The organism is Motiliproteus coralliicola (assembly GCF_003345655.1).
GTDB classification, from domain to species: domain Bacteria; phylum Pseudomonadota; class Gammaproteobacteria; order Pseudomonadales; family Balneatricaceae; genus Motiliproteus; species Motiliproteus coralliicola.
In genome coordinates, this window is record NZ_QQOH01000003.1 from 1 (window position 1) to 115,343 (window position 115,343).

General features: G+C 55.9%; 112 protein-coding genes and 1 riboswitch (1 of these 113 running past the window's edge). Of the genes, 61 read left to right on the forward strand and 51 right to left on the reverse strand.

All coding sequences use genetic code 11. The features are described from left to right. Positions 1-778 precede the first annotated feature (778 nt). The 5 genes from DV711_RS10755 to DV711_RS10775 all read right to left on the reverse strand — a co-directional run bounded on the left by DV711_RS10755 (position 779) and on the right by DV711_RS10775 (position 6,380). Positions 779-1,390 carry a cupin domain-containing protein gene (locus DV711_RS10755; protein WP_114695715.1) on the reverse strand — a complete coding sequence of 204 codons (612 nt, stop codon included), beginning with the start codon at positions 1,388-1,390 and terminating at the stop codon, positions 779-781. Positions 1,391-1,526: 136 nt separating this feature from the next. Next, positions 1,527-2,054 (reverse strand): glycine cleavage system transcriptional repressor, encoded by a 528-nt coding sequence (locus DV711_RS10760; protein ID WP_114695716.1) that lies wholly within the window; start codon positions 2,052-2,054, stop codon positions 1,527-1,529. A gap of 76 nt (positions 2,055-2,130) precedes the next feature. Then, positions 2,131-2,601 carry a GlcG/HbpS family heme-binding protein gene (locus DV711_RS10765; protein ID WP_114695717.1) on the reverse strand — a complete coding sequence of 157 codons (471 nt, stop codon included), beginning with the start codon at positions 2,599-2,601 and terminating at the stop codon, positions 2,131-2,133. A gap of 15 nt (positions 2,602-2,616) precedes the next feature. Then, entirely contained in the window at positions 2,617-3,762 is a 1,146-nt protein-coding gene (locus DV711_RS10770; RefSeq protein WP_114695718.1) for a pyridoxal-phosphate-dependent aminotransferase family protein, read from the reverse strand. A gap of 179 nt (positions 3,763-3,941) precedes the next feature. Then, positions 3,942-6,380, reverse strand: coding sequence for a GcvT family protein (locus DV711_RS10775; RefSeq protein ID WP_114695719.1), 2,439 nt, complete (start codon positions 6,378-6,380; stop codon positions 3,942-3,944). Between the two features lie 303 nt (positions 6,381-6,683). Between DV711_RS10775 and DV711_RS10780 the strand changes: the two genes are divergently transcribed. The 4 genes from DV711_RS10780 (at position 6,684) to DV711_RS10795 (ending at position 11,354) form a co-directional block, all read left to right on the forward strand. Then, positions 6,684-7,595, forward strand: a complete 912-nt coding sequence (locus DV711_RS10780) for a LysR substrate-binding domain-containing protein (RefSeq protein ID WP_114695720.1) — start codon at positions 6,684-6,686, stop codon at positions 7,593-7,595. Continuing rightward, complete coding sequence (locus DV711_RS10785; protein ID WP_114695721.1) at positions 7,592-8,500, forward strand: LysR substrate-binding domain-containing protein; 909 nt, start codon at positions 7,592-7,594, stop codon at positions 8,498-8,500. The genes DV711_RS10780 and DV711_RS10785 overlap by 4 nt, the downstream gene beginning before the upstream one ends. Positions 8,501-9,109: 609 nt before the next feature. Then, positions 9,110-10,180 (forward strand): alpha/beta hydrolase, encoded by a 1,071-nt coding sequence (locus tag DV711_RS10790; protein WP_114695722.1) that lies wholly within the window; start codon positions 9,110-9,112, stop codon positions 10,178-10,180. A gap of 13 nt (positions 10,181-10,193) precedes the next feature. Then, on the forward strand, positions 10,194-11,354 hold the full coding sequence (locus DV711_RS10795) for a hypothetical protein (protein ID WP_133297443.1): 1,161 nt from the start codon (positions 10,194-10,196) through the stop codon (positions 11,352-11,354). 265 nt (positions 11,355-11,619) lie between these two features. On the opposite strand, the gene DV711_RS10800 is transcribed toward DV711_RS10795, so the two are convergent. Next, complete coding sequence (locus tag DV711_RS10800) at positions 11,620-11,970, reverse strand: ABC transporter permease (RefSeq protein WP_207802618.1); 351 nt, start codon at positions 11,968-11,970, stop codon at positions 11,620-11,622. 243 nt (positions 11,971-12,213) lie between these two features. Here DV711_RS10800 and DV711_RS10805 point away from each other — a divergent pair, with 243 nt between their 5' ends. From DV711_RS10805 to DV711_RS10840, 8 genes are all read left to right on the forward strand, one after another. Next, entirely contained in the window at positions 12,214-13,071 is an 858-nt protein-coding gene (locus tag DV711_RS10805; RefSeq protein WP_114695724.1) for a 6-carboxytetrahydropterin synthase, read from the forward strand. 693 nt (positions 13,072-13,764) lie between these two features. Beyond that, positions 13,765-14,535, forward strand: a complete 771-nt coding sequence (locus tag DV711_RS19485; protein ID WP_165840086.1) for a serine hydrolase — start codon at positions 13,765-13,767, stop codon at positions 14,533-14,535. A 107-nt stretch (positions 14,536-14,642) separates the two neighbouring features. Further along, positions 14,643-15,233 (forward strand): cytochrome b/b6 domain-containing protein, encoded by a 591-nt coding sequence (locus DV711_RS10815; protein WP_114695726.1) that lies wholly within the window; start codon positions 14,643-14,645, stop codon positions 15,231-15,233. After that, the gene (locus DV711_RS10820) at positions 15,226-15,615 is read left to right on the forward strand and encodes a DUF1924 domain-containing protein (protein WP_114695727.1); all 390 of its coding nucleotides are present in this window, start codon (positions 15,226-15,228) and stop codon (positions 15,613-15,615) included. The genes DV711_RS10815 and DV711_RS10820 overlap by 8 nt, the downstream gene beginning before the upstream one ends. A 13-nt stretch (positions 15,616-15,628) precedes the next feature. Continuing rightward, a complete protein-coding gene (locus tag DV711_RS10825) occupies positions 15,629-16,225 on the forward strand; it encodes a diheme cytochrome c (protein WP_114695728.1) in 597 nt (198 codons plus the stop codon). Continuing rightward, the gene (locus tag DV711_RS10830; RefSeq protein ID WP_243633796.1) at positions 16,218-16,499 is read left to right on the forward strand and encodes a PepSY domain-containing protein; all 282 of its coding nucleotides are present in this window, start codon (positions 16,218-16,220) and stop codon (positions 16,497-16,499) included. The genes DV711_RS10825 and DV711_RS10830 overlap by 8 nt, the downstream gene beginning before the upstream one ends. Positions 16,500-16,517: 18 nt before the next feature. Continuing rightward, a complete protein-coding gene (locus DV711_RS10835) occupies positions 16,518-17,186 on the forward strand; it encodes a response regulator transcription factor (protein WP_114695730.1) in 669 nt (222 codons plus the stop codon). Further along, positions 17,183-18,511: a sensor histidine kinase gene (locus DV711_RS10840; protein ID WP_114695731.1), complete on the forward strand. Its 1,329-nt coding sequence runs from the start codon at positions 17,183-17,185 to the stop codon at positions 18,509-18,511. Before DV711_RS10835 ends, DV711_RS10840 begins: the two co-directional genes overlap by 4 nt. 133 nt (positions 18,512-18,644) lie before the next feature. Here the strand turns inward: DV711_RS10840 and DV711_RS10845 are convergent, their stop codons facing one another. From DV711_RS10845 to DV711_RS10855, 3 genes are read right to left on the reverse strand one after another with little or no spacing between them, the layout of a single operon-like run. After that, positions 18,645-19,502, reverse strand: a complete 858-nt coding sequence (locus DV711_RS10845; protein WP_114695732.1) for an ABC transporter permease — start codon at positions 19,500-19,502, stop codon at positions 18,645-18,647. A gap of 3 nt (positions 19,503-19,505) precedes the next feature. Then, positions 19,506-20,315 (reverse strand): taurine ABC transporter ATP-binding protein, encoded by an 810-nt coding sequence (locus DV711_RS10850; RefSeq protein ID WP_114695733.1) that lies wholly within the window; start codon positions 20,313-20,315, stop codon positions 19,506-19,508. A 38-nt stretch (positions 20,316-20,353) separates the two neighbouring features. Next, entirely contained in the window at positions 20,354-21,355 is a 1,002-nt protein-coding gene (locus tag DV711_RS10855) for a taurine ABC transporter substrate-binding protein (RefSeq protein ID WP_114695734.1), read from the reverse strand. 354 nt (positions 21,356-21,709) lie between these two features. On the opposite strand from DV711_RS10855, the gene DV711_RS10860 reads away from it, so the two are divergent. From DV711_RS10860 to fdhD, 9 genes are all read left to right on the forward strand, one after another. Next, positions 21,710-22,459, forward strand: a complete 750-nt coding sequence (locus tag DV711_RS10860; protein WP_114695735.1) for an electron transfer flavoprotein subunit beta/FixA family protein — start codon at positions 21,710-21,712, stop codon at positions 22,457-22,459. Further along, positions 22,459-23,409: an electron transfer flavoprotein subunit alpha/FixB family protein gene (locus DV711_RS10865; RefSeq protein WP_114695736.1), complete on the forward strand. Its 951-nt coding sequence runs from the start codon at positions 22,459-22,461 to the stop codon at positions 23,407-23,409. The genes DV711_RS10860 and DV711_RS10865 overlap by 1 nt, the downstream gene beginning before the upstream one ends. A 10-nt stretch (positions 23,410-23,419) precedes the next feature. Then, a complete protein-coding gene (gene purU / locus DV711_RS10870; protein WP_114695737.1) occupies positions 23,420-24,274 on the forward strand; it encodes a formyltetrahydrofolate deformylase in 855 nt (284 codons plus the stop codon). Positions 24,275-24,420: 146 nt separating this feature from the next. Continuing rightward, the gene (locus DV711_RS10875; RefSeq protein ID WP_114695738.1) at positions 24,421-26,868 is read left to right on the forward strand and encodes a GcvT family protein; all 2,448 of its coding nucleotides are present in this window, start codon (positions 24,421-24,423) and stop codon (positions 26,866-26,868) included. A gap of 90 nt (positions 26,869-26,958) precedes the next feature. Continuing rightward, a complete protein-coding gene (gene folD / locus DV711_RS10880; RefSeq protein WP_114695739.1) occupies positions 26,959-27,804 on the forward strand; it encodes a bifunctional methylenetetrahydrofolate dehydrogenase/methenyltetrahydrofolate cyclohydrolase FolD in 846 nt (281 codons plus the stop codon). Positions 27,805-28,201: 397 nt separating this feature from the next. Continuing rightward, entirely contained in the window at positions 28,202-28,693 is a 492-nt protein-coding gene (locus tag DV711_RS10885) for a formate dehydrogenase subunit gamma (RefSeq protein WP_114695740.1), read from the forward strand. Next, entirely contained in the window at positions 28,693-30,306 is a 1,614-nt protein-coding gene (locus DV711_RS10890) for a formate dehydrogenase beta subunit (RefSeq protein ID WP_114695741.1), read from the forward strand. The genes DV711_RS10885 and DV711_RS10890 overlap by 1 nt, the downstream gene beginning before the upstream one ends. A gap of 6 nt (positions 30,307-30,312) precedes the next feature. Next, the gene (fdhF, locus tag DV711_RS10895; RefSeq protein WP_114695742.1) at positions 30,313-33,177 is read left to right on the forward strand and encodes a formate dehydrogenase subunit alpha; all 2,865 of its coding nucleotides are present in this window, start codon (positions 30,313-30,315) and stop codon (positions 33,175-33,177) included. Further along, positions 33,158-34,039, forward strand: a complete 882-nt coding sequence (gene fdhD / locus DV711_RS10900) for a formate dehydrogenase accessory sulfurtransferase FdhD (RefSeq protein ID WP_243633797.1) — start codon at positions 33,158-33,160, stop codon at positions 34,037-34,039. Before fdhF ends, fdhD begins: the two co-directional genes overlap by 20 nt. Before the next feature lie 88 nt (positions 34,040-34,127). Here the strand turns inward: fdhD and DV711_RS10905 are convergent, their stop codons facing one another. From DV711_RS10905 to DV711_RS10950, 9 genes are all read right to left on the reverse strand, one after another. Further along, positions 34,128-34,565: a hypothetical protein gene (locus tag DV711_RS10905; RefSeq protein ID WP_114695743.1), complete on the reverse strand. Its 438-nt coding sequence runs from the start codon at positions 34,563-34,565 to the stop codon at positions 34,128-34,130. 1,044 nt (positions 34,566-35,609) lie between these two features. After that, the gene (locus DV711_RS10915; protein WP_114695745.1) at positions 35,610-35,849 is read right to left on the reverse strand and encodes a hypothetical protein; all 240 of its coding nucleotides are present in this window, start codon (positions 35,847-35,849) and stop codon (positions 35,610-35,612) included. After that, the gene (locus DV711_RS10920; protein WP_114695746.1) at positions 35,846-36,145 is read right to left on the reverse strand and encodes a hypothetical protein; all 300 of its coding nucleotides are present in this window, start codon (positions 36,143-36,145) and stop codon (positions 35,846-35,848) included. The genes DV711_RS10915 and DV711_RS10920 overlap by 4 nt, the downstream gene beginning before the upstream one ends. Before the next feature lie 193 nt (positions 36,146-36,338). Then, on the reverse strand, positions 36,339-36,638 hold the full coding sequence (locus DV711_RS10925; protein ID WP_133297444.1) for a hypothetical protein: 300 nt from the start codon (positions 36,636-36,638) through the stop codon (positions 36,339-36,341). Positions 36,639-36,655: 17 nt separating this feature from the next. Further along, on the reverse strand, positions 36,656-37,189 hold the full coding sequence (locus tag DV711_RS10930) for a DUF3990 domain-containing protein (RefSeq protein ID WP_114695748.1): 534 nt from the start codon (positions 37,187-37,189) through the stop codon (positions 36,656-36,658). 13 nt (positions 37,190-37,202) lie between these two features. Then, positions 37,203-38,084, reverse strand: a complete 882-nt coding sequence (locus tag DV711_RS10935; RefSeq protein WP_114695749.1) for a hypothetical protein — start codon at positions 38,082-38,084, stop codon at positions 37,203-37,205. Positions 38,085-38,211: 127 nt separating this feature from the next. Beyond that, the gene (locus tag DV711_RS10940) at positions 38,212-39,846 is read right to left on the reverse strand and encodes a tetratricopeptide repeat protein (RefSeq protein WP_114695750.1); all 1,635 of its coding nucleotides are present in this window, start codon (positions 39,844-39,846) and stop codon (positions 38,212-38,214) included. A gap of 211 nt (positions 39,847-40,057) precedes the next feature. Next, complete coding sequence (gene pdxR / locus DV711_RS10945; RefSeq protein ID WP_114695751.1) at positions 40,058-41,524, reverse strand: MocR-like pyridoxine biosynthesis transcription factor PdxR; 1,467 nt, start codon at positions 41,522-41,524, stop codon at positions 40,058-40,060. An 828-nt stretch (positions 41,525-42,352) separates the two neighbouring features. Next, positions 42,353-43,735 (reverse strand): aminotransferase family protein, encoded by a 1,383-nt coding sequence (locus DV711_RS10950; RefSeq protein WP_114695752.1) that lies wholly within the window; start codon positions 43,733-43,735, stop codon positions 42,353-42,355. A 346-nt stretch (positions 43,736-44,081) separates the two neighbouring features. Between DV711_RS10950 and thiS the strand changes: the two genes are divergently transcribed. From thiS to DV711_RS10970, 4 genes are all read left to right on the forward strand, one after another. Further along, positions 44,082-44,285 (forward strand): sulfur carrier protein ThiS, encoded by a 204-nt coding sequence (gene thiS / locus DV711_RS10955; protein WP_243633798.1) that lies wholly within the window; start codon positions 44,082-44,084, stop codon positions 44,283-44,285. Positions 44,286-44,401: 116 nt separating this feature from the next. Then, complete coding sequence (locus DV711_RS10960) at positions 44,402-45,199, forward strand: thiazole synthase (protein ID WP_114695753.1); 798 nt, start codon at positions 44,402-44,404, stop codon at positions 45,197-45,199. Between the two features lie 145 nt (positions 45,200-45,344). Then, positions 45,345-46,136, forward strand: coding sequence for a substrate-binding periplasmic protein (locus DV711_RS10965; RefSeq protein WP_114695754.1), 792 nt, complete (start codon positions 45,345-45,347; stop codon positions 46,134-46,136). Positions 46,137-46,568: 432 nt separating this feature from the next. After that, complete coding sequence (locus DV711_RS10970; protein ID WP_114695755.1) at positions 46,569-46,973, forward strand: DUF3461 family protein; 405 nt, start codon at positions 46,569-46,571, stop codon at positions 46,971-46,973. A 152-nt stretch (positions 46,974-47,125) separates the two neighbouring features. On the opposite strand, the gene DV711_RS10975 is transcribed toward DV711_RS10970, so the two are convergent. The 9 genes from DV711_RS10975 to DV711_RS11015 all read right to left on the reverse strand — a co-directional run bounded on the left by DV711_RS10975 (position 47,126) and on the right by DV711_RS11015 (position 52,125). Further along, the gene (locus DV711_RS10975) at positions 47,126-47,785 is read right to left on the reverse strand and encodes a cytochrome b/b6 domain-containing protein (RefSeq protein WP_114695756.1); all 660 of its coding nucleotides are present in this window, start codon (positions 47,783-47,785) and stop codon (positions 47,126-47,128) included. Between the two features lie 67 nt (positions 47,786-47,852). Continuing rightward, on the reverse strand, positions 47,853-48,311 hold the full coding sequence (locus DV711_RS10980; protein WP_114695757.1) for a c-type cytochrome: 459 nt from the start codon (positions 48,309-48,311) through the stop codon (positions 47,853-47,855). Positions 48,312-48,546: 235 nt separating this feature from the next. After that, positions 48,547-48,942: a DUF2784 domain-containing protein gene (locus tag DV711_RS10985; RefSeq protein ID WP_114696299.1), complete on the reverse strand. Its 396-nt coding sequence runs from the start codon at positions 48,940-48,942 to the stop codon at positions 48,547-48,549. A gap of 27 nt (positions 48,943-48,969) precedes the next feature. Further along, positions 48,970-49,383: a hypothetical protein gene (locus DV711_RS10990; protein ID WP_114695758.1), complete on the reverse strand. Its 414-nt coding sequence runs from the start codon at positions 49,381-49,383 to the stop codon at positions 48,970-48,972. A gap of 397 nt (positions 49,384-49,780) precedes the next feature. Further along, positions 49,781-50,113: a hypothetical protein gene (locus DV711_RS10995; protein WP_133297445.1), complete on the reverse strand. Its 333-nt coding sequence runs from the start codon at positions 50,111-50,113 to the stop codon at positions 49,781-49,783. A gap of 102 nt (positions 50,114-50,215) precedes the next feature. Continuing rightward, positions 50,216-50,719 (reverse strand): GrpB family protein, encoded by a 504-nt coding sequence (locus DV711_RS11000; RefSeq protein ID WP_114695760.1) that lies wholly within the window; start codon positions 50,717-50,719, stop codon positions 50,216-50,218. A 104-nt stretch (positions 50,720-50,823) separates the two neighbouring features. Beyond that, on the reverse strand, positions 50,824-51,030 hold the full coding sequence (gene merF, locus DV711_RS19805; protein ID WP_114695761.1) for a mercury resistance system transport protein MerF: 207 nt from the start codon (positions 51,028-51,030) through the stop codon (positions 50,824-50,826). Then, on the reverse strand, positions 51,027-51,239 hold the full coding sequence (locus DV711_RS19685; RefSeq protein ID WP_114695762.1) for a GDCCVxC domain-containing (seleno)protein: 213 nt from the start codon (positions 51,237-51,239) through the stop codon (positions 51,027-51,029). The genes merF and DV711_RS19685 overlap by 4 nt, the downstream gene beginning before the upstream one ends. Positions 51,240-51,363: 124 nt before the next feature. Then, positions 51,364-52,125, reverse strand: coding sequence for a hypothetical protein (locus DV711_RS11015; RefSeq protein WP_114695763.1), 762 nt, complete (start codon positions 52,123-52,125; stop codon positions 51,364-51,366). Between the two features lie 116 nt (positions 52,126-52,241). On the opposite strand from DV711_RS11015, the gene DV711_RS11020 reads away from it, so the two are divergent. Continuing rightward, complete coding sequence (locus tag DV711_RS11020) at positions 52,242-53,261, forward strand: IS110 family RNA-guided transposase (RefSeq protein ID WP_114695764.1); 1,020 nt, start codon at positions 52,242-52,244, stop codon at positions 53,259-53,261. Between the two features lie 327 nt (positions 53,262-53,588). On the opposite strand, the gene DV711_RS11025 is transcribed toward DV711_RS11020, so the two are convergent. The 3 genes from DV711_RS11025 to DV711_RS11035 all read right to left on the reverse strand — a co-directional run bounded on the left by DV711_RS11025 (position 53,589) and on the right by DV711_RS11035 (position 55,676). Further along, positions 53,589-53,867: a hypothetical protein gene (locus tag DV711_RS11025; RefSeq protein ID WP_114695765.1), complete on the reverse strand. Its 279-nt coding sequence runs from the start codon at positions 53,865-53,867 to the stop codon at positions 53,589-53,591. A gap of 26 nt (positions 53,868-53,893) precedes the next feature. Further along, entirely contained in the window at positions 53,894-54,469 is a 576-nt protein-coding gene (locus tag DV711_RS11030) for a hypothetical protein (RefSeq protein WP_114695766.1), read from the reverse strand. Positions 54,470-55,409: 940 nt separating this feature from the next. Continuing rightward, positions 55,410-55,676, reverse strand: coding sequence for a hypothetical protein (locus DV711_RS11035; protein WP_114695767.1), 267 nt, complete (start codon positions 55,674-55,676; stop codon positions 55,410-55,412). A gap of 384 nt (positions 55,677-56,060) precedes the next feature. Here DV711_RS11035 and DV711_RS11040 point away from each other — a divergent pair, with 384 nt between their 5' ends. Continuing rightward, positions 56,061-56,399 carry a DUF3461 family protein gene (locus DV711_RS11040; RefSeq protein ID WP_165840088.1) on the forward strand — a complete coding sequence of 113 codons (339 nt, stop codon included), beginning with the start codon at positions 56,061-56,063 and terminating at the stop codon, positions 56,397-56,399. Positions 56,400-56,554: 155 nt separating this feature from the next. Here DV711_RS11040 and DV711_RS11045 read toward each other — a convergent pair whose 3' ends face one another. Further along, a complete protein-coding gene (locus tag DV711_RS11045) occupies positions 56,555-57,904 on the reverse strand; it encodes an NAD-dependent succinate-semialdehyde dehydrogenase (RefSeq protein WP_114695769.1) in 1,350 nt (449 codons plus the stop codon). A 584-nt stretch (positions 57,905-58,488) separates the two neighbouring features. Between DV711_RS11045 and DV711_RS11050 the strand changes: the two genes are divergently transcribed. The 5 genes from DV711_RS11050 to DV711_RS11070 all read left to right on the forward strand — a co-directional run bounded on the left by DV711_RS11050 (position 58,489) and on the right by DV711_RS11070 (position 63,891). Continuing rightward, complete coding sequence (locus DV711_RS11050; protein WP_207802620.1) at positions 58,489-59,514, forward strand: YeiH family protein; 1,026 nt, start codon at positions 58,489-58,491, stop codon at positions 59,512-59,514. A 129-nt stretch (positions 59,515-59,643) separates the two neighbouring features. Continuing rightward, positions 59,644-60,621, forward strand: a complete 978-nt coding sequence (locus DV711_RS11055) for an AAA family ATPase (RefSeq protein ID WP_114695770.1) — start codon at positions 59,644-59,646, stop codon at positions 60,619-60,621. Positions 60,622-60,673: 52 nt separating this feature from the next. Then, positions 60,674-62,458 (forward strand): cobaltochelatase CobT-related protein, encoded by a 1,785-nt coding sequence (locus tag DV711_RS11060; protein ID WP_114695771.1) that lies wholly within the window; start codon positions 60,674-60,676, stop codon positions 62,456-62,458. A gap of 106 nt (positions 62,459-62,564) precedes the next feature. Further along, the gene (locus DV711_RS11065; RefSeq protein WP_114695772.1) at positions 62,565-63,026 is read left to right on the forward strand and encodes a carboxymuconolactone decarboxylase family protein; all 462 of its coding nucleotides are present in this window, start codon (positions 62,565-62,567) and stop codon (positions 63,024-63,026) included. A 55-nt stretch (positions 63,027-63,081) separates the two neighbouring features. Then, entirely contained in the window at positions 63,082-63,891 is an 810-nt protein-coding gene (locus DV711_RS11070) for an AraC family transcriptional regulator (RefSeq protein WP_243633800.1), read from the forward strand. Between the two features lie 35 nt (positions 63,892-63,926). Here the strand turns inward: DV711_RS11070 and DV711_RS11075 are convergent, their stop codons facing one another. Beyond that, positions 63,927-64,604 (reverse strand): cupin domain-containing protein, encoded by a 678-nt coding sequence (locus DV711_RS11075; protein WP_114695774.1) that lies wholly within the window; start codon positions 64,602-64,604, stop codon positions 63,927-63,929. Between the two features lie 161 nt (positions 64,605-64,765). Here DV711_RS11075 and DV711_RS11080 point away from each other — a divergent pair, with 161 nt between their 5' ends. Further along, positions 64,766-65,188, forward strand: a complete 423-nt coding sequence (locus tag DV711_RS11080; protein ID WP_114696301.1) for a cysteine peptidase family C39 domain-containing protein — start codon at positions 64,766-64,768, stop codon at positions 65,186-65,188. Here the strand turns inward: DV711_RS11080 and DV711_RS11085 are convergent. Then, on the reverse strand, positions 65,185-65,883 hold the full coding sequence (locus DV711_RS11085; protein ID WP_114695775.1) for a DUF3313 domain-containing protein: 699 nt from the start codon (positions 65,881-65,883) through the stop codon (positions 65,185-65,187). The genes DV711_RS11080 and DV711_RS11085 overlap by 4 nt on opposite strands. A 394-nt stretch (positions 65,884-66,277) precedes the next feature. On the opposite strand from DV711_RS11085, the gene DV711_RS11090 reads away from it, so the two are divergent. Next, complete coding sequence (locus DV711_RS11090; RefSeq protein WP_114695776.1) at positions 66,278-67,132, forward strand: phosphate/phosphite/phosphonate ABC transporter substrate-binding protein; 855 nt, start codon at positions 66,278-66,280, stop codon at positions 67,130-67,132. An 11-nt stretch (positions 67,133-67,143) separates the two neighbouring features. Beyond that, positions 67,144-69,048 carry a diguanylate cyclase gene (locus DV711_RS11095; RefSeq protein ID WP_114695777.1) on the forward strand — a complete coding sequence of 635 codons (1,905 nt, stop codon included), beginning with the start codon at positions 67,144-67,146 and terminating at the stop codon, positions 69,046-69,048. A 76-nt stretch (positions 69,049-69,124) separates the two neighbouring features. Here the strand turns inward: DV711_RS11095 and DV711_RS11100 are convergent, their stop codons facing one another. Further along, a complete protein-coding gene (locus DV711_RS11100) occupies positions 69,125-69,934 on the reverse strand; it encodes a substrate-binding periplasmic protein (protein WP_114695778.1) in 810 nt (269 codons plus the stop codon). Between the two features lie 424 nt (positions 69,935-70,358). On the opposite strand from DV711_RS11100, the gene DV711_RS11105 reads away from it, so the two are divergent. The 9 genes from DV711_RS11105 to DV711_RS11145 all read left to right on the forward strand — a co-directional run bounded on the left by DV711_RS11105 (position 70,359) and on the right by DV711_RS11145 (position 77,930). Then, the gene (locus DV711_RS11105) at positions 70,359-70,610 is read left to right on the forward strand and encodes a hypothetical protein (RefSeq protein ID WP_114695779.1); all 252 of its coding nucleotides are present in this window, start codon (positions 70,359-70,361) and stop codon (positions 70,608-70,610) included. A 54-nt stretch (positions 70,611-70,664) separates the two neighbouring features. Further along, positions 70,665-70,765: riboswitch (TPP riboswitch) on the forward strand. Positions 70,766-70,875: 110 nt separating this feature from the next. Further along, a complete protein-coding gene (gene thiC, locus DV711_RS11110; RefSeq protein WP_114695780.1) occupies positions 70,876-72,756 on the forward strand; it encodes a phosphomethylpyrimidine synthase ThiC in 1,881 nt (626 codons plus the stop codon). Positions 72,757-72,845: 89 nt separating this feature from the next. Further along, on the forward strand, positions 72,846-73,793 hold the full coding sequence (gene mnmL, locus DV711_RS11115) for a tRNA modification radical SAM protein MnmL/YtqA (protein ID WP_114695781.1): 948 nt from the start codon (positions 72,846-72,848) through the stop codon (positions 73,791-73,793). A 141-nt stretch (positions 73,794-73,934) separates the two neighbouring features. Further along, positions 73,935-74,420, forward strand: coding sequence for a GNAT family N-acetyltransferase (locus tag DV711_RS11120; protein WP_114695782.1), 486 nt, complete (start codon positions 73,935-73,937; stop codon positions 74,418-74,420). 98 nt (positions 74,421-74,518) lie between these two features. Further along, the gene (locus DV711_RS11125) at positions 74,519-75,412 is read left to right on the forward strand and encodes a nuclease (protein ID WP_114695783.1); all 894 of its coding nucleotides are present in this window, start codon (positions 74,519-74,521) and stop codon (positions 75,410-75,412) included. 156 nt (positions 75,413-75,568) lie between these two features. Next, entirely contained in the window at positions 75,569-76,081 is a 513-nt protein-coding gene (locus DV711_RS11130) for a hypothetical protein (protein WP_114695784.1), read from the forward strand. Positions 76,082-76,094: 13 nt separating this feature from the next. Continuing rightward, positions 76,095-76,916, forward strand: a complete 822-nt coding sequence (locus DV711_RS11135; RefSeq protein WP_165840089.1) for a tetratricopeptide repeat protein — start codon at positions 76,095-76,097, stop codon at positions 76,914-76,916. Then, positions 76,913-77,446, forward strand: coding sequence for a hypothetical protein (locus DV711_RS11140; RefSeq protein ID WP_114695786.1), 534 nt, complete (start codon positions 76,913-76,915; stop codon positions 77,444-77,446). Before DV711_RS11135 ends, DV711_RS11140 begins: the two co-directional genes overlap by 4 nt. Before the next feature lie 4 nt (positions 77,447-77,450). Further along, positions 77,451-77,930 (forward strand): hypothetical protein, encoded by a 480-nt coding sequence (locus tag DV711_RS11145; RefSeq protein ID WP_114695787.1) that lies wholly within the window; start codon positions 77,451-77,453, stop codon positions 77,928-77,930. Between the two features lie 24 nt (positions 77,931-77,954). Here the strand turns inward: DV711_RS11145 and nfo are convergent, their stop codons facing one another. After that, a complete protein-coding gene (nfo, locus tag DV711_RS11150) occupies positions 77,955-78,812 on the reverse strand; it encodes a deoxyribonuclease IV (RefSeq protein ID WP_114695788.1) in 858 nt (285 codons plus the stop codon). 269 nt (positions 78,813-79,081) lie between these two features. On the opposite strand from nfo, the gene DV711_RS11155 reads away from it, so the two are divergent. The 3 genes from DV711_RS11155 (at position 79,082) to DV711_RS11165 (ending at position 82,889) form a co-directional block, all read left to right on the forward strand. Continuing rightward, on the forward strand, positions 79,082-79,678 hold the full coding sequence (locus DV711_RS11155) for a LemA family protein (protein ID WP_114695789.1): 597 nt from the start codon (positions 79,082-79,084) through the stop codon (positions 79,676-79,678). A 15-nt stretch (positions 79,679-79,693) separates the two neighbouring features. Beyond that, positions 79,694-81,649, forward strand: coding sequence for a M48 family metallopeptidase (locus DV711_RS11160; RefSeq protein WP_114695790.1), 1,956 nt, complete (start codon positions 79,694-79,696; stop codon positions 81,647-81,649). A gap of 202 nt (positions 81,650-81,851) precedes the next feature. After that, positions 81,852-82,889 carry a sensor domain-containing diguanylate cyclase gene (locus DV711_RS11165; RefSeq protein ID WP_207802621.1) on the forward strand — a complete coding sequence of 346 codons (1,038 nt, stop codon included), beginning with the start codon at positions 81,852-81,854 and terminating at the stop codon, positions 82,887-82,889. Between the two features lie 97 nt (positions 82,890-82,986). On the opposite strand, the gene DV711_RS11170 is transcribed toward DV711_RS11165, so the two are convergent. The 3 genes from DV711_RS11170 to DV711_RS11180 form a co-directional block, all read right to left on the reverse strand. Beyond that, positions 82,987-83,379 carry a hypothetical protein gene (locus DV711_RS11170; protein ID WP_114695791.1) on the reverse strand — a complete coding sequence of 131 codons (393 nt, stop codon included), beginning with the start codon at positions 83,377-83,379 and terminating at the stop codon, positions 82,987-82,989. A gap of 109 nt (positions 83,380-83,488) precedes the next feature. After that, a complete protein-coding gene (locus DV711_RS11175) occupies positions 83,489-83,788 on the reverse strand; it encodes a hypothetical protein (protein WP_114695792.1) in 300 nt (99 codons plus the stop codon). Between the two features lie 46 nt (positions 83,789-83,834). After that, positions 83,835-84,194 carry a hypothetical protein gene (locus tag DV711_RS11180; protein ID WP_114695793.1) on the reverse strand — a complete coding sequence of 120 codons (360 nt, stop codon included), beginning with the start codon at positions 84,192-84,194 and terminating at the stop codon, positions 83,835-83,837. A 411-nt stretch (positions 84,195-84,605) separates the two neighbouring features. Here DV711_RS11180 and bufA2 point away from each other — a divergent pair, with 411 nt between their 5' ends. The 3 genes from bufA2 to DV711_RS11195 are packed head-to-tail and all read left to right on the forward strand — an operon-like array spanning position 84,606 to position 86,516. Next, a complete protein-coding gene (gene bufA2 / locus DV711_RS11185) occupies positions 84,606-84,893 on the forward strand; it encodes a BufA2 family periplasmic bufferin-type metallophore (RefSeq protein WP_114695794.1) in 288 nt (95 codons plus the stop codon). Between the two features lie 34 nt (positions 84,894-84,927). Then, the gene (bufB, locus tag DV711_RS11190; protein WP_114695795.1) at positions 84,928-85,755 is read left to right on the forward strand and encodes an MNIO family bufferin maturase; all 828 of its coding nucleotides are present in this window, start codon (positions 84,928-84,930) and stop codon (positions 85,753-85,755) included. Then, on the forward strand, positions 85,752-86,516 hold the full coding sequence (locus DV711_RS11195) for an HvfC/BufC N-terminal domain-containing protein (RefSeq protein ID WP_114695796.1): 765 nt from the start codon (positions 85,752-85,754) through the stop codon (positions 86,514-86,516). The genes bufB and DV711_RS11195 overlap by 4 nt, the downstream gene beginning before the upstream one ends. Positions 86,517-86,597: 81 nt before the next feature. Here the strand turns inward: DV711_RS11195 and mmsB are convergent, their stop codons facing one another. From mmsB to DV711_RS11220, 5 genes are all read right to left on the reverse strand, one after another. Continuing rightward, positions 86,598-87,488: a 3-hydroxyisobutyrate dehydrogenase gene (gene mmsB / locus DV711_RS11200; RefSeq protein WP_114695797.1), complete on the reverse strand. Its 891-nt coding sequence runs from the start codon at positions 87,486-87,488 to the stop codon at positions 86,598-86,600. A gap of 58 nt (positions 87,489-87,546) precedes the next feature. After that, positions 87,547-88,659, reverse strand: a complete 1,113-nt coding sequence (locus tag DV711_RS11205; protein ID WP_114695798.1) for an enoyl-CoA hydratase/isomerase family protein — start codon at positions 88,657-88,659, stop codon at positions 87,547-87,549. A 103-nt stretch (positions 88,660-88,762) separates the two neighbouring features. Beyond that, positions 88,763-89,539, reverse strand: a complete 777-nt coding sequence (locus DV711_RS11210; protein WP_114695799.1) for an enoyl-CoA hydratase — start codon at positions 89,537-89,539, stop codon at positions 88,763-88,765. Positions 89,540-89,571: 32 nt separating this feature from the next. Next, positions 89,572-90,729 (reverse strand): acyl-CoA dehydrogenase family protein, encoded by a 1,158-nt coding sequence (locus tag DV711_RS11215; protein WP_114695800.1) that lies wholly within the window; start codon positions 90,727-90,729, stop codon positions 89,572-89,574. A 233-nt stretch (positions 90,730-90,962) separates the two neighbouring features. Then, positions 90,963-92,456 carry a CoA-acylating methylmalonate-semialdehyde dehydrogenase gene (locus tag DV711_RS11220; protein WP_114695801.1) on the reverse strand — a complete coding sequence of 498 codons (1,494 nt, stop codon included), beginning with the start codon at positions 92,454-92,456 and terminating at the stop codon, positions 90,963-90,965. Between the two features lie 203 nt (positions 92,457-92,659). On the opposite strand from DV711_RS11220, the gene DV711_RS11225 reads away from it, so the two are divergent. Continuing rightward, complete coding sequence (locus tag DV711_RS11225) at positions 92,660-93,556, forward strand: AraC family transcriptional regulator (RefSeq protein WP_114695802.1); 897 nt, start codon at positions 92,660-92,662, stop codon at positions 93,554-93,556. 19 nt (positions 93,557-93,575) lie between these two features. Here the strand turns inward: DV711_RS11225 and DV711_RS11230 are convergent, their stop codons facing one another. Then, positions 93,576-94,691: a helix-turn-helix transcriptional regulator gene (locus DV711_RS11230; protein ID WP_114695803.1), complete on the reverse strand. Its 1,116-nt coding sequence runs from the start codon at positions 94,689-94,691 to the stop codon at positions 93,576-93,578. Positions 94,692-94,894: 203 nt separating this feature from the next. Between DV711_RS11230 and DV711_RS19345 the strand changes: the two genes are divergently transcribed. After that, positions 94,895-95,578, forward strand: coding sequence for a hypothetical protein (locus DV711_RS19345; RefSeq protein ID WP_133297446.1), 684 nt, complete (start codon positions 94,895-94,897; stop codon positions 95,576-95,578). A gap of 121 nt (positions 95,579-95,699) precedes the next feature. Then, on the forward strand, positions 95,700-96,164 hold the full coding sequence (locus DV711_RS11235; RefSeq protein WP_114695804.1) for a hypothetical protein: 465 nt from the start codon (positions 95,700-95,702) through the stop codon (positions 96,162-96,164). A 192-nt stretch (positions 96,165-96,356) separates the two neighbouring features. Here the strand turns inward: DV711_RS11235 and DV711_RS11240 are convergent, their stop codons facing one another. The 3 genes from DV711_RS11240 to DV711_RS11250 are packed head-to-tail and all read right to left on the reverse strand — an operon-like array spanning position 96,357 to position 101,055. Beyond that, positions 96,357-97,409, reverse strand: coding sequence for a 2-oxoacid:ferredoxin oxidoreductase subunit beta (locus DV711_RS11240; protein ID WP_114695805.1), 1,053 nt, complete (start codon positions 97,407-97,409; stop codon positions 96,357-96,359). 17 nt (positions 97,410-97,426) lie between these two features. Next, positions 97,427-99,271, reverse strand: a complete 1,845-nt coding sequence (locus DV711_RS11245) for a 2-oxoacid:acceptor oxidoreductase subunit alpha (protein ID WP_114695806.1) — start codon at positions 99,269-99,271, stop codon at positions 97,427-97,429. A gap of 20 nt (positions 99,272-99,291) precedes the next feature. Next, on the reverse strand, positions 99,292-101,055 hold the full coding sequence (locus DV711_RS11250; RefSeq protein ID WP_114695807.1) for an FAD-dependent oxidoreductase: 1,764 nt from the start codon (positions 101,053-101,055) through the stop codon (positions 99,292-99,294). A gap of 463 nt (positions 101,056-101,518) precedes the next feature. Here DV711_RS11250 and DV711_RS11255 point away from each other — a divergent pair, with 463 nt between their 5' ends. Then, positions 101,519-101,821, forward strand: coding sequence for an HlyU family transcriptional regulator (locus DV711_RS11255; RefSeq protein WP_114695808.1), 303 nt, complete (start codon positions 101,519-101,521; stop codon positions 101,819-101,821). A gap of 665 nt (positions 101,822-102,486) precedes the next feature. Here DV711_RS11255 and cysG read toward each other — a convergent pair. Further along, on the reverse strand, positions 102,487-103,908 hold the full coding sequence (gene cysG, locus DV711_RS11260; protein WP_114695809.1) for a siroheme synthase CysG: 1,422 nt from the start codon (positions 103,906-103,908) through the stop codon (positions 102,487-102,489). A 351-nt stretch (positions 103,909-104,259) separates the two neighbouring features. Between cysG and DV711_RS11265 the strand changes: the two genes are divergently transcribed. Beyond that, complete coding sequence (locus tag DV711_RS11265; RefSeq protein ID WP_114695810.1) at positions 104,260-104,598, forward strand: zinc ribbon domain-containing protein YjdM; 339 nt, start codon at positions 104,260-104,262, stop codon at positions 104,596-104,598. A 103-nt stretch (positions 104,599-104,701) separates the two neighbouring features. Here DV711_RS11265 and DV711_RS11270 read toward each other — a convergent pair whose 3' ends face one another. The 3 genes from DV711_RS11270 to DV711_RS11280 all read right to left on the reverse strand — a co-directional run bounded on the left by DV711_RS11270 (position 104,702) and on the right by DV711_RS11280 (position 107,729). Further along, positions 104,702-105,187 (reverse strand): DUF934 domain-containing protein, encoded by a 486-nt coding sequence (locus DV711_RS11270; RefSeq protein WP_114695811.1) that lies wholly within the window; start codon positions 105,185-105,187, stop codon positions 104,702-104,704. Beyond that, positions 105,171-106,829 (reverse strand): nitrite/sulfite reductase, encoded by a 1,659-nt coding sequence (locus tag DV711_RS11275; RefSeq protein ID WP_114695812.1) that lies wholly within the window; start codon positions 106,827-106,829, stop codon positions 105,171-105,173. The genes DV711_RS11270 and DV711_RS11275 overlap by 17 nt, the downstream gene beginning before the upstream one ends. 93 nt (positions 106,830-106,922) lie before the next feature. Next, on the reverse strand, positions 106,923-107,729 hold the full coding sequence (locus tag DV711_RS11280; protein WP_243633801.1) for a sulfite exporter TauE/SafE family protein: 807 nt from the start codon (positions 107,727-107,729) through the stop codon (positions 106,923-106,925). A 296-nt stretch (positions 107,730-108,025) separates the two neighbouring features. Here DV711_RS11280 and cysD point away from each other — a divergent pair, with 296 nt between their 5' ends. The 6 genes from cysD to rsxD form a co-directional block, all read left to right on the forward strand. Continuing rightward, positions 108,026-108,952 (forward strand): sulfate adenylyltransferase subunit CysD, encoded by a 927-nt coding sequence (cysD, locus tag DV711_RS11285; RefSeq protein WP_114696303.1) that lies wholly within the window; start codon positions 108,026-108,028, stop codon positions 108,950-108,952. Positions 108,953-109,139: 187 nt separating this feature from the next. Further along, on the forward strand, positions 109,140-110,879 hold the full coding sequence (gene cysN / locus DV711_RS11290) for a sulfate adenylyltransferase subunit CysN (RefSeq protein ID WP_114695814.1): 1,740 nt from the start codon (positions 109,140-109,142) through the stop codon (positions 110,877-110,879). A 275-nt stretch (positions 110,880-111,154) separates the two neighbouring features. Then, on the forward strand, positions 111,155-111,736 hold the full coding sequence (rsxA, locus tag DV711_RS11295) for an electron transport complex subunit RsxA (protein ID WP_114695815.1): 582 nt from the start codon (positions 111,155-111,157) through the stop codon (positions 111,734-111,736). A gap of 13 nt (positions 111,737-111,749) precedes the next feature. Next, positions 111,750-112,394, forward strand: coding sequence for an electron transport complex subunit RsxB (rsxB, locus tag DV711_RS11300; protein ID WP_114695816.1), 645 nt, complete (start codon positions 111,750-111,752; stop codon positions 112,392-112,394). Then, a complete protein-coding gene (gene rsxC, locus DV711_RS11305; protein ID WP_114695817.1) occupies positions 112,391-115,198 on the forward strand; it encodes an electron transport complex subunit RsxC in 2,808 nt (935 codons plus the stop codon). The genes rsxB and rsxC overlap by 4 nt, the downstream gene beginning before the upstream one ends. A gap of 4 nt (positions 115,199-115,202) precedes the next feature. After that, a protein-coding gene (rsxD, locus tag DV711_RS11310) for an electron transport complex subunit RsxD (protein WP_114695818.1) crosses the window boundary here: on the forward strand, positions 115,203-115,343 show its 5' portion. The gene runs 897 nt beyond the window's last position; 141 of the gene's 1,038 nt are visible here — the first part of the coding sequence; the start codon lies at positions 115,203-115,205; its stop codon lies off the right edge, out of view.

Here is a 115,343-nt window from a genome sequence, read left to right on the forward strand (position 1 = left end):
CAACCGGGATCAGGCGGATGCCTGCCGGGGTGAAGATGTCCATTGCGTCCATAAACGCCGAACCCATGATGCCGAAGGCGACGGTAACGTCGTTGGCGACCATAGTTTCGACAAAGGCTTCGCTAGGAGTCATACGTGCCATAACTATTTCCTTCTTATCGTTAGAGTTGATGCCGAATCGGCAGCAACCGTTTATTCAGGATCTCAAAGAGTCCACAAGTTAGGCGGCGCAGCCCCCGGGCCTGAGTGGGAGCCACGCCTGAAACTTTCCGCTAGACCGAAGCGCTTCCGATCCCCGCCCCTGCTCCAGACAGCATCGCACCGCATCGAGCCATCCGCTGATGGGTAGATGTGGCGTACGTGGTGGAGAAAGAAACAGAATCAATAGCGAAAGGAGTGCGCATCTGGGCACAGACATGGCGCTGGGTGCAGGCAAACTCAGTTGAGATACCGATCAGCATGTCGCTACTCCTTTCTTATTCTTTTATCAGAAGCAGTTGATATCAGCCCGGGCAAAAATCAGCGCCCGAACAATCACATCATCGGTCAACCCAGCGACTCGGTGGTGCGGAGTGCTGTGCGGTTAACGTGGGAATAGAATATTTCGACAGCGTGGGAGCGAGTAGGACCAGTTACCAACGGGCGATTAAGCCAACGGCGATTTGATGTGCAAAAAAGGCTAACTAGCGGATTTTATTGACAATGGTACAAGACAGCCGACGCAGAGACCGGCCCTGCGTCGAATCGGAACACTCGGTTGGGAATACGAGGGTCAACCTTAATAGGGATCGGCCAGCACCCAAACAACTTCGGTTTCCTGGCTCGAAGGATTGCTGACCAGGTGGGGTTCATCGCCGCTGATGGTAAAGCTATCGCCGGCTTGGAGCAGAAACTTCTGTTCACCGATGGTCAGCTCCAGGCTGCCGGACTTCACATAACCGGCCTCTTCACCCTTGCGCTGGCGTGGCTCCTTACCGCCACTGGCACCCGGCTCGAAGGTGGTCATGATCATCTGCAGCTGGCCGCTCAGTCGCGGTGACAACAACTCTTCACGAATTCCCATACCGGAATAGTTCAAGGTCCGGCGAGAACCGCGGCGGACCACGTAGTTCTGCTCGATACTCGGCTCATCATCACTGCCGTGGAAGAACCAGCTGATCTGCACCCCCAGCGCGGTACTGATCGACTGCAGCACCGGAATCGGCAGCGCCGACACGCCCCGCTCAACCTGACTCAGGTAACCGACCGACTTATTGACCTTGCCCGACAATTCAACCAGCGAGATCCGCTTCGATTTCCGCAGATCACGAATCTGGCGCCCAATGCGCAGGTTATCGGGATCCAGTGCCGTTTCCGTTTGGCCGGTGCTTTTCTTGGCTGGGCTGCCCATAGTGCAAGTTACCGCTGATCAATAGGTTGGGAATCTGCGGATTCTACCACAAGCCTGCTCTGAAGCATCATTGAGGTGAAATCTGGCAATCAAATTTCATCACTGCCTTTCACCTCAACATCGCACTTCAAGCCGATCAGCCGGCTTCGGCGATCTCAACGATCAGATTTGGCGCCAGGGTTTCCAACCGGCTCTGCAAGGTATCCAGGTCAACCGCCTGGGGCGCCCACAGATCGGCGCTGGCCTTAAAGATCATCTCGGCCGACATCGGCGCGCTGCTAACCGCCGTATCCAGCTGCTCCACATTGATCCCCTCGGCACGCAAGGCGCTCAGGGCCCGACTCAACAGCGCCGGCTCGTCATGACCGATCAACGACAGCGCCAAGGTCACACCCGGCTCGGTTGGCTCGGTACGCTCGCCGTCCAGGCCACTCTCGATCACCACCTTCAGCCCCTGGGTTTCCAGCTGGTTCAGGGTCTCAACCAGCTCATCGCGCAGACGGCTCGCCACCCGAATTTTCAGAATACCGGCAAAGCAGCCCCCCAAGCGGGACATGCTGCTCTGCTCCCAGTTGGCGTCGTAACCGACCAGCGCCTGGGAAACCTGCTCCACCAGACCGGGCTTGTCCGGTCCCACCAAGGTCAAAACCAAAGATTCATTCATACGGATCACTCCTTATCGATGGCGCATCACGGACTCGCCGTGATCCGCCATGGGATTCTTCAAGGTCTTGCCAACCTCAGTTAGCGCTCAATCGGACCGAAGCCGAACTCTCAGGCTGTCCAGCGGCCAGCAGCGTCGCCAGCGCATCGACGCCGGCCTGGGCCACCAGCTCATCCTGATCCGGGGTACCGGAACTGCAGCCAACGCCACCAACAACCTGACCATCGACAAACAGCGGCAGGCCACCGGGCACGATCGAGAATCGGCCCTGGTTGCTGGTATTGATTCCGAATGCCGGCTTACCCGGCACGCTGACCTCGCCATAAGCGCGGGTCGATTTGCGCGCCGCCGAGGCGGTGAAGGACTTGCCGATCGAGATATCGATGCTGGTCACCCGGCCGTTATCCATCCGCTTGAACAGGATCAGGTGGCCACCGTCGTCGGTGATGGCGATATCCATATCCACCTCGATCTCCTCGGCCTTACGAATACAGGCCTGCATGATGATCTCGGCATCCGACAGCGTCAGTTTGGGCATCATCTTCATGGGAATTCCTCCGACTCAGATATGCTTGTAGTCGAGCAGAATTCGGTTCAGCGCCCGGCCGAAAGTGGCGGCAGCGCAATCCACATCGTGCAGCTTATCCAGTCCAAACAGGCCGATCCGGAAGGTTTGGAAACCCTCGGGCTCGTCGCACTGCAGCGGTACACCGGCAGCGATCTGAACCCCACGCACGGCAAATTTGGAACCATTGGAAATACCACTGTCGCTGGTGTAGCTGACCACCACACCCGGCGCCTGGAAGCCCTCGGCCGCGACGCTGGCAAAGCCGTTCTGCACCAGCAGCTCGCGCACTTTCTCGCCCAATTCCAGCTGACGCTTACGCACCGTTTCGAAGCCGAACTGCTCGGTCTCCTTCATCACCTGATAGAACTTCGCCAACCCGTCGGTGGGCATGGTGGCGTGGTAGGCGTGGCCACCCTGCTCGTAGGTTTCCATGATCTGCAGCCACTTTTTCAGATCGCAGGCAAAGCTGCTGCTCTGGGTGTTGTCGATGCGATCACGGGCCAGCGGACTGAGCATCACCAGTGCACAACAGGGTGAGCCGCTCCAGCCTTTTTGCGGTGCGCTGAGCAGCACGTCGACCCCAGTCGCTTCCATATCGACCCAGATGGTGCCCGAGGCGATACAGTCGAGTACGAACATGCCGCCCACCTCGTGGACCGCATCGGCCACCGCGCGCAGGTAGTCATCGGGCAGCATCATGCCCGAGGCAGTTTCCACGTGGGGCGCGAAGACCAGTGACGGCTTCTCTTCGCGGATCTTGGCCACTACCTCGTCGATCGGTGCCGGTGCAAAGGGCGCGTTAACGGACGAATCGGTCTGACGGGCTTTCAGTACGGTATGGGATTGGGGGATCTTGCCGGCGTCGAAGATCTGGCTCCAACGGAAGCTGAACCAACCGTTGCGGATCACCAGACAATGCTTGTCGGTGGCGAACTGGCGCGCCACGGCCTCCATCCCGAAGGTTCCGCTGCCCGGAACGACCGCTACGGAGTGGGCGTTATAGACCGACTTCAGTGTGGTTGAGATTCCCTTCATCACATCCTGGAAGGCAACCGACATATGGTTGAGGGAACGATCCGTGTAGACCACGGAGTACTCAAGCAATCCTTTATTATCTGCAGAGCATGAATCTTTAGGCATGATTTGCACCTCAGTGAAATTTATATTTATTTTTTCATTAATCTAAGGATTATCCGTTCGAATAGCAAGCCGCTATCGAACAAATTTTCGCCAGCAAAATTACAGCGTTTATAGGGAAAAAAGGCCCGGGCGAGGCCGGGCCAACCGAGTACGGAGCTACTCAGATTTGGGGTAACTAATTAGTTATTGGATTTCAGGCGTTCACCCTTGGCGTCGTAGACACAGCCTTTGGTGACCTTGACCGGATAGGTCTTGCCCAGCACCTTCACACTCAATTCGGACTGCGCTTGCGCAGCCAGGGCTTCCACGTCGACATAGGCCAGCGCCAGGCTCTTCTGGACCCGGTGGCCGTAGCCGCCGGAGGCAACCTGACCGACCAGCTTATCGCCCTGGTAGACCGGCTCCATATGGATCGCATCGACGTCGGTGGAGTCGACCTCCAACAGCACCATTTTCTGCTTCACGCCGTCCTGCTTCTGCTGCTTCAGCGCATCGCGCCCTTCAAACTCGCCCTTGTCGAGCTTGGCAAAGAAGCCGAGGTTGCTTTCCAGCAGGGTGAACTCGTGGGTCAGGTCGTGGCCCCACATCGGGTAGCCCTTTTCCAGTCGCATCGAATCCAGCGCCCGCATGCCGAAATCGCTGATGCTGTAAGCCTGACCGGCCTCCATCAGGGCATCGTAGAGCGCCAGCTGATGCTCGATCGGGTGATGCAGTTCCCAGCCCAGTTCACCGACGAAGTTCATCCGCAGAGCCCGCAGCTTGATGCCGGCAACGCTGATCTCCTGGCCGCTAAACCAGGGGAAGCCGTCGTTGCTCAGATCCGCATCGGTCAACTGGCTCAGCACCTTGCGGGCCTGGGGCCCGGCCAGTACCAGCGTGCCCCACTGTTGGGTGGTGTTGGTCAGCTTGACCGAATCATCCTTCGGCAACCGTTGGGTCAGCCAATCCTCGATCATCAGCTCGGCCACCGCCGGCGCCATCAGGTAGTAGTCGCCACTCTCTAGCCGGGTGACGGAGAACTCCCAGGCCACCCCGCCGTCTTGGGTCAACGGATGCGCCAGCGCCACGCCGCCCGCCTCCAGCGGAATCCGATTCGGGGAGATCGATTCCAGGTAGGCGTGGGCGCCGGGGCCGGACACCTCAAACTTGGTGAACGGCGACAGATCCAGCACCCCGACGTTGTTCTGCACATTCAGACATTCGGCCGCCACCGGCTCGAACCAGTTGCCGCGACGGAAGCTGTGACGCTCCTTGGGCTCCATCCCTTCCGGCGCAAACCAGGCCGGACGTTCCCAGCCAAAGTAAGCACCGAAGACGGCATTCTTATCGGCGTGGCGCTCATAGACCGGGGCTTTCTTCTGACCGCGAACCGCCGGACGCATCGCGTACTCGTGGGGGAAGCCGAGCTGGTATTCGTTGGCGTAAACCTCGGTGCCCTTGGCGACACAGAAATCGTTGTCGGCGTAGTCACCGAAACGGCGCGGATCGAGTTCCCACAGATCCAACTCAGGATGACCGTTGACGATCCACTGGGCCATAAAGTGTCCCGCACCGCCGCCCTGGACGATGCCGAAGTTAAAGCCGGTACAGACAAAGTAGTTCTCATAGCCGTGGACCGGACCGATCAGCGGATGGCCGTCCGGGGTATAGGTGATCGGGCCGTTGACCACTGTCTTGATGCCGGCCTGAGTCAGGATATCGACCTGCTCCATCGCGGTGCACATGATCTCCTCGATCCGATCCAGATCCGGTTGCAGCAGCTCCTGACCGAACGCCTTCGGCACCCCGTCGGTCGCCCAGGGAATCCCTCCCTTCTCGTACGGACCGAGGATCATACCCTTGCCTTCCTGGCGCAGGTAATAAGACACGTCCGGATCACGCAGCATCGGCACCATAGTGTCGCGCTCTTCCAACGCCGGGATATTGTCGGTGACGACGAACTGGTGCTCCATCGAGTTCATCGGCAAACGGTGGCCGATCATCTCGGCGATCTCGTTGGCACGGAAACCACCAGCGTTGACGATAATACGGGCATCGATCACCCCTTTGGCGGTGGTCACCTTCCAACGTCTATCCGGCGTCTGCTCCACCGCCGAGACCGGGTTATTACGGACAATGGTCGCGCCACCGGCGCGGGCACCGGCGGCCATCGCGTTGGTCACACTGGTGGGGTCGATATGACCATCGGCCGGGTCCCAGAGGCCACCCAACAGACCAGTGGTATCGAGGAACGGGTACAGCTCTTTCAGACGATCGTTATCGATCATCTCCAGCTCCAGGCCGGCCAGTTCGGACATCGCCACAACGCGCTCGAACTCGTCCATTCGATCCTGGGTATGGGCCAGACGTACCGCACCGGTCATATGGTGATCCACCGGCTGGCCGGTCTCCTCCTGCAGCCGGGCGTACAGCGCGATACTGTACTGCTGCAGCTTCATCACGTTGTAGCTGTTGCTGAAGTGCGGCAGGTTGCCCGCGGCGTGCCAGGTTGATCCCGAGGTCAGCTCCAACTTCTCCGTCAGCATCACATCGCTCCACCCCATCTTGGTTAGGTGGTAGAGGGTACTGACGCCTGCAATGCCGCCACCGATGATCAATACGTCTGTTTTGGTTTTCATTATTCTTATCCTGTGCAATCACTGAAGAACGAACCGCAGGGGAGGAAGGCCCACCGGGTACCTGTTGAATAGCGATGATTCGATGGTAGGGAGATGTTCGGATCGCAACAAACGATAAATTATCGACAAAACAATAAGCACAGCTTATGCAAATATCGTATGCTCAGTGACAGGCTAACAATCAAACTTCAGATCGATGGAATCAGCAGAAGCGAAGATCGACTAAAAATAGCGACAGATAAGCGCTTCTAAGCGAAAGTTCGGCCCGGTTCCAACCGACACCAACGGCGCAGAGAGATCCCGATGGATAAACTGTTGACCAGCAACATCCAGCTAAACTGGCTGCGGACCTTCGAAGCGGTGGGTCGCCAACTGAGCTTTACCCACGCCGGTCGTGAGCTGAACATGAGCCAATCGGCGGTCAGTCAGCAGGTGCAGCTGCTCGAACACCATCTAGACCAGCAGCTGTTTCGCCGTGCCAACCGCACCATCCAGCTGACCGATGCCGGTCGCGCCTTCCTGCCGCTGGTGCAGGAGGCGATGCGCCAGCTCAACAGCGGTGCGGCGCAGATATTCTCGCCGCTAAACAAGGCGGTGGTCGAGGTCAACGTCAACACCGCCTTCGGGGTGCTCTGGCTGGCACCACGACTGCAACGCTTCCACGCCATTTACCCGCAGATCTCGATCCGCCAGCTGGGAACCAACTGGGCCACCGACTTTGATATCTCCACCGCCGAGCTGGAGATCCGCTTCGGACCCGGCAACTGGACCGGCTTCGACGCCCACACCCTGGTCACCCCGCGCCTGCGTCCCTACTGCTCGATCGCCAACGCCAAGCGGATTCGCCAACCGGCCGATCTGGAGGGCTTTGCGCTGCTGGACGTGCTGGGTACCCCGCAGGGTTGGGACCGCTGGCTCGAGAGCCATCAGCTGGATTCACTCAAAGCCCAACCGCGTCAGTATATGGACAGCTACGCCACCGCCGCGTCGATGGCCGCCAACGGCTTCGGCGTCTGCCTGCTCTATGAAGACCTGATGCAGGAGGGGATGCTGTCGAAACAGCTCAGCTCGCCGCTGCGTCAGGGTATCGACTCCGATGCCAGCTACTATCTGTGCTACCAGAGTGACAAGGCGCTCTCCGCCGCTGCCGGTATCTTCAAAGACTGGCTGCTGATGGAAGCAGGGATCAAGCCAGCGGCAGGATCAACGCAATGAAACGACATATCCCTGCATTACGCGCACTCCGGGCCTTCGAGGCCACCGCCCGCCACCTCAGCTTCCAGCAGGCGGCCCAGGAACTGAACGTGACCCACTCGGCCATCAGTCACCAGATCAAAAAGCTGGAGGAGGAGCTGGGCAAACCGCTATTTGACCGACTCGGACGCAGTATCGCCCTGACCGACGAGGGCCAACGCTACTTCACCCATATCCACGCCGCACTGGCGCAGATTGAGGCCAGCACCCAATCGATCTTCGGCGAGCCGGATCAGGGTGAGCTGACCGTGCAGGTCTATCTGGGAATCGCCTCCCGCTGGCTGGTGCAGCGGCTGGGACAGTTTCGCCAGCAGTACCCCCGCATCCGAATCGAGCTGCACAGCTCCTTCTCCGGCTGGGACTTTGAGCCCTACGCCGCTGACCTCGGCGTCACCTACTGCGAGCGCCCCGAAACCGGCCTGAGTTATCAGAAACTGTTCAAGGGCACCCTGATCCCGGTCTGCAGCCCGTCGCTGTTCGCCGAGGGGGAAACCCCGACGCTGGAAAGCCTGAGCCAAAAGCCGTTTCTGCGAATCACCGAATCGCCCCGCAACCTCGCCACCTGGCTGCGAGCCCAGGGACTGCAAGAGGAACAGCTAGAGATCGCCAGCGAGCACGACAACCACCAACTGGCGCTGGAAGCGGCCATCGCCGGTGAAGGCGTCGCCATCGTCCATTCGTTCTTCGCCTGCGGCGATCTGGCCAACAACAACCTGATCATCCCGATCGATCGTCCGGTACCGGAAATCGGCGCCTGGTACCTGGTTCAACCCAAGCGCAACCTGTCGGACTCCAAGATCAATCTGTTCGGCAACTGGTTCCGTAGCCAGCTGGATGCGGATCCTTACCTGCAGCGGAGTTTGTGACGGCCGATCGTTTCAGCTTGTAACCTAACGGTTATTCGCAACCTGCTGAAGACAGTTTTCGGAACCAAGCGGTCATTCGGAAAGATTGTGGTTAGCAGGGCAGCACTTGGGCAGAAGAGGACACGAATGCAAAGCTAAACGGTGCGCATTAGCGCGTCCTTACTTGAGCGCCTTTTTTGCTGCTTGTGTGGTCAAGTAAATGCCTTGGCTTCAGGCCGTCAGGAGTGCTCTTCTGAGAATTACTTCATGCGCATAGGTGGTTGTCACACTTGAGAGTTGAATTCGTTACTCACTGCTTCAGCAGTTGAGTGGCTTTTTTTTGGCGTTCAATTCATGTTCGTCTATATTTTAGTCAATGCATGATTTTGCTACCGCTTCATTCATTACTTTTATTTACTGAGTAGAGACACGGATTATGTCTGCAAATACTATCAGTATCTTGTCTAAAAATTATTTCCTTCCTATCAACCCATCAACAGCGCCTCAGGTAAAATTAGAGTCGCCCCTATAGCTCTTATCGGTAATTTCCAAGACTCTCTGCACTAGTATTGTCAAACCGACAGACACGCCGTATTGCGGAACAAGAATAACCATAAAAAGGATAAGGATATGTCTAAGCCAGTTGTTCTTCTAGTTCACGGCATGGGAACTCATCAACCCGGCAACATGACCAAAGAATTTACAAAAGGAGTGAACGAAGCAGCAGTCTTTCTTGGTTTAAACTCTTTTGATATATCAGAAAAAGTTGATCTGAAAGAATACAACTACTCAGAAAAACTTGACGACATACGAAAAAAAGCAGCCGATCACCAAGGTTCAATCAGTGAGTACCTTCAGTTCATTTCGGGAGGCGGATTGGGGAGCATTGCTTCCAAATTATCATCCATGGAGGCAAAGTTCGGCAATGACGAGTTTCTGTACACTCATTGGTTGGACGTTTTCTATTATGGGCTCACCTATCACAATGAGGAGATACGTGCAGAATGGGCGGAAGAGTTAAATAAGCTGATCCTTTTTTGTCACAAGAATGGCAGGAAACTGCATGTTGTTGGCCATAGCCTAGGAACCGCCATTGTACATGACGCTCTGGCAAAGCTATATCGAGAGGAAGTTGATTTTGGTGACACCCTGCATCTTTCAGCTAAATCAGAACGATTTGAAAGCCTATGGATGGTCGCCAATGTGTCCCGCCTACTATTCATATTGACTCGCTTTACGGATCCTAATCACTCCATCGTGCACGATAGTAATCCCGATATGCTTGGATGTAGCAATTATTTTTACAACGTCGGAAATAAATTTGATCCGTTTCTGTTAGTAAAGCGTTACAAGCGAGATATCGAAAACGGAAGGCATATCTGTTTTGGCGAAGTTCGTAAACGAGATGACGATTTAAAAGTTAACCCACATGATCTTACTGAATATATGGCGTGCCCAGATATTACAAGACTATTCCTATATCGAACGTTAGGATATAAATTTAGCATCACAGTTCAAGACGAAGCCCGTAAGAAATATCGAGCGACAACCATTCAAGGAAATCTCTCAGAAGCTGAAGAAAAAATAAGCCAATTTGTTAATGATTTAGGAGATATACAACCCAACAACATCAGCACCGTAATTAATTCTTTCGAAGCGGCTAAAAAAGCAATCAAAGAAGTCCGTTCGTTAGCTGATTAATCAAGGATGAATGATGATGAAGAATATATTTTCCTGTGTACTAATCTCGCTGCTACTAATAAGCCATTCTAATGCTGGCGAACTGTCTTCAACACGGTTAGACATCAAGTGTGACATGTCAGAGATGGATGGCTTAGAAAAAGCAAAATACTTTAAATCCCTTCAAGAAAAATCAAAACACTTTGCTCTTCAAACCTGTAAAAATATGCTGGCTAACCCGTACGAATCAATCATCAACGATACCAAGTACTTACTTAAAGGCACTGATTCCCTTGTAGGAGCCGATGGGAAACAATTTTCCTATAGCGCATCGTTATTTGAGGAGTGGATAAAGGCCTTTGACCCTGACATCTTTGGTGGCATGAGGAATATCGCTTACGACTTTGCCAATTATGTTCCTCCCAATCGCGATATTGTCGGAGGGTTTAAAGGTCTAACCGTACGCACCAATGATGATTGCGCAAATGGAGAGGTACCGACGTGTTCACTGTCCTTGGAATACCGTTCAAATGCAGCGGTTAATGACTACAGGTTTTTCACTGGAACAGCATTAAGCAACCAACAATCAGCTGCTTGTAAACGCATGGGCTTTTCAAACTGTATTGAAGCCCTGCATGATCTTAGAAAAGCCATAGATCCCTACCGCTACTTTGTAGTAGCCGCCCATACTAAGTCGGTCATAAATTCGCTTAGCATTCTCAATAAGAAATGGGATGAATTCTCAGATAATTCCCGGCACCAAACGTTTGTAGATAAATGGTTAACTACGGAAATCTACCACGATCAGTTCAACGGTAGAGATTGGGCTACGCCTCCCAAGTACCAGTATTTTCTGCTACATCCTGGAATTGTTGTTGACCACTTCAGCGCAGCAAGCAGCGGCGAACAAACGGAGCTAGGTTTGTCAGTTGAGTGGGTCGGCATCAATAAATGGGACGGTAAAATACCTCTAGGCATTTCGATCACGTCCATCTACTCAGATCGTAGTTCTGGAAAACAAGTAGGACATGGGGTGATGCTCCATGTAGACAATGACTATAGTTTTGGAATCGTAGACCGAGGAGATGGAGACACAAGTGTCTTCGTGAACCTTAACTTTTTCAAATGGTTCGGCGAAAAGCAGGACAAGTACGGCGCATTCAAAGAGAAGCTAGGAAAGTTCCGCGGCAATTAGATCTAGTTAGTAAGCCACTGTATAAGCAAGGCTTATATCGTCCTGTTTTCACTTTTGTGCAAAAATAGCCCCTCAAAGATCAAGTGTTTTGCCGCAACAGCAAAGCTAGCAACGCAAAGTTGAGCGCCGGCTTCTACCCTAAGAGTTGCTGCTCAACATAGCAGCCCCAGAATACAAATCATCAACACAAAAAACCCCGGCATGATCCGGGGTTTTGTTTTGAACTAGGAGCGGAAGCTAAATCAGGCTTTCCCCTTCCAGGGAATCAACTTTGCTTCAGTTTGCGCATCAGGATATCGATGCCGTAGCCGATCGCACCAACGATGATCACCCCCAGCACCACGATATCGGTGGACAGGAATTTACTCGCCACCATGATCATGTAGCCGACCCCGGATTCCGCTGCGACCAGCTCCGCCGCCACCACGGTACCCCAGCAGCCTCCCATCGCGACCCGCATCCCGGTGAAGATCTCCGGCAACGAGTTGGGCAGGATCACATGCTGCAGGATCTGGCGCTTGCTGGCGCCCAGCGAATAAGCCGCATAGATCTTGTTGAGCTTGACGCTACCGACCCCAGCCTGGGCGAGGATCAACACGCCAGAGTCGATACTCATACGAGTACCTCATTAGTTTTAAGTATTTACCTAATCAAACACTAAGCGATTCGGATATAGCTTGTTCTTAGAGGAGCTAATAACCCCGTGCACTTCCAACCATCACCAGCATCAAGTTTCTGCAGCCTGATAAATGTTATGTTGTAACATATGCACCGCTAACGCATTTCTGTTCCAACATGACAGACGAGTTCGTTGGCAACCAACTCCACCCAGATACACAGGCAACTTCCGAAGTAACCCATGGCTAGATTATTTGTAAATAACTTAACGGTAATGGATTTCTCTTTCCTCGACGTTGAACGAGGGCTGGTCGGTGAGTCTTGGATCGTCGATGTTGAACTGATTGGCGACCTCGATGACCAGGGAATGGTGTTTGATTTCGGTGATGTTAAGAAGCAGATCAAGCGGTTTTTCGATGCTCAGGCCGATCACCGTTTATTGGTACCTGTACGCTCGCCAGGCTGCCGCATCCAGGAAGACAACGACAGGCTATCGGTGGAGTTTCCACTCAACTCGGGCGCGATCGTCTCCCACCAATCCCCTCCTGATACGGTGCTATTGGTCGACAGCCAGGCTATCGTTCCCGATCAGATTGCCCAGCAGTTGCAGCGCCAACTGAAAACGCTGCTACCGGGTAATGTGAGCAACCTGTTTATCGGTCTTCGTCCTGAAAAAATCGACGGCCCTTATTATCACTACACCCATGGCTTGCAGCAGCACTTGGGGCAGTGTCAACGGATTGCCCACGGCCACCGTTCTCGCATCGAGATCTACATCGATGATGAGCGGAGTCAACAGCTGGAGCAACACTGGGCGAGTCGCTTAGCGGATAGTTACATCGCGACAAAAAGCCATGTGGTTGAAGAGCTTGACTGCAACGGCATCCCACACACGCGTTTGGCCTATACGGCCCAGCAGGGGGAGTTTGCCGTCAGCGTGCCTAGTTCCCAGGTGCTGCTTATCCCCTACGTCAGCACGGTTGAGAACATCGCCCGCTACCTGGCAGAAACTATCGCTCAGCAGCAATCGGGACAGGTTACCGTTAGGGCTTTCGAAGGCGTAGAAAAAGGAGCTGTTGCTGAGGCCGGCAGTGACTAACTGGCGTTAGGATACTGTGTATCCAAAGTTAAACGCCGATATGGCTCCAGCAACGCGCTGACCGAGAGTTATGCTAGAGAGCTATAATACGGGGCAGGTTTAAGTAATTATGATCTTACCCTCGGATACGAGTAACCGCCCAGGAATCAGCTGTACCACAAGGTTTTGCCGATGATGTATCGCCTCGCCAGACTATTCGTAACCCTGCTCGCCTTACAGACCACTGCCGTAATTGCCTCCCCCTCTTCGACTTCCGCCCTCCTCTATGACGTCTCCTACGTATGGAGCAACAACACGGCAGCTGTGCGGACGTATTACGACAAGGTGGCCCGCGTGCTCGGCCCTGCGGTGGCCAAAGATTTACGAATCGTGGTCGTGGATGGTCTGCATGGCGTGATTTACCTGCGCAACGGTGACAGCTCCGGTGCGGTACGGGTCGCACGGGCCCATAGCAGACTACTGAACAAGGCGGGATTGGATACGGCGGCACCGGTGATCTCAAAAGACTGGGTTCTGGCTAAGGCCGATCGCCACTTAACGCCTTCAAAGCAACGCCAAAAACCAAGCAAAGCACCAACACTCCAACCCGTGCTCGCGAACCCCTCGGCAGCTTCAAGCAGCACAGTCGCAAAGCCTAGCGCTAGCGTTCAAACAACGAAAACGGCCCACCATGTCCGCGATCTGGAGGCCGCAGTGGAAGCCTATATCAAGGAGCTTCGACGCAAGGGTCGGATCAGTGCGGATGAGCGTACCGGCTGGTCGGTGTTCGATTTCACCACCGGTGAAAAGCTGGTCACCATCAACGAGGAAGCTCAATTCCAGGCCGCCAGCCTGATCAAACCCTTTATCGCAGCGGCCTTCTTTCACCGAGTTAAACAGCAAGATCTTTTCTATGGGCCCAAAAGCCGACGCCATATGGAGCGGATGATCCACCACTCGGACAACCCCTCCACCAACTGGGTGATGCGGCAGGTCGGCGGTCCCCAGGCGGTCCAGCGGATTCTCAAACAGCATTATCCCGGCATCTTTCGCACCACCAGCATCGTTGAATACATTCCGGCGGGTGGAAAGACCTACCGCAACAAGGCCTCCATCCGTGACTACAGCCGCTTTCTCTACGCCCTGTGGGAAGACAACATCGTCGGCGCCCGGGAGATCAAGCGGCTGATGTCCTTGCCCGGCACAGACCGAATCTACACCGGCGCCAGGGCCGTACCCGTCGGTACCCAGGTTCTGAACAAGACCGGCAGCACCGCCCGACTCTGCGCCGATATGGGGATCTTGAATGTGCAGGGACCGGATGGAAAACGCTATCCCTACACTCTGATCGGCATCATCGAGAAGCAGGAGAACGCCAGTAACTACACCAGCTGGATACGCTCGCGCTCCAAAGTGATAAGGGACGTATCCAACATCGTCTATCAGGGCATTGCCCAACGGCATGATTTCGACAATCTGCTTTGATTCGATTCGGTCACTTATAAGTCACATACACGTTGCTCATAAAAAATTTAAGCTTGGTTTAATCCCCCCCTTATTAGGCTGTTCTCAGACAACTGAGGAGCACAGCCATGATCTTCCAACAACGCCATTCACCGACCGTCAAAGTGTGGGATCCCTATGTACGGATTTTTCATTGGTCATTGGTGTTTTTCTTTACTCTGGCCTTCGTTACCGAAGATGACTGGCTAAGGTTACACACCTTTGCGGGATATACCGTGACCGGGCTGGTTATCTTTCGTGTCTGCTGGGGGCTGATCGGTAGCCGCTATGCTCGGTTCAGTCATTTCCTCTATCGCCCCAGCCGCATTGCTGCTTATCTGAGATCGTTATTGACCAGACATCCGAAGCACTACCTGGGACACAACCCGGCTGGTGGGGCCATGATCCTGCTGATGTTGCTGATGCTTTCCCTGACCGCCTTCACCGGCATGGCCACGTTAGCCACCGAGGGACTTGGGCCGTTGGCAGGAACGTTTTTCGCTTTCTGGTCCGAGGATCTGCTGGAGGAAAGCCATGAACTATTCGCCAATGCCATGTTGTTGTTGGTGTTCCTCCATATTGCCGGGGTGTTGGTTAGTAGTCTCTTGCATCGCGAGAACCTGATCTTGGCCATGCTAACCGGTCGTAAGAAAAACCTTGAAGGAGAAACCCATGAGTAAGCCCGTACTGTTCGCTCTACTCAACGCCTGGTGGCTGACGTTCACGCCCATCAGTCATGCATCGCCTATCCATGGGTTGCTGGATGCCTATCGCAACCAAGGGGCTGAAGCGTTCTCTGCCAAGCGGGGTGAGCAACTGTGGCTGACTCAGCGCGACGGACGGCGTTGTGGTAGTTGCCACACTGACGACCCTAAGGCACCGGGCAAACACCAGAAAACCGGCAAAGCGATTAAACCCCTGGCTCCCTCGGTAAATGCTGAGCGGCTAACCAGTGAAAAAACGATCAAGAAGTGGCTTAAGCGCAACTGCAAATGGACCCTGAGACGCGAATGTACGGCTCAAGAGAAAGGTGATTTTTTAACTTGGCTACTAAGCCGATAGAGGAGGCATCAAGATGCAAGAGCAACTATCCGTTTGGCGCTGGACCCTTGGTGGGGTTCTCTTAACCGGCTCGCTGGCCATCGGTTTCTGGGGGCTGACCAGCAGCGAAGTACGTGCTGACCGGGACAAATACGAGAGCGACCATGAATACGAAGAGTATGGTTACCGTCAGCCCCAATCACAGCCATCACCGCTCTACGATGAAGAGTGTGGCAGTTGTCATTTAGCCTACCCGGGTTATCTGTTACCGACAGATAGCTGGATCAACCTGATGAACAACCTTGAGGACCATTTCGGAGAGAATGCCGAGCTAGACTCGCAGGATCAGCAAGCAATTAAGCAGTACTTGGCCACCAACGCGGCCGATAGCAGACGCTATGCGAAGCTCCGCGATGCCGCTACTATCGACGATAGCCGTGCGCCCCTAATGCGAATTACTGAATTACCGTTCTTTATCGAAGAACATGACGAAGTGCCGCAATATATGGTCGAGGGTAATGATCAGGTAGGTTCGTTTAGCCAATGCGATACTTGCCATGCCGACGCCGATCGAGGACGTTTTGATGAGGACCAGATTCGTATTCCTGGCTATGGCCGCTGGGATGATTAGCTTGGTATCCATGGGTTGGTTGTCATCGACACTGAACGCCAGCCCATTGGATCAGGATGATGTGGTGCCGTTGGTCGAACAGGGACAGGTACTGCCACTAGAACAGATCCTGCAAAGGCACCAATCACGCTTAAAGGGCCGATTGATTGATTTGGAGCTGGAGCATGAGCACGGAAGGCTCGTTTATGAGCTGGAGATAATCGATGATCAAGGCGTTGTTCGTGAGTACCTGATTGACGCCAAGACCAACGAGTGGCTGGGTGAAGAGCATTGATATTCGACGGATCACGGAATGCGAATACTGTTAGTTGAAGACGACCAGTCGCTGGCAATAGAGATCAAAGCGGCTCTCAACAAGGTAGGCTACGCGGTAGAGCTCAGTCATGATGGCATTGATGCCGAGTTCATGGGCAACGAAGAGACCTTTGATGCCATCGTGCTTGACCTGGGGCTACCCGGACGTCCCGGTTTAGAGGTGCTTCAGCATTGGAGGCAAGGCAGCAATGATACGCCTGTGCTGATCCTGACCGCCAGAGACAACTGGAATGAGCGAGTTGATGGACTCAAAGCTGGCGCTGATGATTATCTGGGTAAGCCCTTTCATATCGAAGAGCTTCAAGCCAGACTCGAAGCGGTTATCCGTCGCCACCACGGCTACTCCGAAAACATTCTCAGTTACGCCGGCCTCAGCCTCAACACCGACAGTCAGCAGTTAAGCGCTACGGGTAAGGCCCCTGTACAGCTGCGAGGCATCGAGTATCGATTAATGCGGCTGCTGTTGATGAATCCACAACGAATCCTGTCTAAATCGGAAATTACCGATCATATCTATGAAGAGGACTTCCAGCGAGACAGCAATGTTGTCGAAGTCTACGTCAATAAGTTACGACAACGTTTTGGTAAGGGGTTGATTGAAACCCACCGCGGTCAAGGCTATAAGCTAGGTCGTGTCGAGTCATGAAATCCATTGAGGCGGGTATCCGTGGCAGCCTGTTGATGTCTTTGCTGGTCAGCTTCGTCATCTTGGCGGTGCTGGCTGACTATGGGGTGAAGCAGATCAGCCAGCGTTTTGTCGCCACCCGGCTCCAGCATGATGCAGATAACCTGATTAAGGCGCTGCAGCCATCATCTGCCGGCGACTGGCAGGTCAACACCCAAAACCTGCCGCTGATCTATCAGCGAGTCCAGTCGGGCCATTACTACCAGGTGCAAGTTGGCGATCAACGCCTCCGTTCGCGCTCCTTATGGGATCAACAGCCTGAGCTTCAGTCCATAAAGACGGGGCAGCAGCGTTTGCTCCACGCACATACTCAAGACGAGCACTGGCTTGTCTGGCAGCAAGGAATCAACAAACGGAATCAGCCTATCAATCTGTGGCTAGCAGAAGATATCGCCCCCTTGGAGCGTCAATGGCGACAGTTTAGCTACCTTCTCTATGGTTTTATGACCGTCGCCTTGGTGGTGTTGTTATGGATTCAACGACGGCAGGTTCGAAAAGGCTTTAGTAGCCTTGATCGCCTGCGCGACGATATTCACCAACTCAAGCAAGGAGATATAGCCAGTCTGTCTCAGCAGGTTCCGACCGAAATTCAGCCACTGACAGCAGAGATAAACGAGCTGCTGGTGCGTTTGCAACAGCGAACCAGTCGATCCCGGACAGCGATGGGCAACCTCGCCCATGAACTCAAACGCCATCTACAACGCCTTACGCTGATGCAGACAAACTTGCCCGAACAGCACCAGCAGGACTTCCAGCAAGTGCTGGAAGAGATTAGGCGCTTATCCGATCGGGAAATGAAGCGTGCCCGAATAGCGGGTGATTCAACCCCAGGGCAGCATTTTCGGCCAGCCAGTGACTTGCCCGTTATGATCGAAATTCTTCAGCGCACCTATCCGAGCAAGACGGTGGAATTACAGCAGGGTAATTTGCCGGAGCTCGCGTTCGACCGAGACGACATGCTTGAACTGGTTGGAAACCTGGCCGATAACGCCTGTAAATTCTGTGAGCATCAGGTTCTGGTCGAACTTCAGCAGCGGGAAGGACAGTTTCTGCTGCGAGTATCCAATGATGGGCAGGTTTTTCCTGAGCCTTTAGCCCCCGCCCTGATGACTCGTGGAAGCCGTGTCGATGAGTCCGTCGAAGGCTTCGGCTTAGGCCTATCCATCTGCAAGATAATTGTCGAGACTTACCAAGGCACGTTAACGGTAAACTCAAATTCATCAGATAGCAGCGAGTACAGGACTCAATTGGTGGTCACTCTTCCGTTGTCGTTATCAGCGTCGTGAACCAGCCAGGACGAGCTTTGAGCTGAATTGGGCTACACCGCGAAGCCTAGCCATCTGCCAATCTCAACCTGTGCCAACACAAAAACCCCGGCAGAACCGGGGTTGTGGTTTGAGATTGGTGTCTGAAGCCAGGTCAGGCTTTACCCTTCCAGGGAATCAACTTGGCTTCGAGCTTACGCATCAGAATATCGATGCCGTAGCCGATCGCGCCGACGATAATCACCCCTAGCACCACTATATCGGTGGACAGGAATTTACTCGCCACCATGATCATGTAACCGACCCCGGACTCCGCCGCGACCAGCTCGGCCGCCACCACGGTACCCCAGCAGACCCCCATCGCGACCCGCATCCCGGTGAAGATCTCCGGCAGCGAGTTGGGCAGGATCACATGCTGCAGGATCTGGCGCTTGCTGGCACCCAGCGAATAGGCCGCATGGATCTTGTTGAGCTTAACGCTACCGACCCCGGCCCGAGCGGCGATCACCATGATCCAGAGCGCGGCGAAGAACAGCAGCATGATCTTAGAGCGCTCACCGATACCGGACCAGATGATCACCAGCGGAATAAACGCCAGCGGCGGGATCGGACGGAAGAACTCGACGATCGGGTCGAACCAGCCGCGCATCAGCTTAGACAAGCCCATCGCAAAGCCCAGCGGAATCCCCACCAGACAGCCCAATCCGAAGCCCACCAGGATCCGGTACAGGCTGGCCCAGATATGCTCCCACAGGGAGAAGTTGCGGTAGCCCTCGGACGAGATACTGACGAACTGATCCCAGACCGCCATCGGTGACGGCCAGAAGATCGGGTTGACCAACTCCAGCGCGCTGCCCAGGTACCAGGCCAGCGCCAGCGTCAGCACCGACAGGCAGCTCCAGAAGCGTCCAGCCTCGACCGAACTGGCGTCGCCGAAAGTGACCGTCTTACGTTTTTCGAGCCCGGTGCTGACCAGGCCCAGTTTGACGAATAAGCTCTCAATCATTTTCATAACTTAGGCCCCCACGGCTTCTGCGCCACCCATGATCTCCTCCTCCATCTCCCAGATCATGGAGAGGACCTCTTCACGCTTGGCGATGAATTCTTGAGACGCCTTGATCTCCCGTGGATCCTTGGTCAGCCCTTCGTCAGCAAACGGCAGCTGATACTCCTTCTGGATCCGTCCGGGACGGGGCGCCATCACGAACAGGCGCTCGCCCAGGAACAGTGCCTCTTCAACACTGTGGGTGATCAGGATGATGGTCTTGCCGGTCTCCTTCCAGAGCTTGAGAACCAGGCTTTGCATTTTCTCCCGGGTCAGCGCATCCAGCGCCCCCAGCGGTTCATCCATCAGGATGATGTCCGGGTCGTTGGCCAGACAGCGTGCCAGTGCGACCCGCTGCTGCATCCCCCCGGACAGCTCGTAGATCGGTTTGTCGCCGAAATCCTGCAGGCCGACGGTCTGCAGCAGATGATCGACCACCCCGGCGATCTCCTCCTTGGGACGCCCTTTCATGGTCAGACCGAAGCCGATGTTCTCGGCCACGGTCAGCCACTCGAACAGCGCCCCCTGCTGAAACACCATGCCGCGATCCGCGCCGGGACCGTGCAGCTCGGTGGAGCCGTTGCTGACCGTCCCGTCGGTCGGGGCCAGAAATCCGGCCACGATATTCAGCAAGGTACTCTTACCGCACCCCGAAGGGCCCAGAACCGACAGCAGCTCTCCCTGCTTCAGGTTGAAGGAGACGTTACGCAACGCCTCCACCTGGCCGCCATCGGGGGTATCGAAGATCATCGATACGTCGTTAACCAACAGCTCCGACATGATGCCTCCTTCTATTTATTGTTGTGGATAGGGCCAGATCAGTTGACGTTGCTGTAGTAGCTACTGTCGATGGTGGCGCTGTAGTCAGCCAGCGCTTTGGGGATCTGCTTGTGCTTGACGAAGAAGTCGGCCACCTCTTTGGTGAACGACTGCACAGTGCCGCCCATCCAGGCCTGGGACAGCTGCGCATCCTTCAACGGGAAGTCGAACAGCGCCAGAATCTGGTTGGACTCGTCCAGCGACAGGCCCGAAGCCTTGGCGATAATGGGCTGGGCCGGTGCCGGATTGGTGGCGTAAGAGCGGTTGGCGTTATCGGTCACCTGCAGGAACTTGGTCACCATCTCCGGGTACTCTTCGGCGAAGCGATTGCTGGCCGAGATCACGTCAAATACGCGGATACCGATGGACTCCTGCTCTTTGGCACTCATCAGCACCTCGCCGAAGTTCTTCATCCGACGCAGCGCCCCGCCCCAACCACAGGCCATCGCCACATCATCACGCATCAGCGCCGCGGCACCGTCGGCCGGTGCCATATCCAGCAGCCGTACCTTGGTGCTGTCCACACCCAGGTGGCTCATCACCCGCAACATCTTATAGTGCGCCACGGTCCCGAACGGAACCGACACACTCTTGCCTTCCAGGTCCTTGGCATTGTCCAGGGTAATGCCAGCGCCTTTACCGACGACGCAGTTATCGTTTTCTGCATAAGACACCGCGATACCGACCATGGTGATCGGCAGTCCTTGGGAGACGGCGACGGTAAAGGGTACCAGTCCTTGGGAGTACGCCATGTCCACATCACCGGACGCCATCGCCGCGGACATCGCCGCACCGGAGTCGAACGCGCGCCATTCGACGTCGACGCCCATCGCTTTGTCGTAGTGTTTTTCAACCTGGGCCACCTGATTGGCGGTTGGCCACTCCAGGAAGTAGCCGATGGTGACCTGGTCAGGCTTGTCGGCGGCCAGTGCAGTGCTGCAGGCCAGGGTGGAGGTCGTTACTGCGGCAGCTTTAATCAGCGTAGAGATCGTTCTCTTCATAATACCCTCACGTCGTCTTTCAATTGTTTTTGTTGGTTTTTCGGTGCCTTTCACAGCGCCGACACTTGCGGGGTTTGGCGTTCTTGTCGGTGACGCCTTGAAATCGATACTGCCCGCAGAAAACCCCACCAACAATTGAGATAACTTCTTTCATTGTTAGTTTTTCTAACATCAGTTCTTGCTCAAGCTGCCGCAAAGCCCGTCATAGCGGGCTTTGCGGCCTGATCAAAAAAATCACACAAAACGCAAGAAATTATTCTGTTGACAGTCAGAAAAAGAATAAATAAAAATGTACGTGAAATTTTGATGAATATTTTCATTTAGAACAAATACAATAGCTGCATAGAGGCTCGTATGAAAATAATGGTCACGGTTAAACGGGTGGTCGATGCCAACATCAAGGTGCGCGTCAATGCCGACAACACAGATGTCGAATTGGCCAACCTGAAGATGGCAATGAACCCATTCGATGAGATTGCGGTAGAGGAAGCGATTCGACTGAAAGAGCGCGGCGATGCCGACGAAGTCGTGGCGGTCAGCGTGGGTTCCGACGCCTGCCAGGAAGTTTTGCGTACCGCCCTGGCACTGGGGGCCGACCGTGCCCTACTGGTCAAAACCGAGCAGCAGCTGGAACCGCTGGCGGTGGCCAAAACCCTCAAAGCCGTCGCCGATAACGAGCAGCCGGACCTTATCATCCTCGGCAAGCAGTCTATCGACGGCGACAACAACCAGACCGGCCAGATGCTGGCTGCACTGACCGACCGTCCCCAGGGCACCTTCGCTTCGGAGCTGAAGATCGACGGCGACGAAGCCCGGGTTACCCGCGAAGTCGACGGCGGCCTGCAACAGGTCGGCCTGAAACTGCCGGCCATCGTCACCACCGACCTGCGCCTGAACGAGCCCCGCTACGCGTCGCTGCCCAACATCATGAAAGCCAAGCGCAAGCCGCTGGACACCACCACCCCGGAACAACTGGGTATCGATACCCAACCCCGCCTGACCACCCTCAAGGTCACTACACCACCGGAGCGTGAAGCCGGCGTTAAGGTCGCCGACGTCGCCGAACTGGTCAGCAAACTGAAACTCGAAGCGGGGGTCATCTAATGTCTATCCTGGTCATTGCCGAACACGATAACGCGCAACTCAAAGACGCCACCCTCAACGCCCTGCAAGCGGCGGTTGAGTTGAAATCCGCCACCGGCGGCGAGATTCAACTGCTGGTTGCCGGTCACCAGTGCCAGGCCGCTGCGGCCCAGGCCACGGCCATCCCTTGCGTCGACAAGGTGCTGGTCGCCGATTGCGAGCCCCTGGCCCAGCAACTGCCGGAAAACCTGGCCCCGCTGCTGGCCGAACTGTGCCAGCAACAAAACACCAGCCACCTGCTGGCCACCGCCACCACCAGCGGCAAGAACCTGCTGCCCCGCACCGCCGCGCTGCTGGATGTCGCTCAGGTTTCGGACATCGTCGAAGTGGTCAGCGCCGATACCTTCGTGCGACCGATCTACGCCGGCAACGCCCTGGCCACAGTCCAGAGCCAGGACGGCATCAAGGTCATCACCGTCCGGGGTTCGGCCTTCTCGGCGGTCGATGCCGAAGGTGGTGAAGCGCCGCAACAGCCCCTCGGCAGCGTCGCCGACAGCAACCGCTCGCGCTTTATCAGCGAAGAGGTCAGCCAGTCCGATCGTCCCGAGCTGACCTCCGCCCGAATCATCATCTCCGGTGGTCGTGGTATGCAGAGCGGCGACAACTTCCCAATGCTGGAACAGGTCGCCGACAAACTCGGCGCCGCCGTGGGTGCCTCCCGCGCTGCGGTCGACTCCGGTTTCGTGCCCAACGACATGCAGGTCGGCCAGACCGGCAAGATCGTCGCCCCGGACCTCTACATCGCCGTCGGCATCTCCGGTGCGATCCAGCACCTGGCCGGCATGAAGGATTCCAAGGTGATCGTCGCGATCAACAAAGATGAAGAAGCCCCGATCTTCCAGGTCGCCGACTACGGTCTGGTCGCCGACCTGTTCGAGGCCGTCCCCGAACTAGACCAACAGCTCGCTTGAGGAGAACGCCATGAACCACACCTATCGATTAATTCTCGACTGCCCTGATCGGGTCGGTATTGTTACCCGCGTCGGCGAAGTGATCACCAGCAACGGCGGCTGGATCTCCGAAGCAGCACACCATTCCGATCAGGAGAGCAACTGGTTCTTCTCCCGCTTTGAAATTCAGGCCGACTCGCTGCCGTTCGGCATCGACGAGCTGCAAGCCAAACTCGATCCGCTGGCCAAAGAGTGCAGCATGAACATCCGTCTGGTGGACAACCACCAACCCAAGCGGGTGATTTTGATGGCCAGTAAGGGCAGCCACTGTCTGTCGGATCTGCTGGATCGCTGGAAGAGCGGCGACCTGCACTGCGATATTCCCTGCGTCATCTCCAACCACGACGACATGCGCGGACTGGTGGAGTGGTACGGCATCCCCTTCCACCACGTGGTGATCGACAAGGAAGACAAGGCGCCGGGCTTTGCCCAGGTCGAGGCTCTGGTGGATGAGTACAACGCCGACTGCGTGGTACTGGCGCGCTACATGCAGATCCTGCCGCAGGCGCTGTGCGAGAAATACCGCCATCAGGTAATCAACATCCACCACAGCTTCCTGCCCTCCTTTATCGGTGCCAAGCCCTATCACCAGGCCTCACGCCGCGGCGTCAAGCTGATAGGTGCCACCTGTCACTACGTCACCGAGCAGCTCGACGAAGGACCGATCATCGACCAAGACGTCGCCCGGGTGACCCACAGCGACAACGTCGAAGACCTGGTCCGACTGGGTAAAGACGTCGAGAAGACCGTGCTGGCCCGAGGCCTGCGCGCCCATCTGGAGGACCGGATTCTGGTCCACGGCAATAAGACGGTGGTGTTTAACTAACCGGCCGACGATACCGCCCCGATTGATCCACCTCATATCGATCGGGGCGGTTAACCGTATCATTACCCGACAACCAACAACGGTTGAAAAGGGTTGAACAAACCACTCGCCTGCATCGGAGTTCCAGGCGAATCTGGAGAATAACAATGAACAAACAACTACCCTCTTCAGCCCAGGTCGTTATCGTCGGTGGCGGAGTCATCGGTTGCAGCATCGCCTACCACCTGACCAAACTGGGGATCACCGACGTGGTCCTGCTGGAACGTCGCACCCTCACCTGCGGCACCACCTGGCACGCCGCCGGTCTGGTTCCGACCCTGCGCGCCAACTACAACATGTCGATGCTGGCCAACTACAGCGCCAGCCTCTACGAACAGCTCGAAGCCGAAACCGGCCAGGCCACCGGCTTTGTCCGCAACGGCTCGCTGACCATCGCCACCAACAAAGAACGGATGTCCGAACTCAAGCGCGGCGCCTCGATGGCCAAAGTGGCCGGTTTCCCCTGTGACGTGATCAGCCCGGACCACGCCAAGGAGATGTGGCCGCTGCTGAACGTCGACGACGTGGTCGGCGCGATCTACCTGCCGATGGATGGCATGACCAGCCCGGTGGACACCACCCAGGCGCTGGCCAAGGGCGCCAAGCTGGGCGGCGCCAAGATCTTTGAAAACTGCAAAGTGCTGGACATGAAGATCCGCGACGGCAAGGCCGCCGGGGTGATCACCGAGCACGGCGATATCGACGCCGAATACGTGGTTAACTGTGCCGGCATGTGGGCCCGTGAATTCGGCAAGAAAGCCGGCGTTAACGTGCCGCTGCACGCCGCCGAGCACTTCTACGTCGTCACCGAAAACATGCCCGATCTGCAGCATGGCCTGCCGACCATGCGTGATATGGACGGCTACTGCTACTACAAGGAAGATGCCGGCAAGATGCTGATCGGCATGTTCGAACCCAACGCCAAGCCCTGGGGTATGAACGGCATCCCGGAAGACTTCCACTTCGACGAGTTGCCGGAGGATTTTGATCACCTGGAGCCTTACCTCGAAGCCGCCATGCACCGGGTCCCCAAGCTGATGGAGACCGGCCTGCAGGTGTTCTTCAACGGCCCCGAGTCCTTCACCCCCGATGACCGCTACCACCTCGGTGAAGCACCCGAACTGCGCAACTACTTCGTCGCCGCGGGCTTCAACTCGGTCGGTATCCAGTCCGCCGGTGGCGCCGGTAAGATGCTGGCCGAATGGATCCACAAGGGCCACGCCCCGCGCGATCTGTGGGATGTGGATATCCGCCGCAACATGCCGTTCCAGGGCACCCAGGCCTACCTGCAGGAGCGCACCACCGAGACCCTGGGTCTGCTGTACGAAACCCACTACCCGTTCAAGCAGTTCAAGACCTCCCGTGGCGTTCGTCGCTCAGTCCTGCATGAGCAGCTTAAGGCCCAGGGCGCCGTGTTCGGCAGCGAGAACGGCTGGGAGCGGGCCAACTGGTTCGCCAACGAGGGTCAGGCGCCGGAATACGAATACTCCTTCGGTCGCCAGAACTGGTTCGACAACAACAAGGCCGAGCACGAAGCGGTCCGCAACAGCGTCGGCGTGATGGATCAGAGCTCGTTCTGTAAGTACCAGATCGAAGGCCCGGATGCGGAAAAATTCCTGAACCGCGTCTGCTCCAACAACGTCGCCGTCAAGGTCGGCAAGATGGTCTACACCCAGTGGCTCAACGAGCGTGGCGGCATCGAAGCCGACGTCACCGTGACCCGCCTGGCCGAAGACCGCTACCTGGTGGTTTCCGGTGTTGCCTGCCAGACCCGCGACCTGGACTGGCTACGTCGCAACAAAGGCGACCATAGGGTGGTGATCACCGACGTAACCTCGGCGATGGCCGTGGTCACCGTGATGGGGCCGCGCTCGCGCGATACCCTGAGCAAGCTGACCAACGCGGATATGTCCCACGAGGCGTTTCCGTTTGCGACCTCGAAAGAGATCGAGCTGCACTACGCCCTGGTGCGCGCCTCCCGAATCACCTACGTCGGTGAGCTGGGCTGGGAGCTGTACATTCCGACCGAATACGCCCCGAGCGTCTACGAGGCGATCTGCGAGGCCGGTGAAGAGTTCGGTATCAAACCGTACGGCTACCACACCATGAACTCGCTGCGGATGGAGAAGTGCTACCGTCACTGGGGCCACGACATCACCGACGAAGACACCCCGCTGGAAGCCGGACTGAGCTTTGCGTCCGACTTCGACAAGGAAGGCGGCTTTATCGGTAAGGAAGCGCTGCTGGCGCAGAAGGAGCAGGGTCCGCTGAAGAAGCGCTTTGTCGCCTTCCTGTTCGAGAACCCGGAACCGCTGTGCTACCACGAGGAACCGATCTACGCCAACGGCAAGATCGTCGGCCGCACCACCGCCGGGATGTTCTGCCACAGCCTGGGCGCCACCGTTGCGATGGGTTACGTCGAGCATGAAGCCGGGGTCACCAAGGCCTGGATTGACGAAAGCCAATTTGAGATCGAAGTCGAGTGCGAGCGCTACTCGGTGAAGCCGTCGCTACGATCGCTATATGATCCGGCGATGGAGAAGATCAAGTGTTAAGCTAGGAGCCTTGCAGGTAAAGTGCGAAGGGGGCTATAACGGCCCCCTGATAGGTCAATAAGCGATTACGAAGTAAAAGAGGGTAATTCCATGTCCGCTTTGATGTTGGACGGTAAAGCGCTGGCCGTAAGCCGCGAAGCCATGTTGAAAGCCTCGGTCGAGGAGCTGGTCGCCGCTGGCGCCAACCAGCCGGTACTGGCCACCATCCTGGTCGGGGACGATCCATCCTCGGCCACCTACGTTCAGATGAAGATCAACGCCTGCGGTCGGGTCGGTATGGGCTCGCGCAGCATCCACCTCGGTTCTGACACCACCACCGAAGAGCTGCTGGCCACCATCGACGGCCTCAACAACGACCCCGATGTTCACGGCATCCTGCTGCAGCATCCGGTGCCGTCACAGATCGACGAACGCGCCTGCTTCGACGCCATCGCGATCGAGAAGGATGTCGACGGTGTCACCACCCAGGGCTTCGGCCGCATGGCGATGGAAGAGCCCGCCTACGGTTCGGCCACCCCGGCGGGCATCATGACCCTGTTGCAGCACTACGACATCGAGCTCGAAGGCAAGCACGCGGTGGTGGTCGGACGCAGCCCGATCCTGGGTAAGCCGATGGCGGCGATGCTGCTTAACGCCAACGCCACCGTCACCATCTGCCACTCGCGCACCCAGAACCTGGAAGCCCTGATCGGTCAGGCCGACATTCTGGTCGGAGCCGTCGGTAAGCCGGAGCTGATCAAAGCGGAATGGATTAAAGACGGCGCAGTGGTCGTCGACGCCGGCTATCACGCCGGCGGCATCGGTGATATCGAGAAGGACGGCCTGGAGTCACGGGCTGCGGCCCTGACCCCGGTTCCCGGTGGTGTCGGCCCGATGACGATCAACGCGTTGATCAGCCAGACCCTGGAGTCGGCCAAAGCCAGCCACAACCAGTAAGTCATTGTTGCAGCCCAGTCCGTTGCGCTGTCGCAATCAGCGCAACGGCTGACGCAGAGGATGGCGACATTCGCTTGCCGCCGACCTACCCTGATAGCTAACCGGCACTGAGGCTTGAATCCGGCCCCCGGGGAACCGACCCTGCTCCGGCGTTATCAAAACCCGTGAAGACTCTGAATGGCGGGACCGACTCCCTACCCCGGATTCGAGTTTGAGCGTTACACTTATAGCAGTCGCCATCCCGATTGACGGATAACAGTCACGGATACAGTGACAGATACAAGTGAATACAAAAAAGGTGCCTCAAGAAGCGCCGAGTGTAAGTGCCCTAAAGTGACCCGATAACAACAGGCCCGGTCCGTCCGAGCCGATACAACACTGCAGGCAGGAGCCGCTGATGACCGAGACACCCGACAACCGTCTGGCCAAGGTTGCCACTTTAATTGACCAACACCGTGACCAGCCCGGCCCGCTACTGCCACTGCTGCACAGTATCCAGGATCAGCTGGGGTATATCCCCGCCGATGCCGTCCCCCAGATCGCCGACGCCCTCTCCCGCACCCGCGCCGATATCGAAGGGGTGATCAGCTTTTATCACCATTTCCGTACCACCGAGCCGACCGCCCATCAGCTGCAGATCTGCCGCGCCGAAGCCTGTCAGGCCCGCGGCTCCCGCGAGCTGGAGCAACACGCCAAGACCAGTCTGGAGATCGATTTCCACCAGAGCACCGCCGACCGCACCCTAAGCCTGGAACCGGTTTACTGCCTGGGCAACTGCGCCTGCGGCCCCAATATCCAGATCGATGACCAGGTCGTTGGTCGGGTCACACCGGAGCGTCTAGATGCGCTGGTGGAATCGCTGCGGACCCAGCCGCTGGAGGTGAAGTGATGAGCGCTAAGATTTATATCCCCCGCGACACCACCGCCGTGTCTCTGGGTGCCAACGAAGTGGTCGATGCGCTGATTCAACAACTCTCTACAAACAGCGAGTCGATCGAGATCGTCCGTAACGGCTCCCGGGGGCTGTTCTGGCTCGAACCGCTGCTGGAGATCGAGACCGCCGAGGGTCGTATCGCCTATGGTCCGGTAAGCGCCGAAGATATCCCCGCGCTGCTCGACGCCGGGATGCTGCAGGGCCAGAGTGATCACCCGCTCTGCCTGGGCCCGACCGACGAGATTCCGTACCTGAAAAACCAGCAACGACTGACCTTCGCCCGCGCCGGACTGATCGACCCGCTGTCGATCGACGACTACCGTGCCCACGAAGGCTTTGACGGCCTCAAGCGCGCCCTGGGCCTGAACGCCCAGCAGATCGTCGACGAGGTCAAAGCCTCCGGCCTGCGCGGTCGCGGCGGCGCCGCCTTCCCCACCGGGATCAAATGGCAGACCGTACTGGACGCCGCATCGGCCAACCCGCAGAAATATATCGTCTGCAACGCCGATGAAGGCGATTCCGGCACCTTCGCCGACCGGTTGGTGATGGAAGCGGACCCGATGATGCTGATCGAAGGCATGTGCATCGCCGGCCTGGCGGTCGGTGCCAGCCAGGGTTACATCTACCTGCGCTCCGAATACCCGCTGGCGAAACAGATTCTGGATGCGGCCATCGACAGCGCCGTCACCGCGGGCTACCTGGGCGACGATATTCAGGGCAGCGGCCGCGATTTCCACTTGGAAGTCCGCCTCGGTGCCGGTGCCTATATCTGCGGTGAAGAAACCTCGCTGCTGGAAAGCCTCGAAGGCAAGCGCGGCCTGGTTCGCGCCAAGCCGCCGCTACCGGCGCTGGAGGGTTTGTTCGGTCAGCCCACCGTGGTCAACAACGTCCTGTCGCTAGCGGCGATTCCATTCATCCTGGCCCGCGGAGGCCAGGCCTACGCCGACTACGGCATGGGCCGCTCCCGCGGCACCCAGGCGTTCCAGTTGGCCGGCAATATCGAACGCGGCGGACTGGTGGAGCTGGCCTTCGGTGCCTCGCTACGCCAACTGTTGCAAGAGTACGGTGGCGGTTCGGCCAGCGGCCGCGCGCTGCGGGCGGTTCAGGTCGGAGGCCCACTGGGCGCCTACCTGCCGGAGTCGCAGTGGGACCTGCCGCTGGATTATGAAGCCTTCAGTGAAGCCGGTGCGGTCTTGGGTCACGGCGGCATCGTCGCCTTTGACGATACGGTCGATATGGCCCAGCAGGCCCGCTTCGGAATGGAGTTCTGCGTGGTCGAATCCTGCGGCAAGTGCACGCCCTGCCGGATCGGCTCGACCCGTGGCGTCGAGGTGATCGATCGGATCATCGCCGACGCCTCTGATCACAAGAGCCGTGACGCTAATCTGGAACTGCTCGACGAACTCTGCGAAACCATGGAAGACGGCTCGCTCTGCGCCATGGGCGGCATGACGCCGAATCCGGTTCGCAGCGCGTTGCGCCATTTCCCGGAGGACTTCGCCAAGCCCTCTTCGACTCAGCCCTCAACCGCAGCGTCTTCAACAGCCACGCCATCAACAGGGGAGTAACAAGCCATGCTAGAGCATTTTGATCCCGCCCAGGAAAAAGATCTGGGCACCCCGGCGGTCATCTCCGATACCCTGGTTGAACTGGCGATCGACGGCATCCCTGTGCAGGTACCCGAAGGTACCTCGGTGCTGCGTGCCGCCGCCCTAGCCGGCATCACGATTCCCAAGCTGTGCGCCAGCGATAACCTGGATGCGTTCGGCTCCTGCCGTCTGTGTGCGGTACAGGTCGAAGGTCGCCGTGGCTACCCGGCATCCTGCACCACCCCAGCCGAAGACGGGATGCAGGTCACGACCCAGAATTCGAAGCTGGCCAAGCTGCGTCGCAATATCATGGAGCTGTATATCTCCGACCACCCGCTGGACTGCCTGACCTGTCCCAGTAATGGCGACTGCGAGCTACAGGACATGGCCGGTGCGGTGGGCCTGCGCGAAGTGCGCTACGGCTTCGACGGCCACAACCACCTCGATGCCGAGAAAGATCTGAGCAACCCCTATTTCAGCTTCGATCCGGCCAAGTGCATCGTCTGCTCGCGCTGCGTGCGGGCCTGCGAAGAGGTACAGGGCACCTTTGCGCTGAACGTCAACGGCCGCGGCTTCGATTCCAAGATCACCGCCGGCAACCGCGACTTTATGGCCTCCGACTGCGTCTCCTGCGGTGCCTGCGTGCAGAGCTGCCCCACCTCCACCCTGATGGAGAACAGCGTCATCGAGCAGGGCCAGCCCGAGCGCAGTGTGGTCACCACCTGCGCCTACTGCGGCGTCGGTTGTTCGTTCAAGGCCGAGCTCAAGGGCGATCAACTGGTCCGGATGGTGCCCTACAAGGGCGGTGAAGCTAACCACGGCCACGGCTGCGTCAAAGGCCGCTTCGCCTTCGGTTACGCGACCCACAAAGACCGCATCCGCACCCCGATGATCCGCGACAGCCTCGACGAGCCCTGGCGCGAAGTCAGCTGGGAGCAGGCGATCGAACACACCGCCGCCCGATTCAAGGCGATCCAGGCCGAGCATGGTCGCAACAGCGTCAGCGGCATCACCTCGTCGCGCTGCACCAACGAAGAAACCTACCTGGTACAGAAACTGATCCGGGCCGCCTTCGGTAACAACAACACCGACACCTGCGCCCGCGTCTGCCACAGCCCCACCGGCTACGGCCTCAAGCAGACCCTGGGCGAATCCGCTGGAACCCAGACCTTCGACTCGGCGATGGACGCCGACGTGATCATGGTGATCGGCGCCAACCCCACCGACGCCCACCCAGTGTTCGGTTCGGTGCTGCGTCGTCGGCTGCGCCAGGGCGCCAAGCTGATTGTGGCCGACCCGCGCAAGATCGACCTGCTCAAGACCGCCTCGCTGGGCGAGTCCCAACACCTGCCGCTGCTGCCGGGCACCAACGTGGCGTTGATCAACGCCCTGGCCCACGTGGTGATCAGCGAAGGCTTGGAAGACCAGGACTTTATCGCCAAGCGCTGCGACGACGAGCAGTACCAGCAGTGGCGTGAATTTATCCTCGACGAGCAGAACAGCCCGGAGCGGATGGCTGCCGTCACCGGCCTCAGCGCCGAGGCGATCCGTCAGGCCGCACGCACCTATGCCAACGCCGACAACAGCGCCATCTTCTACGGCCTGGGCGTGACCGAACACAGTCAGGGCTCCACCATGGTGATGGGGATCGCCAACCTGGCAATGGCCACCGGCAACATCGGCCGCAGCGGCGTCGGGGTCAACCCGCTTCGGGGACAGAACAATGTTCAGGGCTCCTGCGACATGGGCTCCTTCCCCCACGAGCTGCCCGGCTACCAACCGGTGGGCGACGACCAGATCCGTGCTCGCTTCGAGCAATCCTGGGGTGTCAGCCTGGATCCGGAACCCGGGATGCGGATTCCGAACATGTTCAATGCCGCGCTCGAGGGCAGCCTCAAGGGCATGTATGTGCAGGGCGAGGATCTGGCCCAGTCCGATCCCAACACCCAGCACGTCGAAGCCGCACTGAAGGCACTGGACTTCCTGGTGGTGCAGGATATCTTCCTCAACGAAACCGCCAAGTTCGCCCATGTGCTGCTGCCCGGCGCCAGCTTTCTGGAGAAGGACGGCACCTTCACCAACGCCGAACGCCGTATCAACCGGGTTCGTAAGGTGATGCCGCCGCTGGCCGGTAAGGCCGACTGGGAGGTCACCATGGACCTGTCCAACGCGCTGGGCTACCCGATGAACTACCAGCATCCGTCCGAGATCATGGACGAGATCGCCACCCTGGTACCAACCTTCAAGGGTGTCAGCTACGACAAGCTGGAGCGTCTGGGCTCGATCCAGTGGCCCTGTAATGACGAGAATCCGGACGGCATGCCGATCATGCACGTCGAGGACTTCCCGATCGGCAAAGGCCGCTTCGTGCTGACCGAGTTCGTCCCCACCACCGAGCGCTGCAGCCGCCGCTTCCCGCTGCTGTTGACCACCGGTCGGGTACTGAGCCAGTACAACGTCGGCGCCCAGACCCGTCGCACCGCCAACCAGGCTTGGCATGACGAAGACCGGCTCGACATCCATCCGCAGGACGCCGAAGATCGCGGTATCAACGACGGCGACTGGCTCGGCATCAGCAGCCGCGCCGGTGATACGGTACTGCGAGCGCGGATCAGTGAACGGATGCAGCCCGGCGTGGTTTACACCACCTTCCACCATCCGGAAAGCGGCGCCAACGTGATCACCACCGACAACTCGGACTGGGCCACCAACTGCCCGGAATACAAGGTGACCGCGGTGCAGGTGGAGAAAGTCAGCCAACCGTCCCGCTGGCAGCAGGAGTTCCGGCAGCTGCGTGAGCGGCAGTCCGAACTGCTGAAGCGGCGTAAACGTGAACCCCAGCAAGGGTAAGTCCACCACGGGCTTACCCAACAAGGATCTTGAAGTGAGCGACGCCGGTCACAAACAACTCAAGCCGACCAAGCAACCTTCGCAGGCTCAACAGCACAGGGTGCGGCGCTGGAACAGCGAGCGTCCGCAGCCGACGTCGGCGCAGGACTGGCTGGCCGAAGAGACCCCGGTGGCGCTGTGTTACAACAGCGTCTGCCATCTGGTGATGATGGTCACCCCGGATTACCTGGAAGACTTCGCCCTGGGCTTCAGCCTCAGCGAAGGGATTCTGGAGAGTCCGGACCAGCTCTACGGCATCGATATCGAAGTCCACGAGCAAGGCATCGAGGTCAATCTGGAGATCGCCGCCCGCCAGGCCCTGGCGCTCAAGGCCCAGAAACGCAATCTAACCGGCCGAACCGGCTGCGGCCTCTGTGGAACCGACTCGCTGGAACACGCCAACCGCCAACCGGACCCGGTGGCCCCCACCGAGCCGGTCACCGACGAGGCCATTCAACAGGCCCTCAGCCAGCTCAACCAACACCAACCGATGCAGCAGCTCACCGGCGCCTTCCACGGCGCCGCCTGGTGCAACCGCGATGGTGAGATTCAGTTGCTTCGGGAAGATGTAGGGCGCCATAACGCGCTGGATAAACTGATCGGTGCGTTGGCTGTGGATGGATTCGATCCACAGCAAGGTTTTGTGCTGATCTCCAGCCGGGCCAGTTACGAGATGGTTCAGAAAACCGCCAGCGCTGGCATCAGCCAACTGGTGGCGGTATCGGCGCCTACGGCGTTGGCGGTGCGGTTAGCGGAGCAAACTGGGGTTAAGCTGACGGGTTTTGCTCGGGATGGGAGTCATGTGCATTACTGCCACCTTTGAGATTGTCAGTGCTGTAAGAGCCAATACCTTCTTGATAGAAGCCCCTGAATAATATTTAACTATCTAAATATTATTCAGGGAAAACTCCTTAGTTGACGTAGAAAGCCTGTAGCTTGTCGGTCCACTTAAAGGTTACTAAAGTCCATGTGTCCTTTCCCTTATAGAAGTAAAAGTCCCAATAAAACCCACCTCTATTTGTTTTTTCTAGAACTTTATATCTTACCAATGACGAACCAAGGGGGTCTTCCCTAAGAATCTCAAATCCGAAAGATTTTCCTTTAGTCATTCTTACTGCATCGCGTTGTTCTTTGGATTTAATAGCAGCAATTTTTAGATTTTGTTCATCACCACTAAAATATGGCATCAAAGTATCAAATGATACCAAGACCCCATCTTCCATAGTACTTTCCATAAATTCTGAGATAAACTTCTTTATTTGTTCTTTGTTTTCGAATTCCGATGAGTATGAATATGTTGGGGATAGAAATACAGCAAACAATATATACTTGATACTTTTAATCATCATCCTGATTCTCTAAATTAATACCATTATTTATTGCTAAACTTTCACCTAATCAATCAATCTTATAATAAAAAAGATAAATCATCGTGAACGCGCATTCTATTTATCAAATTTTAACAACTATGACACTATCAGAAAATCAGGACAGATCTTAGTTTTCCTGACTTTCTCATAACTCTGATAGTTCCCATTGCGCTCTCCCGAGCGCCTTCATTCTTTTCTCATAGCGGAAAAGAACGAAGCAAGAAAACGCCTAGCCCGATGACTTGCCGGCTACGCCGAGTCCCTGCGCGTTGTCTTCAAAAATGGGCACCGATTGAACTCGGCCTACGGCCTCAAACAGTAATCGGCGCTGATCCATTTTCAAAGCCAATGCTCGGCTGCGTCAAGGGCGGTTAAGTCCGTGCCAGCCGAAACACAGATGCTTAGGTGATGTTGCTACTCTGGGCCTGATTTGGTCCTGCTCTAATATTTCAGGACAAACTCCCTCTCCCCCTTTTGCGCCGGTGAGCATTGAGCTGACCGTTGGATCAGCGAAGACGGCTGTTTGAGGGAGCGTAGCGAGCGAGTTTCCGTCGTAGCCCATCGGGCGGTTCAACGCGCAACGTAGCCAGCGAAGCTGGCCAAGCAAGTGGGGCGGCTTTTCTTTGGTTCTGTTTCTTTTGCCCGCGCAAAAGAAATGAACGCGCTCGAGTGAGCGCAACGAAATACCTCCAACAACTCTTAAATTCAGGACGAACGCCCTCTCCCCTTTTGCGCAGGTGAGCATTGGACTGACCGGTGCATCAGCGAAGACGGCTGTTTGAGTGAGCGTAGCGAGCGAGTTTCCGTCGTAGCCCATCGGGTAGTTCAAAGCGCAACGAAGTCGGCAATACCGACCAAGCAATGGGGCTGTTCTTGTAGGAAAGAGCCTTTGGTTCTGTTTCTTTTGCCCGCGCAAAAGAAATGAACGCGCTCGAGTGAGCGCAACAAAAAACCTCAGCAAATCTCTTTAACCCAGAACAAGCACCCCAAGCCCAGAGCAGTTTCCCCTGCTCGAATCACTGCTTATGTCCTGCGCTGCAATCGAAACCAAACCCAAGTACAACCAACCACCAGCAATCCATAAACAACCAGATAACACCACTCAGCCGGCCCGGAATGCCCATAAGCCTCAACGCTAAATGTGGTCTCGACCCAAGCCCAAAACGATGCGGTAAGGATGGTCAGAACCACCGCCACCGGCGCACACAACAGCAATAAGCCGATCGCGATTGCCACACCCTTGAGTCGCTCGGCAAAGCTCATGAAACGCCCAGCCAACTGGTCACATAGGCCACTATCCACAGCAGCAACAGCAATCCGAAAGACAGTGCCGCCGAGCGCTTAACCCAACGCGATAACGGCCAGCGTTTCAGGATCAGCACCAGCGAGCAGCAGAAGAAGGTGAAGGTCAGGATCAGATAGGGTAGGACGAGCAGGACATCCTTCTCGCCGCCGCCGAAGTCCAGCCAGCCTTCGGCCAGTGCAAACAACAGCAGCGGCGACAGCAGTAAAGGAAGCGCGGCTAGTACTGCCTGTGTAATTCGACTATCGATAGCCATGAGTGCCCGATTGATCACGCGTTTGAATTCAGAGCATACCCGCAATCAAGCCCGCTAACTATTCGATTCCCAGACGGATTCGCTTGGTTGAAATTGACAAATAACCGGTGCTTAGGCTGAGCGAGTTGGCCAGATGAATCCCCACCTTTGCCCTTCCAAGAAAAGCTCTCCTGGGAGGAGCAAGGTAGTTAATTCAGCTCTGCTGCAGGCTAACGGTCTGGAGTTGGGCTTTCACTTGAAGATAGTGATGAACTATTTCATCGGTTACCGCTTCACCACAAATTCTTGACGCCGTATCCAGGGGTTCCGCGTGAAAAAACAGTAGTTGCTCGATTCCATTGATAGCCGCTATCTCATCTTTGAGCTGATAGAGATTTTCATCGCAATCCCGTCGCCCAAACACCTCTGTTAACGTCTCTTCGACCACTAACCAGTACCAGTCGACCGATGGATACTCATCGATGCTTGCGATTGCGGTTGGTATTGTACTCACGTGCATCACACTTTCTCCTAGAGCAAAGGATTTTGACGATCACCCTGCTTCACTATCTTCCCAGTTGTTAACAGATTGACGGCATTCGAGGTATGCAAACTGATCTGATCGTAGTCCTTAATCACCTGCGGCTGTCCCGGCAACAAAGAAACAGGGCCAGTAACGATGTCGTAAGGATTCTTTGAATGCCTTTTGTGTTGTGCGGCACCCACTGGCGGCGATGTTGATCGGCAATGCATCGCGAAGTCCCAATACTGGGTATTGGGAAGCTCGTTGGTGAAGAACAGAATATCTCTGCTGGCGGCGTCATCTCGCATCAGTTCAAACTGTATGACAGTCGCAAGAACAGGATTTCCTCCCTTAATCATTGGCCTGCATCGAATATTTGCCCAGTAACTGGCTTGGTCAAGATTCGTTGTCAGATAAAAACCCTGCCCAAAATCCGTTAATGACTGGCATCGATTCAAGTCAACGCCGTTATTTAAGATGTCCGCTGCGGACTGATCATCACAGCCATGGTAAATGACCAGATTCTGGTTGTTCCAAGGCATCACCGTCCCCCCTCTATCCGCCAATCATTTGTACAATTCTCTGGCTCAATCGGTAACGATCGCTATCTTTAGTGATCCATTTACCCTCACCACCACTTTGCTGATCTTCGATGGTTGCTTTGAGTTGTCTCTTGGCCTCTTCATCAATGTCACCCACCATGGTCTGCGCAACGCGTAATGCCAGGTGCTGCTCAAAAGCGGATTCAGACTGTCCAATAGACTTCAGCACCATCGGGAAATGCTCCGGACTTGATACCGCCTGAATGGCAGACAGTGTCAGAACCCGGTTGCCACCCGATGAGTCTTGATACAACGTCTGCAAGTCTTCTGTTTGATAATCTGCTTTCTTGGCCAGTACTCGCATTTGGGTCGCAATGCCGCTCATGGCTTGGGTACGCTCAAGCCCAGAAGGCTGGGATTTTCGTAACGCATCGTAGTCAGTCGCTAGGTTCTGGCAGGCCAACTTAAAAGACTGCCCCTCTTCCACCGTTGCTGCGATTTCTTTTTCAGCTTTGTCCCGTAGCGTCCGAATGAGTGCCTGCGTGGTAGGTGCCTGGTCTTGCAGTATTTCTCTTTCGTATTCATTAATGACACCCAGTAGCTGCGGTAGTAGTTCGGCCAACCCCGACGTCTTAATTTCGCCAGCTGCGGTCTTAATACCTCCGCCCATGAGGGCCAATAACTTCAGCAGATAGGGCATCCACATCATCACTAACGTGATTAGCGTATAAGCCCTGACCCCAAATTCGAATTTACCTTCGCTGTAACTAAAAACACTGATGACCGCGACCACGGCCAACGTAATGTACCAACAGCGAGGCGAAGGCGACCGATCATCAAGAAGCTTTAACACTCCCTTCAGCGAGTCTAGCCCTTGCTTTAAATTGTTTGGCATGTCCCTCTCCGTGCGAGCCTGTTCAATTCGAGACGATGGATAAATCCGCAAAGTCTTTGGCTAACCTAATCCACGACCAAGGTGTCATAGCTGTGGATTTTATGCAGACCGGCAGCTCTCATATCCCTCACAACCCGCGGCAGTAACAGGAGTATTTGATCGTCACATCGGCTCGACCCAGGGCGATATCGAGCGCCGGTTTGATCAGCATCGCCTCGTCGGTGCGCCCCTGCCGGCTCAGGCATTCGTGCAGGCCATGCAGGCTCCAGACGTTGCCCGGGTGCTGGCAGGCCCTCGCCAGGCTGTTGTCGAAGCCCAGATCGGCGCGGTAGACCGCCTCGGCCTCTTCGATCCGCTTCTGCTCCAGCAGCAGCGCACCGAGAGCATGGCGGGTCGGTTGCATCCAGCCCCAGGGCTCGTCGTAGGGCAGATTGTCATCGAGCTCGACCGAGTGGCGTAGGTGGGCAAAGGCCTCGTCGAAGTCCCCTTTGCGGTAACTCAGCTCACCCTCCATCATCGCCTCGGCCACATTCAGAATATCGCTGCACAGGTTGTTGAAGATCATCCGGCTGTCAGGCATCGCCGCCTTGGCGGCAAAGAAATCCTCCCGTGCGGCCTCGGCCGCGGCGATCTCGCCGGTAGCGGCGTAGGCCACGGTTTTGGCGTAATGGATCATCGCCAGTGTGAACGCATACAATTTGGGATCATCCGGCAACGGCTGCTCTTTGATCCGCTGCCACTCGCCGAAACGGATCAACACGTGCTGGGTCATCGGATAGAAGCTTTCGAGCCAGTCGGCCATCGGCTCGACCACCTCGGGGGGCAGGGTGACGGCCAGTTGTTCGGCGGTGTCGAGCGCCACCTGGCGCTGACCGAGAAACATCGCGCCGTAAATTTTGAAGTGGTAGTTGTGGCAGCGATAGAGGGTGTAGAAGTTCAGCGCCCCGTTACGTTCGAAATACTTGCGGTCGGCCTGGATGGCGCGGTGATTGCGCAGCACCACGTTGTGGTAATCGCCGCATAGCACATCGATATGGGTCGGCATATGCTGCAGGTGGCCGGCATCCGGCACCAGATCGATCAGCGCATCACCGGCGCTGAGGGCGCGCTCCGGATGCGGCGACATCTCCATCAGGTGCAGGTACATATGCAGCAGTCCAGGGTGCTGCTTGGCGCCTGCCAGTTGATCGAACGCACTTTCGAGTACCTGAATCGCCTCTTCGGTATCGGCGCCTTCGGCGGGTTTACCGCTGGGCAGATCCCACAGCTCCCACGGGGTTCGGTTCATGATCGCCTCGGCGAACAGGGCGCAGATATCCAGATCGTCGGGATAAGCCTGATAGACCTTGCGCATCGCGTTGGCGTAGGCGTCGTTCCAGGGGCCGAAGTCTTCCACGCCAGGGTCGTCCGGATAGCGCTGGCCGAGCGCCTCGATCAGGGCGCGCTCAAGCTCGGTGGCGTTTTTCAGCTGCCCCTTGGCTGCTTCCAGCAACTGCCGGGCGGCCTCCAGGCAGGCCTGCTTCTCGTCGACTTCGAGGTCGGCCCATTGCTTGTTGTAGTTCGGTCCCGCTGCGTAAGCGATGCCCCAGTGCGCCATCGCGCAGTCCGGATCCAGTTCAAGCGCTTGCTTAAAACACTCGATCGCTTCTTCGTGGTGGTAGGCGTAATTCCAGATCAGCCCCCGGTCGAACCAGCGTTGCGCCTCGGCTGAGGTGGTGGAGACCTTGCGGCTGTAGTTGCCCAGATCGTAGTAATCGCTCATGTTGCCTCCTATCAACCGGCAACAAACTACCGCTCATGTTGAAGGCTGTATTTTCTGACTCGTGCGATTTAGCGGCCCACGCGGGGCCGCTGACCTGATAACAAGTATTAGCGCATTTGCGGGTTTTTCCAGCGCTCCGCTATGGGGGCTAGAACCCATCGCGCGAGGCTGGACACAACGTCAGGGAGTTGAAGCCAGAGCGACGTCTGGTTCAGAGCATATCCTCGATCAGCTCGGCCAGTGCCTTGATCCCCGGACGGATCCGCTCGCTGGCGATGGAGGAATAGCCCAGGCGGAAGTAGTTCAGCGGCGGGTTGTCGGACAGGAAGTGGATATCGCCCGGCTCGATCAGGATGCCGCGATCCGCGGCTTCTTTACGCAGCACCCGGGCATCGAGGCCTTCCGGTCCTTTGACCCAGTAGCAGGAGCCGCCGAAGCTCGGCTTGTTGAAGGTCGCCGGCATGTACTCGGACAGCGCCGCGCCCATCTCCTGCCAACGCTCTTCGTAGGCCCGCATGATGGTCATGATCAGGGCATCGTGATAGCCGCGCTCCAGGAACAGCGCTACCGAACGCTGGTTGTTGGCCGCCGGGTGGCGAACCATCAGCCGACGCAGCGCTCGGGCTTCGCGGATAAATTCTTTCGGCCCAACCAGATAACCCAGCCGCAACCCCGGTGCCAGGGTCTTGGACAGACTGCCGACGTAGATGACCCGGTCGCTCTTATCCAGGCTCTTCAGCGCTGGGATCGGGTTGGACTTGAAGTTGGTTTCGCTCTCGTAGTCATCCTCGATGATGACGAAATCGTGTTCGTTGGCTTTCTCCAGCAGCTCGTAACGGCGCTCGATCGGCATCGTTACCGTGGTCGGGCAGTGGTGGCTCGGGGTGGTGAAGACACAGTCGCAGTCATCCAGCTTCTCGTCGATGATCATCCCCTCGTCGTCCACCGGCAGCGGTTTGACCTGGGACGGGTTGAGCTGGGCGATATTGCGGATATCCACATAGCCGGGGTCTTCCAGACCCATCACGCTGTCCTTGTCCAGCAGCAGCTGGGCCAGGATATAGAGCGACTGCTGCGCCCCCACGGTGACCAAAATCTGCTCCGCCGAGGCCCAGACTCCACGACGCGGCAGCAGCCGGGTGCGGATCTGCTCCACCAGCAGCGGATCGTCGTTGTCGAAGCGATCGGACGCCCAGTCACGAATTGCCGGTACGCTGACCGCATCGCGGCAGCATTCACGCCAGTTATTGGTGGGGAACAGGGTCGGATCGAACTGACCGTAGATAAACGGGTACTGGTACTTCTGCCAGTCCCGCGGCTTCTTCATATTGGCCTGCCCGGACGGGAACGCCTTCAGCTTCTTGCTCCAATCCGGCGCGTTACCGTCGACGCCCTCATGGTCCTCGGCTTCCTGGGCAACCTTGTGGCTGAGGATCTCCGGATTGACGTAATAACCGCTACGCTCGCGGGCGATCAAGTAGCCGTCGTCGAGCAGGTGCTCGTAGGCCAGCACTACGGTGTTTCGGGCGATGCTGAGCTGCTTAGCCAGCTTACGACTGGACGGCAACGGGCTGTCGACCGGGATATTGCCGTTAAGAATGGCGCTGGCGATCTGCTCACGCAATTGCTGTTGAAGGCTGCTGTCTTTATCGGTGGAGAGATGGAAAAGATGGAACATACAACCTCCTGTTCAAGATTTCGGGGTACTCCAGAATCCGCTCGAAACCCTGCATTATTTCTTTGTGATCAGCTATATAGCTTATTCGTTGTTAAATAGCCACTGACATTCTAAGGATAGTGAATTCAGTTTGGGTATCCGATGGTGCTGGTGCAACTGGTACGACCAAATCTGCTGATATCTTGTCATTACCTGAACGGGGTTTGCTGGATCGATCGGTTCTCAATCTCATCTCCGAGTTAACGGATAGTGACTGTTGCGCTCACCCGAGCGCCTTCATTCTTTTCCCATAGCGGAAAAGAACGAAGCAAGAAAACGCCTAGCCCAATGACTTGCCGGCTACGCCGGTTCCCTGCGCGTTGGCCTTATCGTGGGGCACCGATTGAACTCGGCCTGCGGCCTCAAACAGTAATCGGTGCTGGTCCCACGACAAAACCAATGCTCGGCTGCGTCAAGGGCGGTTAAGCCCGTGCAAGCCGAACCTTTGGCACTGAAGCCTGCAGGACAAACACCCCTCCCCCTTTTGTGCCGGTGAGCATTGCAGCTGACGAATGGATCAGCGAGACGGATGTTTGAGGCCAAAGGCCGAGTTCCCGTCGAGCCCATTCGGCAGCGAAACGCGCAACGTAGTCGGCAACGCCGACCCAACAACAGGGGCCGCCTGGGATCGGTAAGGGAATGGCGGCGCATTCCCTTGCCACGCCCGCAAGGGCGTAACCCGATTTCCAGGATCTCTCGGATCCAGAAACATTCGGGTAAAGCGAAGCGGCAGACACAAAAAAGCCACCCCGAATCTCTCCGGGATGGCTTTTTATTTAGCCTAATCGCTTAGCTGTTGGGAGCTACGCGGGACAGTGCGCCGTCCAGAGCATCGACGATCTGGTCGATGTCAGCCTTGGTGGCGATCAGTGCCGGGCTCAGGCAGATGGTGTTGTTGTACTCTTTGAAGGAGCGGTTGGTGCGGCCGATGATAACGCCCTGCTGCATGCAGTCAGCGGCGATCGCCATGGAAACACCTTCTTCTACCGGCTCTTTGGTTTCGCGGTCTTTGACCAGTTCGAAGCCAGCGAACAGACCCTTACCACGTACGTCACCGATGATGTCGTACTTGGCCATCAGGTCGTTCAGGCGACCTTTCAGGTACTCGCCCTGGTGAACAACGTTCTCCAGCAGGTTTTCCTTCTCGATGATTTCCATGTTGACCAGTGCAGCAGCCGGGCCAGCAGTACAGCCACCGAAGGTGGAGATGTCACGGAAGTAACCCATGCGGGCACATTGATCATCTTCTTTAAAGGCGTTGAACACTTCTTCGGTGGTGACGGTGCAGGAGATAGCAGCGTAACCGGAAGCAACACCCTTAGCCATGGTAACCATGTCCGGCTTGATGCCGTAGTGCTGGTAGCCGAACCACTTACCGGTACGACCCAGGCCACAAACTACTTCGTCGATGTGCAGCAGGATGTCGTACTTCTTGCAGATTTCCTGAACGCGATCCCAGTAGCCCTGCGGCGGCTCGATAACACCACCACCGGCGGTGATCGGCTCCAGGCACAGCGCGCCTACGGTATCCGGACCTTCAGCCAGGATCACTTTTTCGATTTCGTCAGCAGCCCAAACACCGTAGTTCGCCTTGTCGGAACCTTCCTGAGCGCGGTATTCGCAGCAGTGCGGTACTTCAACGAAGCCCGGAGTGAAAGGTCCGTACTGGCCCTTACGCTCGTACTGGCCGGTGGCGCTCAGTGCGGTGATGGTGGTGCCGTGGTAGTCACGCTCACGGAACAGGATCTTGTGCTTCTTGCCGCCGTACTTCTTCTCAGCGATCTGACGAACGATCTTGAACGCTTTTTCGTTGGCTTCGGAACCGGAGTTGGAGTAGTAAACACGGCTCATGCCCGGCATCTTGTCGATCAGCTTCTCGGCGAACTGAGCCGCCGGGATGTTGCCAGCAGTCTGCGCGAAGTAGTTCATGGTGACCAGCTGGTCGCGAACTGCGTCGGCGATTTCGGTGCGGCCATAGCCAACGTTAACGGTCCAGACCGCGCCGGAAACTGCGTCCAGGTATTCGTTACCCTTAGCGTCCCAAACCCGCATGCCTTCGCCCTTAACGATAACCATCGGGTCATTCTGCTCGTACGGCTTATGGTTGGACAGATGGTGCCAAACGAACTGCTTGTCTTGAGCGGTGGCTTGTTGGTTCAAATCTTTGGTCATGTCGTCCTCCTGACAGGAGTTTTTATTGTTAAAGACAGAAGGCGGCCTGCTGGCGCTTCTCCGATGTGCTCAAGTTATGTCGTTTCCCCCTGAGGCAGTTAGAGCCAGTTTTTCGGCAGCGTTAATGCCAGCTGATTTTTGCCGTGACTGGACCAAACCGGGGGGCAACATTGGCCCTTAAACCCCGCCCCTGCTGTTGACCACAATCCAGACCATGCAAAGCCAAGGGTTTTGCGACTGTACCTTTCACCCTCCCTGTTATCCGGAGGTCGCCGCCGACAACCCAAGTACGGCGACAGCTAGAGACAGGGTCCTTCCCCTCGGGGCTTAGAGATAGGAAACCTCCATGATTGAAGTCGAAGTCAATGGTGAGACCCAGCAGCTACCCAGCGGCGCCACCCTGGAACAACTGCTTGAGCGCATGGCGCTGACCGAACAGCGACTGGCGATCGAATTGAACCTGCAGGTGATCCCCCGCAGCCGTTTCGGCCAGGTGGAGCTGCAGAGCCGCGACCGGGTCGAGATCGTCCATGCCATCGGCGGCGGTTAAGCGATTCGGCGCTCACCGGACTTTGTGCCCGCTGATGGCTCAGTCCCGCTGACGACTCTAGTCCGCTGAAGGCTCTGCTATCCCCCCATCGAGAACAACAACACTAAGGAACGACTATGAACGCACCACTGAAACTGAACGATCCGCTCGTCATCGACGGTCAGGTATATAACTCCCGCCTGATGGTCGGTACCGGCAAATACGCCGATATGGAGCAGACCCGCGATGCGATCGAAGCCAGTGGTGCCGAGATCGTCACCTTCGCGGTTCGCCGCACCAACCTGGGCCAACAGGATGGCGAGCCCAACCTGCTGGAGGTGATCTCGCCGGAGAAGTACACCCTGCTGCCCAATACCGCCGGCTGCTACACCGCCGAAGACGCAGTACGCACCTGCCGCCTGGCCCGTGAGCTGCTCGACGGCCACAACCTGGTCAAGCTGGAAGTCCTGGGCGACCAGAAGACCCTTTACCCCAACGTCACCGAGACCCTGGCTGCAGCCGAGACCCTGATCGCCGACGGCTTCAAGGTAATGGTTTACACCAGCGACGACCCGCTGGTGGCCAAGCGTCTGGAAGAGATGGGCTGTGTCGCGGTCATGCCGCTGGGCGCGCCGATCGGCTCTGGCCTGGGGCTACGCAACCCCTACAACATCCGCCTGATTCTGGAGAACGCTAACGTACCGATCATCGTCGATGCTGGCGTCGGCGCACCGTCCGATGCCACCGAAGCGATGGAGCTGGGCTGCGAAGGGGTGCTGATGAACACCGCTATCGCCCACGCCCAGAATCCGGTGCTGATGGCCGAAGCGATGCGCGATGCGATCGCCGCCGGTCGCAAGGGATTCCTGGCCGGTCGGATGCCGCGCAAGGCTTACGCCAGCGCCTCTTCACCGATCGACGGCACCTTCTTCTAACCCGGATTGCCACCCGATCGAGCGATCGAGAAACAATAAGCTCTCCTTCGCGGTCCGCGTTGCGCCCTTCCAGCAGACGCGGACCGCCATTCCATAGCAGGGATTCGCTATACTCCGAAGATCACTTGGAACCTGAGTCTGTGCGATGCGCCCCTTGACCGCCCTTGCAGTACTGCCTCTGATGACCCTATTCTGGCTTAGCGCCGGGGCCCGGGCCGAGCTGCCACCACGGCTGCAGTTTTGTGCTGACGCCGCCCAGTGGCCGCCGTTCAGTTACAGTGACTCAAAGGGGATGATGCAAGGCTATACGGTCGATCTGGTCGAACGGATCTTCGCCGACAGCCCCCACCAGGCCAGCGTTGAACAGCTACCCTGGCGCCGCTGCCTGGCCGCCACCGAACAGGGCAAACAGTTCCAGGTCGCCCTCGATGCTTCCTCCAGTGACGAACGACGGCGCAAGTTCCTGCTCAGCCGCGATTACTACCAGCTCACCCCCTACTACTTCTATTCGCTGCGCAGCTTTCCCGATGGACTGACCATCAACAGCGGCAGCGAGCTGGGCCAACACGGCACCATCTGCGGTATCGCCGGCTACAGCTACACCAACTTTGCCCTGGGTGATACGCCGATCTACAAGGAGATGAAAGACTTCGCAACCCTGAAGGAGATGGCGCACCGGGGACGTTGCGCCACCTTTATCGGTCGCTTTGAGATCGTTTCCGGGTTAGCAAACCTGGGCGTCAACCTGCTTCGTGATCCCCAACTGGGCTACGCCCCGATCCCGGATGCCCAATCCGAACCCTTCTACATGCTGATCTCACGCAACCTGGCTGACGCCGACAAGCTCAAGCAGCAGATCGATCAGAAGATCGATGCGCTCGAAGCCAGTGGAGAACTTCGGAAGCTAAAGGAAAATCACGGCATAAAAAACCAGTAATATTTAAAAAAGCAGTTTTTTATACTGCTATTGATTTAAAATATGACCGTATAATCAAAACAAATCGCAGAAAACAAAAATAAACCACTGGGTCTAGATTTCTAATTCAACTGGCCCTAACATAGCCACGCCGCCGATTTATAATCGCGCGCTTACTCGGACCAGCGATGATTTAAGGCCCAATCCAGTCCTTTCACGCCCTGTGAAAAGGCCTAGGTTTGAACTATTTCAAACCCATCTATCGCAAAGCCAAGTGTCTGTTGCCACAATAACTCATCTAAAACAGCAAAAAACTTAGGTAACCGACGGATAGCAACCACTGCTTGTGCTATTCGTTGAATACTTAAGCCAAGGCCCGTTGGATCCGAACGCTATTAACAACTTGGTTTTAGCTCCCCAGAGCTAACACATTGATTTTTGCGAGTCATACAGATGAAACAGACCAGCTCTAACTATCCCGTCCTCGAGGAGATGGGGGTTCAGTCCTTCGATCAGGTCAGCCACTTCAAGGTTCGTCGCGAGCGTAATGCCGACGTACTGAAGATCTACTACGTACGTCCGAAGGGCTCATTGCTGTCACGCAGCAAGAAGTTCACCTTTGTCCGCACCGACAAGAACGTCATGGCGCAGTACAAAGACATCAGCGGTTGGGAACAGTACAAGGGCAGTTGCCCTCGCCTGCAGCAGGCCGTTGCTGAACTGACCGAGCTGACCCAGCCGGAACAGGTATCCCAGGTGGATCAGAAGACCCAATTCCTCAACGATCTGGATCACCTGGAGAAGGTGGTACTGGCCAAGATCGAAGAGATGCGTCGCCAGGTTAAAGAGCTCGACTGATTACCCCGCTGACTACGGCAGATAGTAAAAAGCCTCGACCGCCAGGTCGGGGCTTTTTTGTGGTTGGCGCCGACTGTACCCATCCCGATAAACGAATATCCGACGCCTTCTGGGATTCAACACGGTTCGTCAGAGCTGGACCAAGCAGCCCCTCAGATCGGCAGCGTAAACAGCCAATAGGTCAGCCCCAGCGCCGGTAGAACGGCGGCCAGATACTTCGGCAGGCTCACCCCTTCCCGGGCCGGATCATCACCCAGTTGCGGTTTGCGGCCGTGAATCATGGCCGGTACCAGCGGGTCGTTGAACTTCACCTTGTAGAGGATGATAGCCAGCACATGAACCCCGACCAGCAACTGCATCAGTCCCTGAATCACCTCATGCACTTCGCCGGCAAACCCAGCAACAGAGTCACTGACTGCAGCATAAAGCGGCCCGGACCAGATAATGTCATCGGTGGACATCATTCCGGTCAGTAGCTGGATACACAGCAGCGCCAGCATAATGATCACCATCAGGCTACCGGCGGGAGTATGCCCGTACTGGGCACTATGCTGAGAACGGAACAGGTTACGGGTGTATTGCACCGCAGTCATCGGATTTAACTGCAGCGAGCTAAAACGCGCGTAGCGGGTCCCAAGAAAGCCCCACAGCAGTCGGAACAGGATCAGGCCGGACAGCAGGTAGCCGGCGTAGAAGTGCCACTCCATCAGATCGTCACTTTCACCACTGACGACCATAAACACAAACAGCAACACTAGAGACCAATGGAAGAACCGTGTCGGGAAATCCCAGACTTTTACCATGGAAGTCATAACAAACGATCCCAGTAAGATGATGCAGCAGCCTCAAGCATCATTGAGACTGCCGCCGTTAGATCCACTACTTGGTTTTGTAATCGTCGTGGCAGGACTTGCAGGATTTACCCACCGGACCGAAGCTGGCTTTCATCTCCCCCATCCCCTTACCGGCGTTGGCCGCCAACTTCTCGGCGGCCTGGTTCCAAGCCTTATGCTTCTGCTTCACGTCGGCAAAATTGCTCCAGATCTCCGCCTTGGCGTGGGTATCCGCCGCGCTGCTATCGGAACCCTTAGGCCAGAGCATCGAGTTGTTTAAAGTCGAGAGGCTGTAGATGTTTTTGGCCGCGGCTTCGGCCGTTACCGGGTCATAGTCACGCTTACCCTTGACCATATCGCCCAGGGTTTCCATGTTGAACTTAACCACCTGATAAAAGCCCTGGCGGGCCTTGATCTGCTCCTCAAACGGCTCTGCGGCATAAACCGTACTCGCAACCGACGCCGCTACTGCACCACTTACCAATAGTTTTGCTAAATGCTTCATTGCTCAATATTCCCTTTCTGGTTTTAACGGTACACAACTCAGCAGCAGGATATATTATGCAAGCCTAATGTATAGAGTCTTTAACGTAAAAATTGGTAAAACTCAGATGGAGGCTATGGAGACTGTTGAGTCATGGCTTCGGTGTTAAGGCTTAACTGCCAGGGCCTAAGCACCAAGGCTTAGCCGTCAAAGCGTCTGGCTCAGAGCGGCAAAGTCAGAGCTGATGAAGCTTCGGTTATCGCTTTGGAGGCACCAAAAACCAGCTGGCGATCACCAGGGCAGCAAACGCGGTGTAACAGGCGATAAACACCCATTCGGGTGCCTCGTAGTAGAGCAGCATTTGAAGCCAGTGCTGGATAAAAGAGCCATCGTAAGCCTCACCGCCACCACGCGCACGTAGCTGCATCTCCCAGGTCGTCAACGGACAGATCTCCCCGACCCATGACTGCAGCATCACAAACAGGATCGCAGCCAGATGCAGCACCCGAAACCAGAAGCTCCTCACCCATGGCCAAGCCCAGATAAGGCCCAGGTAGATCGCCACCAGACCGAAGACAACAAAGGCCACGAACAGGATATGCCCGATAAGAATCAGATCCGCAGCCAGCAAGTAAACAGAGTCAGCAAACAAGTTCAATCACCAAAGCCAGAGCCCTGATTATGACCCGATCAGCAATGCCGCGATCAGCAGCCCTGCCAAAATCCCATTCCCGCCCACACAGGCGGCGAACGTAATCGGGCCAAGCACCCTCCCCTCGTAGGCCGATGGCGGAAGATAGTCCAGCTCCCGAAGGCGACGAATCGCATTCGCTGAAACGCGGTAAGCCACCCAGGAGGCGCAAACGGAGAGGAGGTAAGCCGAAGCAATGGCCACCGCGGCCAAGTTCGTCATCATCGGAGTGACCGAAAGAAAGTCACGTGCATCACCAGAAGTGGCATACCAGCCGAGCGCCAACAGAAGAAAGCCGGCGACCTTGCTGGTGTCGTTGATAAAGGCCACATGGGTTGAGGTCAGGTGCGATATATGAAGATCGAACTCCAACCGTACTTTAGATTCTGCCGTCTCTGTCATAAGCGGTTCCACCAATTGGATTGGTGTCGCTAACACCGCCACAACGGCTCGAAGCCTCGTAGCAGCGGTGTTCCATACCTTATGTAGTTTGGCTGATAGTTAAGGAACCTGCGAACAAGCCCCTACGGCTTCTGCAAGCGCCTAAAGTGCGCAAGTTCTAGGCGCAAACTGTAGCTAATGGCCGTCGTCCTTAGCAAAGGTTGCAACGACGAAATTGTGTGCTTCAGGCCTTGCCCTTTGGGGCTTCCAGCTTGATCCGCACTCTGCGTTGCAGCTTTTCGCAAGGTCTAGACATTGCTTCAAAACTGCGCCTGGATTGCGAACAAAGCTGGAAGCCAGAAGTTCGCAAGGACTTATTCGCAGGTTCCTTAACGGACTTGTAGGGTTGATTCCACGGTTACTTAGGCTCTATTAGAAGAACAAGAGCGCCATCTGGCCCATGAGAGCGCCGAACATTGACCTTTGAGAATACTAAAACCGGAAGTAGCTCAACAAGCTGCGCATGAGATAGCAGGGCTCTGATGGCCAGTAAGAACGTTTTTTGAAGCGTAATCCATTTCTTAAACAAGGACGGCTTGGTCTTTGGCCATGACTTAACGTCCATCACGATATCTACTAAATCATCTAGCGCACTAGCATGTCGTGACGTGACTTCGACCACGATATCCTCCCTCCTTGAAACCGCCTCTTTCAATAATCGGCTATCCAATTCCTTGTACGTCAGCTTCATCGTTCTTGGCATCTAACGCTCAAAATAACTGGGCGGAAAAAGCCGTAGGCTTTTGGAGGTCCAAGCCAGCTAGCTGGCGCTCGTTGATTGTGTTTTAGCAATTCATGCACTTTCCAGCACCTGCTTGATGAATGGCCATTTTTCGGTTGTGTAAAGCTCTCGATCGTTTTTGTACTTGCTGGCTAGTTCGATTTTTATTCTGGAGTAAGCCTCAGCAATGCTTTTGTTATTACGAAGAATGTCTCTAAAATTAATGCGTTCATTCCACAATGGACTTTGAAACGGTATCAGATACAAGTGATGAGTTCTAAATTCATTGGACGGCTTACAAAACCAATGCATAACATCACCCTTGTATGGGAAGTAACTGTAGCCATTGTTAGTGAGAATCTTGATGGCTGGCTTTGACTCTTCAAGCGATTTAACCCCAAACATAATATCAATCACGGGCTTTGCGATTAAACCAGGAATAGATGTGCTACCGACATGCTCGATAGTTCCATGGTTATAGGACCCTGCCACTTCAAGAAGAAATCTCTTCTCTATCTCAAACTTAGAAGGCCAATCTGGGCTGTATTCTGAGAGTTCTACAGATGCTTGTTTCATGCTTTCCACGCCGGTAATGATTGCTAACGCCGCCGTAACGAGACGAAACCGCGCAGCGGCTGAGTTCCTTGCCCAACGCAGTTGGGCTGAAGTTGAGCAACTTATTATGTTTTGTTTTTGCTCGCATTTTTTACGATACCTATTATTAGCAGCAGAACAAAAATACCGAGCAACGGGAATAGGACTAAATCTAAATAGCCGGCCATAGCCGATAGGCCAAGAGCTGCGAAGAGCCATACGAGAATGGGAGTAAAGCAGCATAGAGCGGTTACAACGCTACCGATAAGGCCTGTTTTTGCGAGCCTATTCATCGGCTGCAGCAAGGACTTTCTAGTTGTATTGGAGGGCACGGAGTGTCGCCATAAGAGCAGTAGACACAACAGTCTCCAGCCTTAGGTTTAAGCAGGGCTTTGCAGCCCTTGCAGTCATAGTAATACTGGCAGAAATCCTCTGGCATGGTCTCCACTTCAACGTGCCTGCAAACAGGGCAAGTAATAGTGGATTCAAGCTTCGGTTTCATGCGCCCATACCTCGATGGTTAAGTTGTGGCTGGATAGAAACATAACGCCCGAATTTGCGGCTGGTTTGGAGCGTAGCGGAAAACCAGTCCGACAACATGCGCTTGTTTGCTGCTGATTGAATTTTCACTCTACGCTCTCAGTAACTCCAATAATATTACTTGAATCTGGACTTATATTCGCTGCGAACTTTGATATGTCTATCTCAAGAAAACGCCACCCCTCATCATCGATGCCAGACTGGACATACAACTCCAAATTAAAATCCATTGGCGCTTTATCTTTATGGTATATCTTTTTCTCGATAACCATTGGATTATCGCGGACTCGATTAAAAAAATGATCTGAAACGAAAAATGCTGCTCGATACTCACTTTGGTATTCAAATTCAGCATGCTTTAGATAAACTTCACGCCAGAATTCACCTACTATCGGTTTTGGGTGATTATGAATATCGTAGTACTCAACTTCGCCGTGACTAAAGAATTTACGACCATCTGGATTTTTTGAGTCTTCATACGGCTCATTTAGGAGCTGCATAAATAAGTCAAAGTTGTCTTTATAAAGCTCTACTATGTACTTGGAATCACCAATTGCTTTTTCATCGCTTTTGGTACTCATACAAAAAACGAAATACTGCTTTATGTATTCTTCGTCGTTTCCAGATCTGATACATTTGAATTCAATCCCCCTAAAACTTCCAGTAGGAAGTTTCTCAGGAAACGCCTCGTATTCTTTGCGAGGAAAACCAACAGAGCACTCTTCTGAATCCGAACGACCTACTTCATCCTCCATTTTTATGTACTTTGTTAATTCATAAAAGCGAAATATGCCCACAGAGATTCTTTCGGCAATTTCTAAGGAAGGAGTGAATTTATACAACTTCATTAGTTACTTAGCTCCGTGCTCTATAGAAAGCTAACGAATGAAATGGACTCCCCCTTCCTTGGGTAGCAGTGCCACGCTTACCTGCGGGCAATAGGACGATCAATGGGAGGTGTAACATGTCCGTTTCTACGCTTGGCGTTGATCTCGCCAAAACTTCGTTCAGTATCCACGGCGTTGATGCACGTGGCAAGGTGCAGCTTCGCAAGAACCTCAACCGTTCCAAGTTATTGGATTGCATCGCCAATCTACCGCCTTGCCTGATCGGGTTGGAAGCCTGTAGCGGAGCCCACTACTGGGCCCGTGAGTTTCAGAAGCAGGGCCATCAGGTGCGGGTCATGGCCCCCAAGTACGTCATCCCCTACCGCACCGGTGCCAAAAACGACGTTAACGATGCCGATGCCATTTGCGAGGCGGTCAGCCGTCCTCGCACCCGTTTTGTGCCGATCAAGTCGGCTGAACAGCAAGCCGTATTGGCCGCTCATCGCATCCGCAAAGGCTGGGTCAAAGAGCGCACCGCTCTGATCAATCAGATCCGCGGCCTGATGGCCGAGTTCGGAATCGTGGTTGCACAGGGGCGCTGGTCGTTTCAGCGAGAGTTACCGAGAATATTGGAGGATGCCGAGAACGAGCTGCCGACAATCGCGCGCGCCCTGTTGCACGAGTGCTACGAGCACCTTCAGGTCTTGAACCAACGGATCGACGATCTCGAGCGTTGCTTCGACATCGTGGCCGCGCACAATGAAACCGTGCAGCGCTTGATGACCATTCCCGGAGTCGGCGCTCAGACCGCAACCGCCATCGTGGCCTCGGTGGGCAAAGGCCAGCAATTCGACAAAGCGCGTGACTTCGCTGCCTGGTTGGGGCTGGTCCCCCGACAGTACACGACCGGCGGCAAGTCGAGGCTGGGGCGCATCACCAAACGGGGTGATACCTACCTGCGAACGTTATTGGTTCACGGCAACCGAGCAGTGCTGGCTCGGGTGGCGAACAAGCAGGATCATCTCAGCGAATGGAGCAAAGGGCTCATCGAGCGACGGGGCTATAAACGTGCTACGGTCGCCTTGGCGGCCAAGAATGCCCGGATAATCTGGGCGATGTTGCGATCAGGAAAAGAGTACGAAGCGTTCGCCGCCTGAAAACAGGCGGCAAACGCTGAAGACACTCACCGGACATTGCGAGGGCGGTGGATGACGTAATGCACAGACCAGAACGGGTAAACCTGTTTAATGCGGGGGCCTAAAAGGCCGTCTAACGAATGAGGGCCCGTTCAGCGCGTTTCATCAGGGCCAGGGCGAAAAAGCCCAGTAACAGGCCGAATGTAGAGCGGCAGTCCGACAACCTTACAGAGTCAGTTTAGTCCTTGTGGTGCCAGGAGGAGTCCATGTAGCCGCAGTAACGGGACGAAGCCGCGTAGCGGCTGAGTTCCGTGCCAAGCTCAGCTGGGCATTAAGTTGACTGCCTTGTTAGGTTGTTTCATTGAACAATCCTACTCCTAGCCACCATGCGGTGATTATAAGCAATTGAATAATTAGCCAAATACCAATGAACACTATGTGGCTACGATTATCTTCGGTGAAATTGCTTAAAATCTTGGAATAGACGAAATCAACAAGAAGCCCTGCCCCTAAAATAGCTACAACCCAAACAGCAGCAGGAAAAGAACTCATCATGAGTGCGATGAAAATATATAAAGGGGTAGATGCTATCCCTGCTACCCACTTGTTTCTTGCAATTGCGCTCATCCTTGCACCAAATCAACCTAACGACGCTAGGCCGCACCTGTTTTATCGGTGTCGGATTTGAGCACCTTTTTATCTTTTTTGTTGATAGGTTTTATCAGTCCCGTATAAGTTATTAGAAATATTGTAAAGCAGACTGCCAAAATAAAAATTGATGAATAATTAAAACCTGATGATACTGCTTTAACAAAAGCCCAGACAGGAATACCAAGGCTAAAAGCAAGTAATGGAATAATAAGCATAGAAAGAACGGTTTTTTTATCATTTCTAGACATCAGTGCGGGACTGAATTGATGAAAATTCCATATGTTTGGATACGTTAAAAGCCAAACCGTCTCAAGAGAGTTATCGTTTTTCGCCAGCAGTCTATCTTTAAGTTCTCTTTCATAATTTGCCGCAGCTATAAAACGATAGAAGAAACAGCTATCAATAAACATGATGACTGAAACAGCATTCTCATACTTAAGCTTTAGGTTAATAAAAGGAACTATTAAATCACTTTGTGATGAAGATGCTAGAAAAATAATCGCAATAAAGCTTGAAAACAAAAAAGCTCTAAGGGCTGCTCCTGTGACCTTTCCAGATTCAAAATATGTCTGTTCCATTAGCCACTCCAGTTAAAGATAACGAAATAGTTCAGTGGAGTCCGGCACAGCCGGGGTCCATTGAAACGCCTTGTTATGATAAGTCTCGGATGCCCACCTGACTTCGATGAGCGCAGCAGCGGTAAACACAGGGTTGCGTTCGCAGCGGTGCAGGAGCACGCCGTGGGGGGAAGATAAAATCGAATCAGGGGTGGTGATAGCAGCAACTCCTTTGCCGTGAACCGCAGACTTCGTCCTCAGAAACCTACGTGTTCTGTGCGCGTAGTCTGCGGTTCACGGTAGCATGAAGAGCTGGCGCAGACTATCGGCATTTTTCGTATTTTGCAGTCATCAACGATGAATGCTGAAATCAATCAAGTTATTAATTATTAACAGAAAAACGTTAAAACAATCTTAGGAAATTCGGTGCCTGATAAGATCATAACAGCCTGGTTATGAGGACAGCGTCCTCATAACAATTATTAGCGGGACGTCCATATATCCCGCGCCTTCAATTTCTTCCACCGTTCTAGCCATCTGTTTTCATTTGTCTTTCATGAAATGTCACAAAAGGGCTCAGGTGAAATGAGGACAGGAGCTCAATTTGGATCGGGAAAGGCGGTCTGTCAGGAAGGATTACGCCCATGCCATTGTCTCCATTGTTGCAGTCCCTTGCCGAGTCTATGACCGTTCGGCGTTTCGGTTAGCCCAAGAACAGGCTTACCGATATGGGACCTAGTCTTCCATATTCATCTAACAAAGGAAATATCCCGCCCGGATCAGGAAGGACCTGGAGATTAGCACTGGGTTATCTGGCCATATGTTGGCCGTTTATCGTGGCAGAGATAGATGGATGAGGGTTGTGGGAAAGGAGGGTAGATTGCGGCTGTTTCAATGCAGAATGTTTCTGCTCCCAAACAGCCGCCGATCTGAACAGAGCCCCGCTTGGGACTTGGATAGCTTACTGCTGCTGTTCTTGTTGCTCTTGTTGCTTTTGCTGTTCCAGCATCGCTTCGGCCATTTTACGACCGTAGATCTCCATCACTTTTTCGCCGTCGCCGTCGGCTTCGTGCATCGCTTCGACCAGCGCCTTGACGGTCGGCAGGGTCTTCTCGACCATCGCTTCGATATATTGCTCGGGAGTGGTGCCGGTGAATTGCTGATAGGCGGAAAACAAGGATGCCGCTTCGTCGGACAGTGCAATGGTTACGTTGTTGTTATCAGCCATGGCCGGATCTCCTGAAAAACGTATCTATAAAAAATCAAAAGGTGAAAGCCGCCTGCGTTGGACTATGTCGTGCAATGTTGTGCAAAGTGGCCGCAAGCGCACTATAGCAGTCAATACTGAAACTTACCCACCCAAGCGTACTAGGACCAGAGCCGAATCCGCTGTAGAGCCAACCCCAGGTCACCCCGCTCCGATTGATCGCTTTTCAACCACCCGTCGAAATTGATGCTGGCGTTATCGGCGATCCAAGACTGGTCCTATGGGGGATCGATCCGTCGCTCTAGGCTTACGGATCTGTCACCGAGCCATCCCTGTAACGTCAGTTTAAACCGACCTGCAGCGAGGCGCCGGCCCAAGCCCATACTAATCACAAGAGGCCTTCGCATGACACGCTACCCGACGCTAACCGCGATGGGCGTAGAAGATCACGACCAGATCGATCGCTACACCCTGCTCCCCAACGGCAATAAAGAAACCGTTTTGAAGGTGTATTTCAGCCGGCCCGATGAGAGCGCGCTCCCCGACAGTAAGAAGTTTGTGTTCCGCCAGGCGGAAGGTGAAGAGCGTCTACAGCAAGCCCTGGTTGAGCTAAACCAACTGTCCCGCCCCCCTCAGAGCCAGCAGCAGACCCGGCTGCAGCTGGAGAATGAGCTGTTGCAGTTTGAACAGGTGATGCAGGCCAAGCTGAGCGAACTACGTCAGCAGCTGCAGAACTGGAAGTAACGGAGCGAACGTTCGCCGCGCACCAAACAGCCAGCAAGCAGCCGGCAGTGAAAAACCAATAAAAAAGCCCCGATCGGATCTCGCCGATCGGGGCTTTTTACTATGGGGCCAGAAAGGGGGCCAGCCGCGCCAGAGCGGCCGCCGGCCCAGTCGAATCAGGCGTCGATCCAGACGGTTTTGACGTTGCAGAACTCCATCAGGCCGTGGCTGCCCAGCTCGCGCCCCAGACCGGATGCCTTGATACCGCCAAACGGCAGTCGTACATCGCTGCCGACCATCGCATTGACGAAGCAGCAACCGGATTCAACACCGCGGGCAAAGGCCTCACCGCGCTGCAGGTCGGCGGTCCAGACGCTGGCCCCCAATCCAAAGCGGGTCGCGTTGGCCATCCGCAGCGCTTCCTGCTCGTCGGCAACACGAACAATGGTAGCCACCGGGCCGAACAGTTCCTCATCGAAGGCGGTCATGCCCGGCTGAACCTGATCCAGAATCGAGGCTTGGTAGAAGTAGCCATCGCCCTCTTGGATATCGCAACCACAGAGCGGCTTGGCCCCTTGGTAGATGCTGGCCTGCACCTGGGCATGCAGTCCGGCGCGCAGGTCTTCACGGGCCATCGGCGCCAAAGTGCTACCCGGCTGCAACTGTGCCACCCGCTCTTTCAACAGCTCAACAAAGCGATCGGCGATCGCATCCACCAGAATAAAGCGCTTGGCGGCGATACAGATCTGACCGGCGTTGCTGAAACGCGACTTCACCGCAATTTCGACCGCCTGCTCCAGGTTGGCATCCTCAAGCACCACCAGCGGGTCGGAACCACCCAGCTCCAGTACCACCTTCTTCAGGTTTTGACCGGCTAGGGTGGCGACCTGGCGACCGGCTTTCTCACTGCCGGTGAAGGCCACACCCTGAATCCGCTCATCGGCGATCAGCGCCTCGGTCTGCTCCACTGAGATCAGCAGGGTGCTGAACACCCCTTCGGGCAATCCGGCTTCCTGAAACAGCGCCTCGACCGCCAGCGCGCAACCGGGGACATTGGGCGCATGCTTCAACAGCGCGGTGTTACCGGCCATCAGGGTCGGGGCCAGGAAACGGAACACCTGCCATAGCGGGAAGTTCCACGGCATGATGCCCATCACCGTGCCCAGCGGCTGAAAAATCACCTGGCTCTTGTGGGCGGCGGTGGCAACGCTTTGGTCGGCCAGCAACGCGGCGGTGTTATCGGCATAGTGATCACAGGCCAGTGCACACTTATCGACTTCGCCCAGGGCCTCGGCTTTCAGTTTGCCCATCTCCTGGCCCATCAGTTCGGCCAGCGACTCGCGATCACGACGCAGCAGCTCCGCCACCTTGCGCAGGTAAAGGCCACGCTGCAGGTAGCTCTGGCCACGCCAGCCCGGTGCGGCAGCGGCGGCCTTGGACAGCTTGGCTTCCAACTGCTCGGCAGTCAGGGCGTCAAAGACCTGGTCGACCACACCGGTGGCCGGGTTTCTGGATTCAATAATCACGTTCCACGCTCCTCTGTGGCCAGGATAACCCGACCGATCGGTTATTCTTATAAACAGTATCGAGTGTTCACGGACTCTCTTCTCTATATACCCTGTGAACAGCTTGACCCATGGTAGAAAGCCCGCCACATAGGGACAAAGGCCAGTCTTGACGCCTGACTGGGTCCAGCCTTGAGGGCGGTTAATATCCACTGGTTATATCAGTACCCCCGAACTGGACCATTACTTTAATCCGGGTGCTGATTAGAGTTGCTAGGAACCTATGAATAAGTCCTAGCAGGACTCTGGCTTTCAGGTTGATTCAAAATCCAGGCGCAGCTTTGAAGCCATGTCTAGACCTGACGAGAAGCTGCAACGCAGAGTGTGAATCAAACTGAAGGCCCCAAGGGCAAGGCCTAAAGTCGACAGACTCGTTGTTGCAGCCTTTGCCAAGGGCGGCAGCCATTGACTGCAGCCTGCGCCTAGATTCTGCCGACTTTAGGCACTTGCAGAGTCTAGCTAGGACTTGTTCAAAGGTTCCCCTATAACAATAACGGGTGGTTGTTCCTTGCCGTAACACCGCCGCCCAGTTCGGAGCCCAACGGATGATGAAAATGATCGGACTAGAGCGCAGCCCTCTGGAGTACCGCAAGACCCTGCAAAAGCTTTTGCCCGGCGCCGCCATCTGTATGGTTATCGCTATGGCAGCCAAGTTTGTTTCTGAGCATTACGGCGGCCCCGTTATCCTCAACGCCCTACTGATGGGCATGGCCTTCAACTACCTGTCCAACGAAGGCAAGTGTGTTCCCGGCATTCAGTTTTCCGCCAAGACCGTGCTGCGTTTCGGTATCGCCCTGCTGGGTGCGCGGATCACCGTCGAGCAGCTGATGAGCCTGGGCTTCACCCCGATCGTTATCGTTTTGATCGCCGTTCCTTCCACCATTTTCTGTGGTGTCCTGATGGGCCGCTGGCTCGGTCTGGGTCGCTCGCAGAGTGTTCTGACCGGCTCCTCCGTTGGTATCTGTGGTGCATCGGCCGCGCTGGCGGTTGCTGCGGTACTGCCGCAGGACAAGGACTCTGAAAAGAACCTGATCTTCACCGTCATCGCCGTGACCGCACTGAGCACCGTGGCGATGATCGTCTATCCGTTTATCGTTACCTATTTCGGACTCGATACTGCCGCCAGCGGTGTTTTCCTCGGCGCCACCATCCACGATGTGGCCCAGGTAGTCGGTGCCGGTTACCTGATGTCCGACGAGATCGGTGATATCGCCACCTTCACCAAGCTGCTGCGCGTATCGATGCTGGTTCCGGTGGTACTGATCATCTCGCTGGTCGCAGCTCGCTGGGGTCAGACCGAAAGCAGCGGCAAGCCGTCCGGATTCCCACTGCCGGGCTTCCTGGTCGCCTTCATCATCATCGTTGGCCTGAACAGCGGCGGCGTTATCGCCCCGGAAGTTTCCAGCATGATGGTTGAAGCCTCTCGCTGGTGTCTGATCGTTGCCATGGTCGGCCTGGGCATGAAGTCCTCCTTCCAGGAGCTGGCAGCCATGGGCTGGCGCCCGATGGCGCTGATCGTCGGCGAAACCCTGTTCCTGGCCGTACTGGTTCTGATCTTCCTGCAGTTCTGATAATTTCTGCAGGGTTAGACCAGCCCAGAACAGCCCCGAAATATCCAGCTAATTTAGTTACTACGTCGCCGCGCGTGCACCCGAAGAGGTGCACGCCAGTCCGACCTGAGCGCAACCGCGGAGAAACCCATGAGCGACATCCATCTACAGCAACCCGATTGCCTGGTTTCAGTACGTGATGTGTTCGGCATCGATTCCGACCTGAAGGTACCAGCCTTTAGCGAACGTGATGACCATGTGCCGGAGATCGACCCGGCCTACCGGTTCAATCGTGAAGTCACCCTGGCGATTCTGGCCGGCTTCACCCAAGACCGCCGGGTCATGATCCAGGGCCTGCACGGCACCGGTAAATCGACCCATATCGAGCAGGTCGCCGCACGCCTGAACTGGCCCTGTGTACGGGTCAACCTGGATGGTCACATCAGCCGTCTGGACCTGGTCGGCAAGGACACCATCAGCCTGCAGGACGGCAAGCAGATCACCGCGTTCCAGGAAGGCATCGTGCCCTGGTCGCTGCGCCGCCCGGTGGCGTTGATCTTTGATGAGTTCGATGCCGGTCGCCCGGACGTGATGTTCGTCATCCAGCGGATTCTGGAGCGTGACGGCAAGTTCACCCTGCTGGATCAAAACGAAGTGATCCAGCCGCACCCCTACTTCCGTCTGTTCGCCACCGCCAACACCGTTGGCCTGGGCAACCTGAACGGCCTCTACCACGGCACCCAGGTACTGAACCAGGCCCAGATCGACCGTTGGAATATCGTCGTCAGCCTCAATTACCTGCCGCGCCAGGAAGAAGTAGCGATCGTTCAGGGCCGGGTACCGGGCCTCGACAATGACGCCGGTCAGGCACTGGTCGACCGCATGGTGGCCGTGGCCGACCTGACCCGCCAGAGCTTCGCCTCCGGCGATCTGTCGATCCTGATGTCGCCGCGTACCGTGATCTCCTGGGCGGAAAACCAGCAGATCTTCCACGACACCGAACTGGCGTTCCGGCTCAGCTTCCTGAACAAGTGCGACGAGGCCGAGCGTGAGCTGGTGGCCGAGTACTATCAGCGCTGCTTCAACGATGAGCTGCCTGAATCCGAATCACTGCATCAGATCGCTTAAACCCGATCGGCTCAGCTAGATCGAATAAGCCAATTCGAAAGAGAGTATCGCGATGACCGGTCCGTTGGTCCACTGGGGCAGCAACACCACCGCCACCCCCCAGATTAAGGTGGAACAGCCCCGCAAGGAGAAGCGCCAGCAGCGGCTGGAAGAGCTCTGTGCGGCTACCATCCGGGCACTGACCGGCAACCCCCGACTGCGCTACCGGGGCCACCGGCTGGAACAGGATGGCCGCCGGGTACGCATTCGCGCCCCGCACCTGTATACCGATGTCACCGAGGATGATTTCGATTCTTTCCGTGGTGCCGCCGACGGCCTAGCCTTGCGATTGATCCACAGCGATGCCGAGTTGCATGCCTCGCTGATGCCCGAGAAGCCGCTGGAACAGACTCTGTTCGAGATTCTTGAACAACTGCGGGCCGAAGCCCAGGTCAGCGATGATCACCCCGGCATCCGCCGTAACCTGAAGCACCGCTTTGTCCACTGGTGCCTGCAATACCACCAGTCCGGCATGACCGAAAATCAGGTCGGCCTGATGCTGTTTACCGTGATCCAGTCGGCCTGGTCACGGCTGACCGGCTACCCGACCCTGGAAGAGACCGAAGGTCTGATCGAACCGCAACGGGCGGTATTGGCCCCCCATATCGGCACCGATCTGCTGGGCTTGCGACGCCAGCGCCACGATCAGGCCGCGTTTGCCCAGCACGCCCTGGGGATCGGCCGCGAACTGAGCAGCATCATCGAAGCGGGACAGCCCAGCGGTGACGATGATGACGAACGCGACAGCTCCGATATCGCCGAGAACACCAACTTCAGCCTGATTCTGGAGGAGGATGATGACAATCTGGATGGGCTGGATAACCACAATGCCGTTAGCCGAACCCAGACCGAGCGCGAGCTGAGCGAAGCCCTGAGCCAGTACAAGGTCTTCAGCCGCGAATTTGACCGCGAATTGAGCGCCGACAAGATCGTGCGGCTGGACCAGCGCCGTACCCTGCGTGAGCAACTGGATAAACGCATCAAGCGCCAGGGCATCAACGTGCCGCGCCTGAGCCGCCAGATCGCCCGTGCGCTAGCAGCACCCCGCCTGGACGGCTGGCGCTTCGGTGAAGAGGAAGGTCGACTGGACGCCCGCCGCCTCAGCCGCCTGGTCACCAGCCCGGCCGAACGTCGGGTATTCCGCCAGGAACAACGCCTGCCCCACACCGACGCCCAGGTCTGCTTTCTGATCGACAACTCCGGCTCGATGAAAGAGCACATCGAATCGATCTGCATGCTGGTGGACGTGCTCAGCCGCGCCTTCGAACAGTGCGGTGCCCGCTCCGAAGTGCTGGGCTTCACCACCGGCTCCTGGAACGGCGGCAAACCGTTTAAACAGTGGCGTGGCCGTGGCTGCCCGGCCAACCCTGGCCGATTATCCGAAGTCAGCCATATCGTCTACAAGGATGCCGAACTGAGCTGGCGCCGAGCCCGGGCCAATATCGCCGCCCTGCTCAAGCCGACCCTGTTCCGCGAAGGCATCGATGGCGAAGCCCTGCAGTGGGCTGCCGGCCGGCTGCAGAGCAGCAGCGCCAACCGCAAGATCCTGATCGTGATCTCCGATGGTTGCCCGATGGACAGCATGACCGCGCAACACAACCCACCGGATTACCTCGACCACCACCTACAACAGGTGGCTGGAAGTATCGAACTGGGGGGCCAGATCGAATTGATGGCTCTGGGCGTCGGACTGGACCTGAGCCGCTATTACCGCCGCAGCCTGGCGATGGATCTGAGTCAGTCGATGGACAATGCGCTGTTCTACGAAGTGGTCGATCTGCTGGCCAGCCGCCGTTAAAAGCCCAAACCTATCCGGCACCGCACCACTGCGGTGTCGGAAATCTTCAATACCAGCATCCGGCCCAGCGTTATCTTTGTCTGCATAATCAAGATGGAGATACGCTATGACCTCACGCGCCGACTACTTCAACCTCGCCCCCCAAGCCATGCAGATCCTGCTGCAGCAGGAAGACTACCTGCGGGCGCAGTTCAACAGCTCAGAAATTCTCAATATCAAACTCTGGGAGTTGGTTAAACTCAGGGTGTCACAGATCAACCAGTGCGCCTTCTGTATCGACATGCACAGCAAGGATGCGTTGAACCTAGGAGAAACCAACGAACGCATCCTGGGATTGAATGCCTGGCGTGATATGCCCCACTATTCCGATTTAGAACGCACGGCGTTAGATTGGGCAGAACACTTAACCCGGGGCCAACCGGTTAACGATCAGCGCTACCAAGACCTGGTTCGGGTGTTAGGTGAAAAAGGTGTTGTGGACCTGACCCTCGCCATCAATGCGATCAATAGCTGGAACCGCGTCGCCAAGACTTTTAAACCCGAGGTGGGCAGTTATAAACCCAACTAAGCACTCTGATTCTGGTTTTAACTTTCAGCTGTCCCAACCGTCGGGACAGCTGGCATTGTTTGTCCAGGCCATCTGGTCGGCCTCGGTACAGCAATCAGAATCAGGCTCGATCGCAAAATGGCTCTATTCGGACGCCGGCAGCGGCATTATTTTCAACCTGGTCGGCGGATTGAGTATCGCAGGTGTCCCCCTGCCAGAAGGCGTGATTATGCTGCCGGTCAGCAAGCAGGCGGCCAACATCTCCCTTCCTAGCGGTGCTCGACTCGCTGGCATTCGCTTTCATCCGGCCATTGGATACGGAGTCACCGGCCAGCATTACGACAAGCCGACATTGCTGCCACCTTCCGAAGACCATCAATTCAATCTCTACAACACGTTTGCCGAACTCCGGCAGCAGCTGAGGCCGCAATCTCACCTCGAAACCATCCATCGTTGGGCTGAGCAGCATCTGGGTAAGAGCCAGATGATACCCGACGCGCTGGATCGGGCTATGCAGCAGATCGAACAACAGGAGATGGTCGGGCGAGTCGCTGAACTCTCCACCTTGAGCCTGCGCCAGATCGAGCGGCTGTTTCAGCATCGACTAGACATGACGCCCAAACACTACCAGCGCATCCTCAGAATCAGGAAAGCGATCCACTATTTGCAACAGCACTCCAAGGCCAACTTAGCGGAGGTCGCGCAGCAGTTTGGTTTTAGTGACCAGGCCCATATGACCCGGGAATTCCGCGCCATCGCATCGACCACGCCGACAAAAATCAGTCCCTCAAGTTTGCGCCCACAGCCATCAGAACTCCAGGGTGAAGCGGACTCGAATCAACGAACGGATCTGTTGGCAGACCAGCGCAGATCGAAAATTGGTTGATCTCTGCAATCGCCAAAGTGACAAGGCAGCCTGACCTAAGCGCTTTGATCTGGCAGATGACCTGTTTTCACAAAAATCAGTGCCCCATCTTCTTGGGTAAAGGGTATGTGCTGACTCAAATGAGGACTTCGAAGCCAAGTCCCCTTAGGGTAACTGCCATGCTCATCATGGAAGGTACCCTCCAGCACGAAGATCTCCTCGCCACCCCAATGACAGTGGCTACTGAACTGGGTATTTGGCGCCCACCTAACCAAAGCCACATGCTCGTGCTCGAATTCATGCAACGGCATCACGCTCAGCCCATCGACTAATCCCGGCAGCCAAGGCTGCTGGTTGGTATCGATCACCTTCTGCTCGTCGTCCTCTGGCACAAATTGATGCAGTTTGACCAAAATCGTCGCCCCTTCCTTTCCAATCCTGGGGGTATGGGACGTTCCGATGGGATTGCGAACGTAAGCGCCTTTACCGTAGTCACCGTGCTCGTCCGAAAAGACCCCGTCCAGCACCAGAAACTCTTCACCTCCAGAATGGGTATGTGCTGAAAACTCACTATATGGTGCATAACGGACAATCGAAGTGGCCCTCGCCACCTCGTCACCGATTCTGTCGAGCATCATCCGTGTTACACCCGGCATCGGCGAGTCCACCCACTGATACTGCTCGGGACGAATAACGACCCGCTGCTCAAAATCTGCGTTCAACCGCATCGTCATGAGAACTCCTTGTTGATATTCATCCCTATGGTGTCGGGACCCTACCACCGGGATCGTGCATGTTACTTGTCACCGAACCTGCGCTATCTTGTTGTAGAAAGTTTAAGCTATCGCCAGACGTCGCTATCAACTCACTGACTATCAAGTACGGAGTATCCAATCTGAAGCCTGTCATTCAAGAAGAAACCACCGGCTGCGGAATCGCATCGGTTGCCAATATCCTCGGCAAGAGCTACTCGGAGATGAAAACGATCGCCAATGCGATGGGAATCTACGCCAACGATGAGTCGCTCTGGTCGGATACCCACTATGTCAGACGATTGCTGCGAGCGGAGGGGATTGAGACTGGCACCAATGAGATCTCGTTTGAGTCCTGGTCCGCCTTACCGGATCTTGCCCTCTTGGCGATCAAGCATCACCAAGAAAAGGGCAAGGACTTCTGGCATTGGGTGGTGTTTAAGCGGGTTGAAGGTCAGGCGGTTGTGATCGATTCAGCCAGTTATTTACCGACTAACCTACGCACCGATTTTGAAGCGATGAACCCCAAGTGGTTTATTGAAGTTCACCCAGCCGAGTCGGCTTAACCTGACTTCGGCTGAACCAAGGGTCTCAGTAATCTAACCATCGCTTTGGCCCATGCATCCAAGACTGGACGCACGTTTTCCATTTCCACCTGCTGACTGTCGTTTTCGAGGGGACGGCCGAACCCCTTGCGAACACCGGCAGCCAAGCGTTCTCCTGAATAGCTATCGAGCAGTTCACCTTCGGCAAAGAGTTCGACCACATGGTCCCGGGTACCCGCAGCGGTATTGGCACCGGCAAGTACCAAGGCAATAGGGACATATTCATAAGCGGCAAGATCTTCGACACGCGAACGTACGCCTGTAATCGCGGCTTTGACCCTGAGCGTGTCCAGACCGGGTTCAGCGACTAGCTCAAACTCATTGCCGACTTCCTTACGAATTGCCTTATTGAGGTAAACCAGCAGATTACTCAGTACCTCGGATCGAAGTCTCGGGCCAGGTTTAGGGGCTGGGTAAATGGAAACGGGGTCTAACATGACCTTGCTGAAAGTACGTTTCTGTAATTCAGGACTAGTCCATCTAAGTACTTCGGTACCATCCGCCGCAACGACAGGCTTGAGTTGAGAATAATCGCTCAAGAAACCTGAAAACTCCTCCTGTTTGGCGAGTTTGGAAGTGCACGCAGTTAACGCTAAAGAAGCCGCTAACAATAATAGCGCCCTAGAGCAGCGCACTAGTTTGCTGTCTCTCGCCATGATAGTTCTCCTGCCTAAGCAATAACTTAGCTTGCCTGATGATTACTACTAGCTGATGACGGCTGAGTATAGTTCAATTTTTTTCTTGCACTGGGGGCATGGGGAGTGGACCGTGGATTGGCACTTTCAGAGCAGACTTGATTGATTGATCACTGCTGGGTGATCTGATTTGAAACGATGCACCCCAAGTGGGTCATGGAAGTAAAGTGCCCGATACAGAAAACTCTAGAACCCGGCGCTAGCCGATAGATATTTGATCCATGGCAAGTAACGCTTTGCGATCTCGTAGCATACTCAACGCATGAACTTTGCCTAATCAATCATTTGCGAATTCAGTTATTCCTGATGCTAACGATTAGGTGGGGTAGACAGAGTTACCACAGGGATTGTTGTCATGGGTTTCTTGTGTCGTTCGTTAGTCAAGACCGCCGTTCTTCTCAGCACCTTAGTGCTTAGTCATACCTCCTTTGCACACCACGAAATCGGAAACGAAAAAAGCTACACCCTGGGCGTCGTACCCCAGTTTGAGCAACGAAAACTGTTCCAAATTTGGCAACCCATCGTCGATGAACTGGAAAAGCGCACGGGATTCAACATTCACCTGCAAGGCAGCCCCAGAATTCCAGAATTCGAAAAGAGCTTTATTGCCGGCGAGTATGATTTTGTCTATATGAATCCGTTCCATAGCCTGCGCGCGTCCGCCTCTCAAGGTTATATACCACTGATTAGGGACGGAGGCCGCGAGCTCTATGGAGTATTGGTTGTCCGCAGCGACAGCGATATACAGTCCATCGATGATCTTGATGGTAAAAGGATCGCCTTCCCTGCTCCGAATGCGTTTGGCGCCTCGCTGATGATACGAGCCGACCTTGACCGCAAGCATTCGATTAACTTCGTTCCCAGCTATGTGCAAACCCACTCATCGGTCTATCTCAACGTTGCGTTGAGGCAGGTACAAGCCGGCGGCGGAGTGATGAGTACCTTGCGCGCTCAAAAACCGGAACTGTCTGACAAGCTCAGGGTTTTGTATGAAACCCAACGAGTCGCCCCGCACCCGATTTCAGCGCATCCACGTGTTCCCGAGACGGATAGACAATTACTTCAACAAGCCCTGCTAAGCCTCTCGAAAGAAGCTACTGGGAAAAAACTGCTGAGTGCCATACCGATAAGAGAAGCCGTCAAAGCCAGCTCCAGCGATTACGAAAAAATGCTGGACTGGGGCCTTGATCATTACTGGGTCAGTCACTGAATTATCCATAAATGAGCATACGTACGAAATTAAGCACCCTGATACTTTCTCTGCTGTTAGCTTTTGTTCTATACATCGCTTTTTATTCGATGCCTCATCTAAGGCAGAAAGCAGAAAGTATGGTTTTGAATGAAATCCAGGCTCACCTGATGACAGCATCAGAAGCGATCCTTCCATTTCTGTTACAAGGTCAGCTGGCTAACATTTATGAAACCCTGGATGCCCTAGAGCATGCGAACGATAACTGGCTTGTTATCAAACTGGTAAACAGTCAAGGGCAGCAATTATACCCCTTAGACCCAATCGATACGCCCGTCAGTAATGAAAGGGCTATTGTATTAGACCAATCGGTCGGTTTTGTTTATCCCAACCATGCCGAACTGGTTGTTGCAATCGATCGTATTTCATTATCGAAACTGGGTAATGAACTTGCGATAGAGATAGGGCTAGGAATTCTAGCTCTCGCCTGTTCTTTTTTCTTATGTATCTATATGAGCTTCAAATACCTTATAGATAGCCGACTCAACAAGTTGCTGCTGGTATCTGATGAGATAGCCTCAGGAAACTACAAAATAAAAATAGATAAAAAATCGAATGATGAACTAGGAAATCTAGAATCCAGTTTTAATTTGATGGGTGAGAAAATCAGTGCAATAACGGATCAGCTAACACAGAAAAACGAGGCATTGAAAGAGGCTCAAAAGCTATCAAAAATTGGCTCATGGCAATGGCATATTGATAAAGAGTTGGTCAGCTTCAGCAAAGAAAGCCTTAACATTCTTGCAGCATTCAAACCTGGTGAATGGGTTAGATTAAAAGATATTCGAAGAAACTTTACCACGGAACAGATTATTCAGTTTCAGGGGATGCTTGAAGAGCTCCTTACCGGAAGAGCGATTAACGAGATATTCCGAGTTGAGACGAGAAGTGGGCAAGAGATCTGCTTGCGACTCAGAGCTCAACAGGATCATCGAGATAGCCTTAGATTTACTAAGGTAGTAGGCACATTGCAGGATGTAACAGCCGAACTCGAAGCGCAAAAAGCAAAAGAGGAGCGGCAACGCGTCTACGCACAAATCTTTTATAAAGACCCAACGATCAAATTACTCATCGACCCCAATGACGGACAGATCGTCGATGCGAATCCTGCGGCCCTTAATTTCTATGGCTACAGCGAAGAGAGAATTAAAGAAATAAAGATCTATGATATCAACAAAATGTCGGTTGCCGAATGTCGAGCCGGCATGGCGCTGGTGACCTCAGAGAAGCAATGTAAGTTTCAATTTCAACATCATCTATCTTCTGGTGAAATTCGAGATGTCGAAATTCATTCATGCCCGGTATCACTGGAAGGGAAAACTTATCTTCACTCTTCAATTTTTGACGTTACAGAGCGTAATCAGCTACAGCAACGGTTGGAAGATGCGGCATTACATGATCCTTTGACCTCTCTTTGGAATCGCCGCGCCATCGATACCCAGGGTGAACGAGAGTTTTTATTGAGCAAACGTAACAATACCCACCTATGCCTGTTGATGATCGATTTGGATCATTTCAAAGCCATTAACGATCAATATGGGCACCCGATTGGAGATCTCGTTCTCAAGCAGGCCGCAGAGGTTATTTTAGGCGTTGTCAGGGAGACGGATTTAGTCGGCCGCTACGGTGGAGAAGAGTTTGTGGTACTCGCTCCCAACACCAATTTGGACGGGGGCAGCCTGTTAGCAGAGAAGATTCTAGAAGCGATCAGAGCGATGAGTGTCGTGGTTCAAGGGAGCACCATTCGAGTGACTACCTCTATTGGTGTATCTTCGGTAATTGCGACCGACCTGAATTTTTATCAGTTAGTTGAGCGATCGGATAAGCATCTCTACACAGCGAAAGAAGCAGGTCGAGACCGCAGCTCCAGTGCGTAGGGCTTCTCTGCTCTAGCGAAGGCCTATTAACGAACCTGTTACTGGGCCCGCTGGGCGTGATTCCCAGGTTCTGTAATCAATATCTAACGATGTACCCCGCTTCCGGTCGGTACTCAATCTGCGCATCCAGAATATTGCTCCAAAGCGTGCGCTGCTGATCAAAGAAGTCGGTGTGTTGCAGCTCCTTGAAAGCACCCCGCCACTTCTGGATCAGCTCCGGATTGGTGCCGGGGGAGAAGGCCATATAACTTCCAGATTCCCTGATCAGTTTGACCATTTTGATATCGGCCATCCGATACCCCAAGGATCTGGCGGTCATCGGCGCTTCCAGATCGGAGCTTAGCCAATAATTGATTCTTCCATTCATCAGCATCCGAAACCCCTGTGCGTGGTTGTTCATATCCAGCACGCTGAAGCCCTCTCCTGCCAGATACTTGGCGCGCCAATCACCACGCATAACCGCAACGGGCTCTTGCGAGTCTTTCATCGCGTCGAAATCCGAAACCGCCTGGTCGATACGGCTGAAGACCCCGTGTTTGCGGGTAGAAACCGGACCGATAAAGGTAAACCCCGCCTGTTCACGCTCCGCTGTTTTACCGACGGTAAAGACCAGCACATCCGGTGCATTCAACGCGATCTGATAGGCACGACTCCAGGGGTAAACCTCAACTTTGGCCGACCAGCCCAGGCGTTTACGGATCTCGCGAACCATTTCGGTGGTGGTGCCGGTAAAGTTGCCTGCGTAGGTGAAATTGGTCGGAGGCTCTTCGGTGCTCAACAAACGGATTTCGGCCACAGCAGCGACCGAGATCAGCAACAGGATCGCAGCCGTAACGGCTCGAACCAGCGATAAGATAGGCTGTTGGATTGAATCAATTTTCAACATGATCAATGACCGTTAGTTCATCGCCAAAAGCTCAACCACACGACAACACCGGGTACGAAAAAGGACCATCAGGGGTTGGTTAAGGAGCCCCACTTAATCTTAGTGTTCCACGGTTAACACAGCCACCTCGTACCAGCCAAAGCCAGGGTTAGACGGCCCCGTTATCCCGGGCACAGCTTGCCAGTTTTTCAACCACCGGCACTCTTCATCCTGCAATTTAGCATGGGAAAAAATGAGATATCTCATGAAGATATTAACGGGGCTGAATCCGGCAACGGTGCTGGTCCCAGCTCCCCCTGATAACTGGATCTTAACGATCTTCCGGTGGGCCTATACATTGCTATCAGCCTGCTAACAGGCGTGATAAAAACCCAGCAACAATAAAGACAACCCGTCCCACGGTTAGGACGGCAAGGGGCTTACCATGGCATCATTTGACACCCTCATCGAACAAATCGTTGGCGAGAAAGATTGCGCCGTAGTACTTGAGGCATTGAAGCGCTATGAGGTCCAGTCCGATTGCGCCCTGACTCAACGTTCGGCTGTCGCCGCCGCTGAGAAGGCCCACGCCCATCTGGAATCCGAGTCCGAAAAGTGGTCCGCGCTCAACCTGCCGTTGACCGTGCGCTACCAACTGCTGTCCGAGCACCTGCTGGGTACGACTCAGGGGGCCTGAATTAGAAGGCCGCTTATCGGCCTTCCATCCGTTAGTAAATTCGTTACAATCTATCGCGTCTTGTCGGGGTTCCCACTCAGTGGGATGAGAGGTTAACACCAACCCGTGAACCTGATCCGGTTAATACCGGCGTAGGAAACAAGCATTGGGCAACCTGTACGTCACCGCCCTGTCTGTTTATCGGTTCCTCTCCCCCTCCCTTCAAGACATCACTTTTTGACCGCCTGTTGCGGTCGATGGCCGACAGAAGCCGGAGATGTCGATAATGAACAAACAAGAAAACGCCAACCTCAAAGATACCGCCAAGGTCGATGAAGCCTCGGTTCAGCCGTTCCCGGGTAGCCGCAAGGTCTACATCGAAGGCTCCCGCCCGGACATTCGAGTACCGATGCGTGAAATCACCCTGGCCGACACCCCGACCGCGTTCGGTGGCGAGAAGAACGAGCCGCTGCGGGTCTACGACACCTCCGGTCCCTACACCGATCCCGAAGTCAGCATCGATGTACGCCGTGGCCTTTCCTCGGTCCGTAACGAGTGGATCCTCGAGCGCGACGACACCGAGCAGCTCGACGGCCTGAGCTCCGAGTACGGTCGTCAGCGCGAAGCACTGGCCGAGCTGGATACCCTGCGTTTTGACCTGCAGCGCAAACCCCGTCGAGCCAAAGAAGGCAAGAACGTCACCCAGCTTCACTACGCCAAGCGCGGCATCATCACCCCGGAGATGGAATACATCGCCATCCGCGAGAACATGAAGCTGGTTGAAGCCAAGCACAACCCGCAGCTGAACGAGCAGCACCCGGGCCACAGCTTCGGCGCCAATATCCCTGACGAGATCACCCCGGAGTTCGTCCGTGCGGAAGTCGCCGCCGGCCGCGCCATCATCCCTTGTAACATCAACCACCCGGAGCTGGAGCCGATGATCATCGGCCGTAACTTCCTGGTGAAGATCAACGGCAACATCGGTAACTCGGCGCTGGGCTCCTCGATCGAGGAAGAAGTCGCCAAGATGACCTGGGGTACCCGCTGGGGCTCCGACACCATCATGGACCTGTCCACCGGCAAGAACATCCATGAAACCCGTGAGTGGATCATCCGTAACTCCCATGTGCCGATCGGTACCGTACCGATCTACCAGGCGCTGGAGAAGGTTAACGGCGTCGCCGAAGACCTGACCTGGGAAGTGTTCCGCGACACCCTGATCGAACAGGCCGAGCAAGGGGTCGACTACTTCACCATCCACGCTGGCGTGCTGCTGCGCTACGTGCCGATGACCGCCAAGCGGATGACCGGTATCGTTTCCCGTGGCGGTTCCATCATGGCCAAGTGGTGCCTGGCACACCACGAAGAGAACTTCCTCTACACCCACTTCGAAGAGATCTGTCAGATCTGTGCCGAATACGATGTGGCCTTCTCCCTGGGTGACGGCCTGCGTCCGGGCTCGGTCTACGACGCCAACGACGAAGCCCAGTTCGCCGAACTGGAAACCCTAGGTGAGCTGACCAAGGTGGCCTGGAAGTACGACGTCCAGGTAATGATCGAAGGTCCGGGTCACGTGCCGATGCACATGATCAAAGAGAACATGGACAAGCAGCTCGAAGAGTGTCACGAAGCGCCGTTCTACACCCTCGGCCCGTTGACCACCGACATCGCACCGGGCTACGACCACATCACCTCCGGTATCGGTGCGGCGATGATCGGCTGGTACGGCTGCGCGATGCTCTGCTACGTGACTCCGAAAGAGCACCTGGGTCTGCCCAACAAGGACGACGTCAAGACCGGCATCATCACCTACAAGCTGGCCGCCCACGCCGCTGACCTGGCCAAGGGTCACCCCGGTGCCCAGATCCGCGACAACGCCATGTCCAAGGCCCGCTTCGAGTTCCGCTGGGAAGACCAGTTCAACATCGGCCTGGACCCGGATACCGCACGTGAGTACCACGACGAGACTCTACCGAAGGAGTCCGCCAAGGTAGCCCACTTCTGCTCCATGTGTGGTCCGAAGTTCTGCTCGATGAAGATCAGCCAAGAGGTCCGTGAACTGGATGACAACCAGATCGCCGCGATCAACGTCGAGGCCGACAAAGGCATGGCCGAGAAGGCCCAGGAGTTCAAAGAGCAAGGCAGCCAACTGTACTCCAAGCTGTAAACCACTAACCCGCGTGACCCGGTCGGCACGTGCCGACCGGCACGCAACGGTTACCACAACCTCGCACCGACAAATAGTGAGCCGACGTCATGCAGTTATCGGCACAGGTCAATACCTTTGGCCGCCACATGCAGCAAAAATACGGGTACCGGGTTCATAAGCTGGCGCTCAACGCCAGCTTTACCTGCCCCAACCGCGACGGCACCAAGGGGCTGGGCGGCTGTACCTTCTGTAACAACAGCTCCTTCGCCCCCAACGCCAAACAACCGCCGACGGTCGCCTCGCAGATCGAAGCGGGACGCCAGGTGATCCGCAAGCGGACCGGCGCCAACCACTACCTAGCCTACTTCCAGGCCTACACCAACACCTACGCCGACATTAACTACCTCAAAGAGCTCTACGACGATGCCTTGTGCGAGCCGGATGTGATCGGCCTGTCGGTCGGCACCCGTCCCGACTGCGTACCGGATCCGGTATTGGATCTGCTGGCCTCCTACCAGGAGCAGGGCCACGAAGTCTGGCTGGAGCTTGGTCTGCAATCGGCCAACGATCACAGCCTCGAGCGGGTTAACCGCGGTCATGGCTGGGACGAATATCAGGACGCGATCGAACGAGCGCGACTGCGCGAGCTACAGGTCTGCACCCACCTGATCGTCGGTCTGCCCGGCGAAACCGCGATGGACAGCGTTGCCAGCTTCGATCGGGTCATGGAGCTGGGTCAGGCCAGTACCGCCACCCAAGGGATGAAGCTGCACCCGTTGCATGTGGTCAAAGGCACCCAACTGGCCCGCCAGTGGAACCGGGGTGAGTTCACCACCCTGGGATTCGACGACTATATCGAAGCCTGCGTCGAAATCATTCGCCGTAGTCCACCCGAGCTGGTCTACCACCGCCTGACCGGCACCGCCGAGCCCGAGATCTTGCTGGCTCCGGGCTGGTGTGCCAAGAAATGGCTGGTACTCAATGCCATCAGCGCGGCCCTGGATGGCCAACCCTACCCTGGCTTCGACGACGAGCGACTGATCTGCTGCGCCTGAGCAGCAGATCGCTCCCTCCCCCTCTCCCTCTCACCTCACTCCCGAAGGCCAGCACCCGCTGTCTGCTCAAAAATTCACGGTACAACCGCGTTACAACGGCTATGCTGAATCTGGGTATGCGTACGACGATCTGGAGAGTCCATGATCAGGGAAATGACCGCCGCAGATTTTGAGCAGTTCTGGCCAACCTTTTCGGCCATCACCACCGCACAGGAAAGCTACAGTTTCGATCCGGACATGAGCTATGAACAGGCTTACCAACTATGGTGCCTCGAGCCGCTCAAAACCCTGGCGTACTTGGAACAGGGCAAAGTCCTCGGCTCCTACTTCATCAAACCCAACGCCGCAGGCCCCGGCGATCATGTCTGCAATTGCGGCTATATGGTCAGTCCCCACGCCCGTGGCTGCGGTATCGCCACGGCGCTTTGCGATCACTCGCAACTGATGGCCATGGAGCTGGGTTTCAAAGCGATGCAGTTCAACTCGGTCGTCTCCACCAACGAAGGGGCCATCCGTTTATGGCAGAAGTTGGGATTCCGGATTATCGGCACCATCCCCGGCGGTTATCGCCACCGCCAACTAGGCTATGTGGACAGCTATATCATGCACAAAACACTACCCTGTTAAACGGCGTGTCGATCTGGGCACCCCAACCGGTTGTATGTTGTCGTTTAGGATTTGCCGCTTAACCCTGACACCACACTATCCGCTGAGTAAGGGGCCTTATGGACAAGCTTGAGATCCTATGGACACCGCAAGGCACTAATCTGCCATCGCTTGGCGCTCGATCGCTCACCGATATCTCCGACGGCGACACCCCCAATATTCGGATGCCGATCCGCATGCTGTCGATCGACACCCCCGAAACCACCGCCCGCTCCGACAACGGTGCCGCCAAGATCGATGCCCAATTCCAGCAACTGGCGGACTGGATTCAAACGGGCCAAGCCCCGGTCAGCGACAGCTTCGCCCACTACATTCTGCCCAAGCTGGCGGATATCGACGCCGGTACCCTGCAGTTCCGACAGGGCAAACAGGCCGGCGAGCATTACCAGCAACTCATCGACCAGCGCCTTACCAAGCCGTCGGGGTCAAAACGCAAGCTGTTTGTACGCAGCCCTGAACCGCCGTTTGACGGCTACGGCCGCCTGCTGGCCTATGTCTCCCCGTCCTACAGCACCCGTGAGATCGCCACCCTGTCACGGACCCAGCGAGCCACCTTCAACCTCAACATGGTCGAAAGCGGCTGGGCGGCCCCCTTTATCCTGTTCCCCAACATCCCCGGTGAACTGGATCTGCCGCTGTTTGTGGAGCAGGCACTGGCGGCCAAGAACGCCTCACGAGGGCAATATCAGCAACCGCTGTCGATGCCCGGCTACGAATACCGGATGTGCGAAAAGCTCTACAGCATCACCAAAAAGCTGGTCAACGGCGAGCGCTTGAGTGAGGCCCGACGACACAGCTGGCGCTCACGCTACTGCGCCGATATGCGCGACCGACGGCTCTACGGACCAACCGAATATATGCAAATCCCCGAACCCTACCGGCTATGGATCTGGCCGGTTGATCTGCAGCTGTCGATCAGTCGACTGAACCTGATTCCACTAAGCGGCGGGTAACGCCCGGCGTCAGAGCCCGAAAATGGTTGATAAAAGCGGTGCTATATTAATAGCAGCCATGTAAACGACCATTTGAAACTTAAGAGTTACAAGCGCTTAGATAGCGGCTATCCATCCAGCCGGGCAGTTATTCAGGCTACTTGTGGGGATAACTAGATGGATATCAATATCGTCGACATCCTGAATACCGGGGTCACCGGTTTCGCCTTCCTGATGCTCTTCCTGGGTTACAAACTCACCTCCGATGTGCAATCGAAGATCTTCGAAAAACGGGCCGACGAATTCCCCAGTGTGGAGATGTACAAAGAGTGGAAAAGCCTGGTCACCTCGCAACTTAACAACACCCGCTATTTTCTGGTGTTCTCGCTGATCTTCTTTGCCGGCGGGCTGTTCCTGCTGCTGTACCAGGCCGAGAGCAAGATCATTCTGGCGATTACGCCGCTGGATCACGCCTACGCGCCGCTGGTGCACCATCAGTCCGAGACGCTGAAGCTGAGCGACACCGGCCGTGCCACCTTGTCGGTCAAGGACGAACACAACATCTCGATATCCTACGAGAAGCTGCTCAACCGGATTCAGGAGCTGACCTTCACCCTGGAGGATCAGAAGCTGGTGACCAAGGACCTGGTACTGATCAACGCCAACAATGCCACCGATTCGGGTTTTTAGGGGAATGCGTGGGATGAAACCGATCTTCGTTTTGTTTGTGAGTCTGCTTCTTACACCCCTGGCACAAGCTGATTTCAGCGCTTCTCTCGGACGCGCTGGCCAGGCATTTCAATCGGCCGACTACAGCAATGCGTTGAGCCTGCTACGCCAAGCAGAGCCGCTGGCCGAGACGCCCCATGACCAAGCCAAGATCGGTAATGCAATCGGGTGGACCTACTACAACCTCGACGATATCCGGCGGGCCCGACAATACCTGCAGCGCGCATTCGAGCAGGCCAAGCCCACCGAGGACGCCCAACTGCTCAGAAAAATCTCCAACAATCTGGGTCTGCTGGAGTATGCCGAGGGTAACCATCAGGTGGCCAAATCCTACTTCTCCAACCCGTGGGCGAACGGCTCGCCCACCGCCACTACCTACCTGGCCAATATTCAGCGACACGAACGGCTGAACGAAGCCAAGCAACATATCAGCTCAGGCATCGGATACCGGCGTCGAGGCGATTTTGAAAATGCGATTAAGGAATACGACAAGGCACTGGAGATCCTTCCCGACAGCGCCCGGATTCAAGAGTTTAAAGGCTATGCTCAGTTCCGCCTCGGCGACCATCAAGGTTCTATTGAAACGCTCAACAATGCCCTTCGAATAGAACCGGACCGTCTTAACGTGGTCATCAACCTGTTCAAGTCCTACTGCGCTTCCAACGACATTGAGGCGATCGAAGCGCTCATAATAAGCAGCCGCGACCTGATCAGCCAACACCGCGATGTACTCCGCCGGGATGGTGAACTGAATAGGGTCTGCAAAAACTTCAACATTCAAAGTGACGATGCATGAACGACCATTGGGAGATCATCAAGACCATCACCGAGGCCGAGCATCACTTCAATAACCTGTGCTTCAAGATCCGAACCCTGGCCTCCACCTGGCTGCTGGCCACCTTTGCCGGGGTCGGCTTTCTGATTACCAAGACGATCGATCAGAGCCTGAGCATCGGCGACCTCACCGTATTGCTGTGCTGGGCCGGCTCGCTCGGTATTTTCACCCTGTGGATTCTGGATATTCAGATCTACCAGAAGATCCTCAACGCCTGGTTCGAACAGCGACAGGCGATCGAGAGCCAGCACCCCGAATTCCCTCAGCTGCACCAAGCGATCACCAGTACTCAGCCGGGCGGACGAGCCACCAACCTGATCAAACTTTATTACATCGGGCTGTTTTCGGCGCCCTTGCTGCTGGCCTGTTATATCTGCCTCTATAAAGATCTCGCGTCGGTTTTCGCATTCGGTTCGATCGCCCTATTGGTGATATTCTGTTTCGTCATCTATCGACTCAGCCCCAGCGGCCAGGAAATCCCAACAGATTGATGCCATGAACGGCTACCTATCCAGCGTCCTGCTGACAAAACTCACCACCCGACTGCTGTTCGGTTTCACCCTGATCGGTGGTGGTCTGTTTGTCACTCTCAGCAAGATGGAGCATTTAGGGCTGGGCGGCGCTGGAGAGCCTGAGCGTTGGGCGTTGGGTCGGGTTTTGTCGCTGATCGGATGGTGGCTGCTGGCGGTTGGGCTGTACTTTCTGCGCCGCCGACAAGCCTACCGACAGAGTCTAATCATCATAGCTTGGCTGTGCGGCTTGATCAGTGTGGCACTGGCAACACTCTGGTCTGGTATGACCTCGGGGTTTGGTATCTATCTCAGCGCCCTGTTCTACACCTTGCTCTGTGTTCTATGGGGCATGACCATTCAGCACCACCTATGGGCGGGGCTGTTTGGGGTCGTGATACTGCTGCTGCAGATCGCCACCGATATTGTGGTGCTGGGTATACTGGGGGAGTTTCGAATCCACTAAGGCTACGGCCAGGCTGCAACAGCGTTATTGGTACTGCAGCTGGTAGAGCGCCCTTATCTCGTCGGCCCAGATCGACGAATCGATGGTCTCCAGCACCATCGGAATCCCGTCGAACCTTGGATCACGCATGATGAACTCGAAGCAGTCCCAACCGATATAGCCCTGCCCCAGGCTGTGATGGCGATCGACCCGGGTGGCGAAATCAACCTTGGCGTCGTTCAGGTGCATCCCGCGTAGATACTCGAAGCCGACAATGCGCTCGAACTCATCGAAGCTCTGTCGGCAGGCCTCCATGCCCCGCAGGTCATAACCTGCCACGAAGGTATGACAGGTGTCGAGGCAGACGCCGACCCGGCTCTTATCTTCAACGCCATCAATAATCCGCGCCAGCTGCTCGAAACGATGGCCCAGATTACTGCCCTGCCCGGCCGTGTTCTCAATCACCGCCGTGACCCCTTCAACCCGGTCCAGCGCAATATTGATCGACTCGGCGACCCGATCCAGGCAGGCGTCCTGATCGATCCGACTCAGATGGCTGCCGGGATGAAAGTTCAACAGCGTCAGCCCCAGCTGTGCACAGCGCTGCAGCTCGTCGATAAAAGCCGCCCGTGATTTCTCCAATCCTTCCCGATCCGGATGACCCAAATTGATCAGGTAGGAGTCATGGGGCAGGATCTGGTTCGGCTCAAAACCGCACTCCACGCAGTTGACCTTGAACTGCTCGATCACTTCATCGGTCAGCGGTTTGGCTTCCCAGCGACGCTGGTTTTTGGTGAACAGGGCAAAGGCACGGGCTCCGATCTCGCGGGCGTTTAGCGGTGCGTTCTGAACCCCGCCGGCAGCGCTGACATGGGCGCCGACAAACTTACTCGGTTGAGGCATAGGTATTGGTTTAACAGGATGGCAGTCGGTGGGATACAAGCCCGCCGTTGCAATAGCACTTTCACGACGGGCTTACAATGCAGCCGCGATTATAGCGATCGATAAAACCTGCGTCACCGCCATAGCGTCATCGTACGAAGCACACCAGATACTTCGCGCAGGGCTGAGCTGATCCAACGCAACAAAAATGCAGTTACGGCATATCGCCATTAGCGCCGACAAAGATCTGTGATATACCTTTGCCTTCAACCTTGCAGGAGAGGCCGCATATGGAAATCGGTACTATCGTCTTCTTAGTGATCGTTGCCGCGATCATCGTCTATATCGTGTCGATCTATAACCGTCTGGTATCGCTACGACAGCGTCACCTTAACGCTTTCAGCCAGATCGAAGTTCAACTAAAGCGCCGTTACGACCTGATTCCCAACTTGGTCGAAACCGCCAAAGGCTACATGTCCCACGAGCGCGAAACTCTCGAAGCGGTCATCCAGGCGCGGAACGAAGCCTCGGCGCTGCTTAAAGGCGCAGCCGCCGATCCGAGTAGCGCCGGTGCCATCGCCCAGTTGGCCGGCGCCGAAGGGGCGTTAAGCTCAGCTCTGGGTAAGCTCAACTTCGTGATGGAAGATTACCCGGATCTGAAAGCCAACGAGAACATGATGCAGCTGTCGGAAGAGCTGACCAGCACCGAAAACCGGGTCGCCTTCGCCCGTCAGGCGTTTAACGATGCGGTCACCGGCTACAACACCTACCGACGCAGCTTCCCGCCGGTCTTTTTTGCCCCGACCTTTGGTCATGCACAGGACGCCACCCTGCTGGAGTTTGAAGACAGCGCCCAGATTCAGGTGGCCCCGAAAGTCTCGTTTTAATCGGCGTACTTAGCCATGGTCGATTTTTTCGCCCAGCAGGATCAGGCCCGCCGTAATACCGGCTTGCTGGTGCTGCTGTTTCTGCTCGCGGTGACGGCGCTGATCCTGATCACCAACCTGGCGGTAATGATCTGCCTGTGGGGCATCGTCGGCACCGTCGATGGTGATGTGGCGACGCTGTTCTACCAGGGTATCGGCCCGCTGCTGGAGCAGTTCAACTGGGAACGCTTCGGTCTGATCAGCCTGCTGGTCTGTGGGCTGGTCGGTAGCGCCTGTCTCTACAAACAGCTGCAGCTCTCCGAGGGGGGGAAAGCCATCGCCGAGTCGCTCCACGGCCAGCGGATCCACCCCAATACCGATGACCCGAAGCAGAAGATGGCACTGAATGTGGTTGAAGAGATGGCGCTGGCATCCGGTATGCCGGTACCGCCGGTCTATCTGCTCAGCCATGAGCTGGGGATCAACGCCTTCGCCGCTGGCAACCAACCCTCCGATGCCGTGATCGGCCTGACTCAGGGGGCAATAGAAAGCCTGGATCGTGATCAACTGCAGGGCGTTATCGCCCACGAATTCAGTCACATCCTCAATGGCGATATGCGCCTCAATATCCGTCTGATCTCGCTGCTGCACGGTATCGTCTTTATCGGCGCCATCGGTGAGATCTTGTTGCGCTACGGACCACGGGGCCGATCCAACTCCAATAACAAGACCGGTCCACAACTGATGATGCTGGGACTGGTGCTGTTACTGGTAGGCTGGCTGGGCAACTTCTTCGGACGGCTGATCAAGGCCTCGGTCAATCGCCAGCGTGAATACCTGGCTGACGCTTCGGCGGTTCAATTCACCCGCAATCCGCAGGGTATCGCCGAGGCGCTGAAGGTGATCGGTGGCCACAGCGGCCGTGCCGAGTTACACAGCTCCCAGGTGGATCAGGTCAGCCACCTGTTCTTCGGCCGATCCCTGAGCAACCTGACCGGTTTGTATGCCACCCACCCACCATTGCTGGACCGGATCTTTCGCCTCGAGCCCAATTGGGACGGCAGCTATATCTACCCCAAACCTAGCCAGGTAGAAGCCCGCAAACAGCGTCAGCAGGCCCGTGAACAGGAACGGGCGCAAAAACGACGCCAGGCGCTGGCAGCCGGTGTTGTTCTGGCGGGAGGCCCAACGCTGGATCTGGAACAGCCATCAGCCCTGGAACAGACCCGCCAGGAGATCGCCGCACTGCCCGAAGCCCTGAAACAGCAGGTCCACGAGCCGCTCGGCGCGATGGCGATCATTTACGGGCTGCTGATTCACCAGCAGCCGGAGCAGCGCGAACAGCAACTGCAGCTACTGCAGCAGCTATCGATTCCGGGGCTGCCTCAGCAATGTCAGCAGCTACTCGAGCCCATCGCCCAGTTGCATCGCAGTCACTATCTGAGTCTGACCGAACTCTGCATGCCGGCCCTGAAAACCCTGTCACCGGCGCAATATCAGCAGTTCAAACAGACCCTGTTAAAGGTGATCCGAGTCGACCAACACACCTCACTGCTGGAGTGGTGCCTGTACCAGCTGGTTCAGCACTACCTGGCCGCCGAGTTCGGACCGGTCAAGCGCCGCGAGCCGCGCTTTAGCAAGCCCCAGCAACTGGCCAACGAATACCAGCTGATCCTCTCGACCCTGGCCCACCAAGGCGAGCAGGATGAGGAGCACACCGAACGTGCCTTTAACCGCGGGGCTGGTGCGGCCGGACTCTACAACCTGACGCTACTGCCCGTCGAGCAGTGTGATCCGACCGAGTTTATCCGCGCAGTCAATCAATTGAGCCTGGCCAAGCCACTGCTCAAACCGCGCCTGCTGCGCGGGCTGGAACTGTGCGTCAAGCAGGATCAGCAGATCACTCCGGTAGAGCTGGAACTGATCAGCGCCATTTTTGCATTAATGGAGAGTCCCTTGTCGCGGTTACAGCTCGATTCGGCTGGCTCCTAAACCTCGCTATTTGGCCCATAACGGCTATGGTGTAATTAAGGAACCTGAGCGTTGCTGCTTGTTGCAGTGTCTAAGCTTTGCTTCAACGCGGCATCTGGATTAACGATCCAGTCCAAAGCCTGAAGCTAGCCGGGGCTTACTCCCAGGTTCCCATAGCATAAAGCAGTAATACTTAGCTCGGAGACTGTTAGCGGAGTGCTGCGTGTCGGACGAACTTATACTGAATGCGCTGGGCCAGAATGTCAGCGCCACCATCGATGCCGGTAGTGTCGACGCCCTGATCGACAGTATTGCGATACCGGCATTCGTGATAGACCGCGGCCATGTGATCACCCACTGGAACAAAGCCCTGGCCAAGACCGCCTGCCTGCCCAGTGAGATCATGATCGGCACCAACCATCAGTGGCGCCCCTTCTATGGCGAACCCCGCCCGACCATGGCGGACCTGATCATCGACGGAACCATCGAAGGTGCGGTCGAGCATTTCTACGGTGGCAAGTACAAACCTTCCGATGTGCTCGACGGCGCCTATGTGGCCGAAGACTTTTTCCCCGACATCGGTATCGAAGGCGAGTGGCTGTCATTCACCGCCGCTCCGATCCGTAATCAAGAAGGAAATCTGGTCGGGGCCATCGAAACCCTGGTCATGATCTCGGATCGAAAGAAAGCCGAGATGGAGCTGATCGAGCGGGAAAAACGCTATCGGGAACTGAGCACCATCGACAGCCTGACCCAGCTGTATAACCTGCGTCAGTTCCATCTGGAGCTGGCTAAAGAGCTGGAGCGTTTTCGTCGCTACCAACAGGGGTTTAGCCTCTGCATGCTCGACCTGGATCACTTCAAACGACTCAACGACAACCACGGTCATCTGTTCGGCGACAAAGTGCTGGAAGGGGTCGGCAAGCTGATCAGTACCTACCTGCGCTCGGTGGACAACGCTTACCGCTATGGTGGCGAGGAGTTTGTGATCTTGATGCCTCAGGTTGATGAAACGAAGGCCCAGATCGGGATCCAGCGGATCTGCAAGGAACTCAACGACTTAACTTTTGAAACCGATGCCGGTGAGCAGATCCAGATCACCGCCAGTGCCGGGCTGGCCGTTGTGAGCGAAAGCGACACCGACAAAACCCTGCTAGCTAAGGCCGATGAAGCAATGTATGAAGCCAAGGCCAAGGGGCGCAACCGCATACAGATCTGGAGCGGAAGTGAAACCTTAAACGGGGAAAGCCCCAGTCACTAACAACGCCATGGCAACTCCCTAGCCCGCCTCTTTGATAGCCGATGAGGATAGTTGGCGCAGCAGGCGATGTAGTCGGCGACCACGGCAATACGCCGGGTCAATCCTCCAACACCGACGCTGGCTGATCCAGCCACGCCAGAGCCTCCTGAGCACTCCGAAAAACCTGATATTGCTCCTCCGAACGGCCGGTGTAGGCGATATGCATCCGCGCCATGCCGTAGGTCAGATCCAGGGGGGCAATCACCGCAATTCTCGAACTTTGAGGCCACTTGGAATTCCAATGCCGACGCAGGCCGGTATAGCGTTCTACCGACTCAGGCGCATCCACTACCGCATCAGTGACATCGATCAGCAGATCACAGTGAAGATCGAGCTCGGGATCATCGATCAATTCGCTAAAAAAGCTGATCACCCCTTTATCGCTATTTTTCCCCAGATATTTAACAACGATCAGTTGGTTTAAGGGTTTTACTGTGTAGGTTATTGCCATCGAGCTAATCCTTTAAAGCCGATCGAGGGCCAAAGCCATTACACGGGATCGACGCCAGCCTATCCGGGGCAGCGACAACATCCCATCATGGATTTCTATATAACTACCTCTAACGCTGCCTGAAAGCCCGTTCATTCTCCAATGCCTTATCCGTCACATCAACGTAGAGCGCAACCACTTTTGAAAGCAGCGCTTCAAAACGGGGGTTGCCCAAGGCCTTGGCCTGGTTTCTTCGCAGATCACGGATAACCCGCTCCAGATATTGCAGCTCAATCTCACCGAGCAGCTCTCCCTGATGCACTCGGACCTGCATTGCCTGAATCCGGGGCAACCGTTCCTGGTTAAATCGACGGATCAGGGTAGAAAGGGTTGCCTGTTGTCGTGGCGACATTTTCTGTGAAATATCCATTTCACCTGACCTCCGTTACCGGCAACATCTGTTGTCGTTTGGTGATTCACGGAATAACAACTTTGTAGCGGTTTGGGGACCAACCATGAACGCTATCACGAGCTTCGATAAAGACCTGTTTCGTCCCTTGCGGCAACTCAACACCGGATAGACTTCGGGTGAACGGTTGTTCGTTGACATGAGGATGATGCAGCACCCTGACACCTAAGATCTCATCATCGGAGTTTAAGATTCGCCACTGATCTGCATAGTGATCCCAGCCGCTATCGTCGTGTTTTAAAGTAACACTAAAGCTCCATTTCGAGCCATGTTTTTGTGCCTTTGCATCGACTATAGAAACTTCACCAGCCGAGACTGAAAACGATATCAACCAGGCCAAACTGAATACTGAGCTCGCTTTAATCAATGATCCCTCCTCGCTCATTTAGTCGCTTATTAGTTGGTTACCCCAAGAGTCTTTTGTCGATGAATTGTTACTTCAGTAAAGATCTGAAAGCTGATTATTTCACTCACTGGGTTAACGGATCACTCGGTCGGTTAGCCAAGTAATCAGGCATTAGCTGAGCCGGACTTCCTTATAGCCAATCTACCCACCACCACGTACTCAAACAACCGTTATTATTTTTTTTAGTTTTCTTTCAACAGCTTAGACAGAGTTTTTAACTTTTGTCATTTTTTTTCATGCATTTTGAATCCGCTGTGAAAATCATCGCGTATAGATCCCTGAGACGTTGTTGAGGACGTTATTTAAAACCAAAGAGCAGATCTATACCGGCGTGTAGCATTTTGTTCGCATAATTCTCTAGGGAGAAAATTCATGAGCACAATTAAAAAAACCAGCACTCTTGCATCAGCAGCACTGGCATTCGCATTCAGCGCATCCGCTATGGCTGCCGACTCCCCTGCAGGTAGCTCAGGCACTTCCATCGGTGCCGGCGACAAAGTGCATTGTTACGGTGTGCATTCCTGTAAAGGCAACTCCGACTGCAAAACAGCTGAGCATCAGTGTAAAGGCCAAAACGCCTGCGCAGGACACGGCTTTAAAGGTATCTCCGCCAAAGAGTGTTTGGATCAAGGCGGCGTGATCTCCGACATTAAGTCTTAATCATTCTTAATATCGCTTAATCAGGAGAAAGAAGATGACCTTTAGTTTTGGACTTGGACTGCGAACCCAGCACTATCATGACTTTATTGATGCGCCGCAACCGGTGGACTGGCTAGAGGTCATCTCTGAGAACTACATGGTCGATGGCGGTAAGCCATTGGCCATGCTCGATAAAATTCGTGCCAATTACCCGATGGTAATGCACGGTGTCTCAATGTCGATCGGATCACTGAACGGCGTTGATAAGGAATACTTGAAGAAGCTCAAAGCACTTGAGCAACGTATTCAACCGATGTGGATGTCTGACCACTTGTGTTGGACCGGCGTCCACGGACGTAACCTACACGACCTGCTACCGCTGCCGTTTTCCAGCGAAGCCTTGCAAGTCGTCAAACGCAATGTGGAGCAGGTCCAGGACTATCTGCAGCGCCCGCTGGTACTGGAGAATGTTTCCAGCTACGTCGAGTTCAAAGATTCCGAAATGACCGAATGGGAATTTTTGACCGAGGTTTGCCAGGCAACCGGATGCAAACTGCTGCTCGACATCAACAACATTTATGTCAGTGCCTTCAACCACGGTTTTTCGGCCACTGACTTTATCGAAGGCGTTCCGTTAAACAGTGTTGCCCAATTCCATTTGGCGGGACACCAAAATAACGGCGTCCACATTATCGACACCCACGACCATCCGGTATGTGATGATGTCTGGACGCTGTACCGCAAAGCCCTGCTTCGGTTTGGCTACATCCCCACCATGATCGAGCGGGATGACAATATTCCAGCCTTAAATGAACTGCTGCTGGAACTGGATCAGGCACGAGCTATTGCTGATGAGGTTCTCAATACCAAGGTGGCCGTATGAATCTCAGTGAATTACAGACCGACTTTCAAAACATCCTGCTCGATGCCAAATGCCGTAATGCCGACTGGGTTGCCGAGCCGCAACAGAATCTGTCTTCCCAGCAGCGCTTAACCATCTATCACAACGCCTATCGCATTCGGTTGATCGATACCCTTTACGATACCTTTGAACATACCGCCAACTATTTGGGCGGCGAATGGTTTGACAAGCTGGCTGCATCCTATGTTCAGAACTTCCCTTCCAGCCACGCCAACCTGGGCCAATATGGTAAGGGCTTTTCGGAACATCTGGCCCAGCAACTGCCGAACGATCTGGAAGTCGCCGAGCTTGCCCATATGGATTGGACGCTACGACGGGCGTTCGACGGCGCCGATGCCACGGCTCTGACCCAACAAGATCTGCAGCAGCTCGTCGCCACCGGAGCTGAATTTAGTCATTTCCAGCCGGTGCCGACACTGAGCCTGAGCACACAGCAGTTCAATACGCTGGATATCTGGCACGCGATCAACCAAGAGAAAGTGCCCCCCATTGCAGAGAGGCTGGCCCAACCGGTCACGATTCTGATGTGGCGCAAGGGTCACTCACCACACTTTCGCAGCCTTTCGGCGATCGAAACGACAGCCATCAACTACCTGCGCCAAGGCCAGGGGTTGGAAGCGATCGGAGAGGCCCTGAATCAAGACTATCCCGAGACAGATATCGTGGCCGAATTCGGCGGCATGATCGCTCGCTGGTTGGATGACGAACTGCTGACCCGATAGATCCTCAACCCATTCCGCTGATCCAATAAAAAAGCCTCCCTGGCTCTTATCCAGGGAGGCTTTTGCTATTCAGAAGCGGTCTCAGCTTTTCTTGCGATACAACTGGTAGAGGCTGGAGAAATCCAGTTTGCCATTGCCCTGAGACTGGTGCAGGTTGAACAGTCCACGCGCGGCGGAACCCATCGGTACCGGCGACTGGCTGCCCTGGCTGGCATCCATCGCCAGACCCAGATCCTTGCACATCAGGTCGGTCATGAAACCACCGTCGTAGTCACGGGAAGCCGGCACGCCTTCCTGCACACCGGGAACCGGGTTGTAGACTTCCAGCGACCAGTTACGACCCGAGCTCTTAAGCATGATCTCGGACAGAACCGCCGGATCCAGACCGTTGTTGACGCCCAGATTCAGCGCCTCAGCGGTACCGGCCATGTGGATCGCCAGCAGCATGTTGTTACAGGCCTTGGCCACCTGGCCCGCGCCAGCACCACCGGCGTGGAAGATGTTCTGACCCATGCAGTCCAGGATCGGCTTGGCCTTGGCAAAGGCCGCATCGGATCCACCTACCATAAACGCCAGCGTACCGGCAGCGGCACCGGCAGTACCTCCGGAAACCGGCGCATCGACAAACTCGATACCACGATCGGCGGCCGCCTTATTCAACGAACGGGCAGAGGCGGCATCGATGGTGCTCGAATCGATCACCAGACAATCCTTGCCGATCTTATCCAGCAGGCCGTCACCGCTGACCAGAACCGATTCGACATGCACACCGGCCGGCAGCATGGTGATCAGGAAATCGGCGCCTTCGGCAGCGTGGGCCGCATTGTCAGCGAACACCGCACCGGCTTCGACCGCGTGCTGAACCGCCGCCTCGGACAGATCGAACACGTGGACTTCATGACCGTTCTTGACCAGGTTGGCGGCCATCGGCCCACCCATGTTGCCCAGCCCTACAAATCCAATTTTTGCCATTGTCTTTACCCTATTATTTTTCTGTTAAGAGTCGCCGCTCGGGCGTCTCCTGCGAGTTTTACAGCTGTGCTAATGGATGATCAGCATCCGACCAGGGCGAAACGAACAACCCTTCGATCCAGTTCTGATCCACGGTTTCGAGCGACTTGAAGCGCCAATCCGGCTTGCCGTCCTTGTCGATCAGTAGCGCCCGTACCCCTTCGGCAAACTCACCGGCCTTGCCACAGTTCAGCGACAGCACCAACTCGGCCTGGAACACCTCTTTCAGGGACAGATGCTTACTGCGCTTGAGCTGGGCGAAGATCAGCGCCATCGCCGCCGGGCTACCAGCCTTAACCGCACCCTGGGCTTTCTGCAGCCAGCGATCATCGGTTTCCAGCGCCAGAATGGCCGCCACGATATCTTTCAGCTCGTAGTGGTCCATCAGCGCGTTGATGGTGTCGAAGTGCTTCAGTACCTGAGATTCCGGCAGTTGCTCCAGGCTGTCCTGCTCCAACTGACGCAGCACGGTGTTGACGCCGTGGTGCAGATCTTCCAGATCGCTACCCCACTCAACCGCCTGCAGCTGCTCGATCAGCAAACCACGCTTGTCGGTGCTGACAAAGCGGTCACCCAGTCCAACATATCGGCAGTCGGCCGCATTCAGACCACTGGCGGTCAGGCCCAGGAACAAACCGACCCGGCCCGGCATCCGGTTCAGGAACCAGCTGCCACCCACATCCGGATACAAGCCGATGCTGACTTCGGGCATCGCAATCCGAGAAGTTTCGGTTACCACCCGGTAGTTGGCACCGGCCATCAGGCCCAGGCCACCACCCATCACAATACCTCCACCCCAGACGATCAGCGGCTTGGTAAAGCAGTGAATCGCATGGTCCAGTTGGTACTCTTCGGTGAAGAAGGTCTCGACAAAATCCGGGTTGTCGTTATCGCCAACCATACCCTTGTAAAGGTTGCGGATGTCACCCCCGGCGCAGAACGCTTTGTCACCGGCACCGTCGAGAATCACGGCAGCAACAGCCTCATCGGCTTCCCACTCGGGCAGTTTCGGTGCCAGCAGTTCGATCATCTCCAGAGTCAGCGCGTTGAGACTCTTTTCGGAGTTCAGGGTCGCCTGGATGATCTTCTTGCCGTTGGCGGCGGCGTGTTCGGTAAACAGGATCGCTGTCATTGTTGATGTCCTTTCAGTCGGCTCGGCCTCGCCGAGCACGGCGTGTCGTCGCTAGTATCGCTTCGACTATTTGTTCTTGCGCTATTCCGCTATTGGTTTTTCGCTATTGATTTTTCCACTGCGGCTTACGCTTCTCGAGGAAGGCGTTGACGCCCTCTTTCTGGTCCTCGGTGTGGAACAGGTCGACAAACAGCTCGCGTTCGGTCGGCAGCGTGGTGCTGTTGTTACGCTGGTGAACCAGCTGGATCAGCTCCTTACAGGCCGCAACCGCAGACGGGCTCTGTTGGGCCACACCCTCGGCCAGCTCCAGCGCACGATCCAGCGCTCCACCTTGGGGGACCAGCTCTTCCACCAGGCCGATCTCGTAAGCCTTGTCGGCTTTCAGGCGCTCACCACACAGGATCAGGCGCTTGGCCCAGGCCATGCTGGTCAGGTTAAGTAGATTCTGGGTACCGCCGGCGCACGGCAGCAGACCGACCTTGGCTTCCGGCAGCGCCATCTGCGCTTGCTCTTCGGCCACGCGAATATCACAGGCCAAGGCCACTTCCAAGCCGCCGCCCATGGCAAAACCGTTGATCGCAGCGATGGAGACGCCGCGGAAGTTGCTCAGCGCTTCGAAGGCTTCGCCGAAATAGCGGGACATGTTGCGAGCGACGCCGAAGTCACCATCGGCGAACAGATTCAGATCGGCACCGGCAGAGAAGAACTTCTCGCCCTGGCCGGTGATGACCAGCGCGTAAATATCGCGATCGGCATTCAGCTCGGCAACGGTGCTCTTGAGCATCTTCAGGCTCTGCTCGGTCCAGGTGTTGGCCGGCGGGTTGTTCATGGTCAGCAGTGCCGTGTGGCCACGCTTTTCAATCAGAATCGGATTGCTCATTTGGTCAATTCTCCTTAATTCGATGCTGAGTCTTACAGAACGCTGGAAGCGCCATCGGTCAGCAGTCGGCGGGCAACAATAACCCGCATGATTTCGTTGGTTCCCTCGAGGATCTGGTGCACCCGGGTATCTCGCAGATAGCGCTCCATCGGGTACTCCTTGATATAGCCGTTGCCGCCGAAGATCTGCAGTGCCGCATCGCAGACCTGATAACCCACATCGGTGGCGAAACGCTTAGCCATCGCACAGTAGGTGCTCTTGTCCGGGTCGTTGTTGTCCAGTTTGAACGCCGCAAGACGGATCATCTGACGTGCCGCCACCAGTTCGGTAGCCATATCGGCGAGCTTGAACTGCAGTCCCTGAAAGTGGGCCAGCTGCTTGCCGAACTGCTTGCGCTCCTGCATGTAGGCGGTGGCGGCCTCCAGCGCCTGCTGCGCGGTGCCCACCGAGCAGGTGGCGATATTGATTCGGCCGCCGTCCAGCCCTTTCATGGCGATTTTGAAGCCGTCGCCCTCGTTGCCCAGCAGCGCCTCGGCCGGCACCCGGACATCTTCGAAGGTGATCATTCGGGTCGGCTGGCTGTTCCAACCCATCTTGTCCTCTTTACGGCCGTAGCTGATGCCGTCGAGTTTGGCATCCACCGCAAAGGCTGAGATCCCTTTCGGGCCGTCGACGCCGGTCCGGGCCATCACCACCAGCACATCGGTATCACCGGCACCGGAGATAAAGCATTTGCTGCCGTTGAGGATGTAATCATCACCGTCACGACGGGCGGTGGTCTTCAAGGATGCCGCATCGGAGCCAGCATTAGGCTCGGTCAGGCAGTAAGAGGCCAGTTGCTCACCCATCACCAGGGTCGGACACCAGCGTTCGATGGTCTGCTCGTTACCGAACTCGCCGATCATCCAGGTGGCCATGTTGTGAATGGTGATAAAGGCGGTGGTGGAGGTACAGCCCATCGACAGCTGTTCAAAGATCACATGGGCATCGAGCCGTGACAGTCCCATACCACCGGCTGCTTCGGGTGTGTAGATGCCGCAGAAACCCAGCTCGCCGGCTTTAGCGATGACTTCTTTTGGGAATGTCTGCTGCATATCCCATTCCGCCGCCTGAGGGGCCAGCTCCTGCTCGGAGAAGGCACGGGCCGAATCGGCAAAGGCGACCTGGTCTTCGGTGAGATTGAAATCCATAGCATGTCCTTGGTTGTCCGCGCGGGCTTTACCCGCGGGTAACCGTTTCAGTAAGCGGAGATGCAGATAGCGTCTCAGGAGGCGCTATCTGCGGGTTCCGTGCAACTCTCTGAGTGCGTTGCACGGAACAGTGTTCGGCAAAGATACGACAGAAACACGCCGGATGCGCGCTCTGCCGTCTTGCCACTCCCGAATCGCTCCGGGAGCGGCTCTCAAATCAACCTAACGCTCAATCACTTCAGGTTGATGGTCATGTTGGCGCCGGTGTTGATGTCGTCTTCGAACCAACGGGCGGTGACGGTCTTGGTCTCGGTATAGAACTTGATCGCCTGCTTGCCGTAGGCGTGCTGGTCACCGTAGAACGACTTGCGCCAGCCGGTGAAGGAGAAGAACGGCAGCGGCACCGGAACCGGTACGTTGATACCAACCTGACCGACCTTGATTTCGTGCTGGAACTTACGCGCAGCGGCACCGGAGGCGGTGAAGATGGAGGTACCGTTACCGTACGGACACTCGTTGATCAGCTCGATCGCTTCCTCGATGGTGTCGGCTTCGATACAGCACAGAACCGGGCCGAAGATCTCTTCTTTGTAGATCGACATGTCGGTAGTGACGTTGGTGAACAGGGTCGGGCCGACCCAGTTACCATCCGGGTAACCTTCGACGGTGCAGTTGGAGCCGTCCAGCTCGCAGGTGGCACCCTCTTTCTTGCCGGCTTCGATAAAGCTCAGGATACGATCCTTGGCCGCCGGGTTGATCTGCGGACCATAAGCCGCCTCTTTGTCGTTCCAGACGCCCGGACGAACCTTGGACAGCGCTTCTTTCAGCTCCGGAATCCACTTGCGGGACTCACCCACGAATACAGCAACCGAGATCGCCATACAGCGCTGGCCGCCGGCACCGACAGAGGCGCCAACCAGGTTGTTGATCAGGTGATTCTTCTGCGCATCCGGCATGATCACCATGTGGTTCTTGGCACCGGCAAAGGCTTGAACGCGCTTCAGGTGGTCGGTACCGGTCTTGTAGATATGCTCGCCAACGGCCACGGAACCGACGAAGGAGATCGCCTGGGTAACCGGATGGGTCAGCAGCTTGTCGACCTGCTCCTTACCACCATGAACAACCTGCAGCACACCTTCAGGGGCACCGGCTTGTTGGAACAGCTCGACCAGGCGGGTCGGGGTATTGGGGTCCTGCTCGGACGGCTTCAGAATAAAGGTGTTACCGCAAGCGATCGCCAGCGGGAACATCCACAGCGGGATCATGGCCGGGAAGTTGAATGGGGTGATACCGACACAGACACCCAGCGGCTGGGTGTAGCTGTAGCTGTCGATCTTGCGAGCCACGTTCTCAACGGTTTCACCCATGCTCAGGCTGGCGATGTTGCAGGCGTGCTCGACCACTTCGATACCACGCCAGACGTCACCCATACCGTCTTCAAAAGTCTTGCCGGTCTCTTCACACAGGATGGTGGCGATCTCTTCCTGGTGCTCTTTCAGCAGCGCCTGGTAGCGCAGCATGATACGGGCACGCTCGCTGATCGGAGTTTCCTTCCAGGTCTCAAAGGTCTTGGCCGCGCTGGCAATCGCCGCTTCCATCTCTTCGTCGGTGGTGCAAGGCACCTGCGCGATCACCTCCTGGGTGGCCGGATTGGTGACCGGAATCCACTGGTCGGTTTTACTCTGGACGAATTCGCCGCCGATAAACAGGGGGACTTGCTTGCTCATGCTGTGCACCTTTGCTGGGTAGCGATCCCGGATCGGGGGAACTGGGTCGCCGGTCTTTTATTGGTGGGATGTTGCGCCGGGCAACACCGTTGTTTTACGACTTACCCTGATTTAAGCACAGCAACTGAGGTGCAAGGATTGAATAAATTGCCCCAATAATGGACTATCTTGTTATTACACCCCGATTTTAAAACCATAGTCTAATGAGTAAACCCTCCAGCTGGCCCCTGCCCCCCAACAGCAACCGTTACGTGGTGCCGCGCTCACTGGCCGAGCGACTGCGGCAACATCCACTGTCCAGCGACCTCTACCCACTGGGTATCGGCCACTATGTTCAGGCGCTAGGGCACGCCATGACTCGCGAGGACCATGATGACTATCTGCTAATTTACTGCACCGAGGGACGCGGCGCCCTGACTGTCGGACAGCATCACGGCTACCTGAAAGCGGGGCAACTGGTGCTGCTTCCACGGGGGCTGGCCCATACCTACAGCGCCGACGATGCTGATCCCTGGACCATCTACTGGGTTCATTTCGAGGGAGAATCCGCCGACGCCTTCTTCCGCAACTTACCGATGGACCCGGACTATCCTGTGATCGAGGTGGGACAGAATGCCAAGCTAATCGCCGACTTTGAGAACCTGCTGCAAGTGCGAAGAAGCGGTTATCAACTACGTCCTTTTCTCCATGCCGCCAACCAGTTACGGCAGATTCTCAGCTACCTGGCACTACTTCGCAGTCGCAGCACGGCCACCGATAGTGGCTTCGATCTGGAGCTGATCCACAGTTATATGCAGTCCCATATCCACGAACCACTGGAGCTGGAGACCCTCGCCAATCAGGTCAACCTGTCGAAATACCACTTCGCCAAGAAGTACAAAGAAGCCACCGGCACCAGCGCGATCAATCACTTTATCAACCTGAAGATCGAACACGCCTGCCAGCTGCTTGATGTCGGCAACCAGAGTATTAGCCAGATCAGCTACGCGTTGGGGTATGACGACGCCTACTACTTCTCGCGTCTGTTCAAGAAGGTGATGGGGATATCACCGAGTCAGTATCGAGGCATGCGCCTCGGCAGTTGGCCCAGGCGCAGCTGAAGCGGATTATAGAAAGAGTTCAACTCACAAAAGTTGATACCAGCCGCATCACCTTCGAAATCATTTCAGCTTGATTTCGACTTTCTGTCTTCTTGAGCAGGTTTCTTAAATGGAAACGGACCGTCGCCTCGGTAACAAAGAGATCATCAGACAAAGCTTTGACCGGGACTCCATCCAATATTCCCTGTAGCACCTTTACTTCGGATTTGGTGAGGTCAAAGAGATGGCGGAGCTGTTGATCAGGTAACGATGCATCAGAAGGGGAAATGATAAACAAAATGCACCCCGCAAAATTGCCCAACCAGTCCAGCTGTTGGTCAGTCGAATGCCAAGGAAAGCACAACACACTTTTCTTGATACCCTTATCAACAAAGTTAACAACCCCATCCGAATCAAGATTGTGATCCGACAACGTTGCACGGATGAGCTTGTGAAGCCTATTCGTCGCTCTAACATCAGGTAGCTGAACTTTATAAGACTGGCTTTTACAGTTACGAGGATAAAGGAAAGGATTTGCACGCGAATTGTGGGTTATAACTTCTCCTCGATCAGACAGCAATACAACCCCTGCCGAGAGGTGCTCTAAAGCATCTATTCCAATCCTGGAAGCTTTGGAAGCCTCCAATAGCCGGAGGTTGATAGCGAAAGCTCGCTTTAGATGGGGCAACAAATCCACCATCAATTGATATGCTTCAGGCGAAAAGGGCTTGTCTGATAAACCTCGGACGACCGATATCCACCCCCGCCGATCATCATCTCTGTAAAACAGTCCAGCATTAAAGTTTTCAAAATCTACACGCTGATAAAACTCTTGATAACAATACATTGAGTGTAGAGTTCTCTCATCAAAAACACTTTGACACATAACTGCAGAGCCGACACTCAAATGGTTATAAACTGCTGTAACTTCATCTTTATAAGCTATTTCACGCAGATAAAACCGAGTGTCTTCCTGAGAGACACCATTGGTATATAGATAGGTTAGCTGGGGCTCTCTGGTATTCTCTAGTGCAAAGTTAACACTATGGCCTCCTATAGCTTGCTGAATCCTATTTGCAGTATCAGGCCAGCTAAGGGGATCAGATGCAGACGAGTAGATAGCGTCAATCAGGCCAAGCATAGTATCAGAACTCATAGCCTAACCTCCTTTATATGTTGATCGCTGCCTAAGACTATCTCCAACATCAACTTAGAACAGTTAGCCGCCTAAGTTTAGTTCAAAAACTATCTAAATGAATAGTTTTTGAATAACTTCCTTATCCCATACTAATTTAAAACAATTTTATATTGCTGCAAGAAAACAATTAAAAATAGAACAGCTTAGAAATGGATAATAATATGAAAATAATCCGCCGTATATTAGCAGGAATTATTATTGCCTGCCTATCCAGCAACGTATTTTCAGTGCCAATAACGATAGATCAAAGTGGTACTATCGGGATTAATAATGTTGGCGGTTCAATTTCTGCCGGTGATGCCTTTCACTTAAGCGCAACCTTTGATTCCGATCTATTTTCGTCACCCTCTTCTGGAAGTACTACTACTACTCAGTCGGATCTAGGACTAAGTATTAGCATCGGCACTCTCTCTTGGTCTTCACCATCATTTCGAGTATTGCTAAGAGATGATCTATTTGGTCTGGATGTCTTAAGTGACGCTTTCTCAAGCCATACTTTTTCAGGACCGTTATTGAACGGCAGGTCAATATTCCGGCTTATTTGGCAATTGGAATACCCGGATAATAGTTTGGATGATACAGTTTGGCCGACTTCGTTATCTGATTTAAATTACAATGAAGTATCTAGTGAAAGTCTACTAATTTTCTTTAGCGATAATCCAGCTGATCCTTTTCAAGGCGACGTTGATGTTATCTCATCTTTGGTTCGTGAAAACATCGATCAAGGTCAATTTAATGATCCAGTTTTTAGAAATTTATCATCCATCCCAGAAGCACCTAGCAGTATACTTTTTCTACTAGGAATAATCATGCTTGTTGTTAAGCACATAGATAGGAAAAAATAAAAAATTAAACGATAGTGAATTTATTAACCAATTACTAGCTTTAAATAAATTTAAAACTACAGCAGTAAAACTGCATTATTCATACATTGTAACTCAATTCAAAAAAATGAAGGAAAATACAATGAAAATCAAAATATACACTTTAATTACGATAATATTTATTCTGCCGTATTCATTAGCTCACTCTATAGAACTACCACATAGGGAATATCATGAATATAAGTATGATGGTAGTCAATACGGATACTTCACCTTGACGATAGATAAAAATAGAAAAGCCAACCTACACATGAAATTTAGCCATGGACGTAAATATGTACAAACACGACTTCATGCATCGGTGAAGTTAATTAACGCAGAAGGCGATGGCATAGGGTGCAAAAATAATCACCATCTCCCTGCTCCAGGATCCAGTGCTGTAGAGAGAGAAACCTCCTGCTCTTTCACCATTCCTGAAGAGCAAAATATTAGTCAACTTAAGTCGACGTATAAGTATTGGAAAAGTGACAATGTTGACTTTAATGGGGCGATTCAAAGAGCAATAATTTTCATCATCTCTGATGGAGAAGAGATAGAAGTCAACTAGTTCAGCAAGCTTGCTCAGCCCCAAAATGGTACATAACGAAGCCTAGTATTCTGCGGATAGAAAAAGCCCAATCTGAGTTAATTTGCCCACTTTTTCATGAAGGCTACAGTCAATAGAGGCATGCGCCTCGGCAGTTGGCCGAGGCGCAGCTAAGACCGCTCCCTAGATGGGGAGCGGGATGGGACGAGGCGCTTAACGGAAGCTGTCGTTGATTACCTCAAGCACATCACTACCCGGGCACAGCGCCCGCTCGCCAAGGCTGTTGAGCGGTTTGTCGGTGGTACCCAGCACCTCATGCAGATCCTGCGCAGCCGGATCCACATACAGCAGACCGGTCAGAATCCGGTCTTGCTGACGGCTCTGTTCGATCGCCGCCAGCGCCTGTTGGCGATCTTGCGGGTCGTATTCATTACCAGTTTTCTGCAGACGCAGGATCGAGCCGTCGTGCAGGCAGATATCCTGGGCTTCAGAGTCGCTGGAGCTAACGATAATCTCCTCCTCGACCGGCACGAAGTCGGTGACCGCCCCGGTGGTGACATGGTCGCGGACGTAGTCGTAACTCTTGGTCGAGCCGGCGTGGTTATTGAAGGTCACACAGGGTGAGACGATATCGATAAAGGCAAAACCGTTGTGGCTCAGGCCTGCCTTGATCAGCGGCAGCAGCTCGCGTTTGTCACCGGAGAAGCTGCGGGCCACGAAGGTCGCGCCCAGCTGGATCGCCATGGTGACCAGGTCGATCCCCTCCAGCGGGTTGGCCTGGCCTTGCTTGCTCAACGAGCCCTCATCGGCGGTGGCAGAGGTCTGGCCCTTGGTTAGGCCGTAGACACCGTTGTTGGCGACCAGGTAGAGCATATTCAGGCGGCGGCGAACCACGTGGGCGAACTGCCCCATGCCGATGGCCGAGGTATCACCGTCACCGGACATACCGATATAAACCAGATCCCGGTTGGCCATGTTGGCACCGGTCACGATCGACGGCATCCGGCCGTGAACCGAGTTGAAGCCGTGAGCCTTGTCGAGGAAGTAGGTCGGCGCCTTGGAGGAGCAACCGATACCCGACAGTTTGGCGATCCGGTGAGGCGGAATCGACAGCTCGTGGCAGGCCTGGATGATGGAAGCACCGATGGCGTCATGGCCACAGCCGGCGCACAGGGTCGACAGCGGTCCTTCGTAAGCCTGCTGGGTCAGGCCCAGATCGTTACGGGGCAGCTTCGGATGGCGGAATTTCGATTTCAAAAAACTCATATCTGCTGATCTCGCAACTAGTTGGCTACTTTCAGGTTCGGCTTGGCGCTATCGCCCTGATCCTGCTCGATCCGCTCGCTGATACAGCGGGCCGTGATCGGCAGGCCGTCGTAGTGAAGCACCGAGACCAGCTTCTGACCCGGCGCATCCAGCTCATTGATCAACAGGGTGCGCATCTGGCCGTCGCGGTTCTGCTCGGCCACATAGACACTGTCGTGGCTGTCGATAAAGTCGCGGACTTCCTGACCAAACGGGAACGCACGGACCCGACACAGATCGACGTCGATGCCCTGCTCGGCCAGCTGATCACGGGCTTCCTGCGCCGCGCTGGTGGTGGTACCGAAGTACAGCAGCCCCAGCTTGGAAGCTTTCTTGGGCTTGCACTGCTCGATCACCGCCTTGGGCAGCAAGGTTGCCGCGGTCTCGAACTTGCGGTTCAGACGATCGACGTTGTCGACGTAGATGTCGCCCAGCTCGGTGTAGATGGCGTAGTGGTCACGGGAGGTACCACGGGTAAAGAAGGCGCCCTTCTCCGGGTGGGTACCCGGGTAGGTGCGGTAGCAGATACCGTCGCCGTCGCGATCCAGGTAACGACCGAACTTCTCCATCTGATCCAGCTGCTCGGCATCGAGCACCTTACCGCGGTCGTAGCTGCGCAGGTCGTCCCACTCCATCGGCTCGCTGAGGTGATCGTTCATGCCCAGCTCCAGATCGCTCATCAGGATAATCGGAGTCTGGATCCGCTCGGCCAGGTCGAACGAGGCAGCGGTTAGATCGAAACACTCTTTCGGGTCGGCCGGGAACAGCATCACCTGCTTGGTATCACCGTGGGAGGCGTAGGCACAGGCCAGCAGATCCGGTTGCTGGGTCCGGGTCGGCATCCCGGTGGAGGGCCCGGCTCGCTGCACATTGATCAGCACGATCGGCAGCTCGGCAAAATAGGCCAGCCCCAGGAACTCGGTCATCAATGAGATCCCCGGACCACTGGTAGCGGTGAATGAACGGGCACCATTCCAGGCACCACCGATCGCAACACCGATCGCGGCCAGCTCATCTTCGGCCTGAACCGAAGCAAAGTTCTTCTTGCCGCTGGCCGGATCGATCCGCAGCCGCTCGGCGTATTTCATGAAATTCTCGACCACCGAGGTGGACGGGGTGATCGGATACCAACCACAAACGCTGGCACCGCCGTAGACGGCGCCCAGGCCGGTGGCACTGTTGCCATCGATCATCAGCTTGCCTGCGGTCTTGTCACTGCTCTGCACCCGAATCGGCAGGGGGCAGCTGAAGTGGGTCGAGGCGTACTGGTGGCCGAGCTCCAACGCATAGATGTTGGGCACGATCAGCTTCTCTTTGCCTTTGAACTGATCCTTGATCATGCGCTTGAGCACGCCAAAATCGATATCCAGCAGCGCCGACAGTGCGCCGACATAGATAACGTTCTTGAACAGCTGACGCTGACGCGGATCGGTGTATTCGCGCAGGCAGATCTCGGAGATCGGAATCCCGATCAGATTGACGTCGCTGCGGATCAGCTCCGGCGGCAGCGGCTTGGTGGAGTCATACAGGAAGTAACCGCCCGGCAGCAGGCTCTGCATATCGCGGGCGATCGACTGGCTGTTCATCGCCACCACGATATCGGCGCCACCACCGCGGCGCCCCAGGTAGCCTTTTTCGCTGACCCGCACTTCGTACCAGGTCGGCATGCCCTGGATGTTGGAGGGGAACTCGTTACGGGGAGCCACCGGGATGCCCATCCGGAAGATCGACTTGGCGAACATCAGGTTGGCACTGGCGGATCCGGTACCGTTGACGTTGGCAAACCGGATCACAAATTCATTGACGGATTCTAGTTTCGACATGGTTTTCTCTGTCTCCTGCCCTAGGCCAACTTAAGGATGAATTTCTGCATATCCCAGGCGCCGGTCGGGCAGCGCTCGGCACAGAGGCCACAGTGCAGGCACAGGTCTTCATCTTTGACCATCACCTGGCCGGTCTTCAGATCGGCTGAAACGTAAAGATCTTCTTCGCTGTCGCAGGCCGGAACCCGCAACCGCGAGCGCAGATCCTGCTCTTCACCGTTGTCGGCGAAGTTGATGCAGTCCATCGGGCAGATATCTTCGCAGGCACCGCACTCGATACAGCGGTTGGTGGTAAACACCGTGTGGACGTCGCAGCTCAGACAACGGGCCGCTTCTTTGAGCGCCAGACGCTCGTCGAAGCCCAGTTCAACCTCGGCATCGATCCGTTGCAGCGCATCGCCAAGATCCATATGAGGAACCGCCTGACGCTCGTCATTGGAAACCACGTTCTGGTAGCTCCACTCGTGGACCCCCATCTTCTGGCTGATCAGGTCGTAAGTCTCAGCGGGGCGTTCCTCCACCAGGTCTTTGCCCTGGCAGTACAGATCGATCGACAGCGCCGCCTGATGGCCATGGGCCACGGCGGTGATCACATTTTCGGGGCCGAAAGCGGCATCGCCACCGAAGAACAGTCCCGGACGTGTCGACTGCAGGGTCTGATCGTTCAGTACCGGCATGCCCCAGTTATCAAACTCAATACCCAGTCCCGGTTCGATCCACGGGAACTTGGCATCCTGACCGATCGCCACCAGTACGGTGTCGGCGGCGATAAAGACCGGCTCCTGTCCGGTCGGCACCAGCGAGCGCTTGCCGTTCTCGTCGTAAACCGACTCGACCACATCGAAGCGCATGCCAACCAGCTTGCCATCCTCGATAACATAATCTTTAGGCACATGGTGGTTCACAAAGGTGATGCCTTCGGCCTGGGCGTCGTCTTTCTCCCAGGGTGAAGCCTTCATGTCCTCGTAGCTGGAGCGCACCACCACGTTGACCGCCTTGGCCCCCAGGCGCAGCGCGGTACGACAGCAGTCCATCGCGGTGTTACCACCACCGAGGACGATCACATTCTTGGTGGTTTCGGTGATGTGGCCAAACGCCACCCCGGCCAGCCAGTTGATACCCACCTGGACCTGCTCGCCGGCTTCATCACGACCCGGAATTTTCAGGTCGCGACCGCTGGGCGCGCCGGTGCCGACAAACACCGCGTCAAAATTCTCTTCCAGCAGCGACTTCATGCTGGTGATATCGGTGCCGAAACGGGTTTCGACTCCCATATCCAGTACCCGATCGACCTCTTCGTCGAGCACTTCCTCGGGCAGTCGGAACGCCGGAATCTGGCTGCGAACCATCCCGCCAGCCTTGGCATCGCGGTCAAAAATGGTGACCTGATAACCCAGCGGCAGCAGATCCCGCGCGACCGTCAGCGACGCCGGACCGGCCCCGATCAAACCGATCCGCTTACCGTTTTTCTCGGTCGGGATCGTCGGCAGGCGATCGGCAATATCCTCTTTATGGTCAGCCGCCACCCGCTTCAAACGGCAGATGGCAACCGGTGTTTCCTCGACCCGACCACGGCGACAGGCCGGCTCGCATGGACGGTCACAGACCCGCCCCAGCACGCCCGGAAAGACGTTGGACTGCCAGTTCACCATATACGCATCGGTATAACGGCGCTCGGCAATCAGGCGAATGTATTCAGGTACCGGCGTATGTGCCGGGCAGGCGTACTGACAATTGACCACTTTATGAAAGTGTTCGGGGGATTGGGTATCGGTTTGTTTCACGAAGACCTACCTAGGTTATTCCCATCTCTAAAGGAATGGCTACATCGACAGGTAAGAGTGGAGCGGACAGCCTGTGTACAACGGACATACAACAAAGCGACCTACCCTGATCTGCTCAAAGATCACGAGGCTGGATCGGGAGCTAAAACCTATACAAAGTGCAGCTTCATTATTTCCAGACCGGTCAATAACAGCTTGTCAATAACCAGCCCAGGGTATTAATAGGGCCAAATATTACCAGCCCCCCGACCAATAACCATAAGGACAATACCTACATAGGTCTAAATTGAATGCCAAACTGCAACAAAACTTTGCTAACAGCCCCCAGACAAACCCGCCTCAACACTTTTTCACTCCCAATTCGCATTGATACAGCCCTCTCTATCTGAACTCCAATTGAGCTGACAACTCAGCCACAAGCGGGCAAACTTAGCCTCATAGTTACGTTTGATTGGAGAGAGTTATGGGTCTGCTCGATAGTTTGAAAGGCTTATTCAGCGGTGCTGAAGGCAGTGACAAAGGGGCTGAACAGCAGCAGGCCTATGAAGAGCAGAGCATCGATTACGAAGGCTTTCATATCACCCCGGCGCCGATCAAAACCGGCAGCAGCTATCGGGTCGCTGCCACCATCACCAAAGGGGAAAAAGAGCACCACCTGATCCGTGCCGATGAGATGCCTTCATTGCAGGACTGTATCGAGATCAGCTTGCGCAAATCGAAGCAGATGATTGATCAGCAGGGTGAGGGATTGTTTGAGTCTCGGTGACCAGCTGGATCACCACATCGTATCCGCTCCAGACTCGCTGAGAAGAGACTGCTTGAGCAAATAACGCGTTGTATATTCACGTATTCTCTTGAATTAACGCGCTCACCCCTTAGCTTCATTGCGCCCCGCCGGGCGCCTTCATTTTGTCAATCGCGACAAAACGAAGCAAAACCGCTTTTCGGTGCCAGCCGCCTGCTGCCACCCTAACGGATTCGCTGCGCGCGCAAGCGCAATTCGGGGCGCAGCAACGGGGCTCCTGCCCCGACGCTGCGGCTCGGCGTCCCAGCCTCGCCCCTCTTTACAAAAGAGGGCCTGGTCCGAATTTCGCTTACGTGCTCACCGGCAGCAATGACAGGTCTTCGACTCGACAACGGAAGTGATGGCTTGCACCCAATCCCCCTTCGACAACGATAAATTTCGAACTGAAACAGGCCCGTTAGGGTCGCGTCATGGACGACGCGACGGGGCGCAGGGGCATGGATGCCCCTTCGACCCGCCCAGTCCGGAATTTATAGCGCCGTAGGCGCGTACCCGCAGGGCGTTATCGCAGGGGCCGCCTAGGATTCTTAAGGATATGGCGGCGCATATCCTTAAGGTGCCCGGCATGGCACTAAGAGGAGTCCAGGTTAAAGACCAATGCTTAACGTTGGACTCAAGATCAAGAATTACTGCTCCCGTAATCCCAACACCGGGTGAGCCTCTTCTTCCTCACCCTTAAACCAGGCCAGCTTATCCCGCAGCTCAACCACTTCACCGACGATAATCAAACTCGGAGGTTGCAGCGGATTGCGCTCGAGCTCCTGTTCGATCGTCGCCAGGGTACCGACAACCACTTTCTGCTGCGGCGTCGAACCACCCTGCACCAACGCCACCGGCGTTTCCGGTGCCTTACCGTGGGTCACCAGCTGCTTGGCAATATGGCCGACCCGGTGCAGTCCCATGTAGAACACGATGGTCTGGTTTTCCTGCACCAGCTCGGGCCAGTTCAGGTCCGAGGTACGATTTTTCAGCTGACCGGTGATGAACTTGACCGACTGGGCATAGTTTCGGTGGGTCAATGGAATACCGGCATAGCTCGAACAGGCTGAAGCGGCGGTAATGCCCGGCACCACCTGGAACGGAATCTGGTGCTCGAACAGCTCTTCCAACTCCTCCCCGCCCCGACCGAAGATAAAGGGATCGCCGCCCTTCAGGCGCAGCACTTTATGGCCCTTGAGAGCCTGCTCCACCAACAGCTGGTTGATCCCCTCCTGGGGTACCGCGTGGTTACCGCTCTCTTTGCCGACATAGATCCGCTCAGCATCACGCCGACAGAGCTCGACAATACGCGGCGAGACCAACCGGTCGTACAGCACCACGTCGGCCTGCTGCATCATCCGCAGCGCCTTGAAGGTCAGCAGATCGGGATCACCGGGACCGGCACCGACCAGATAGACCTCTCCGGTGGTCTGCTCCTGCGACTGCTGCAGCTCTTTCTCCATCCAGGCTTCCGCTTCCTGCAGCTGGTTCGCCGCCAGTTTTTCCGATACCGGACCGTACAACACCCGCTCCCAGTAAGCCCGACGCGAAGCGATCTTGCCGAAACGTTGTTTGACCTTGTCTCGGAAGCGCCCCATCAGATTAGCCAGGTCCGCATAGTAACGGGGAATCAGCGCTTCCAAGCGTGCCCGCACCATCCGTGCCAGCACCGGCGAGGCTCCACCACTGGATACCGCGATCATCAGCGGTGAACGATCGACGATGGCCGGGAAGATAAAGCTGCACAGCTCCGGGCTATCCACCACGTTGACCGGGATTCCGGCGGCCTGGGCATCGCCATGGACCTGCACATTGAGTGCATGATCATCGGTGGCCGCCACCACCAGCAACGCTCCCTCCAGCATCTCGGCCTGGTAGCCCTGCTCCAACGCCTCGCCATCGTACTGGTCCAGCAGCGCGTGGATCTCTGGACGGATTTCAGGGGCCACCACCCGCACCCTGGCACCGGCACGGCACAGCAGCTCGGCTTTACGCTCGGCCACCATCCCGCCACCGACCAACAGGCAGGGCTTGGTTTTCAGATCAAAAAACAGCGGTAGATATTTCATACAACGTCCCGGTCTTATCAAGGAATAGGCCAAGTTTGGGCCATCCTAACCCAGCCCGACAACGACGATGATCAATTTTGCAGAAAAAATTTGCTAAATATCACAATCGTTTTAAGCCATTATTTCACCAAAGCTGGGAATTCAAACCAGCTTCCTAAAGCAGCCACAGACAGGCCCTTTTTCCAGCTTAATCCACCGATCGAAGACCCATATCTGGATTCTTCTGCCATGATCCTGCACTATCTCGGCGTCTGCCTAGCGGGTACCCACCCGGAGCATCGGTAAGCCTCGTCTCCATAAGAGCGACTCCAAAGCTCCAGCTTTTCAACAAATGCAACGAAGCCATAATCTATGTCACTGCCACCCTGCCCCAACTGCAATTCCGAATACGTCTATCAGGATCAAGACCAGCTGATCTGCCCCGAGTGCGCCCACGAGTGGAACCCCGCAGATACTACCGCCGACGAGGAGGTCATCACCGCCAAAGATGCCAACGGCACGCTTTTAAACGCAGGCGACAAGGTCACGTTGATCAAGGACCTGAAGGTCAAAGGCAGCTCCCAAGTGCTGAAGATCGGCACCAAGGCGTTGATCAAGCGGATCGTCGACGGTAAAGACCATGAGCTGGACTGCCGCGTCGATGGCGCCGGCGAGATGATGGTCACGGCCAAATTCGTCAAAAAGGCCTGATCACTCTTAGTTCTCCTCCCGCCTGCACAAGCCCCATCGACAGATCAAAAAAAACCCGGCCTAGGCCGGGTTTGAACAAACTATCGAGCAGCCAAAGAAGGGGTCACTGCCGATAGATAGGACGCGGATCGTCTTCCGCACCTTGGTTGTTGACGCTGATCTCACCGAAGGCGCCAAGCATTTCCGGGCTGAAGCGATCTTCGGCAATCTCCATCGCGTCGATGCCGCAACGGTGCATAAAGCGCAGGCGGTCCCGGGTCACGTCACCGCTGGCGCGGATCTGGCCTTTGAAACCGGCCCGACGCAGCAGACGGGCCTGTGAGAAGGCACGGCCATCGGCAAAGCTGGGGAAGTCGACTGCAATCACGCTCAGTCGCTCCAGCAGCGGCTCCAGCTCGACCACATCCAGATCGTTGGGGATCGCCACCGCCAGCTCGCCGTCGGCAGCCAGCAGCTCGTCGCGCTGCTGTGAAAACAGCTCCCAGGCCAGAATCGCCGGGTTGTTACCCAGCTGGGCCAGTTGCTCGGTGTCGTCTACCCGCACCCAGTGGTCGTCGGCGACCACTTTCTGATCAATTAACAGCGGCATAGACACGCTCCTTAAACGGCTTGTTACCTACCCGGCGAACGGTATCGATAAAACGCTCGCCCTCTTCACGAATTTCAACAAACACCGACAGGATCTTCTCCAGGGTGCTAGCGACGTCGTCGCGCGGAATCGATTTGCCCAGCACCTTACCCAGCGATGCATCGCTGGCGGATGAGCCGCCCAGCGTGATCTGGTAGTAGGACTCACCGTTCTTGTCGACGCCCAGGATACCGATGTGGCCCACGTGGTGGTGCGCACAAGCATTGATACAACCGGACAGTTTCAGTTTGATCTCACCCAGGTCGTACAGGTAATCCAGATCGTCGAACTTCTGCTGGATCTGACGGGAGACGCTCAGGGTCTCGGCGTTGGCCAGGGAGCAGAAATCCAGCCCCGGGCAAACAATCATATCGTTGATGGTACCGACCACCGGACGGGCCAGATCCAACTCGACCAGCGCCTGCCACAACGGGTACAGGTCAGCCTGATTGATGTTGGCGAACACCAGATTCTGTTCGTGGGTGCTGCGGACCTCACCGAAGTTGTATTGGTCGGCCAGATCGGCAATCGCATCGAGCTGCACATCGGTGACATCACCCGGCGCCTTCAACAGGCCCTTCAGGGTCAGGGTCACGGCACGGTAGCCCGGCACCTTGTGATCGAAGGTGTTGCGCTCGATCCAGACCGCGAAGTCCTGATCGCTGTTCAGCTTCTCGTCGTAGCTGCTGCCTGAGGCGGCATCGGCAGCGTAAGCCGGCAGAGCAAAGTCAGCTTTTACCCGGTCGATCTCGGCCTGGGTCAGCTTCAGTTCGGTATCACGGATCTGTTCCCACTCGGCTTCGACCTTGGCACCAAACGCCTCAGCACCCATCGAGTCGACCAAAATTTTGATCCGGGCCTTGTACTTGTTGTCACGACGACCCAGCAGGTTGTAAACCCGCAGAATCGCTTCGAGGTAAGACAGCAGGTCCTGCTGCGGCAGGAACTCGCGGATCACTTTGCCGATCATCGGAGTACGGCCCAGGCCACCGCCGACCAGCACTTCGAAGCCGACTTCACCGGCGTCGTTCTTAGTCAGACGCACACCGATATCGTGAACCTGGGTCGCGGCACGGTCCTGCTCGCAACCGGTCACGGCGATCTTGAACTTACGCGGCAGGTAGGCGAACTCAGGATGCAGAGCGGCCCACTGACGGATGATTTCACTCCACGGACGCGGATCTTCAATTTCACCGGCAACCACACCGGCGAACTGGTCCGAGGTCACGCTACGGATACAGCTACCGGAGGTCTGAATCGCGTGCATCTGCACGGTCGCCAGCTCAGCCAGGATATCCGGCACCTTCTCCATCTCCGGCCAGTTGAACTGGACATTCTGACGGGTGGTGAAGTGGACGTAGTTCTTGTCGTAGTCACGAGAGATCTTGGCCAGCATCCGCATCTGGCGAGAGGACATCAGACCGTAGTTGATCGCAACTCGCAGCATCGGTGCATGACGCTGGAAATAGAGACCGTTCTGCAGACGAAGAATACGAAACTCTTCCTCCGGAATCTGACCGGCCAGGTAGCGTTGAGTCTGATCGCGGTATTGTTCTACCCGCTCTTCGATCAGCCGCTGGTCCTGCTCGCTGTATTGATACATCGTGTTATACCTTTATTTACCTATACCACCCATCGGGGTTGAGCCTTTCAGGACAACCAGGGGGACGGGACCCCGTTTCTAATTTCCAGCCGGTTAACCGGCCAGCACAAATCGTAATCCGATCACCAGAAGCAGCGAGCCCATCAGCGGCTGCATAAACTTCGGTGACAGTTTCGCGCCCAGGCAGCCGCCGAGATAAACCCCGGGCAGCGAGCCGAGCAGCAGATACATCAGCAATGTCATGTCGACATGACCCAGCTGCCAGTGACCCAGGCCCGCGATACCGGTCAGCACCACGGCATGAACCAGGTCGGTGGCGACGATCATCGGCATCGTCATGTGCGGGAACAGCAGAATCAGCAGTGCTGTTCCCAGCGCTCCGGCGCCAACCGACGACAGTGTCACCAGCATGCCCAGCACAAAACCCGCCAGTGAGGTGACCGGCAGACGCCAGCGACGACCGGCGGCCTTCAGCTTCGGTGCATCCAACTCGATCACGTAGGTACGGATCCGATTCCGTAGGAACACTGCGACCGAGGTCAGCACCAGACTGACCCCCAGGGTCAGGTTGATCAGATGTTCCAGCAACTGGGGCTGTTCGATACCGCTCAGCAGCCACAGGGTCAGCAACGAGCCCGGCACACTGCCGATCAGCATCGCACGGACAACCTGCCAATTAACCAGCTTCTGCTTGGCGTAGGGCACCACTCCGCCCATCTTAGTGACGGCGGCGTACAGCAGGTCGGTACTGACGGCGACAGCAGGGCTGATGCCGAAGCCGACGATCAGGATCGGCGTCATCAGGGCTCCACCACCGATCCCAGTCAGACCGACGATAAATCCCACTACCAAACCGGCAAAGCTGTAGGCCAATTCCATGACGTTGATTACCCAAGCCATTCACTATTACTAAAGGCGGCTATAGTAATGGCCACCAAATATAACGCAAAAGAATAATTAGAAATTCACTTAGTTCCAAAAAGAATAACCAGAACAACTAAAAGAAGATCAACCGCTTCCACTGCCAGACCTCTTAGCAAATAACAAAAAGAAATAAATAGATTCAAATATATTCTTTTTTATTTTAAGAAGACCTCAAGTAAGATAGGCGCCCTTAGGATTGGGGAAGGCCTGTGCAACGCCCTCCCCCGCAAGTCATTCAGTTGATGACCCACTCTGTTGAGACCAAAGAAACCATGAACGCCCAGCCGCAGCTGTCAGAACAACGCCTGACCCACCTCAAACAGCTCGAAGCCGAGAGCATCCATATCATTCGCGAAGTCGCCGCCGAATTTGAGCGTCCCGTGATGCTCTACTCCGTCGGTAAAGACTCCGCCGTGATGCTGCACCTGACCCGCAAAGCGTTCTACCCGGGCAAGCCGCCGTTCCCGTTGATGCACGTCGACACCACCTGGAAATTCCGGGAGATGATCGAGTTCCGCGACAAGATGGCTGAAGAGGCCGGCATGGACCTGATCGTCCATATCAACCAGGAAGGGGTCGACATGGGCATCGGCCCGTTCACCCACGGCTCTAAAAAGCACACCGACGTGATGAAGACTGCGGCGCTGAAACAGGCACTGGACAAGTACAAGTTCGATGCCGCCTTCGGTGGCGCCCGTCGCGACGAGGAGAAATCCCGCGCCAAGGAGCGTGTATTCTCATTCCGCGACAAGAACCACCGCTGGGATCCGAAAACCCAACGTCCGGAGCTGTGGAACCTCTACAACGCCAAGATCGACAAGGGCGAGAGCATCCGGGTATTCCCGCTGTCCAACTGGACCGAGCTGGACATCTGGCAGTACATCCATCTGGAGAGCATCCCGATCGTTCCGCTGTACCTGGCCAAAGAGCGCCCAGTGGTCGAGCGTGACGGCCTGATGATCATGGTCGACGATGACCGGCTGCCGCTGGAGCCGGGCGAAAAGCCACAGATGAAGTCGGTCCGTTTCCGTACCCTGGGTTGCTACCCGCTGACCGGTGCGGTCGAGTCGGAAGCGGCGACCCTGCCGGAGATTATTCAGGAGATGCTGCTGACCACCACCTCCGAGCGCCAGGGCCGTGCGATCGACCACGATCAGGCGGGGTCGATGGAAGAAAAGAAGAAAGAAGGTTACTTCTGACGAATCGATTTCAGGACAGACTCGGCACTCCCGGCCGTCGTTGGGGAAGCGCTCAAAATGCTCATTTGCTTCAGCAAACTGCGCTTTTTCAAACGCCTCCGCCTAGCCCAATCGCACCGGTCCGCACCCTGAGAGAGTTTTTATTCCGGTTAAAAAGAATCAGCAAGAATTTGAAACGAGCGACACCATGAGCCACCAATCCGAACTGATCAGCAGCGATATCCACGCCTACCTGGCCCAACATGAGCGCAAGGAGCTGCTGCGGCTGCTGACCTGCGGCAACGTCGACGACGGCAAGAGCACCCTGATCGGTCGCCTGCTGCACGACTCCAAGATGATCTATGAAGATCAGCTCGAAGCGATCAAGTCCGACAGCGTCAAATCCGGCACCACCGGCGAAGAGGTCGACCTGGCCCTGCTGGTCGACGGTCTACAGGCCGAGCGGGAGCAAGGTATCACCATCGACGTGGCCTACCGCTACTTCTCCACCGCCAAACGTAAATTCATCATCGCCGACACCCCGGGACACGAGCAGTACACCCGCAACATGGCCACCGGTGCGTCCACCTGTGACCTGGCGGTTATTCTGATCGACGCCCGTCATGGCGTTCAGACCCAGACCAAGCGTCACAGCTTTATCACTTCGCTGCTGGGCATCAAGCACACCATCATCGCCGTCAACAAGATGGACCTGGTGGACTTCTCCGAGCAGGTATTCAACGACATCCGTAACGATTTCCTCGACTTTGCCGAGGGACTGAACATGAACGATGTCCGTTTCGTACCGCTGTCGGCATTGAACGGCGACAACGTGGTCAACCTGTCCGAATCGATGCCCTGGTACAAGGGCAAGCCGCTGATGGAGATCCTCGAATCGGTCGAGATCGCTTCGGATCGCAACTTCGATGACCTGCGCTTCCCGGTGCAGTACGTCAACCGCCCTAACCTCAACTTCCGCGGTTACTGCGGCACCCTGGCTTCCGGAGTGGTCCAGCCCGGTGACGAGATCAGCGTACTGCCGTCGGGTAAGCGCTCCAAGGTCAAATCGATCGTCACCTACGATGGCGACCTGGACCAGGCGTTCGCGCCGATGGCGATCACCCTGACCCTGGAAGACGAGATCGACATCAGCCGTGGCGATATCATCGTCCATGCCGGCAAAGAGCCGGTCGCTTCCGACCGCTTCAACGCCCACCTGGTGTGGATGAACGAAGCGCCGCTGCTGCCGGGTAAGGAGTATCTGGTCAAGATCGGTACCACCACGGTGACCGGCCACATCTCCAGTCTGCGCCACAAGATCGACGTCAACACCCTGGAGCAGCAGCCCGGTGCCGAACTGGCACTAAACGAAATCGCCCTGTGCGAGCTGAGCCTGGACCGTCCGGTAATCGGTGATGATTACAGCACCCACCAAGGCACCGGCAGCTTTATCGTGGTCGACCGTCTGAGCAACCTGACCGTCGGCGCCGGCATGATTACCCAATCCGTCAGCCATGACTCGGTTCAACTGAGTGACTCCCAGCTCAGCGACACTGCGCTGGTCAGCCGTGAAGATCGCGCCCGCCGCTTCGGCCAGCAAGCCACCAAGCTGTACCTGACCGGCGCCTCCGAAGAGCAGCGCCAAGCGGTTGCCAACAGCCTGGAGAAGCAGCTGTTCGACCTGGGTCGAGCAGTCACCCAGATCAGTGACACCCAGCTGCAGCTGGCGATCAATCAAGACCTGGGCGGCTCCGACAGCAGCCGTGAGCAAGCCGCGATGCGCCTGGATGCGGTAGCCGAACTGATGTTGTCAGCCGGCCTGATCTGCCTGTGCGTCAGCGATACCGCGCCGAGCTACGCCAAACACCGCGTCCAGATCAACCCGGATTCCCCGGCCGATGCCATCCCGGCAGCACTGGACCTGCTGAAACAAGCTGGCGCGCTTTAACCGGACCTAACAGGCAACAGCCAGGCTACTGTCAGGCTAAATCAGGTCACCATCCCGGCATCGCCGGGGTGGACCCTCTGCCGGACCTACTGCAACGCGGAACAAATCGCCCAAATTGAGGGCGCCAAGCATGACGAATCACTGCTTTGGCGCTAGAATGGGCGATTTTTCATCGACCCGTTTCCCGATTCGGGTAATACCGCAGCTGCGAGATGGCCAAATCGCCAACCCTCAGCCTTTGTTAGACGACGTTTTCGACGAGAGTACAGGTCACCATGACCGACTACCTGCTAATTCTGATCAGCACCGTACTGGTTAACAACTTCGTGCTGGTACAGTTTCTGGGCCTTTGTCCTTTTATGGGGGTTTCGAACAAACTCGAAACCGCCATGGGGATGTCGTTGGCCACCACGTTCGTACTGACGTTGTCGTCGATCTGCTCCTATCTGGTCTACCAGTACCTGCTGCTGCCATTCGATATCACCTACCTTCGCACCATCAGCTTCATTCTGGTGATCGCCGTGGTGGTGCAGTTCACCGAGATGGTGGTGCACAAAACCAGCCCGTTGCTGTACCGAGTACTGGGTATCTTCCTGCCGCTGATCACCACCAACTGTGCGGTACTAGGGGTTGCGCTGCTGAACATCAACAAGCAGAACAGCTTTGTCGAATCGGCGATCTACGGTTTTGGTGCCGCACTGGGCTTCTCGCTGGCGCTGATCCTGTTCTCGGCGATGCGCGAGCGGATCGCGGTTGCCGATGTTCCGGCACCTTTCCGAGGCGCAGCGATCGGCATGATCACCGCCGGCCTGATGTCATTGGCTTTCCTGGGCTTCACCGGCCTGGTTCAGTTCTGAGGATCGCGCGTTAATGGAAGCAATTCTGATCGCAGTACTGATTTTGCTGGGCGTGGCACTGGTGTTCGGCGCCCTGCTCGGCTTTGCCTCGATCCGCTTTAAAGTCGACGGCAACCCGATCGTCGACCAGATCGACTCGCTGCTACCCCAAACCCAGTGTGGCCAGTGCGGTCACCCAGGCTGCCGTCCCTACGCCGAGGCGATCGCCAACGGCGAACCGATCAACAAATGCCCTCCCGGCGGCGAAAGCACCATCAATGCGCTGGCCGACCTGCTGGATGTCGAACCGCTTCCGCTGGACGCCGAGCATGGTGAAGAGCAGGTCAAGTCGGTCGCCTTTATCCGCGAGGATGAATGCATCGGTTGCACCAAGTGCATCCAGGCCTGCCCGGTGGACGCGATCCTCGGCGCCGCCAAGCAGATGCACACGGTTATTGTTTCTGAATGTACCGGCTGCGACCTCTGCGTCGAGCCCTGCCCGGTTGATTGCATCGACATGATCCCGATCGAAACCACCCTGTCCACCTGGAGCTGGGCCGAGCCGATGCCCGGTGTACAGCTGATCGCCACCGACCGTGGTCGCGGCGCGGATCAACAGGTAAACAACGACTCAGATAATCACACGGATGATTCCGACCAGCGGGGGAATGCCGCATGAGCCGGATCTGGAGCTTCCACGGTGGTATCCATCCGCCGGAAAACAAGCAGCAGTCGCTGCTTAAACCGCTGCGTCAGGCGCCGATTCCGCCGCAGCTGATCATCCCGCTGCAGCAGCATATCGGTGCACCGGCCACACCGCTGGTGGAAGTCGGCGAACGGGTCCTCAAGGGTCAGGCCATCGCCGAGCCCAGCGGTCACGTCAGCATCTATCAACACGCCCCCACCTCCGGCATTGTCAGTCATATCGGCAACTACTCGGTACCCCATCCGTCTGGCATGGAAGGGCTCTGTATCCAGATCGATACCGACGGCAAGGACGAGTGGATCGAGCATCAGGGCGTCGAGGACTTCCGCAGTCTGGAGAAACCCGCGCTGGCCGAGATGATCCGTTGTGCCGGCATCTCCGGCATGGGCGGCGCCGGCTTCCCGACCGAGATCAAGCTACACCTGGCCGACGATCACATCATCAACACCCTGATCGTCAACGCAGTCGAGTGTGAGCCTTACATCACTGCCGACGACATGCTGATGCGTGAGCGGGCCGCCCAGATCATTGGTGGCATCGAGATCGCCGCCCACCTGATCAAGCCGACCCACTGTCTGATCGGCATCGAAGACAACAAGCCGGAAGCGGCCATCGCCCTGACCCAGGCCGCCCGGGCCAGCGAGATCGAAATCGAAGTGGTGGTGGTACCGACCAAGTACCCCTCCGGCGGTGAGAAACAGCTGGTCAAACTGCTGACCGGGGTCGAAGTCCCGTACGGCAAGATCCCGGCCGACATCGGTATCGTGGTTCAGAACGTTGGCACCATGTCCGCCGTGAACCAGGCCGTCAAGCAGGGCAAGCCGCTGATTTCCCGGATCACCACCCTGACCGGTGATGCGCTGGACAGCCCCGGCAACTTTGAAGTGCTGCTGGGTACCCCGGTGGAGTTCCTGCTGCAACAGGCCGGACTCAACCCGATGAGCCTGAACCGCCTGGTCATGGGTGGCCCGATGATGGGTTACACCCTCAGCGACACCTCGGTCCCGGTGGTTAAAACCAGCAACTGCGTAATCGCCGCCACCGAAGAAGAGTTCCCCCAGGCCCCGCCGGCACAGAACTGCATCCGTTGCGGTCAGTGCGAGCAGGTCTGCCCGGCTGAACTGCTGCCGCAACAGCTGCACTGGTTTGCCAAGGGTAAAGAGTTCGACAAGGCCCAATCCTTCAACTTGATGGATTGCATCGAGTGCGGCGCCTGCGCCTATGTCTGCCCCAGCAACATCCCGCTGGTGCAGTACTACCGCTTCGCCAAGGGCGAGATTCGCCGCGAGCAGGCCGAGCAGCGCAAGGCCGAGCAAGCCCGGATCCGCTTCGAAGCCCGTCAGGAGCGCCAGGAGCGCGAGAAGGAAGAAAAGGCTGCCAAACGTAAGGCCCGTGCCGAAGCTGCATCACGCTCCCAGGCCAACCGCAAAGACCAGGTCGCTGCCGGCAAGCCTGCCGCCGCCGATCCGCAAGAGCAGATCAAAAAGCTCAAGACCGAAGCGGCCGTGGCGCGTACCAAGCTCAAGAAAGCCGAAAAAGCGCTGGCCGAAGACACTGCCAACACCGAACTGCAGGCAGCCGTCGAAGTCGCCCGCAGCAAGTCTGAACAGGCTCAACAGGCCTTGGAAGCGGCCGAAAAAGCCAGCCCGGCGCCGGCACCGACCCTGGCCGAGTTGAAGATCGCCGCCGCCACCGCTCGTACCAAGGTCACCAAGACCGAGAAGGCCCTGGCCGACGCCGAAGCCAAGGGTGCCGCCAGTGCCGATAAGCTGCGCGCCTCGCTGGACGGCTTAAGGGCCAAGGCCGAAGCGGCTCAACAGGCACTAGAAAAAGCGGAGCAAGCGGAAAAAACAGGCAGCTCCAGTAAGCCAGCCGCTCCGGCTGCTGATCTCAAGCAATTGAAGAGCGCCGCCTCGATCGCCCGTACCAAACTGAAGAAAGCGCAGAAGGCGCTGGACCAGGCCCGTGAAGACAGAGCCGACACCGCCGAGCTGGAACAGCAACTGGCGACGGCGCAACAGAAAGCCGACACCACCCAGCAGGCCTTCGAGGCCGCCGAGAAAGCAGCCGACCAGGCCGACGGTGGTCAAGCGGCTCCGGCAGCCGACGCGCCAGATCTGAAAGCGCTGAAGAGCGCCGCCTCGATCGCCCGCACCAAGCTGAAGAAAACCCAGAAGGTGATCGATCAGGCCCGCGAGGACGGCAAGGATACCGGCGCGCTGGAGCAGCAGCTGGCCAAGCTGCAGCAGAAAGCCGACGATGCCCAGAAAGCCTTCGAAGAGGCCGAGAAGGCGGAGCAATCCAGCAGCCCGGCACCGCAACCTGCTGCCGACAAGCCCGATTTGAAAGCGCTGAAGAGTGCCGCTTCGATCGCCCGCACCAAACTGAAGAAGACCCAGAAGGTGGTCGATCAGGCCCGCGAAGACGGCAAGGACACCAGCGCGCTGGAGCAGCAGCTGACCAAGCTGCAGCAGAAAGCCGATGACGCCCAGAAAGCCTTCGAAGCGGCCGAGCAAGCCGAAGCCGGCAGCAATACGTCACAGCCCACAGATGCTGGCTCGGACCTGAAAGCGCCCGACCTGAAGCAGCTCAAGAGCGCCGCAGCCATCGCCCGGACCAAGGTCAAGAAGACCGAGAAGGCCCTGGCCGATGCCCAGGCTCAAGGTTCCGAGTCGGCCGATTCACTGGCCACCGCGCTGGACAAACTGAAAGCCAAAGCTAGCCAGGCCGAACAGGCGTTGGCCGAAGCCGAACAGAATAGCGAAACCGTAGGTTAACCCGATGGCTCTGATCCACGTCAGCTCCCCCCACACCAATCGCAGCGGCAAAGCCGGACATGTGATGCGTCAGGTGATCCTGGCAACCCTGCCGGGATTGGCAGCGCTGTGTTACTACTTCGGCTGGGGACCGCTGATCAATGTC

Bases quoted from the DNA above. Each gene is read 5' to 3' on its own strand.
- DV711_RS10815 (WP_114695726.1), top strand. From the start codon at position 14,643: ATGATCTTCCAACAACGCCATTCACCGACCGTCAAAGTGTGGGATCCC.
- DV711_RS11140 (WP_114695786.1), top strand. From the start codon at position 76,913: ATGAACGACCATTGGGAGATCATCAAGACCATCACCGAGGCCGAGCAT.
- DV711_RS11145 (WP_114695787.1), top strand. From the start codon at position 77,451: ATGAACGGCTACCTATCCAGCGTCCTGCTGACAAAACTCACCACCCGA.
- DV711_RS10840 (WP_114695731.1), top strand. From the start codon at position 17,183: ATGAAATCCATTGAGGCGGGTATCCGTGGCAGCCTGTTGATGTCTTTG.
- DV711_RS10850 (WP_114695733.1), bottom strand. From the start codon at position 20,315: ATGTCGGAGCTGTTGGTTAACGACGTATCGATGATCTTCGATACCCCC.
- merF (WP_114695761.1), bottom strand. From the start codon at position 51,030: ATGAATAGGCTCGCAAAAACAGGCCTTATCGGTAGCGTTGTAACCGCT.
- DV711_RS10970 (WP_114695755.1), top strand. From the start codon at position 46,569: ATGAAACAGACCAGCTCTAACTATCCCGTCCTCGAGGAGATGGGGGTT.
- DV711_RS11020 (WP_114695764.1), top strand. From the start codon at position 52,242: ATGTCCGTTTCTACGCTTGGCGTTGATCTCGCCAAAACTTCGTTCAGT.
- DV711_RS11135 (WP_165840089.1), top strand. From the start codon at position 76,095: ATGAAACCGATCTTCGTTTTGTTTGTGAGTCTGCTTCTTACACCCCTG.
- DV711_RS11275 (WP_114695812.1), bottom strand. From the start codon at position 106,829: ATGTATCAATACAGCGAGCAGGACCAGCGGCTGATCGAAGAGCGGGTA.
- DV711_RS10885 (WP_114695740.1), top strand. From the start codon at position 28,202: ATGACCGAGACACCCGACAACCGTCTGGCCAAGGTTGCCACTTTAATT.
- DV711_RS10795 (WP_133297443.1), top strand. From the start codon at position 10,194: ATGATGAAGAATATATTTTCCTGTGTACTAATCTCGCTGCTACTAATA.
- DV711_RS10820 (WP_114695727.1), top strand. From the start codon at position 15,226: ATGAGTAAGCCCGTACTGTTCGCTCTACTCAACGCCTGGTGGCTGACG.
- DV711_RS11155 (WP_114695789.1), top strand. From the start codon at position 79,082: ATGGAAATCGGTACTATCGTCTTCTTAGTGATCGTTGCCGCGATCATC.
- DV711_RS11205 (WP_114695798.1), bottom strand. From the start codon at position 88,659: ATGACAGCGATCCTGTTTACCGAACACGCCGCCGCCAACGGCAAGAAG.
- DV711_RS10890 (WP_114695741.1), top strand. From the start codon at position 28,693: ATGAGCGCTAAGATTTATATCCCCCGCGACACCACCGCCGTGTCTCTG.
- DV711_RS11075 (WP_114695774.1), bottom strand. From the start codon at position 64,604: ATGACGATGCGGTTGAACGCAGATTTTGAGCAGCGGGTCGTTATTCGT.
- DV711_RS11055 (WP_114695770.1), top strand. From the start codon at position 59,644: ATGAGCGACATCCATCTACAGCAACCCGATTGCCTGGTTTCAGTACGT.
- DV711_RS11035 (WP_114695767.1), bottom strand. From the start codon at position 55,676: ATGGCTGATAACAACAACGTAACCATTGCACTGTCCGACGAAGCGGCA.
- DV711_RS10975 (WP_114695756.1), bottom strand. From the start codon at position 47,785: ATGACTTCCATGGTAAAAGTCTGGGATTTCCCGACACGGTTCTTCCAT.
- DV711_RS10790 (WP_114695722.1), top strand. From the start codon at position 9,110: ATGTCTAAGCCAGTTGTTCTTCTAGTTCACGGCATGGGAACTCATCAA.
- DV711_RS11225 (WP_114695802.1), top strand. From the start codon at position 92,660: ATGAGTAAACCCTCCAGCTGGCCCCTGCCCCCCAACAGCAACCGTTAC.
- DV711_RS10765 (WP_114695717.1), bottom strand. From the start codon at position 2,601: ATGAAGATGATGCCCAAACTGACGCTGTCGGATGCCGAGATCATCATG.
- DV711_RS10915 (WP_114695745.1), bottom strand. From the start codon at position 35,849: ATGAGCTTTGCCGAGCGACTCAAGGGTGTGGCAATCGCGATCGGCTTA.
- bufB (WP_114695795.1), top strand. From the start codon at position 84,928: ATGACCTTTAGTTTTGGACTTGGACTGCGAACCCAGCACTATCATGAC.
- DV711_RS11130 (WP_114695784.1), top strand. From the start codon at position 75,569: ATGGATATCAATATCGTCGACATCCTGAATACCGGGGTCACCGGTTTC.
- DV711_RS19685 (WP_114695762.1), bottom strand. From the start codon at position 51,239: ATGAAACCGAAGCTTGAATCCACTATTACTTGCCCTGTTTGCAGGCAC.
- DV711_RS10995 (WP_133297445.1), bottom strand. From the start codon at position 50,113: ATGAAGCTGACGTACAAGGAATTGGATAGCCGATTATTGAAAGAGGCG.
- DV711_RS11215 (WP_114695800.1), bottom strand. From the start codon at position 90,729: ATGGATTTCAATCTCACCGAAGACCAGGTCGCCTTTGCCGATTCGGCC.
- thiS (WP_243633798.1), top strand. From the start codon at position 44,082: ATGATTGAAGTCGAAGTCAATGGTGAGACCCAGCAGCTACCCAGCGGC.
- cysN (WP_114695814.1), top strand. From the start codon at position 109,140: ATGAGCCACCAATCCGAACTGATCAGCAGCGATATCCACGCCTACCTG.
- DV711_RS10865 (WP_114695736.1), top strand. From the start codon at position 22,459: ATGTCTATCCTGGTCATTGCCGAACACGATAACGCGCAACTCAAAGAC.
- DV711_RS11170 (WP_114695791.1), bottom strand. From the start codon at position 83,379: ATGGCAATAACCTACACAGTAAAACCCTTAAACCAACTGATCGTTGTT.
- DV711_RS10830 (WP_243633796.1), top strand. From the start codon at position 16,218: ATGATTAGCTTGGTATCCATGGGTTGGTTGTCATCGACACTGAACGCC.
- mnmL (WP_114695781.1), top strand. From the start codon at position 72,846: ATGCAGTTATCGGCACAGGTCAATACCTTTGGCCGCCACATGCAGCAA.
- DV711_RS10990 (WP_114695758.1), bottom strand. From the start codon at position 49,383: ATGACAGAGACGGCAGAATCTAAAGTACGGTTGGAGTTCGATCTTCAT.
- DV711_RS11040 (WP_165840088.1), top strand. From the start codon at position 56,061: ATGACACGCTACCCGACGCTAACCGCGATGGGCGTAGAAGATCACGAC.
- thiC (WP_114695780.1), top strand. From the start codon at position 70,876: ATGAACAAACAAGAAAACGCCAACCTCAAAGATACCGCCAAGGTCGAT.
- purU (WP_114695737.1), top strand. From the start codon at position 23,420: ATGAACCACACCTATCGATTAATTCTCGACTGCCCTGATCGGGTCGGT.
- DV711_RS11255 (WP_114695808.1), top strand. From the start codon at position 101,519: ATGGGTCTGCTCGATAGTTTGAAAGGCTTATTCAGCGGTGCTGAAGGC.
- DV711_RS11000 (WP_114695760.1), bottom strand. From the start codon at position 50,719: ATGAAACAAGCATCTGTAGAACTCTCAGAATACAGCCCAGATTGGCCT.
- DV711_RS11265 (WP_114695810.1), top strand. From the start codon at position 104,260: ATGTCACTGCCACCCTGCCCCAACTGCAATTCCGAATACGTCTATCAG.
- DV711_RS11270 (WP_114695811.1), bottom strand. From the start codon at position 105,187: ATGCCGCTGTTAATTGATCAGAAAGTGGTCGCCGACGACCACTGGGTG.
- folD (WP_114695739.1), top strand. From the start codon at position 26,959: ATGTCCGCTTTGATGTTGGACGGTAAAGCGCTGGCCGTAAGCCGCGAA.
- DV711_RS11095 (WP_114695777.1), top strand. From the start codon at position 67,144: ATGAGCATACGTACGAAATTAAGCACCCTGATACTTTCTCTGCTGTTA.
- DV711_RS19345 (WP_133297446.1), top strand. From the start codon at position 94,895: ATGAAAATAATCCGCCGTATATTAGCAGGAATTATTATTGCCTGCCTA.
- DV711_RS11160 (WP_114695790.1), top strand. From the start codon at position 79,694: ATGGTCGATTTTTTCGCCCAGCAGGATCAGGCCCGCCGTAATACCGGC.
- DV711_RS11235 (WP_114695804.1), top strand. From the start codon at position 95,700: ATGAAAATCAAAATATACACTTTAATTACGATAATATTTATTCTGCCG.
- DV711_RS10875 (WP_114695738.1), top strand. From the start codon at position 24,421: ATGAACAAACAACTACCCTCTTCAGCCCAGGTCGTTATCGTCGGTGGC.
- DV711_RS11230 (WP_114695803.1), bottom strand. From the start codon at position 94,691: ATGAGTTCTGATACTATGCTTGGCCTGATTGACGCTATCTACTCGTCT.
- DV711_RS11030 (WP_114695766.1), bottom strand. From the start codon at position 54,469: ATGGAACAGACATATTTTGAATCTGGAAAGGTCACAGGAGCAGCCCTT.
- fdhF (WP_114695742.1), top strand. From the start codon at position 30,313: ATGCTAGAGCATTTTGATCCCGCCCAGGAAAAAGATCTGGGCACCCCG.
- DV711_RS10760 (WP_114695716.1), bottom strand. From the start codon at position 2,054: ATGAATGAATCTTTGGTTTTGACCTTGGTGGGACCGGACAAGCCCGGT.
- DV711_RS11220 (WP_114695801.1), bottom strand. From the start codon at position 92,456: ATGAGCAAGCAAGTCCCCCTGTTTATCGGCGGCGAATTCGTCCAGAGT.
- DV711_RS10950 (WP_114695752.1), bottom strand. From the start codon at position 43,735: ATGACCAAAGATTTGAACCAACAAGCCACCGCTCAAGACAAGCAGTTC.
- DV711_RS10835 (WP_114695730.1), top strand. From the start codon at position 16,518: ATGCGAATACTGTTAGTTGAAGACGACCAGTCGCTGGCAATAGAGATC.
- DV711_RS11065 (WP_114695772.1), top strand. From the start codon at position 62,565: ATGACCTCACGCGCCGACTACTTCAACCTCGCCCCCCAAGCCATGCAG.
- DV711_RS10855 (WP_114695734.1), bottom strand. From the start codon at position 21,355: ATGAAGAGAACGATCTCTACGCTGATTAAAGCTGCCGCAGTAACGACC.
- DV711_RS11175 (WP_114695792.1), bottom strand. From the start codon at position 83,788: ATGGATATTTCACAGAAAATGTCGCCACGACAACAGGCAACCCTTTCT.
- DV711_RS11210 (WP_114695799.1), bottom strand. From the start codon at position 89,539: ATGAGCAATCCGATTCTGATTGAAAAGCGTGGCCACACGGCACTGCTG.
- DV711_RS11090 (WP_114695776.1), top strand. From the start codon at position 66,278: ATGGGTTTCTTGTGTCGTTCGTTAGTCAAGACCGCCGTTCTTCTCAGC.
- DV711_RS10825 (WP_114695728.1), top strand. From the start codon at position 15,629: ATGCAAGAGCAACTATCCGTTTGGCGCTGGACCCTTGGTGGGGTTCTC.
- DV711_RS10860 (WP_114695735.1), top strand. From the start codon at position 21,710: ATGAAAATAATGGTCACGGTTAAACGGGTGGTCGATGCCAACATCAAG.
- DV711_RS10965 (WP_114695754.1), top strand. From the start codon at position 45,345: ATGCGCCCCTTGACCGCCCTTGCAGTACTGCCTCTGATGACCCTATTC.
- DV711_RS11240 (WP_114695805.1), bottom strand. From the start codon at position 97,409: ATGAGTTTTTTGAAATCGAAATTCCGCCATCCGAAGCTGCCCCGTAAC.
- DV711_RS10785 (WP_114695721.1), top strand. From the start codon at position 7,592: ATGAAACGACATATCCCTGCATTACGCGCACTCCGGGCCTTCGAGGCC.
- nfo (WP_114695788.1), bottom strand. From the start codon at position 78,812: ATGCCTCAACCGAGTAAGTTTGTCGGCGCCCATGTCAGCGCTGCCGGC.
- DV711_RS11125 (WP_114695783.1), top strand. From the start codon at position 74,519: ATGGACAAGCTTGAGATCCTATGGACACCGCAAGGCACTAATCTGCCA.
- DV711_RS11060 (WP_114695771.1), top strand. From the start codon at position 60,674: ATGACCGGTCCGTTGGTCCACTGGGGCAGCAACACCACCGCCACCCCC.
- DV711_RS10960 (WP_114695753.1), top strand. From the start codon at position 44,402: ATGAACGCACCACTGAAACTGAACGATCCGCTCGTCATCGACGGTCAG.
- DV711_RS11050 (WP_207802620.1), top strand. From the start codon at position 58,489: ATGATGAAAATGATCGGACTAGAGCGCAGCCCTCTGGAGTACCGCAAG.
- DV711_RS11100 (WP_114695778.1), bottom strand. From the start codon at position 69,934: ATGTTGAAAATTGATTCAATCCAACAGCCTATCTTATCGCTGGTTCGA.
- DV711_RS11085 (WP_114695775.1), bottom strand. From the start codon at position 65,883: ATGGCGAGAGACAGCAAACTAGTGCGCTGCTCTAGGGCGCTATTATTG.
- DV711_RS10805 (WP_114695724.1), top strand. From the start codon at position 12,214: ATGGCTAGATTATTTGTAAATAACTTAACGGTAATGGATTTCTCTTTC.
- pdxR (WP_114695751.1), bottom strand. From the start codon at position 41,524: ATGTTCCATCTTTTCCATCTCTCCACCGATAAAGACAGCAGCCTTCAA.
- DV711_RS10920 (WP_114695746.1), bottom strand. From the start codon at position 36,145: ATGGCTATCGATAGTCGAATTACACAGGCAGTACTAGCCGCGCTTCCT.
- DV711_RS10940 (WP_114695750.1), bottom strand. From the start codon at position 39,846: ATGAGCGATTACTACGATCTGGGCAACTACAGCCGCAAGGTCTCCACC.
- DV711_RS10980 (WP_114695757.1), bottom strand. From the start codon at position 48,311: ATGAAGCATTTAGCAAAACTATTGGTAAGTGGTGCAGTAGCGGCGTCG.
- DV711_RS11105 (WP_114695779.1), top strand. From the start codon at position 70,359: ATGGCATCATTTGACACCCTCATCGAACAAATCGTTGGCGAGAAAGAT.
- DV711_RS10780 (WP_114695720.1), top strand. From the start codon at position 6,684: ATGGATAAACTGTTGACCAGCAACATCCAGCTAAACTGGCTGCGGACC.
- DV711_RS10775 (WP_114695719.1), bottom strand. From the start codon at position 6,380: ATGAAAACCAAAACAGACGTATTGATCATCGGTGGCGGCATTGCAGGC.
- DV711_RS11120 (WP_114695782.1), top strand. From the start codon at position 73,935: ATGATCAGGGAAATGACCGCCGCAGATTTTGAGCAGTTCTGGCCAACC.
- mmsB (WP_114695797.1), bottom strand. From the start codon at position 87,488: ATGGCAAAAATTGGATTTGTAGGGCTGGGCAACATGGGTGGGCCGATG.
- cysD (WP_114696303.1), top strand. From the start codon at position 108,026: ATGAACGCCCAGCCGCAGCTGTCAGAACAACGCCTGACCCACCTCAAA.
- rsxC (WP_114695817.1), top strand. From the start codon at position 112,391: ATGAGCCGGATCTGGAGCTTCCACGGTGGTATCCATCCGCCGGAAAAC.
- DV711_RS10935 (WP_114695749.1), bottom strand. From the start codon at position 38,084: ATGCCAAACAATTTAAAGCAAGGGCTAGACTCGCTGAAGGGAGTGTTA.
- DV711_RS11025 (WP_114695765.1), bottom strand. From the start codon at position 53,867: ATGAGCGCAATTGCAAGAAACAAGTGGGTAGCAGGGATAGCATCTACC.
- DV711_RS10770 (WP_114695718.1), bottom strand. From the start codon at position 3,762: ATGCCTAAAGATTCATGCTCTGCAGATAATAAAGGATTGCTTGAGTAC.
- bufA2 (WP_114695794.1), top strand. From the start codon at position 84,606: ATGAGCACAATTAAAAAAACCAGCACTCTTGCATCAGCAGCACTGGCA.
- DV711_RS11195 (WP_114695796.1), top strand. From the start codon at position 85,752: ATGAATCTCAGTGAATTACAGACCGACTTTCAAAACATCCTGCTCGAT.
- rsxB (WP_114695816.1), top strand. From the start codon at position 111,750: ATGGAAGCAATTCTGATCGCAGTACTGATTTTGCTGGGCGTGGCACTG.
- DV711_RS10845 (WP_114695732.1), bottom strand. From the start codon at position 19,502: ATGAAAATGATTGAGAGCTTATTCGTCAAACTGGGCCTGGTCAGCACC.
- DV711_RS10755 (WP_114695715.1), bottom strand. From the start codon at position 1,390: ATGGGCAGCCCAGCCAAGAAAAGCACCGGCCAAACGGAAACGGCACTG.
- rsxA (WP_114695815.1), top strand. From the start codon at position 111,155: ATGACCGACTACCTGCTAATTCTGATCAGCACCGTACTGGTTAACAAC.
- cysG (WP_114695809.1), bottom strand. From the start codon at position 103,908: ATGAAATATCTACCGCTGTTTTTTGATCTGAAAACCAAGCCCTGCCTG.
- DV711_RS10800 (WP_207802618.1), bottom strand. From the start codon at position 11,970: ATGAGTATCGACTCTGGCGTGTTGATCCTCGCCCAGGCTGGGGTCGGT.
- DV711_RS11015 (WP_114695763.1), bottom strand. From the start codon at position 52,125: ATGAAGTTGTATAAATTCACTCCTTCCTTAGAAATTGCCGAAAGAATC.
- DV711_RS11280 (WP_243633801.1), bottom strand. From the start codon at position 107,729: ATGGCTTGGGTAATCAACGTCATGGAATTGGCCTACAGCTTTGCCGGT.
- DV711_RS10930 (WP_114695748.1), bottom strand. From the start codon at position 37,189: ATGCCTTGGAACAACCAGAATCTGGTCATTTACCATGGCTGTGATGAT.
- DV711_RS10905 (WP_114695743.1), bottom strand. From the start codon at position 34,565: ATGATGATTAAAAGTATCAAGTATATATTGTTTGCTGTATTTCTATCC.
- DV711_RS11245 (WP_114695806.1), bottom strand. From the start codon at position 99,271: ATGTCGAAACTAGAATCCGTCAATGAATTTGTGATCCGGTTTGCCAAC.